Annotated in this window: 80 protein-coding genes and 3 pseudogenes (1 of these 83 cut by a window edge); 29 read left to right on the forward strand and 54 right to left on the reverse strand. The window is 64.2% G+C overall.

From position 1 onward, the window contains the following. Window positions 1-57, forward strand: the 3' end of a protein-coding gene (locus E1956_RS15010) for a hypothetical protein (protein WP_197732799.1). The gene continues 1116 nt to the left of window position 1, outside the view; the window shows 57 of its 1173 coding nt (coding positions 1117-1173); its start codon lies off the left edge, out of view; its stop codon occupies window positions 55-57. A 9-nt stretch (window positions 58-66) separates the two neighbouring features. Here E1956_RS15010 and E1956_RS15015 read toward each other — a convergent pair whose 3' ends face one another. From E1956_RS15015 to glmU, 6 genes are all read right to left on the reverse strand, one after another. Continuing rightward, window positions 67-1950, reverse strand: coding sequence for a polysaccharide biosynthesis protein (locus tag E1956_RS15015; RefSeq protein ID WP_134750070.1), 1884 nt, complete (start codon window positions 1948-1950; stop codon window positions 67-69). Window positions 1951-1962: 12 nt separating this feature from the next. Beyond that, window positions 1963-2964, reverse strand: coding sequence for an MraY family glycosyltransferase (locus tag E1956_RS15020; protein WP_197732843.1), 1002 nt, complete (start codon window positions 2962-2964; stop codon window positions 1963-1965). A gap of 38 nt (window positions 2965-3002) precedes the next feature. Continuing rightward, entirely contained in the window at window positions 3003-3959 is a 957-nt protein-coding gene (locus E1956_RS15025; RefSeq protein ID WP_134750074.1) for an NAD-dependent epimerase/dehydratase family protein, read from the reverse strand. Further along, a complete protein-coding gene (locus E1956_RS15030) occupies window positions 3956-4792 on the reverse strand; it encodes a glycosyltransferase family 2 protein (protein WP_134750676.1) in 837 nt (278 codons plus the stop codon). Before E1956_RS15030 ends, E1956_RS15025 begins: the two co-directional genes overlap by 4 nt. A gap of 138 nt (window positions 4793-4930) precedes the next feature. Continuing rightward, complete coding sequence (glmS, locus tag E1956_RS15035) at window positions 4931-6748, reverse strand: glutamine--fructose-6-phosphate transaminase (isomerizing) (RefSeq protein ID WP_134750076.1); 1818 nt, start codon at window positions 6746-6748, stop codon at window positions 4931-4933. A 95-nt stretch (window positions 6749-6843) separates the two neighbouring features. After that, window positions 6844-8226, reverse strand: a complete 1383-nt coding sequence (gene glmU, locus E1956_RS15040; protein WP_134750078.1) for a bifunctional UDP-N-acetylglucosamine diphosphorylase/glucosamine-1-phosphate N-acetyltransferase GlmU — start codon at window positions 8224-8226, stop codon at window positions 6844-6846. A gap of 596 nt (window positions 8227-8822) precedes the next feature. On the opposite strand from glmU, the gene E1956_RS15045 reads away from it, so the two are divergent. Both E1956_RS15045 and E1956_RS15050 read left to right on the forward strand, forming a co-directional pair. Next, window positions 8823-12368: a glycosyltransferase gene (locus E1956_RS15045; RefSeq protein WP_167760018.1), complete on the forward strand. Its 3546-nt coding sequence runs from the start codon at window positions 8823-8825 to the stop codon at window positions 12366-12368. A gap of 1 nt (window position 12369) precedes the next feature. Beyond that, the gene (locus tag E1956_RS15050) at window positions 12370-13389 is read left to right on the forward strand and encodes a glycosyltransferase (protein ID WP_134750082.1); all 1020 of its coding nucleotides are present in this window, start codon (window positions 12370-12372) and stop codon (window positions 13387-13389) included. 127 nt (window positions 13390-13516) lie between these two features. Here E1956_RS15050 and E1956_RS46845 read toward each other — a convergent pair. The 15 genes and pseudogenes from E1956_RS46845 to rfbB form a co-directional block, all read right to left on the reverse strand. Continuing rightward, a pseudogene (locus E1956_RS46845) lies at window positions 13517-13645 on the reverse strand (transposase domain-containing protein); the annotation flags it as partial. Between the two features lie 77 nt (window positions 13646-13722). Continuing rightward, window positions 13723-14193, reverse strand: a pseudogene (locus E1956_RS15055) (IS66 family transposase zinc-finger binding domain-containing protein); the annotation flags it as partial. Between the two features lie 770 nt (window positions 14194-14963). After that, window positions 14964-16460 (reverse strand): mannose-1-phosphate guanylyltransferase/mannose-6-phosphate isomerase, encoded by a 1497-nt coding sequence (locus E1956_RS15060; RefSeq protein ID WP_134750084.1) that lies wholly within the window; start codon window positions 16458-16460, stop codon window positions 14964-14966. Between the two features lie 51 nt (window positions 16461-16511). After that, on the reverse strand, window positions 16512-17465 hold the full coding sequence (locus E1956_RS15065) for a glycosyltransferase family 2 protein (protein WP_134750086.1): 954 nt from the start codon (window positions 17463-17465) through the stop codon (window positions 16512-16514). Between the two features lie 42 nt (window positions 17466-17507). Next, the gene (locus E1956_RS15070) at window positions 17508-17999 is read right to left on the reverse strand and encodes an acyltransferase (RefSeq protein WP_418789261.1); all 492 of its coding nucleotides are present in this window, start codon (window positions 17997-17999) and stop codon (window positions 17508-17510) included. A gap of 106 nt (window positions 18000-18105) precedes the next feature. Beyond that, on the reverse strand, window positions 18106-19359 hold the full coding sequence (locus E1956_RS15075) for a glycosyltransferase family 4 protein (RefSeq protein WP_134750090.1): 1254 nt from the start codon (window positions 19357-19359) through the stop codon (window positions 18106-18108). A 15-nt stretch (window positions 19360-19374) separates the two neighbouring features. Next, a complete protein-coding gene (locus E1956_RS15080; RefSeq protein WP_134750092.1) occupies window positions 19375-22698 on the reverse strand; it encodes a methyltransferase domain-containing protein in 3324 nt (1107 codons plus the stop codon). Between the two features lie 75 nt (window positions 22699-22773). Then, window positions 22774-24663: a glycosyltransferase family 2 protein gene (locus E1956_RS15085; protein WP_134750094.1), complete on the reverse strand. Its 1890-nt coding sequence runs from the start codon at window positions 24661-24663 to the stop codon at window positions 22774-22776. 4 nt (window positions 24664-24667) lie between these two features. Further along, window positions 24668-25414 (reverse strand): ABC transporter ATP-binding protein, encoded by a 747-nt coding sequence (locus tag E1956_RS15090; protein WP_134750096.1) that lies wholly within the window; start codon window positions 25412-25414, stop codon window positions 24668-24670. Window positions 25415-25423: 9 nt separating this feature from the next. Beyond that, window positions 25424-26206, reverse strand: a complete 783-nt coding sequence (locus tag E1956_RS15095; RefSeq protein ID WP_134750098.1) for an ABC transporter permease — start codon at window positions 26204-26206, stop codon at window positions 25424-25426. A 57-nt stretch (window positions 26207-26263) separates the two neighbouring features. Next, a complete protein-coding gene (locus E1956_RS15100) occupies window positions 26264-27172 on the reverse strand; it encodes a glycosyltransferase family 2 protein (protein WP_134750100.1) in 909 nt (302 codons plus the stop codon). Continuing rightward, window positions 27172-28080: a dTDP-4-dehydrorhamnose reductase gene (gene rfbD, locus E1956_RS15105; protein ID WP_134750102.1), complete on the reverse strand. Its 909-nt coding sequence runs from the start codon at window positions 28078-28080 to the stop codon at window positions 27172-27174. The genes E1956_RS15100 and rfbD overlap by 1 nt, the downstream gene beginning before the upstream one ends. Continuing rightward, window positions 28073-28624: a dTDP-4-dehydrorhamnose 3,5-epimerase gene (gene rfbC / locus E1956_RS15110; RefSeq protein WP_134750104.1), complete on the reverse strand. Its 552-nt coding sequence runs from the start codon at window positions 28622-28624 to the stop codon at window positions 28073-28075. Before rfbC ends, rfbD begins: the two co-directional genes overlap by 8 nt. After that, a complete protein-coding gene (gene rfbA / locus E1956_RS15115; protein ID WP_134750106.1) occupies window positions 28609-29502 on the reverse strand; it encodes a glucose-1-phosphate thymidylyltransferase RfbA in 894 nt (297 codons plus the stop codon). Before rfbA ends, rfbC begins: the two co-directional genes overlap by 16 nt. 11 nt (window positions 29503-29513) lie before the next feature. Continuing rightward, window positions 29514-30575 carry a dTDP-glucose 4,6-dehydratase gene (gene rfbB / locus E1956_RS15120; protein WP_134750108.1) on the reverse strand — a complete coding sequence of 354 codons (1062 nt, stop codon included), beginning with the start codon at window positions 30573-30575 and terminating at the stop codon, window positions 29514-29516. A gap of 393 nt (window positions 30576-30968) precedes the next feature. Here rfbB and E1956_RS15125 point away from each other — a divergent pair, with 393 nt between their 5' ends. Beyond that, a complete protein-coding gene (locus E1956_RS15125) occupies window positions 30969-31820 on the forward strand; it encodes a symmetrical bis(5'-nucleosyl)-tetraphosphatase (RefSeq protein WP_134750110.1) in 852 nt (283 codons plus the stop codon). 28 nt (window positions 31821-31848) lie between these two features. Here the strand turns inward: E1956_RS15125 and E1956_RS15130 are convergent, their stop codons facing one another. From E1956_RS15130 to E1956_RS15170, 9 genes are all read right to left on the reverse strand, one after another. Further along, window positions 31849-32664 carry a 2OG-Fe(II) oxygenase gene (locus E1956_RS15130; RefSeq protein WP_134750112.1) on the reverse strand — a complete coding sequence of 272 codons (816 nt, stop codon included), beginning with the start codon at window positions 32662-32664 and terminating at the stop codon, window positions 31849-31851. Window positions 32665-32765: 101 nt separating this feature from the next. Then, the gene (locus tag E1956_RS15135) at window positions 32766-33539 is read right to left on the reverse strand and encodes a lysophospholipid acyltransferase family protein (protein WP_134750114.1); all 774 of its coding nucleotides are present in this window, start codon (window positions 33537-33539) and stop codon (window positions 32766-32768) included. A 45-nt stretch (window positions 33540-33584) separates the two neighbouring features. After that, complete coding sequence (locus tag E1956_RS15140) at window positions 33585-34874, reverse strand: dihydroorotase (RefSeq protein WP_134750116.1); 1290 nt, start codon at window positions 34872-34874, stop codon at window positions 33585-33587. A 26-nt stretch (window positions 34875-34900) separates the two neighbouring features. Continuing rightward, entirely contained in the window at window positions 34901-35920 is a 1020-nt protein-coding gene (locus E1956_RS15145) for an aspartate carbamoyltransferase catalytic subunit (protein ID WP_134750117.1), read from the reverse strand. 140 nt (window positions 35921-36060) lie between these two features. Further along, complete coding sequence (gene pyrR, locus E1956_RS15150) at window positions 36061-36582, reverse strand: bifunctional pyr operon transcriptional regulator/uracil phosphoribosyltransferase PyrR (protein WP_134750119.1); 522 nt, start codon at window positions 36580-36582, stop codon at window positions 36061-36063. Continuing rightward, entirely contained in the window at window positions 36579-37025 is a 447-nt protein-coding gene (ruvX, locus tag E1956_RS15155; RefSeq protein ID WP_134750121.1) for a Holliday junction resolvase RuvX, read from the reverse strand. The genes pyrR and ruvX overlap by 4 nt, the downstream gene beginning before the upstream one ends. Beyond that, on the reverse strand, window positions 37022-37600 hold the full coding sequence (locus E1956_RS15160; protein ID WP_028218323.1) for a YqgE/AlgH family protein: 579 nt from the start codon (window positions 37598-37600) through the stop codon (window positions 37022-37024). The genes ruvX and E1956_RS15160 overlap by 4 nt, the downstream gene beginning before the upstream one ends. A gap of 170 nt (window positions 37601-37770) precedes the next feature. Further along, a complete protein-coding gene (locus E1956_RS15165; RefSeq protein ID WP_134750123.1) occupies window positions 37771-39318 on the reverse strand; it encodes a hypothetical protein in 1548 nt (515 codons plus the stop codon). A gap of 441 nt (window positions 39319-39759) precedes the next feature. Beyond that, window positions 39760-39930 (reverse strand): rubredoxin, encoded by a 171-nt coding sequence (locus tag E1956_RS15170; RefSeq protein ID WP_008342674.1) that lies wholly within the window; start codon window positions 39928-39930, stop codon window positions 39760-39762. A 328-nt stretch (window positions 39931-40258) separates the two neighbouring features. Here E1956_RS15170 and E1956_RS15175 point away from each other — a divergent pair, with 328 nt between their 5' ends. After that, the gene (locus E1956_RS15175; protein ID WP_134750125.1) at window positions 40259-41137 is read left to right on the forward strand and encodes a hydroxymethylpyrimidine/phosphomethylpyrimidine kinase; all 879 of its coding nucleotides are present in this window, start codon (window positions 40259-40261) and stop codon (window positions 41135-41137) included. 173 nt (window positions 41138-41310) lie between these two features. On the opposite strand, the gene groL is transcribed toward E1956_RS15175, so the two are convergent. Continuing rightward, entirely contained in the window at window positions 41311-42951 is a 1641-nt protein-coding gene (gene groL, locus E1956_RS15180) for a chaperonin GroEL (protein WP_134750127.1), read from the reverse strand. 44 nt (window positions 42952-42995) lie between these two features. Further along, a complete protein-coding gene (locus E1956_RS15185) occupies window positions 42996-43286 on the reverse strand; it encodes a co-chaperone GroES (protein WP_027816722.1) in 291 nt (96 codons plus the stop codon). 620 nt (window positions 43287-43906) lie between these two features. Here E1956_RS15185 and E1956_RS15190 point away from each other — a divergent pair. Both E1956_RS15190 and E1956_RS15195 read left to right on the forward strand, forming a co-directional pair. Next, a complete protein-coding gene (locus tag E1956_RS15190) occupies window positions 43907-45508 on the forward strand; it encodes a hypothetical protein (RefSeq protein WP_134750129.1) in 1602 nt (533 codons plus the stop codon). Between the two features lie 56 nt (window positions 45509-45564). Beyond that, window positions 45565-45771, forward strand: a pseudogene (locus E1956_RS15195) (IS256 family transposase); the annotation flags it as partial. Window positions 45772-46090: 319 nt separating this feature from the next. Here the strand turns inward: E1956_RS15195 and E1956_RS15200 are convergent. From E1956_RS15200 to E1956_RS15245, 10 genes are all read right to left on the reverse strand, one after another. After that, window positions 46091-47248 (reverse strand): acyltransferase family protein, encoded by a 1158-nt coding sequence (locus tag E1956_RS15200; protein ID WP_134750131.1) that lies wholly within the window; start codon window positions 47246-47248, stop codon window positions 46091-46093. Between the two features lie 298 nt (window positions 47249-47546). Continuing rightward, window positions 47547-49028: a hypothetical protein gene (locus tag E1956_RS15205; RefSeq protein ID WP_197732800.1), complete on the reverse strand. Its 1482-nt coding sequence runs from the start codon at window positions 49026-49028 to the stop codon at window positions 47547-47549. 90 nt (window positions 49029-49118) lie between these two features. Beyond that, entirely contained in the window at window positions 49119-50063 is a 945-nt protein-coding gene (locus tag E1956_RS15210) for a glycosyltransferase family 2 protein (protein WP_134750133.1), read from the reverse strand. A gap of 69 nt (window positions 50064-50132) precedes the next feature. Beyond that, window positions 50133-51356 carry a glycosyltransferase family 4 protein gene (locus tag E1956_RS15215; RefSeq protein WP_134750135.1) on the reverse strand — a complete coding sequence of 408 codons (1224 nt, stop codon included), beginning with the start codon at window positions 51354-51356 and terminating at the stop codon, window positions 50133-50135. After that, window positions 51344-52480: a glycosyltransferase family 4 protein gene (locus E1956_RS15220; protein WP_134750137.1), complete on the reverse strand. Its 1137-nt coding sequence runs from the start codon at window positions 52478-52480 to the stop codon at window positions 51344-51346. Before E1956_RS15220 ends, E1956_RS15215 begins: the two co-directional genes overlap by 13 nt. Window positions 52481-52514: 34 nt before the next feature. Further along, on the reverse strand, window positions 52515-53585 hold the full coding sequence (locus E1956_RS15225) for a glycosyltransferase family 2 protein (protein ID WP_134750139.1): 1071 nt from the start codon (window positions 53583-53585) through the stop codon (window positions 52515-52517). A gap of 4 nt (window positions 53586-53589) precedes the next feature. After that, the gene (locus tag E1956_RS15230; RefSeq protein ID WP_134750141.1) at window positions 53590-55827 is read right to left on the reverse strand and encodes a GNVR domain-containing protein; all 2238 of its coding nucleotides are present in this window, start codon (window positions 55825-55827) and stop codon (window positions 53590-53592) included. Between the two features lie 65 nt (window positions 55828-55892). After that, on the reverse strand, window positions 55893-57218 hold the full coding sequence (locus E1956_RS15235; RefSeq protein WP_134750143.1) for a polysaccharide biosynthesis/export family protein: 1326 nt from the start codon (window positions 57216-57218) through the stop codon (window positions 55893-55895). Window positions 57219-57478: 260 nt separating this feature from the next. Next, window positions 57479-58546 (reverse strand): sugar transferase, encoded by a 1068-nt coding sequence (locus tag E1956_RS15240; protein ID WP_134750145.1) that lies wholly within the window; start codon window positions 58544-58546, stop codon window positions 57479-57481. Between the two features lie 362 nt (window positions 58547-58908). After that, window positions 58909-60297, reverse strand: a complete 1389-nt coding sequence (locus tag E1956_RS15245; protein WP_134750147.1) for a hypothetical protein — start codon at window positions 60295-60297, stop codon at window positions 58909-58911. 344 nt (window positions 60298-60641) lie between these two features. On the opposite strand from E1956_RS15245, the gene E1956_RS15250 reads away from it, so the two are divergent. The 4 genes from E1956_RS15250 to E1956_RS15265 all read left to right on the forward strand — a co-directional run bounded on the left by E1956_RS15250 (window position 60642) and on the right by E1956_RS15265 (window position 64717). Then, window positions 60642-61964 carry an FAD-binding oxidoreductase gene (locus tag E1956_RS15250; protein ID WP_134750149.1) on the forward strand — a complete coding sequence of 441 codons (1323 nt, stop codon included), beginning with the start codon at window positions 60642-60644 and terminating at the stop codon, window positions 61962-61964. Further along, window positions 61961-62701: an SDR family oxidoreductase gene (locus E1956_RS15255; protein ID WP_134750151.1), complete on the forward strand. Its 741-nt coding sequence runs from the start codon at window positions 61961-61963 to the stop codon at window positions 62699-62701. Before E1956_RS15250 ends, E1956_RS15255 begins: the two co-directional genes overlap by 4 nt. Then, window positions 62698-63111 (forward strand): GtrA family protein, encoded by a 414-nt coding sequence (locus E1956_RS15260; protein WP_134750153.1) that lies wholly within the window; start codon window positions 62698-62700, stop codon window positions 63109-63111. The genes E1956_RS15255 and E1956_RS15260 overlap by 4 nt, the downstream gene beginning before the upstream one ends. Window positions 63112-63295: 184 nt before the next feature. Beyond that, complete coding sequence (locus E1956_RS15265) at window positions 63296-64717, forward strand: UbiA family prenyltransferase (protein ID WP_134750155.1); 1422 nt, start codon at window positions 63296-63298, stop codon at window positions 64715-64717. Between the two features lie 814 nt (window positions 64718-65531). Here the strand turns inward: E1956_RS15265 and E1956_RS15270 are convergent. Together E1956_RS15270 and E1956_RS15275 are read right to left on the reverse strand one after the other, a co-directional pair. Then, complete coding sequence (locus E1956_RS15270) at window positions 65532-66161, reverse strand: flavin reductase family protein (RefSeq protein WP_134750157.1); 630 nt, start codon at window positions 66159-66161, stop codon at window positions 65532-65534. Window positions 66162-66230: 69 nt separating this feature from the next. Next, complete coding sequence (locus E1956_RS15275; protein WP_134750159.1) at window positions 66231-67046, reverse strand: class I SAM-dependent methyltransferase; 816 nt, start codon at window positions 67044-67046, stop codon at window positions 66231-66233. Between the two features lie 398 nt (window positions 67047-67444). Here E1956_RS15275 and E1956_RS15280 point away from each other — a divergent pair, with 398 nt between their 5' ends. The 5 genes from E1956_RS15280 (at window position 67445) to E1956_RS15300 (ending at window position 73649) form a co-directional block, all read left to right on the forward strand. Continuing rightward, entirely contained in the window at window positions 67445-67696 is a 252-nt protein-coding gene (locus E1956_RS15280) for an acyl carrier protein (RefSeq protein ID WP_028220982.1), read from the forward strand. Continuing rightward, window positions 67693-68958, forward strand: a complete 1266-nt coding sequence (locus tag E1956_RS15285; RefSeq protein WP_134750161.1) for an acyl-CoA dehydrogenase family protein — start codon at window positions 67693-67695, stop codon at window positions 68956-68958. The genes E1956_RS15280 and E1956_RS15285 overlap by 4 nt, the downstream gene beginning before the upstream one ends. Before the next feature lies 1 nt (window position 68959). Next, a complete protein-coding gene (locus E1956_RS15290; protein WP_134750163.1) occupies window positions 68960-69985 on the forward strand; it encodes an amino acid--[acyl-carrier-protein] ligase in 1026 nt (341 codons plus the stop codon). Further along, window positions 69982-71019, forward strand: a complete 1038-nt coding sequence (locus E1956_RS15295; protein WP_134750165.1) for a DUF1839 family protein — start codon at window positions 69982-69984, stop codon at window positions 71017-71019. The genes E1956_RS15290 and E1956_RS15295 overlap by 4 nt, the downstream gene beginning before the upstream one ends. Before the next feature lie 77 nt (window positions 71020-71096). Further along, window positions 71097-73649: a glycosyl hydrolase 2 galactose-binding domain-containing protein gene (locus tag E1956_RS15300; RefSeq protein WP_418789262.1), complete on the forward strand. Its 2553-nt coding sequence runs from the start codon at window positions 71097-71099 to the stop codon at window positions 73647-73649. 92 nt (window positions 73650-73741) lie between these two features. Here the strand turns inward: E1956_RS15300 and E1956_RS15305 are convergent, their stop codons facing one another. After that, complete coding sequence (locus E1956_RS15305) at window positions 73742-75727, reverse strand: alpha/beta hydrolase (RefSeq protein ID WP_134750169.1); 1986 nt, start codon at window positions 75725-75727, stop codon at window positions 73742-73744. A 216-nt stretch (window positions 75728-75943) separates the two neighbouring features. Between E1956_RS15305 and E1956_RS15310 the strand changes: the two genes are divergently transcribed. Beyond that, window positions 75944-77812, forward strand: a complete 1869-nt coding sequence (locus E1956_RS15310) for a glycoside hydrolase 5 family protein (protein ID WP_232071187.1) — start codon at window positions 75944-75946, stop codon at window positions 77810-77812. A gap of 25 nt (window positions 77813-77837) precedes the next feature. Here the strand turns inward: E1956_RS15310 and E1956_RS15315 are convergent, their stop codons facing one another. After that, window positions 77838-78917 carry a glycosyltransferase family 2 protein gene (locus E1956_RS15315; RefSeq protein WP_134750171.1) on the reverse strand — a complete coding sequence of 360 codons (1080 nt, stop codon included), beginning with the start codon at window positions 78915-78917 and terminating at the stop codon, window positions 77838-77840. Window positions 78918-79341: 424 nt separating this feature from the next. Here E1956_RS15315 and E1956_RS15320 point away from each other — a divergent pair, with 424 nt between their 5' ends. Both E1956_RS15320 and E1956_RS15325 read left to right on the forward strand, forming a co-directional pair. After that, window positions 79342-80448 carry an MraY family glycosyltransferase gene (locus E1956_RS15320; protein ID WP_134750173.1) on the forward strand — a complete coding sequence of 369 codons (1107 nt, stop codon included), beginning with the start codon at window positions 79342-79344 and terminating at the stop codon, window positions 80446-80448. A 179-nt stretch (window positions 80449-80627) separates the two neighbouring features. Beyond that, the gene (locus E1956_RS15325) at window positions 80628-80762 is read left to right on the forward strand and encodes an entericidin A/B family lipoprotein (protein ID WP_134750175.1); all 135 of its coding nucleotides are present in this window, start codon (window positions 80628-80630) and stop codon (window positions 80760-80762) included. 101 nt (window positions 80763-80863) lie between these two features. Here the strand turns inward: E1956_RS15325 and E1956_RS15330 are convergent, their stop codons facing one another. Continuing rightward, window positions 80864-81529: a pyridoxamine 5'-phosphate oxidase family protein gene (locus E1956_RS15330; RefSeq protein ID WP_134750178.1), complete on the reverse strand. Its 666-nt coding sequence runs from the start codon at window positions 81527-81529 to the stop codon at window positions 80864-80866. Between the two features lie 227 nt (window positions 81530-81756). On the opposite strand from E1956_RS15330, the gene E1956_RS15335 reads away from it, so the two are divergent. Then, window positions 81757-82209: a host attachment protein gene (locus E1956_RS15335; protein ID WP_028220976.1), complete on the forward strand. Its 453-nt coding sequence runs from the start codon at window positions 81757-81759 to the stop codon at window positions 82207-82209. Window positions 82210-82452: 243 nt separating this feature from the next. On the opposite strand, the gene E1956_RS15340 is transcribed toward E1956_RS15335, so the two are convergent. Together E1956_RS15340 and E1956_RS15345 are read right to left on the reverse strand one after the other, a co-directional pair. Further along, window positions 82453-82629 (reverse strand): DUF1427 family protein, encoded by a 177-nt coding sequence (locus tag E1956_RS15340; protein WP_133198666.1) that lies wholly within the window; start codon window positions 82627-82629, stop codon window positions 82453-82455. 73 nt (window positions 82630-82702) lie between these two features. Beyond that, the gene (locus E1956_RS15345) at window positions 82703-83671 is read right to left on the reverse strand and encodes a quinone oxidoreductase family protein (protein WP_134750181.1); all 969 of its coding nucleotides are present in this window, start codon (window positions 83669-83671) and stop codon (window positions 82703-82705) included. A gap of 401 nt (window positions 83672-84072) precedes the next feature. Here E1956_RS15345 and E1956_RS15350 point away from each other — a divergent pair, with 401 nt between their 5' ends. Continuing rightward, entirely contained in the window at window positions 84073-85218 is a 1146-nt protein-coding gene (locus E1956_RS15350; RefSeq protein ID WP_134750183.1) for an acyltransferase family protein, read from the forward strand. A 76-nt stretch (window positions 85219-85294) separates the two neighbouring features. Here the strand turns inward: E1956_RS15350 and E1956_RS15355 are convergent, their stop codons facing one another. Further along, window positions 85295-86218: an MBL fold metallo-hydrolase gene (locus E1956_RS15355; RefSeq protein WP_134750185.1), complete on the reverse strand. Its 924-nt coding sequence runs from the start codon at window positions 86216-86218 to the stop codon at window positions 85295-85297. Window positions 86219-86432: 214 nt separating this feature from the next. On the opposite strand from E1956_RS15355, the gene E1956_RS15360 reads away from it, so the two are divergent. From E1956_RS15360 to E1956_RS15380, 5 genes are all read left to right on the forward strand, one after another. After that, entirely contained in the window at window positions 86433-86783 is a 351-nt protein-coding gene (locus E1956_RS15360) for an ArsR/SmtB family transcription factor (RefSeq protein WP_134750187.1), read from the forward strand. Next, complete coding sequence (locus E1956_RS15365; RefSeq protein ID WP_134750189.1) at window positions 86780-87268, forward strand: YeeE/YedE family protein; 489 nt, start codon at window positions 86780-86782, stop codon at window positions 87266-87268. The genes E1956_RS15360 and E1956_RS15365 overlap by 4 nt, the downstream gene beginning before the upstream one ends. A 1-nt stretch (window position 87269) precedes the next feature. Beyond that, window positions 87270-87752: a DUF6691 family protein gene (locus E1956_RS15370; RefSeq protein WP_232071189.1), complete on the forward strand. Its 483-nt coding sequence runs from the start codon at window positions 87270-87272 to the stop codon at window positions 87750-87752. Between the two features lie 18 nt (window positions 87753-87770). Further along, window positions 87771-89462: a bifunctional protein tyrosine phosphatase family protein/NAD(P)/FAD-dependent oxidoreductase gene (locus E1956_RS15375; RefSeq protein WP_134750191.1), complete on the forward strand. Its 1692-nt coding sequence runs from the start codon at window positions 87771-87773 to the stop codon at window positions 89460-89462. Between the two features lie 88 nt (window positions 89463-89550). Next, a complete protein-coding gene (locus tag E1956_RS15380; RefSeq protein ID WP_134750193.1) occupies window positions 89551-90396 on the forward strand; it encodes a sulfite exporter TauE/SafE family protein in 846 nt (281 codons plus the stop codon). 63 nt (window positions 90397-90459) lie between these two features. Here the strand turns inward: E1956_RS15380 and E1956_RS15385 are convergent, their stop codons facing one another. Both E1956_RS15385 and rarD read right to left on the reverse strand, forming a co-directional pair. Beyond that, window positions 90460-90840, reverse strand: a complete 381-nt coding sequence (locus E1956_RS15385; RefSeq protein WP_134750195.1) for a DUF5594 family protein — start codon at window positions 90838-90840, stop codon at window positions 90460-90462. 210 nt (window positions 90841-91050) lie between these two features. After that, the gene (gene rarD, locus E1956_RS15390) at window positions 91051-91944 is read right to left on the reverse strand and encodes an EamA family transporter RarD (RefSeq protein ID WP_134750197.1); all 894 of its coding nucleotides are present in this window, start codon (window positions 91942-91944) and stop codon (window positions 91051-91053) included. A 291-nt stretch (window positions 91945-92235) separates the two neighbouring features. On the opposite strand from rarD, the gene E1956_RS15395 reads away from it, so the two are divergent. Continuing rightward, window positions 92236-93024 (forward strand): sulfite exporter TauE/SafE family protein, encoded by a 789-nt coding sequence (locus tag E1956_RS15395; RefSeq protein WP_134750199.1) that lies wholly within the window; start codon window positions 92236-92238, stop codon window positions 93022-93024. A 134-nt stretch (window positions 93025-93158) separates the two neighbouring features. Here the strand turns inward: E1956_RS15395 and E1956_RS15400 are convergent, their stop codons facing one another. Then, on the reverse strand, window positions 93159-93419 hold the full coding sequence (locus E1956_RS15400; RefSeq protein ID WP_134750201.1) for a hypothetical protein: 261 nt from the start codon (window positions 93417-93419) through the stop codon (window positions 93159-93161). Window positions 93420-93649: 230 nt separating this feature from the next. Continuing rightward, window positions 93650-94003 carry a BON domain-containing protein gene (locus E1956_RS15405; protein WP_028220961.1) on the reverse strand — a complete coding sequence of 118 codons (354 nt, stop codon included), beginning with the start codon at window positions 94001-94003 and terminating at the stop codon, window positions 93650-93652. Window positions 94004-94692: 689 nt separating this feature from the next. On the opposite strand from E1956_RS15405, the gene E1956_RS15410 reads away from it, so the two are divergent. After that, window positions 94693-96237, forward strand: a complete 1545-nt coding sequence (locus tag E1956_RS15410) for a TAXI family TRAP transporter solute-binding subunit (RefSeq protein WP_134750203.1) — start codon at window positions 94693-94695, stop codon at window positions 96235-96237. Window positions 96238-96367: 130 nt separating this feature from the next. Beyond that, window positions 96368-97021: a 2-hydroxychromene-2-carboxylate isomerase gene (locus E1956_RS15415; RefSeq protein WP_134750205.1), complete on the forward strand. Its 654-nt coding sequence runs from the start codon at window positions 96368-96370 to the stop codon at window positions 97019-97021. Window positions 97022-97224 lie beyond the last annotated feature (203 nt).

Here is a 97224-nt window from a genome sequence, read left to right on the forward strand (position 1 = left end):
TCGCCGCTCAGGCGCGTAATCGGAGGTTTACGTCGCAGCCGCAGACGGGGTGCCTAAAACGGTACGCTAGCGCGCCCCACCGGCAACTTGCGCTGTAACGCTTTGGAGCTTCGGTGCGCTCGACGGTTGGTATTCTGGCACCCAGCGGCGTAAATCCCGGCGCACTTCATCGTCGCTCGGTACGCGGTGCTGCATCAGCCAAGGTAGCAATTCGTCAAGCAGATGCTCCGGCACCTCACGCGCGCGCGCGATCCGCAGCTTCGGATGCGGCGTACGCGTCGTGGTTTCATCATCGGCGAGCAGTTCCTCGTACAACTTCTCGCCGGGTCGCAAGCCCGTGAACGCGATACGGATATGCTCATCGCTGAAGCCATACAGACGGATCAGGTCTCGCGCGAGGTCGACGATCTTGACCGGCTTACCCATATCGAGAATGAAGATTTCGCCGCCGTGTCCCATGCTAGACGCCTGCAATACTAGCTGCGAAGCCTCGGGAATCGTCATGAAGAAGCGCGTGATCTCCGGATGCGTGACCGTGACCGGCCCGCCCTTCGCGATCTGCTGCTGGAATTTGGGAATAACGCTACCGGCGCTGCCCAGCACATTGCCGAAACGCACGGTCTCGAATTGGGTGCGCTCGCTTGTCTGCTGCAATGCCTGACAGGCCATCTCCGCGAGACGCTTGCTCGCACCCATCACGTTGGTCGGATTGACGGCCTTGTCGGTCGAAATGAGCACGAAATGCCGGACCTGGTGCTTGATCGCGGCACGCGCCACGCGATAGGTGCCTAGTACGTTGTTCCGGATCGCCTGCCACGCGTTAAGCTCTTCCATCAGCGGGACGTGCTTGTACGCGGCCGCGTGGAACACGATGTGAGGCGTATAGCGCGCCATCACCTGGTCGAGCAACAGTGCATCCTTCGCATCGCCGATGATGGGCACCACGGAAAGCTCGGAGAAACGCTCGCGAATTTCCTCCGTGAGCCGGTACATCGCGTATTCGGACAAATCGAGTGCAACGAGTTGCGCGGGCACGAAGCGCAGAATCTGGCGGCATAGCTCCGAACCGATCGAGCCGCCAGCCCCCGTCACCATGACCACTCGACCGCTCAACAGCGCCTCAACGTGAGGCGTATCGATATTGACCGCATCGCGGCCGAGCAGGTCTTCGAGGTCGATATTGCGGACCTGCGAAAGGAATCCTTGACCAGGCGCGAGTTCCGTCAACGCCGGCAGCATCAGCGCCTTTACGCCCGCACGCAGACATTGCGAAGCGACATGCCGCTGGACCTCAGCCGATGCGGAAGGAATGGCGATGATGGCAAACTCGCAGCGCAGCGTAGCGGCCCAGTGCTCGATGTCGCTAATGGGGCCCAACACCTTGTAGCCGTAGATCTCGCGCCCTTTCTTGGCTGGATCGTCGTCGAGCAGGCCCACAAGACGCCACTCGGCCGAACGAGACAACTCACGCGCGAGACTCGCACCGGCTCCCCCCGCGCCCACAACGATTACTGGCTTGCCTTGCGCGACCAGACCGCCGTACAGATAGAACTCTTTGGTCGCCCGATAAAGGGCACGCGCGCCGCCCATGACGAAGAACAGCAGCAGCGGGGAAACAATCAGCACGGAACGCGGAATGATCGGCGACGGCTGCAACATGACAGACGCCACCATCGCAATGAGCGCGGCTGAGACGATCGCCTTCGAAATGCGCATCAGGTCGGGCAGGCTCGCGAAGACCCACATGCCGCGATAGAGCCCGAAAATGCGAAACATGATGGCGTAGACCGGCAACACCCAGAGCAGGTTGTCGACGGCACCGTGCCAGAATTCGGTCGGCACGGACGCGTTGAAACGCAAAAGATAGGCCGTCAGCCATGCGGCGGCCACCGCGCCGATATCGAAGAGAAAAGCGCTGAACGAGAGCCAGGAGGCTTTATTGCGGAGCATCAGCGTTCGACCTCAGGGTTGTCTGGTGAGGGACTGGAAACGGTGCCAGCGTACGTCAATTGCCGCGCCCATCAGAACAAGAACGACAGCCCAACCTGCAACGATCCCCCACTGCAGGGCCGTGGATAGTGCCAAGGCCCAAAGAGCAAGTATTATGCCGGCAAACATGACCAGATACCATGTCAGTGCCGTTGCCGCATGACCGGTCCCAAGACGAACCATGCGTTGATAGTAATGCTCGCGGTGCGCTTGCCAAAATTTCTCGCCGCGCAGGAGCCGACGGATCAAGGTCACTGAGGCGTCGCCAATAAAGGGCGAGAACACGAGCGCCGGGAACCAGATCGGCCAGGCGCCGCTGCGCCAGCCCCAGTAGCCAAGCGCGCCGGCAAGAAAGCCCGCGGGGATTGACCCGGAATCGCCGAGAAATATCTTCGCGGGGTGAAAATTGAAGAACAAAAATCCCCCCGCCGCTCCGGCGATCGCGGCGCAAGCCCAACTCAACTCACGCGTCGGCGCTGGCCCGAGCAGCGCAGCAATCGCGTACGCGCCAAAGCCGAACAGCGCCATGCCGCCAGCCAGGCCGTCCGAGCCGTCCATGAAATTGTAGAGATTGACCAGCCATAACATCAAGAATGCCAGGCCAGCGAGGCACCACCAGGGAACCGGTGCCGGATAAACAACAATCAGAGCCAGAACGGCGACGAAATGCGCCGCAAAGCGCACGCGCGCAGGCAGGCCACGGCGATCGTCGATCTGCGAGACCGCGGCCAGAAAGGCGACGCCAACAGCAATCAACCACAGCGATTGAGCCAGAACCAAAATCGCGAGTACGACTACCGGCATGATGCCCCAACCGCCCACGCGCGGAGTCGGCCGGTCGTGAAGCGAACGCTCGTTCGGGATATCCGTGGCGAGTCGCCACGCAAGACCGGTCTTGAGCAGTATGCCTAACACCGCTGCGCACAAGGCGGCGCAAATCACTGCGGTCGTCGCGGCGCATAGGGATATCGACATCGGTGCCTGCAACATCGGTTTCAGTGCTCTCCGTTAGTTCAATGCGTGACTCGATACCAGCGCGCCGTCGCGGCTAGTCCTTCGTCCAGGGTATAAGGGCCCTTCCATCCGAGCGTCTCGCGAATACGCGAGTCGTCGACTCTCAGGCTCTGGGTCAGCCGGTCCATTTGCGCAGCACGCCCTGTCAGCGCACCTGCGGCGCGTAGAAGTGCTACCGGTACTGGCAGAAGCCGCGCAGGACGCCCCAGATGGCGCCCCAGCGCGCGCAGCAGTCCAGCCACCGACGGATCCTGATCGTCGCGAACGTAGAAGCAGGCGTTCGCAGCACGCGGGTCCATGGCGCAATGCATGAGCGCATCGGCGAGGTTTTCGACGTAGACGAGACTGCGCCGCGCATCGACCGCTCCGAGCGGTAGCGGCAGACGTCGCCACAGCGCATTCATCATCTGAAGGAAGTTCGCGCCGACCTCCGGGCCATACACGAGCGGGGGTCGCACGATCACGATCTCAAGTCCGCTCTGTTCGCCATATTGCCAGAGTGCCTCCTCCGCCTGCAGTTTCGAGAGGCCATACGCGTCATCAGGGGTGGGGGGCATGGATTCCGCGAGCGGCACGCCACGATCGAACTCGGCCGCCGCCTTCACGCTGCTCACAAACACCATGCGCCTCGCGCCCCGTTCGCGTGCGGCGCGGGCCACACGCAACGCACCTTCGACGTTGGTTGCGCGAAAAGCCGCGAGCGGATCGGTCGCAGTATCGTGCATCACGTGCACACGTGCCGCGAGGTGCACGACGCAATCCGGCACGAGTTCGCGTGGCCATGCCTCGGCGATGCCCGCAAAGTCCACTCCGCCATGGCTCCACTCGCGCGCTACGCCGCCGGAAGTGCCGGCACGCCGTACGAGCGCCCTCACATCGTGGCCGTTAGTCGCCAGTGTGCGGCACACCGAACGTCCGACGAAGCCATTCGCCCCTGTGACCAAAATGCTGCTCAAAGCCACTTCCACCCAAAACGGTTGAAAAATTTGAAGGCCGACGCCACAAACATGCGAATGTGTGCAAAGCCCTTGCGTGAGGCGCCGCCACCGTGGTGGAGCACGCGCACCGACGGCACGTAGGCGACGCGCGCCACGTCATGCGCACGCAGGCTCAAATCATAGTCTTCGAAGTAGAGGAAATAGCGAGGGTCGAATCCCTCGAGTACTTTTAGCACTTCCGATCTGAATAGCATGAAGCAGCCGCTAACGATCGGCGGATCCCAAACCGTGTCTCGACCATTGATCTGGGCGCGCATTTCGTAACGCGCGAGCCGCCGCGCGAAAAGGCGCCGCATCGATGCCGGCAGAAAGCCGCGCACAAATAAGTCGATGAGGGTCGGATATTGGCGACAGAGGAATTGCATCTCGCCTGCATCGTCGACAATGGCTGGCGTAAGCAAGCCCACATCGGGGTGCGACTCCATGAATTCGACGGCCTTCGCCAGCGCGTCCGGATTCATTTCGATATCGGGATTGAGAATCAGGTGATAGCGACCTAGGGGCTGCGCGATCGCCAGATTGTGTCCGCGCCCGTAACCGACGTTGCCGTGCCCGGCGATCAATGTATGACCGACTCCGGCACGCGTGAGCGCTTCGAGGCTTTCGCCCATTTCGGGCAGGCCACCGTTATCGATCAGGTAAAGGTGGAGCGCTCGCACTTTTCTCGCCGCGAGCAGATCACTGGCAACCGCGAGGCTGGCAAGCGTGCGGGCCAGCAACGTCCGATCGGGGCGGAATACGACAACGGAAGTGGATATGGCGAAGGGGCTACCTAGTGGCACAGCGTTCATTTTCGTCCGATGGCGCCCCAGCCTGGAACAGCCGGTAATGGTGGGTTGACTGAAGACATCAGACTCTATTTTGACACCCTTGATGATGTGCGGCCACACGACATCCCGCATAGCGAAGACGTACTCAAACGCAACCGCTTACTCCACCGTCACCGATTTCGCGAGGTTGCGTGGCTTGTCCACATCGGTGCCGCGCGTGCAGGCCGTGTGATACGCGAGCAACTGCAGCGGCACCACGTGCAGGATCGGCGAGAGCTGGCCGTAGTGCTCCGGCATGCGGATCACGTGGATGCCCTCTTCGCTCGCGATATGCGTATCGGCATCGGCGAACACGTAGAGACGGCCGCCGCGCGCGCGCACTTCCTGCATGTTCGACTTGAGCTTCTCCAGCAGCGCGTCGTTCGGCGCGACCGTCACCACCGGCATGGCCTCCGTCACGAGCGCGAGCGGCCCGTGCTTCAGTTCGCCCGCCGGATAGGCCTCGGCGTGGATGTACGAGATTTCCTTGAGCTTGAGCGCGCCTTCGAGCGCGACCGGGTAGTGCAGCCCGCGCCCGAGGAACAGCGCGTTTTCCTTGCGCGCGAATTCCTGCGACCACGCGATGATCTGCGGCTCCAGCGCCAGCACGCCATTGAGCGCCGCCGGCAGGTGGCGCAGCTCCTTCAGGTACGCCGCTCCCTGCTGCGCATCCACGTGGCCGCGCAGCTTGCCCAGCGTCACCGCCAGAATGAACAGGCCCACCAGCTGCGTCGTGAACGCTTTGGTCGACGCCACGCCAATCTCGCGCCCCGCGTGCGTGAGGAATTTCAGCTCCGTGAGGCGCACCATCGCGCTCGTCGCCACGTTGCAGACCGCGAGCGTGTGCTCCATGCCGAGCGACTGTGCGTGCTTGAGCGCCGCGAGCGTGTCGGCGGTCTCGCCCGACTGCGAGATCGTCACCACGAGCGAACGCGGATTGGGCACCGACTCGCGATAGCGGTACTCGCTCGCGATCTCGACTTCGGTGCGAATCTTGGCGATCGACTCGAGCCAGTACTTCGCGGTCAGGCCCGCGTAGTAGCTCGTGCCGCACGCGAGAATCAGGATGCTGTCGATGCCCTTGAACACCTCGCCCGCGTTCTCGCCGAACTGGACGGGATCGAAGGCGACATCGGCGGGAATCGTGTCGGAGATCGCGCGCGGCTGCTCGAAGATCTCCTTTTGCATGTAGTGGCGATACGGGCCGAGCTCGACCGCGCCGCTATAGGCCTGCACGTCGCGCGCCGGGCGCTCGGCGGGGTGGCCCGCGCGATCGACGATGCGCACGCCTTCGAGCGAGATCTCGCACACATCGCCCTCTTCCAGATAGCTGACGCGGTTCGCGCTGCCCGCAATCGCGAGCGCGTCCGAGGCGATGAAGTTGCCGCCCTCGCCATAGCCCACCACGAGCGGCGAGCCCGCACGCGCGCCCACCACGGTGTGCGGCTGGTCCTTGTGCACCACGCCGATCGCATAGGCGCCCGAGAGCTGCTGCACGGCTTCGCGCACGGCGGCGAAAAGGTCGCCCTTGTACAGGCTGTGGATCAGGTGCGCGATGACTTCGGTGTCGGTCTGCGAGACGAACTCGTAGCCCTTGCCGCGCAGCATCTCGCGCAGCGACTCGTAGTTCTCGATGATGCCGTTGTGCACGATCGCCAGCGCATTGCTCGAGAAGATCGGGTGCGCGTTGTTCACCGTGGGCGCGCCGTGCGTGGCCCAGCGCGTGTGCGCGATGCCCGTGACGCCTTCGAAACGCGTCTCGCGCGCCTGCTCGTCGAGCTCGGCCACGCGCGCGACGCTGCGCACGCGCTGCGGGCCCTCGGCCGTGACGATGGCCACGCCGCACGAGTCATAGCCGCGGTATTCGAGCCGCCGCAGGCCTTCGATGAGAACAGGAACGATATTACGTTGCGCAACTGCGCCGACGATGCCGCACATGGAGTTCGGTCCTTTGCAATGAGAGGCGGGGCGCCGCGCTGCGATGAATGCTCACGCGCGCGGCGCCCGGAATGTCCTGCCGTTCAGCTGTTCTTTCAGCGTTTGTGCTTCACCGGCCGAACGTAGCCGGTTTTCGCGATCTGGGTCTTTTCGTTGAGCACGAGCGTGTCTTCGGGCACGTCCTTCCACACTGTCGTGCCCGCCGCGATGGTCACGCCGCGGCCCACGCGCACGGGCGCGACGAGCTGCGTATCGGAGCCCACGAACACGTTGTCCTCAATCACCGTGCGGTGCTTGTTTGCGCCGTCGTAATTGCAGGTGATGGTGCCCGCACCGATGTTCACGCCCGCGCCCACGTCGGCGTCGCCTACGTAGCTCAGGTGGTTGGCCTTCGAGCCGTGGCCGATATTCGCGTTCTTCACCTCGACGAAGTTGCCCACGTGCACTTCGTCGGCGAGCTGCGCGCCCGGGCGCAGACGCGCGTAGGGACCGAGCACGGCCTGCGCGCCAACCGTCGCGCTCTCGATATGCGTGTAGGCATCCACGCGCGTGCCCGCGCCGATCACGGCATCGCGGATCACGCAGTTCGGGCCGATGCGCACGTTATCGGCCAGCGTGACCTGGCCTTCGAACACGCAGTTCACGTCGATGAACACGTCGCGCCCGCAGCTGATCGAGCCGCGCAGGTCGAAGCGCGCGGGGTCCGCGAGCGTCACGCCGGCGGCGAGCAGCGCATCGGCGGCGTTGCGCTGGTACACGCGCTCGAGCTCGGCGAGCTGCTGCTTGCTGTTCACGCCGAGCGTCTCCCACTCCGCGTCAGGCTGCGCGGTGACGACCGGATGACCCGCTTCGATCGCCGCTTCCACGACATCGGTGAGGTAGTACTCGCCCTGCGCGTTGTCGTTGCCGAGCGCCGCGAGCCAGCCCGCCAGCGGTGCGGTGGGCGTCACGACGATGCCGGTGTTGATTTCGTCGATGAGGCGTTCGTCGTCGCTCGCGTCCTTCTGCTCGACGATGCGCAGCACCTGGCCGGTCGCGCCGCGCACGATGCGGCCGTACCCGGTCGGATCGTCGAGCGTCACGGTGAGGATGCCGTAGCCTGCCTTGTGTCCGTTTTGCCCGGCGTTGGCCGCGGCGTCGGTGAGGCGCTTGAGCGTGGAGGCGCGCGTGAGCGGCACGTCGCCGTAGAGCACGAGCGTGGGCTGATTCACATCGAGCAACGGCAGCGCCTGCGCAAGCGCGTGGCCCGTGCCGAGCTGCTGCTCCTGCACGGCGAACTGCACATCGGGTGCGGCAACGGCGGCGCGCACGGCTTCGCCGCCATGGCCGATCACGACCACGAGGCGCGTGGGCCCAAGGCTGCGGGCAGTGTCGATAACGTGCGAGAGAAGCGGCTGGCCGGCGAGCGGATGGAGCACTTTCGGCAGAGCGGAATGCATGCGTTTGCCCATGCCTGCCGCGAGGATCACGATGTTCATTGCATCGAGTGTCAAAATAATGCTATGACAAACGTACTAGTTTATCATAGTTTGTGTTATATGCTGAATTCCGGCAGCGCTGCGGTCAAGTCCACCATGCCCGTTGCCAGCCGTTATACGATGGCGGACGTCATCTGTAAAAGGGGAACGGCGCTGTCGCGATAGACGCTAGCGGTGGTAGCTGATTCCGGCGTAGTCACTGTGACCAGACCTATATATGCAGCGTGCGAATCCCTCGACACGACATGGTGGATCATATCGCGTCGCGAGTAGCTCATTGCGCAATGGTCGGGCCGTATCAACCCACGCAATCTTTCAGCGTCGCGGGGGCCAGATCCACCGAGCCAAGACAGATAGATGACAACAAATTATGTTAGATTGGGCCGCATCTGATAAGTCGCTGATTTATGCATCGCGGCAGTTCTTTAAGGCCAGACGAGAGGGTTATAGCAGGAAGCTTACACCGTCACCAAAATGAATTTCTTTTGCGACGCTGAACACTGCATCGCGCAACCCGCGGCGGCGACAGTGACTCAATTGATCCGCGTCTCCCTTGAGACAATATAGCTGTCAAAGCAATGAAACGACAACCACTCATGGCACCCGAAAGTCAAACGAAATACACCGCTGCCTTCTATACCCAGCATCTATCCGGAAGCGCACGCTCTGCTCACGCCATTTTGAGCCGGCTATTTGACTATCTGCATCCGTCTTCAGTGCTCGACGTGGGATGCGGATACGGCACGTGGCTAAAGGCAGCACATGATCTCGGAATTCGCGAACTGCAAGGTTTCGACGGAAGTTATGTCGATAGAGAGGCCTTCCTCGTAGCCCCGTCACACTTCACTGCAACCGATCTGAGTCAGGAGTTCTCAACTTCGCACCGATACGATCTCGCGATTTCAGTAGAAGTCGCAGAACATTTGCCAATTACGCGCGCAAGTGGCTTCGTTCGGGATTTGTGCAAAACAAGTGACGTGGTCTTGTTTTCAGCTGCCCCCCCATATCAGGGCGGTGAAGACCACCTGAACGAACAATGGCCTGAGTACTGGGGCATTCTGTTTCGACAATTTGGGTACCGTTGTTTCGACTTGTTTAGGAGCGAGTCTTGGGACAGTTCGGACGTCGAGTCGTGGTACGCGCAAAATGCCTTCCTTTTTGTCAAGGCCGACAACCCACTGTGTGAGCAACTTTCAAAGTTTGCGTCGGATGATCGAGTTTTGTCCAAGGTTCATCCTGAGATCTACCTGATTAACGTTACGCGGTACAGGCCAGATGCAAGCGCGCAACTCGAAGCGGAATTGGATGCGTGGCACTCGATTACTTCGGCCTTTCGCTCAGGAGCATTGAGCTTGCCGGGGTCGTTCCAAAGCCCGGGACAAGTGCCTGGGCAAGCTAACCCGCTTACTCAAGGTCGCCAGCACTATCAAGACTCCGCTGCTGCTCGCGCTGACTTTGTTACGGCAAACACTGAACTCACCACCGTCCGCACCGAACTCAATACAGCGAGCACGGAGCTCAGCACTGCTCGCGCTGAACTCGTCAGTGCTCGCGCTGAACTCACAGCCCACGCTGCCGCAAAAGCACGGCAAAGCCTGGAAATTGAAGATTTGCATGGACAATTGGTGGAAGTCCGCGAGAGTGCCGATCACAAGCTTCGCGTTTTGCGTGATGAGCGCAATAACGCGCTAAACGCGCTCATCGAGACGTCAGTACTTGCGCTTGAAGTGAAAGAGCAAGAGAACAGGACTCTAGCTGATGCCCTGGAGGCTGAGCGAAACACTGTTGCCCAGCTTTCACACGTAGTTTCCGAGACATCGCAAGCACTTGACACGGTAAAACGTGAAAGCGCGCTCATCAAACAAGCTACTTCATTGCCGCACGTCGTTGCTCGTGCACTACCATCCCCTCTAAGGAAACTTGCTCGATTGGTTCGAGATGAGCTAGATGTCCGCTATCTTCGATCGACATCGCATTTTGATTCACTTTGGTATTTGTCGCAGAATCACGATGTTCAGGCAGCCGGGATCGATCCCCTCCGGCACTACGTTAAATACGGAGCTATCGAAGGTAGAAATCCGCGCGCTGATTTCGACACACGACAATTTTTAGTGAATCGCGCGAGAACTCGTCGACCGCGGCGTAATATTTTTGTCGAGTATTTGAAATGGCATAATGGACAAAGTCGACTTACCCCCATTAAGACAGGGGAAATTCGCTCGTCCGCGCTAGCATACACGCCACCCCTCGCCATCGAAAATTCCATTCCGACTCAAATCGCTACGGGTTGGTACGGCGCGAAACGTTTGGCTCAAGATCAACTCTTCAACGGCGGCGACTATGCCAAAGTCGATGCAAACCTGCATGACCAGCAAACGAAGTTAATCGTTGATCGATTTTTGTCTGATGTCAATACAGAAGACGTTCTGTCGCCGGTCAATGGATTCGCGCCATTAGACTCGATTCGTCAAGCGTTTCAAAACACTACAACTAGTGCCTCAGTGACGCTCAGTGCAAAGGTACCTACGTACACGATTATCACGCCGTTTTTTTCTCATCTAGATTTCTTCAAAAAAACCGCTGAGAGCGTTGCAGACCTGATAAAAAACACTCCACCGGTCAGCCACACACAGCGCATCGAATGGATTGTCATAAATGATGATCCAAGATTTGACGCAGCGGCTCTTCAGGAGGTGATTCCGGCCGACATTAGATCGGCTACGCTAGTCATCTCGGATGGATTCAATCGAGGGATCTCTGCACGTCAGAATCAAGGCATCGATGCAGCCAGCAACGAATGGCTGTTGTTCCTGGACTGCGATGATCTACTGGAGAAAAGCTGCATTTCCGTTCTAGATCATTATATTTCCAACTTTCCTCGCTGCCGATTTATATCGTCATCGATTATAGATATTGATGAAAGCGACGCTGAAATTCGCCGGAGAATCCGCGGGTATGGCGCAGAGGGACTCTATGAAAAAGGCATGAATGCTGGACATCTGGCGGCGATTCGTCGAGATTTATTTGATGATATCGGTCGATTTGATCAGCGTTTTTCGGGGTGCCAAGATTACGACTTGGCTCTAAGGGCAGCGATTCGGGAGCCAATTCTTTTGGTTCCAGAACATCTTTATTCTTATAGATGGCATACCAAGACCCAATCCGTCGCTCAATTCAAAAAGCAAGCTCAGATTGCAGAAGCAGTGAGGCGTGCATTCCTGCAGCACTTTATCGAACATAATTGGCCTGATGTCCGGCAACCTAGTGATCTTCCTTCAAATGCCCGCGGTATCTGCCTGATTCGCACGCAGGGCCGACGACTTGAGTTGCTCGAAGAAACTGTCAACTCCGTACTCCATCAAACAGTACAGGTCACACCATGTATCATCGTGCATGGAAAGGACGCTGCGCTCAAAATTGTTCAACAATGGGCAGCGGAGCGCTTTGGTGATCAAGTTGAAATCCTGCAGGCCGACCTTCCGGGTCGTCGAAGAGGATATCCTTTGAATGTGGGCCTCGATTTCGTGGAGGCCAATGTAGAACGATTTGATTTCTTCTGCATTCTCGACGACGACGATATTTATTATCCGATGTTCGCAGAGAGGCTATTGGCTACGTTGAGGTTGAACGGTGCAGACGTTGCGTACTGCACGACGAATTCACGAGTGCCCGGTCAGCAACCCAAATCGGCTCATCCGCCGTTGCCAACTGCGGCACTTGTCGCTGGCAATTTCATTCCAATCAACGCTTATATTGTGCGGACTGAACTGCTGATCAAAAGCGGCGCCCGAATGAGGGAGGACATCCATTATCTCGAGGACTGGGATTTTCTTCTTTCCCTAATGTACGCCAATGGTAATTTCACTCTTCTTAACGAAACGTTGAGCGAGTTTAGAATTATTGGCGACGGAAATACTGAACAACGGAATGATCCGAAGCATTTCAAGCACTGTGAAAAAATCGTTAACGCTCGCAGCAGATTAGTTGCGAAGCAAGTGGGTATGGCGGAATTTTATCGAGACCTCCTCGCTTTCGATTTTTCAGCGCGCCCCGCCTTTAGCGTGCACGAAAAGGCTCATGTTAAAGCTGCTCTCGATCTATTTCTGCTTGTGGCGCGCCCTCTAGATATGAACAACAAATAAAATGAAAGAAAGCAATTATGGAATTTCGGTTGTGCTACCTGTTTTTCATCGCCAACCGTCAGTTGACAATATAAATCTCCTAAAGCGATCCCTGGAGTCGATCAAAGACCAGCGGATCTCGGTCGATCACGAAATCTTGCTTGTGGATGACGGCAGTCCAGTTCCAATTTTTGAATTTAAAGACTTGCTGGGCGAAGCTGCTCACGATGTAACTTGGATTAGAATTCAGAATAATCGGGGTTTGGTGAACGCTCTGAATACAGGAATACTGGCTGCAAAACATAGCTTAATCGCCCGGCTTGACGCAGACGATGTTTGGCTTCCTTCGAAGATAGACAAACAATTATCTCAATTTGAGGCGGACGAAAATTTGACGATCTCAGCAACAGGAATGTCTTTAGTGACACCTGATGGCTCTCATATCGAAGATCATATTAGACCAAGCGAATGGAATGAAATTCTGAAATTTTTTGTGGATGTCGGCTGCCCCTTCCCCCACGGAAGTGTCGTAGCAAAAAAGGAAATCTACCGATTGTTAGGCGGCTACCCTCATAGCGGAAATTTTTCGCATTGTGAAGATTATGCTCTTTGGGGTACATGGTTGCGGTTCTTCAAGCCGACGATGGTCGAGGAGGCCTTGTACAATTACACGGTGTCAGAGACCTCGGTGTCGGCAATCCATGGCGAACAGCAACGAAATGCATCGCGACTGGTACTAAGCCGGTTTTCAAAAGGAAACCTCGCAAATCGATTACCCGATGCGCTAATTTCTCTTGCCAGATGTCTTGACATTTCAGTTATAAGCGCGGGCAAGTTGTCGTATTTGCTTTGGCAGTTCAACCCGGACGTTTCACTTCCAGGAGAAGCAATAGATTTACTTAGAGTAATTCTCTACGATCGAGAATTTTCAACCAACCCTTCTGGAAGGTCCAGCAGGAATTGGCGTGACCTGATTGGATGGCCTATGATCAGCCAAAGTCAGACGCGTGATGAGATCGGCGGTCGCTTTTATTCGCTCTAAAAAATTGCGGAAAGCACTCTCACCGTAAGCGCGCAATCCAGCACACCGACTTGATAGGCCTGCGCCGTAGACGGTCCTGTCTCACGACATGACTTCACTCGATGAAGTTTGCGCCAATGCTTCCGGATCAATCAGGGTTACGCGCGGCGGCGGTGAGCTTGGCGAGGTTGAAGGGCAGCAGGTCGGTGACATCGGCATCCGGCGGGCGCTGCGGCAATTCGGTCAGCACGTGCACGAGATATGTGTATGGCTCGACGTTGCAGGCCCGCCGTTAGGTGGACACGATACTCCCAAGAGCTTTAATGAACATCAAGATGGGATGCCCGGCCGCTTACGGCTGTAGTGCAGTTCCGCGGGCCGGATGATCCAGTTCGCCAGCGTGCCGCGCCCGATTTCGATGTCAGCGCGAGCCAGCGCGTGGGCCATGCGGTACAGCGGCGTGCCGGCGACGTACTTGCCCGCCGGGACGGTGGCGATCATCGCTGCACTCGCATTGCTGCCCGGTAACGGCTGCGCTGGCATCGATGCGGTGACGACCGGCGTGCGTTCGGCATTGCGTTCGCAGTGGCGGCACGCGTACTTGAAGCGCACATGCTGCAGCACCGACGCCTTTGCCTCGATATGCAACTGTTCGCTGACCTCTTCGCCCATGCGGTGAAGTGCGTGGGCGCAGCACGGACAGATCTTCTGCTCCTCGGGCAGGTCGTATTCGATGCGCTGGCGTGGCAGGTGCGCCGGCAGCGGCTTGCGTCCGCGTTGGTTCCGTACCGGCCCGGGTACCTCCGGCAGGCCGGTATCAGGCAGCGTGAACGTGTCTTCGGTACCGCCGAATTCGTCGATTGTCATCTCCAACAATGACGAAAACAATCCGTAGCGACTATCGTGATGGGCTCGCAACTCCTTAAGCAAACCTTCCTGAAAACCCGTTTGGATATCACCTCGACGTGTATCGTCGGTGTAGGTGCGGCAATCTAAGTCAAATCGGCAGGCCGCCTGACAGAAAGTACAGTAAGAATTGCAACGATGAGCGCCGAGCTCCAAAAGCGTTCGCAGACGTGCGGCTCTAATCAGCCCAAAAGCGAACGGAATATGACCGAACCAGTGCTCGAATTGCACCAGCCGCTCAGGTCTCCGGAACATCTCCACGCCGAATTTCCTGGCCGGACGGTTTGAGCAAACCCTCCATGTGTATGTCATCGAGCGAACTCGAACAACGATTCCTGTCAATAGCCCAAGCCGCTCGATTACCGTTTACGTCTAATTCCAGCTCCAGTTCCTTGATAACCCGGATACCTGGCGACGAGATGCCTAGTGAAGCCGGTTTTCCGCACAGGCGCGGCATGAGCCTCAACTCCGCCTAATCTTCCGGAAATTCACGTCCTAATTGCATGCGTGGTGGCTCACGCCGGTCGCATACTGATGTATGAAGTGCTGAGTTCGACTCTCGGACAATCTGGGAATGTATCCTATTTCGGCACGCAAGCCTTATACAGAACGGTCGGATACCATCCCGTGTCCATGTTCACTTGACAGCGGCGCGTTACGCCGGTCCGAGGTCATTTCCACGCTCAGAATCAAGATCGTCCGTAGTGATCCTCGAACCGGACAATGTCGTCCTCACCCAAATAACTTCCGGACTGTACTTCGATCACCTCGAGCGGAAGCTTCCCTGGATTCTCGAGGCGATGAGTCTGGCCGAGGGCAATATAAGTCGATTCATTCTCGGATAACAGGAAGCATTCGTCCCCGCGGGTGACGCGCGCCGTACCGCACACGACGATCCAGTGCTCCGAGCGATGGTGATGCATCTGGAGGGACAATCGCGCCCCCGGATTCACCACAATGCGCTTGACTCGAAAGCCCTTCCCCTCGTCGATCGAATCATAGTAACCCCAGGGCCGATAGACTTTGCGGTGAATATTCGCCTCGGTTCCCTGCTGGCTCTTGATGCGCGACACGATCGCCTTCACGTTCTGTACAGCCGACTGCTTGGCCACAAGAATCGCATCGGGAGTTTCGACCACAATCAGGCCATCAGTTCCCACGCATGCGATCAACCTCCCCTCCGAATGCGCCAGCGTGTTGGAGGCCCCCTCCAGCATGACGCGCCCTCGCGTCACGTTGCCTTCAGCATCCTTTGGCAAAACATCCCACACAGCATCCCATGCACCGACGTCGGACCAGCCAGCCTCGAGCGGCACGACGGCGCAGGTATAGCCCGAGACCGGATCAGCGATGCGCTCCATCACGGCGTAGTCAATAGACTGCGAGGGGCAAGCAATGAACGTCGCCGTATCCACGCGCAGAAAATCCGCGTCGCGTGTCTTTGCTACAAACGCATTGGCGCATGCGGCATGAATAAGTGGGGCGAACTGCTCAATCGCACGCAACCAGACGGACGCACGCAGCACAAACAATCCGCTGTTCCACAGATACTTCCCGGACTCGAGATATTCTTGTGCGAGTTCGTGGGACGGCTTCTCGACGAAACTGTCGAGCCGAACTCCGTTGCTCACGTCCAGCGGTTCGCCGACGCGCAGGTAACCGTAGCCAGTTTCAGCGCGCGTAGGCACGATGCCAAGCGTGACAACCTGACCGTCGCCGGCGTAGCGGACGGCATCCGCGACACAGGCCCGGAAAGCGGTCTCGTCGGTCACTGCGTGGTCCGCGGGCATCACGACCATAATGGCATCACCGCCATTCTCAACTAGCGACAACGCGGCAAGCGTCAGCGCAGGTGCGGTATTGCGTCCGACTGGCTCGAGGATGATCTGCGCGCGTGCTCCCGTCTGGCGGAGTTGCTCGGCCACCTGGAACCGATGGTCCTCGCCGCAAACGACCAAGGGCTGCGGAGCAACCGGATGGCTTGAGTCCAGACCGGCGAGACGCCGCGCCGTCGATTGCAGCAGGGAGTCATCGCTCAGAAGGTCGATGAGTTGCTTGGGATATTGCTCGCGCGACAAGGGCCAGAGGCGTGTTCCCGAACCGCCCGCGAGGATGACGGCCTGCACGGGCAGACGATCAGCCAGAGCTTCACGTGCGCTGGGGTCGGAGCAGATTGAATCACTCATGCTCGATACTCAAATAAAAGGGCGCGAGTGCGCACATCAAAGATAACACGCTCAGCCAGGAGAGACGATTCGGCGGAATGCCGTGCTGAGCGTATCGCTTGTGGCGTAACCATAAAATTCGCCCCGCGCTGCGAATGCCGGCCGAACAGTTTGGAAGAAGCAGAGCATATCGCTCAGCTGCTTGTTTTTCATGACTTCCGCGAAGGCTTGCACATCGCGTTCGTTGAACGCGGGAGACAAGAGACGCGGTCCGGACTGATGCAACGCCTCAGCGATCACCGCCGCGATTTCGACGCGTACGCGCGACAAGTCTTCCTTGATCGTATTGCGCTCATGCACCCGGTACATGATGTGCTCTTCGTCGAGATCCAGAATCACAGAACCAAACTCGAACGCAAACATCAGGAAGTCGAGGTCGTGGCAATATCGAAGGGGCTGAAATCCGCCGGACGCGTCCCAGAGGCGCCGCGAAAACACCATGTTAGAGGTGGTCGCAACATAGTTTTCGTTAATGAGCGACAACTGCGGCAAACCAAATTGGTCAAGAAACGTCCTTGATCGCGCGAGCCAGTCCACGGCAACGCCACCACGCTGTTTGCGGCCATCGTCGTCCATGATCCCTACACCACCGGCGATCAGATCCGCGGGACCGCGCTGGGAGATCAGCTCGCGGCACCGTTCTAGCTTCCTCCGCGCGAACAGATCGTCCGAGTTGAGGACGGCGACGTACTCCGAACGACTGATACCGATCGCCCGGTTAATCGTGTTGTGCGCGCCGGCATTTTCCTGCCTGAAGGTGCATGCGCGAGGCGTCTTGGCGAGCACGCGCTGCGCGATGTCGAAGCCGTTATCGGTTGACCCGTCGTCGATCAGTATGATCTCGTCCGCAGGTGAAGTCTGCTCGAGGACGCTTTCCAGGGCAGACGCAATATATCTACTATGGTTGTAAAGCGGCACCACGACCGATATTGTCGGCCCTTCGGCCTTCTTCAGAAACTTAAACATGGAGGTCTCAGATCGAGCAAGGTCGGCTCATGTAACTACACTTTATTGGATATCCGTGTCGAAAAACGGGAAATATCGCGATCGGTATCGCAGATCGCGTGTCCGGTCCTTGATATACCGCGCAGGGTTTCCGCCCACGATCGTATAAGGCGCCACGTCGCGCGTCACCACTGCCCCCGCTCCCACCACCGCGCCTTCGCCGACCGTAACGCCGGGGCAGATAATAGCGCGTGCACCTATCCAGGCGTGGTCGCCGATAATGACGGGCTTACACAAGCACACGAAATCGGGATTTTGCGGATCGTGTGTCAGTGTCTGGATCAGCGTGTAGTGCGAGATGTTAACGTTGTTACCGATCTTGAGAGGCACACGTCCGTCGAGGTACGTGTATCGGTTGATCACCGTGTTCGAGCCGATCTCGATATGATAGCCCGTCACGAAACAGCCCATGGCAATGCTCGAATCGGGACCAATCTGAACCATGCAGAAGCGCCGCAGGAACCAATGCCGGATGCCGTAAGGCATCCAGTTCATGAAGAGATGGTTGCCGAGATAGAAGCACAAGGCCGGCTTGAAGCGCCAGCGCAGATAGCGCCAAACGCGACGCAGACGTTCCACGGCTCTGGTTACCAGTGACGGCTTAGCGACGTTGCTCACGCACCACCTCCTCAATGACCTCTTCGTAACGCCGCACGATGCCCTTGAAATCATAGGACGAATAGATCTTCGCGCGACCGAGCGTGCCGCGCACGGCCCATTCCTCGCGGTGGTCCGCCATCGTCTCCATTGCTTCGACGAGACGTGAAGTAATATTGTAGGCACGAGGCGCATAGGCAAGCTGATCGAGCGTAGCCGAGTCCAGTTTGGTGGTATCTCCGTACTCGTTGGGAACCAGAATGCCGATATCGCCGTTCTCGATAACCTCCGCGGATGCACCGGTGTCCGTGAGAATCATCGGCTTTCTATAGAACATCGCTTCATTCATCGCGATGCTCCATCCCTCGATAAAGGACGGCAGCAGGAAGGCATCGGCAATGCGGTGCACATCGGCGACCTCAGCCACATAGCCGGGCATGAGCATGTGCTTCTCGAGGCCTTCCCTCATGATGAGCTGCTTCAATGCGTCTACGTGCGGGGGATAGACCGGATTTCCGACGCACAGAATCCTGATGTCCGAACGCTTCGCGAGAATGCGCTTCATGGCGTCGACCATCAGGTAGTGACCCTTGTGCAGGTTATACGATGCGACATTAGCGAAAACATAGTCCGTCTCTCCGATGCCGAGATCCGCACGGCACAAGCTACCCGGATTCTTCTCACGCGCTTCGTGCTCGCTGATGATGAGGCCGTTCGGCACGGTAATCACCTTCTCAGGCCGGACACCGAGCTTCGCGATAGCGTATCGCGTCGCATTCTTCGACACTGAAATGTAGCGGCCAACGTACCGATCGTTCTCGGCGAACGCATGCGCCTGCTCTGGCGAGAAGAATGCGTAGACGTTATGGATGAAGGTGATATTCTCGATGCGGTACTTCGCGAATAGCGGATAGCCGAGATAGGAGAAATGCGACATCGCCAGATCAGGCTTGAGCTGGTCCAGCAATTGCGCATATGCGCCCAACGTATTGCGCTGCGGCAATCCAATCACGCGCAGGCCCGCCTCGCGCGCCACGGCGCCGAGATGTCCGACTGCACCAGCCGTAACGATGGTCACGTCGAAGCGATCGCGATTGAAGGCAATGGCAGAATCGAGAACGACCTTCTCCAGACCGCCCTTGTCGAACGAGGTGAGTTCGATTAGCAGCCTGAGTTTGCCGGGGTCCAGTTCGGGTCGCTCGAAACTCACGGACGGCTTTGCCGCGAACAGTCGCTTCACTAGGTCGATTACAGTCATAGCTCAAAGGTCACGTTAATGGGGAAGATAGCGCATTCCTTCTTCATCGATCGTCTTACCGAGTCCGATCGACTCGAGCAGAGACTTGAAGCACTCCGCCACGGTCAGGACCGAGAATTCCGCGAGCGCGGCGTGATAGCCCGCATCGGCGATACGCTGCCACAACTCACGATCCTCGTGCAGACGAACAATTTCATCGGCAATATGCTGCGCCGAATCGCCCTCGAGTATGTGTTCGCCCGCAACAAGCCCCATGCCTTCGCTCGCGACCTTGCTGAGCACGCAGGGCACGCCGTGCAGCAGACTAGAAACGACCTTGCCCTTCACCCCTGCCCCGAAACGCAAGGGTGCGACAGACAGACGAATGCGATCCAAGATGCTGGAAAGATCCTCCACGAATCCAACGATGCGCACACCGCTTTGCGGTGCGTCAAGAGCCGCGATGTCGGGCGTCACGTTGCTGCCAACCACTTGCAACTCGAGGTCCGGCAGGCGCTGACGTACAAGTGGCCAAATTTCGCTTACGAGCCATTTCACGGCATCGATGTTCGGGCGATGCGCGAAACCACCGACGAACACGACACCTCGCCGCTCATCGAAGGTGGTCGCGGCGCGAGCCCCAACGCGCGGAATCGGAATGCGGTGGACATTGGTTGCGGGCATCAAGCGTTTCACGATGTCGAGTTCGACACGACTCACGACAGTCGTCGCATCGGCGACACCTATCGCATGCAACTCGGCGCGGCGGACCTCAAGCGCCTGACTGAGCGCGGAGGCCGAACGCTCGAGTATCGCTGCTCGCTCCTCGCGTAGAAAGTGCAGGTCCACGGTGCTGAACACGAGCTTCGCACGCCGCGCCGTGCGGCGCACCGTATCCACCAGGTGGCTCGCAACGCTGATCCGCTGCAACATTACAAGCTCCGCCGTCACCGCTTCACCCGTCACTAGTTCCTGGAGCGACCGGAGACCCTTTGCGATTAGCACGCGAACCCCCCAACGGCGCAGCAAGTCGGCATAGTCACGCGGCTCGGCTTCCTCGAAGGCGGCGATGAAACATACTTCATAGCCAAACGACTGGAAGATGCGCATATACCAAAACAGGTCGGCGGAGCCAGAATCCTGGTCGGGCTTGGGCACGAAGGCATCGACGATCACGATCTTGGGCCGCATCGCCAACGGCAAGACTTCCGTGGTACCTGCATAGTTGGAGAACACTGTTTCGAAGCGTTCACGCAACTGCCAACGCTGATATGCATCGTCCCAAGCGTCGCGGCTCGGCGCGAAGATCCGCGCGGCGTGATCGACCAAGGAGAAGCGCGCAAAAGGTTGGCAGTAGGTGTACGCGCCTTCATGTGCCAACAGCAGTGAAAGCGATGCGATGCCGGCCTCGAAGGGCGCGCCCGCGACGAGGTTCGGGGCGACACGTTGCCAAAGATTCGCGCGAACCATCAGGATCCCGGGCGATGCCGCCGATACTCTCGCAACCGAGGCGACATGCGAATCATCGGCTGCGCTGCCGCTCGAGATTGCGATCAGTCGGCCATCCGACGAGATGGCCGAACCCGCGGCGATGACCGCTCCCTTGCCATCCAGAAGAAGCCCCGTTACCGCGCCTGCCTTCGGGAAACGATCAAACGTTTCCAGCATGGCTTCGAGCCAGCCAGGATGCGCGGCTAGCCGGTCCGACACTAGGACCAAATACTCGCCCGCTACGGCACCAACGCTATCCCGAACATCGGTGAGGTAACGCGTCGTATCCGGCGCATGACGGACCGGCACGCCTCGTTGCGCCGCGGAGGCCGATTCCGCGTCCGCCACGACAATTACCTCCGTTGCGACATTGCCAAGTGTCGCGCTGAGGATGCGAAGACTCGTGTCGAGCGTGCCAGTATCGTCGGATGCAATGACCACGACCGTCACGCGCGGCTGCGCCGGCATCTGGAAAGGCACGAACGATACCTCGCGCCAGTTCGCGGCAAGCGCCGCAGACTCGCGCGCCGACCGTTGCTGGTCCTCAGCCGGCTTCGGCGCGCGGCCGAACAGCACCGCCGCCGCCCGTGCCTTTGCCAGCCGCCGCACGTGCTTGGTGACGCTGCGCACCGGTTCCGTCACCCGCCACGAGAACGAGCGACGCAGCGCGACGAGCTCCGCGTGCAGCGCGCGATTCTGCGTGCGCAGCGCCTGGACCGTAGCCGACTCGTGCTCTTCGTCGGACTGCCCTGCCACAACATCGGTGTCGATCGACGAAGAAACTGCTCTCTGAGCCCGAATCGCGGCCGACAGTGCAACAAGCGCCTTTTGCTGATGAGCAAATTCCTCGTCGCGACGCTGCCGTTCCGCAGCCGCGCGCTCGAGTTCCTGATTGCGCTGAATAACCACCTCGTTCAACCGCACTGTTTCGCGCGTCAGCTCCCCGATCTCGGTATCACGCTTCAGAACAGCTTCGTTCAATCGCACGGTCTCGGCGGTAAGGCAACCGATCTCGTCGCCCCGGCGCATCGTTTCGGCTGTTAGACGCGAAACCTCATCAGCTTGCCGTTGTGCAAGGTCATCGCGCGACCGATTGTGCCTGTCGAAGGAGAGACTCGCATCCAGCAGACTGTCTTTGACTCCCGGGAGTACGCCGTTGCTAGCGAGCGCCACGAAATAAACAGGCTCCTGCATTGTGCCGGTCGATTCGTATACGCCGTCTTCCCGCTCTGTCCACCAAGACAGCGCACGCGATTCATCACAGCCCTCGCAAGCGATCATCGATCCGGCGCTCGCCTTTTGAGCGCAGACAATGACGTTGCTGAATCCGCTCCGCAGGAACTGGACGAACTCCGCGCGATCGAGTTCGCGAACATGATATTCATTAGGTGTCGAACCAGGCGGTGAATACACCGGACGATTGGGTGTAGACACGATCAAGAGACCGCCCGGACGCAGCACACGCCGGATCTCACGCATGAAATCCTCATGTCCGGTGAAGTGCTCCAGCGTTTCGAACGACGTCACTACATCGACGGATGCATCCGCCAACGGAATGCGCGTAGCGTCTCCCTGTTCGAAGCACACGTTCTCGAGGACGTACACGTCGCGCGCGGCCGCGACAGTCTTCTCGTCGATGTCTACCCCGACGACGCTGCGCGCCGTGCGTGCGAGCAGCGTCGCGCCATAGCCCTCGCCCGATGCAATGTCGAGCACGTCCTTGCCTTCGCAATACTGGACGGCGAAGAGATACCGGTGATAGTGCTCGTACTGGATCGGACCCGGCACGTCCGGAAGGTAACGCTCACCTGAAAACTGCGTGTCTACGTGATGACGTTCGAAGCGCACTCGCTTGACCGGATTCGTCATAGAAATTGCCTCGCGCGGTCGTTACGCCGCCAATACTTATTGAATGGGTGCTTGCCCGATATGTCCGTTCGGACGCTAGTCGCACGGCGCTACACGCGGCGGAAACGCCAGTGAGAACACTGCTGCGCCGCCAAGCGCAAGATTCGGATTATAGAAACGGTCTTCCTTTACCTGCTGCCCCCAACGATTTCGCATCCACGCTGCCTCTTTGGCGAAACGCGCTGCATTCGACAGACTCGTGTCGCTGCCGCGCGTCGCGGACTCGTGGTGGTAGAGCTCCGCATACGGAACGTAGAGGTTTCGGTATCCAGCCGCCTCTAGCTTCAGGCAGAAGTCGACGTCGTTGAAGGCAACCGACAGATGCTCAGCATCCAGTCCACCCACTTCTTCGAATAACGCCTTGCGCACAATCAGACACGCTGCGGATACCGCGGACACCTGCTGAGCGAGCACTGCGCGACCGAAATAGCCACGTGCACCGCGCCGCAGTTTGTGATGATAATGGCCTGCCAGATCACCAATGCCCAGCAATACGCCACCATGTTGCAAGCGATCGTCGGGGTACCAAAGCGCCGCGCCCACGGCGCCTGACGTGGGTAAGGACGCATAGCCCACGAGTGTGTCGAGCCAATCTGGCGAGATCACTTCGATGTCGTTGTTGAGCAGACACAGCACCGAGCCTCGCACCACCGCAACCGCCTCATTGTTCAGTGCCGAGTAGTTGAACTGAGCATCGATGCGCAGCACTTGGATGCCAGGCGTCCGAGAGTAGCCGGCAAGCAGTTCGACGGCGCGCGGCTCGTTCGATCCGTTGTCTACGATGATGATTTCGTAGTTCGGGTAGCGCGTGCGCGCTTTCACGCTTTCGATGCAGCGCTGGAGCAGGTCGGCCCCGTCGCGGGTCGGAATAATGATCGACACCAGAGGCGCAGGCTCGGGAACCGCGAAAGTCACGCGCAACATGGTGGAGTCCTCCGATAGCGGCCGCACCTCTGCGTCGAATCCGCCTCGTGCTAGATGCTCCCGTACCGCGCGCAGAGATGCGTCGCGCGCGTATGGCTTGGCGGCAACACTCGACGAAGTACTTTGAGCGGTAATGCGCCAGTGATATAGAACATGAGGCACGTGAATCACGGCATCGTCGCCGGCGCGCTCGGCACAGCGCAACGCGAGATCGTGATCCTGGCTGCCTTCGAAGCCCGCCCGAAAACCACCGACCTCCCGAACAAGATCCGTTTCGAACACGCCGAGATGCGAGAACATGTTCTGCCCTAACATGAGCGTCGGATTCCAGTCTGGCTTGAAGTAAGGCTCGACGCGCGCGCCGTTCGGTGCAAGCTTGTCCTCGTCGCTGTAAAGCATACGCGCCGATGGAAAGCGATTGAGATAAATTGCGGCCATGCCTAACGCGTGCTCTCGCAGCACATCGTCATGGTCCAGAAGCGCGACGAAGGCGCCTGTCGCCATGCCGAGTGCGTCGTTGCTTGCGGCACAGATGTGCCCGTTGACGTCCCGCTGCGTAAATCTGACTCGAGCGTCCGCCTGCGCGTACTCGCGCAGGATCGCCACCACGTGAGGTTGCGTCGAAGCATCATCGACAATGCACAGTTCCCAGTGCGGATAGATTTGCGCGCGCACCGATTCAATCATCGCGCGCAGCAACGGCTCGGGCGTGTTGAACACCGGCACAATCACGGAGATCACCGGCTGCAGTCGCAATGCGTCAAGCGCGATTCCAAGCGCCTCGCGCTTTGCTTCGTCGAGTGTATCGAATTGCTCGACCCAGGTCCGATAAGCGCCAGCGTCGTCTCGCACCGCCCGCCTGACGAGCCCTGCGGCGCCCTCGCGTCGAAAGGTTGCCCACCCGGCGCGCAACGCAGGCAACACGCCACCACGCACGGTTATCGCGTGATGCAGCGCGCGCAGCGACTTTTGTGGCCAGCGGGCGAGAGAGGCTGTGCGCATGCCGTCACACCTGCGCTTCGTACGCGGCCACGACTTCCTCGGTTGGGCCGAATGCGCGGACGCGCCCGCGCTCCATCCACAGCACCTTGTTGCAGACGCGGCGAATCTCGTTGTTGGAGTGCATGGCCAGTACGACGATATCCGAACGGTGATGCAGATCTTGAAGACGCGCCTTGGCCTTGTTCATGAACGATGCGTCGCCCACACCCATGACCTCATCGAGTAGCAGGATTTCCGCGTCGACAGCCGTGGAAACTGCAAACGCGAGACGAACGCGCATGCCGCTCGAATAGGTGCGCAGGGGCAAATCGAGATAGTCACCAAGCTCGCAAAAATCGGCGATCGATTGTTGCTTCGCGCGAATTTCCCCGTCCGACATGCCGAGCAACAAGCCACGCAGGCGGATGTTCTGCATGCCGGTCGAGTTCTCGTCCATGCCGAGGCTGATGTCAAGCAACGGAACAATCTTGCCTTCGCTCAGCACTTCACCGTACGTGGGCGCATAGATGCCGGCCATAGTGCGAAGCAACGTGGACTTGCCAGCGCCGTTGTGGCCAATCAGACCAATACGGTCACCGGAATCGAAGCGCAGATCCACTTCATCGAGCGCGCGTACGACGATTACGCCGTCGTTGTCTTCGGCGATCGTGTTACGCCGCCCCATGCGCAAAACTTGCTTTTTCAGCGAACGGCCCTGCACGTCATAGATCGGCAGATCGAGCGTCGCGCCCTTGAGTTCGATAAACGCCATGATTTCTCCTCAAACCCAATACGAAATCCGCTTCAGAAAACGGCCTGTCAGCAGCAGCGCAAAAATCCAGCCGATGACAGCCATGCCAATCGTCACGCCCCACGTCAAGGCGCTCGGCACCTGGCCGATCAACGGTTCGCGCACCACGCCGAGCAGATACGCGAGCGGATTGTAGTCAACGATGAACGAAAAACGGTTCAGCGAATCCGGCCGGTAAAGAATGGGCGTGACGTAAAACGCGACCTGCATCAGCGACTGGATGATCTGCGGCAAATCGCGGAAACGCGCAGAAAGTAGCCCGACGACCATCACGACCCAGAGCGCATTCGCGAAGTAGAGCAGCAGTGCCGGTATGAAAAGCGGCAGCGTGGCCCAGCTTTTAACTCCATAGATGCAAAACAGCACGATCACGATGACGAAGTTGTGCAGTAGGATCACAAGATTGCGCCATGCGACCTGCAAGACGTAGATAAGCTTGGGCGTGGAGGCTTGACGGATGTACTGGCCGCTATTGATATAAGCAACGCTGCCGTCGACCACGGTCTGCGAGAACGCCGACCACATCACGAGGCTGATCGCGAGGAACGGCAGATATTCGCTCATCTTTTGGCCGAACAACGTGCCGTAAACGACGCCGATCGACGCGATCATCACGCCCATACTGATCGTCAGCCAGAATGGACCGACGCGCGAGCGCGCATAGCGCTGCCGCACTTCGAGCCATCCGAGCAGCGTCCAGAGGCGCCAGGACGCAATACTATTTTTTAGATCGAGCAATGCGAGGGATAACATGCTGTCGGTCTGATATCTCAGAAAAAAGTTAGAAGCGACATTGTCGCGCACGGGCTACTAGCCGCGCGACAACGCCCCCAATCGGCCTGTCAGACCATGCCAGATGCCAAGCAGCGCCATCCTCAGATGTTCGCTGCGTGGCGACATGAACAAGCCATAAATCACGAGCCGCCCCGGTAACTTCACGAGCTCGGTTGACTTCCAACTCCAGGGCATGTAGCTGCGTTTCATCAGTGCAATGGCGTTTCGAAACTGATAATAGTGGCGCAGCGCGCCATGTCCCGGATACGCGCGGCCAAACACCCGTACAGGGTCGCCGCCAAGCGAATGCGCGAGCTTTAGCGCCGGCGCACCCAGCACCGAAAAGCCCAGCTTGCGCGCCCGCACACACCATTCGAGATCGACGAAATCAATGAAGAGCGCATCGTCCATCGGACCAATCACCGGCCATGCGGCGAGATTGATGCACGATCCCGATGTGATCAGGAAATCGACCTCGAGCGGACGCGTCCCGACGGGAGCAATCCGCTGGAGTCGCCACATTCCGAATCGCACAAACGGTGCGATCCCGCCCAGCCGGGCGTCCTCGTAGGCCGGGCCGACGAGCGCCACCTTCACGCCACGCGCAAGCTCACCCTCCATGGCACGCGGCAGCGCGCGCAACAACTCGTCCGAAGGCTCGCTGTCCTGATCGAACAGGATCGCGCTCGTGCAACCGTGTGCGATCAACGCCTCGACGCCCTGGTTAATCGCCGTGGCAATACCGAGATTGGCACCGTTCGCCAGAAAGTGAATGCGTGGGTCGAGCCCGAGTGCAGCCGCATCGCACACCTTTTCGGTGTTATCGACCACCACGCAAGGGCCGAAACTCGCTAGCCGGTTCGCCCGCGCGATGCAGCCCGCGTCGGGACGGTAGAACACGACGACCGTACCGGTCGTGGCATCGCCAACCACGCTTGAATTCATCAATCTTCGAGGCAAAGACGCAGCGCCTCGTCCCACATCGGCAATCGCAGTCCGAAGGCTTGCGCGAGCTTGTCGCCCGCGAGCCGCGAATTTGCCGGCCGCTTCGCCGGCACTGGATAGTCCGAGGCCGGAATCGGCAGCACGTTTGGCGCCTTGTCGCCCATCGCGATGCCGAGGATGGCTTGCGTGAAGCCGTGCCACGACGTCGCGCCGGCGGCGGTCAGGTTGAAGACGCCCGAGCGTTCATGCCACCACTGCGCATTGCCGTCGCGCCGGGCCGCCAGGCCCTGCGCGGCGATGTGCGCAGTCGCCGTCGCGATCGTGCGCGACCACGTCGGTGCACCGACTTGGTCAGCGACTACGCGCAACTCGGGACGCTCCGCGCCAAGCTTGAGCATCGTCAGCAGGAAGTTCTTGCCGCGGCGACCATAGACCCAACTCGTGCGCAGCACGAGGTACGCACAGCCGCTCGCCGCAATCCCCTGCTCGCCTTCGAGCTTGGTACGGCCATAAACATTCTGCGGGTTCGTGGCGTCGTCTTCCGCATACGGCGCGTCTTTCGTGCCGTCGAACACGTAGTCGGTTGAATAGTGGATCAGCGTTGCACCGCACTTTGCAGCCTCTTCGGCGAGCACGCCTGGCGTTTCGGCATTGAGCCGCCGCGCCATGGCCTCATCCGACTCGGCCTTGTCCACGGCGGTATACGCCGCAGGATTCACGATGATCGACGGCTTCGTTGCGCGCACAACTTCGCGCACGCGATCGAGATCCGAGAGATCGAGCGCCGCGCGATCCAGACCGATCACACGCCCGAGTCCCTGCAAACTGCGCAGCAACTCAAACCCGACCTGACCGTTCACGCCCGTGACGAGAATCGCCGGCTGCTTGTCCATCGAGTCCTCACGCATAGACTTCTGCATCCGCCAGCCGTTTGCCCGCTGCATCCTTGGCCGCCAGCAACGGCTCGAAGTCGATCGGCCATTCGATACCGATTGCGGGATCGTTCCACACGATGCTGCGCTCGTGCTCGGGGAACCAGTAATCGGTCGTCTTGTACAGGAACTGCGCCGATTCCGAAATCACGACGAAGCCGTGTGCGAAACCCGGTGGCACCCACAGCTGCCGATGATTTTCTGCCGAGAGATGCACACCGACCCACTTGCCGAAATTCGGCGAGCTGCGGCGGATATCGACGGCAACATCGAACACCTCACCTTCCACCACGCGCACGAGCTTGCCCTGCGCATGCTGGACTTGATAGTGCAGCCCGCGCAGGACGCCCTTTGCCGAGCGCGAGTGATTGTCCTGCACGAACTCGACGCCGGCCTCGACCAGCTCCTCGAATTCGCGTCCGTTGAAGCTCTCATAGAAGAAGCCGCGCGCGTCGCCGAACACCTTCGGTTCGATGATCTTGACTTCGGGGAGCGCCGTAGCAGTTACCGTGATGGCCATGCAACTTGATCCGTGAGAATGTTCAACAAATATTTGCCGTACTCGTTTTTCGAGAGCGGCTTGGCGAGCTTTTGCACCTGCTCCGCATCGATCCAGTGCCGGCGATAGGCAATTTCCTCCGGGCACGCAACCACGAGCCCCTGGCGCTTTTGCAGCGTCGCGATGAACGTTGCCGCCTCGATCAGCGAATCATGCGTACCGGTATCGAGCCACGCGTAACCACGCCCCATGATCTCGACGTCCAGCGCACCCTCGCTCAGATAGCGCGAATTCACATCGGTGATCTCGAGCTCGCCGCGCGGCGACGGCTTGATATCTGCTGCGATATCGCACACGCGATTGTCGTAGAAATACAAGCCCGTGACGGCATAGTTCGAGCGCGGCTGCGCAGGCTTCTCCTCGATCGACAGCGCACGGAAGCCCTTGTCGAACTCGACCACGCCATAACGCTCCGGATCGTGCACGTGATACGCAAACACCGTCGCGCCCGACTCCTGCGCGGTCGCACGCTCGAGCTGTTTCGCCAGATCGTGACCGTAGAAGATGTTGTCGCCGAGAATGAGCGCCGACGGATCGTTGCCCACAAACTCCTTGCCGATGATGAACGCCTGCGCGAGCCCGTCCGGCGACGGCTGCACCGCGTACTGGATGTTCATGCCCCACTGGCTACCGTCACCGAGCATCGCCTCAAAGCGCGGCGTGTCCTGCGGCGTCGAAATCACGAGCACGTCGCGGATACCCGCGATCATCAGTGTCGAGAGCGGGTAATAGATCATTGGCTTGTCGTACACCGGCAGCAGCTGCTTCGAGACCGCATGGGTGATCGGATAGAGCCGCGTGCCGGAACCGCCGGCGAGAATGATGCCTTTGCGCGCCATGTCGGGAGCCCTTACGCGCGTTGCGCGTAGTTCGTTTCGACCCACTTGCGATAGTCGCCCGAGGCAACTTCGTCGGCCCATGCCTGGTTGTCCAGGTACCAGCGCACCGTCTTGGCAAGACCGGTTTCGAACGTCTCGGCCGGCTTCCAGCCCAGTTCGCGCTCGAGCTTGCGTGCGTCGATCGCATAGCGGCGATCATGGCCGGGACGATCAGTCACGTACGTGATCTGGTCGCGATACGAGCCTGCGGCCTTCGGTCGCAGTTCGTCGAGAAGGTCGCACAGCGTGTGCACGACCTCGAGATTCTTCTTCTCGTTCCAGCCGCCAACGTTATAGGTCTCGCCGGACTGGCCGCGCGCGAGCACTTCGCGGATCGCGCCGCAGTGGTCGCCCACGTAGAGCCAGTCGCGCACGTTCTGGCCGTCGCCGTACACGGGCAGCGGCTTGCCGGCAAGCGCATTGGCAATCATCAGCGGAATGAGCTTCTCGGGGAACTGGTACGGACCGTAGTTGTTCGAGCAGTTCGTGGTGAGCGTCGGCAGCCCGTACGTATGGTGATACGCGCGCACGAGGTGATCCGAGCCGGCCTTGGTGGCCGAATACGGGCTGTTCGGCGCGTACGGCGTGGTTTCGGAGAATTGCGGGTCGGTCGCCGAAAGCGAGCCGAACACTTCGTCCGTGGAAACGTGCAGGAAGCGGAATGCAGCCTTGTCGGCTTCGGGCAGCGCGTTCCAGTACTGGCGCGTGGCTTCGAGCAAAGTAAAGGTGCCGACCACATTGGTCTGAACAAAGTCTGCCGGGCCGTGAATCGAGCGATCGACGTGGCTTTCCGCCGCGAAATGCAAGACCGCGCGCGGCTTGTGCTCGACGAACAGCGCATCAAGTGCTGCACGGTCGCAGATGTCCACACGGGCGAACACGTGCTTCGGATTGCCTTGCAGCGATTGCAACGTTCCAAGATTGCCTGCGTAGGTCAGCTTGTCTACGTTCAGAACGGCTTCGTCGGATTGACGGAACCAGTCAAGCACAAAGTTGGCGCCGATAAAGCCGGCACCGCCCGTTACCAGGATCATGGAACTCCCTTTTTTGGCGCGAGATTGGAGGCAGGTCTGGCATGCACCCCCGTAGCCAGACGCTCGAAAGAATGCTGCAAGAGTGGACTTCAGGCGAGATAACGCCTGTTTTTATCCGCGCAGCATACTTTGACTCTGATTTTGTAACGGCAATTATACGGGCAGCCTGAGCGAAAGCCATACCCCTAACATCTTGAAACAGCTTGACAATTTCTGTCCTTTTCGCTCCAGCACCCAAATATGCGACTGCACGGCCGTAGCAATTTGCGCACGAACAAACAAGACAATTCAGTGCCTCTCATACCGCAATCGTCTTCCTGTGATACCGTCACCCTCTTGCCCTGGCACCCTGTCACACTCATCCACAACTGATTCGTACCTGCTTTCGTTTCGATGACCCAGCACGCGTCGTTCCCGCCGCCCCTCGCTTTCGGCGATCTTCAAGGCTGTCTGACCCCGTTTCGCGAGCTAATGGCCAAAGCCGGCCCCTCCTCCGATACGCCGCTGTGGTTCGCGGGCGACCTCATCAATCGTGGCCCCGATTCGCTCGAGACGCTGCGCGAGGTGATTGGACTCGGCGATCGCGCGGTGGCCGTGCTCGGCAATCACGACCTGCATCTGCTGTCCGTGTCCGCGGGCATTCGCAAGTCGAAGAAAGGCGACACCATCGATGACATTCTCAGTGCCCCCGACGCCAAGGATCTCTTGCACTGGGTGCGCCATCGTCCGATCGCGCACTACGACCATGGCATGCTGATGGTTCATGCCGGCGTGCTGCCGCAATGGGACGTGGATCTTACGCTGGAACTCGCCAACGATCTGGAAAAGGCGCTGCGGCGGGACAACTGGAAGGAAACGCTCGCTGGCCTCTACGGCAACGAGCCAAACCGCTGGTCGAAGAATCTGAAGGGGATCGAGCGGCTGCGGATCACCTGCAGCGCCCTCACGCGCATGCGCTTTTGCAACGCCGACGGCACGATGGACTTCTCCACGAGCGGCGGGCTCGATTCCGCGCCGCCGGACTTCATGCCGTGGTTCGACGTACCGGGGCGCAAGACCGATGACATTACGGTGGTCTTCGGCCATTGGGCGGCGTTAGGCCTGACGTTGCGCGAAAACCTGATTGGCCTCGACTCGGGCTGCGTGTGGGGTGCGCGCCTTTCGGCGGTCAGCCTGCAACCCGATCCGCGCGAGCGCGTGCTCACTCAGGTGCCCTGCTCGACCTGCCGCGCGGTCTCGGGCTGAGCGAGCGCCGCGGCGCGTCAGCGTCAGTTCAACGCTTCTTGTTGTACACGTGCGTCGTGGTCTTCACGCCCTTCGGGAAGAACCGTCGAATTGCCGATCGTGCCGCCGCATCGGCCTGCAGCAACACGTCGCGCACGTGTTCCTCGGGCCGGCCGCGGAACGAGGTGGGGTGAAAGTATTCGTCATCGCCCACCGGATGATCCGAGAAGTAATAGTTCGACACGCAGCAGCGCTGCTCGGCACTCGCATTCTTCGACACCGAGTGCCATGAGTGCTGGTTGGTCACCATCACGGCCAGGCGATTGAAGCGGCTCACGACAGTCACCGGCTCCGCCTTCGTACCGTTCGGCCACACTTCCAGGTTGCCGCCCTTCTCGAGCGACCAGTCCGGCGACACGTAATAAAGCAGATTCAGCACGCGATAGTGCTCGCGGTCCTTGTCGTGCGAATTGTCGAGATGCGGGTTGAGAAAGTGCCCCGGCCCCATCATCGAAATGCCGCCGGCGTAGAGATGCTCGTCGGGATACAGCGAGCGCAGGCCTGTGATCGCTTTCACGAGCTCGACCACGCGCGGCATCTGGAACGCGAAGATGATTTCTTCGAGCAGCGGGGCGTGCGCGTCCATCTGCGCCGACACATACTTGAGCTCGCGCAGGCTCTTGCGCAGCATCATTTGCGACGTATCGGGAAAGGCCGCGCGAATCTGCCGGGCGACGTCATCCGGCAGCACGTCGTCGATATGGAAATGGTTGATAGGCGCCGTCTGCGTCCATTGCTCACGTAGCCGTGTGCTTTCCGCCTCGAGACGCGCGGCGATATGCGCGCCCAGTTCCGTACGATCCATGATGGCTGTCCTGCGTCCGATGTTCTACATTCGATGATGATGTGGGCGCTGCGCAGCCCTACTGCCACGCGGCGTCGCGATGACCTCGACGGCCGCAACCCTCAAGCCCGCTGCGCGACCCCACCGCCATCCACCCGCGGCGCCCCACGCATCGCATCGAGCGCCGCGCCCACCGCCTCCTGCGCGCGCGCCGCGAGCTTGCGGCGATCGTCGCCGGCCTCGATCGCCTCGCCCACGTACACATGCGCCGTGATCGGCCCGGCCTTGAGCAGCGCGTCGAGCGACTCCTTGAGCGAGACGTCGTCGATATACGCGGGCGCCGCCGACTGCCGCCCCTTCGCGTCCTCATACAGGATGCAGATGGGCTGCACCGGCTTGCCCGCCGACACCGGCGCCTGGAACATGTTCGAGTGGAACGGCTTGATCGCGAAGCCGTCGGTGGTCGTGCCCTCGGGGAACACGCACATCAGTTCGCCGCGCTCGAGGCGCGCCGCCAGTTCATGCATGATGCGGCGCGCGTCGCTGCGCTTCTCGCGTTCGACGAACACCGTGTCCAGATTCTGCGCGAACCAGCCGATCAGCGGCCAATGACGGATCTCGGCCTTCGAGACGAACGGCGTCGGGCGCCACGCGTTGATCACGTAGATGTCGATCCACGAGATGTGATTGCAGACGACGAGCGCGCCTGCGTCCAGACGCGCCGCGTCGTTATGGACGACGAGCTTCATGCCGCACAGCTCGAGCATCCTGAGCGACCAGGCGCGGTTCATGGCATGGCGCGCCTCGGGCGTGGCACGCGGGAAGCGCACGCCAACGGTCCAGGCGCCGCGCAGCAGGTGCCCGAGCAGTCGGGCTTTGCGTAAAAAGAGGCTCATGGCAGTTCGGATGTCGAAGTCGGTCGCGAGTGCGCTCGTAGAGCCTCAACGAGGTTCCGCGTGGCGCTCGAAGCCGATGCGTCCCGCCACCAGCGTCGCGCGCACCACGGCGGGCAACTCGTAACCAAGGAACGGCGTGTTGTGCCCCTGGCTCTTGAGCGCGCGCGGCTCGACGCGCCAGTGCGCGTTCGCATCGAACACGCAGAGGTCGGCCTGCGCTCCCACTTCGATACGCCCCACTGCGTGCTGCATCACCGAGGCCGGCACCGAGGTGACACGCGAAAGCGCCTTCGCGAGCGGCACGCCGGCTTCCTGCGCCCACTTAACCGTCAGCGAGAGCAGCAGCTCGAGCCCGCTCGCACCCGGCGTCGCTTCGGCGAACGGCAGGAGCTTTTCGTCGTCGTCCACGGGCGTGTGCTGCGAGCAGATCGCGTCGATGGTGCCGTCAGCGAGACCCGCGCGAATCGCCTCGCGGTCGCGTTGCTGGCGCAGCGGCGGATCGAGCCGGAACTGGGCGTCGAAATAGCCGATGTCCATGTCGATCAGGTGCACGTGATTGGCCGTGACGTCGCACGTCACCGGCAGTCCCTCTGCCTTCGCCGCGCGCATGAGCGCGACGCCCGCCGCCGACGAAAGATGCTGCACGTGCACGCGCGCGCCGGTCACGCGCATCAACTCGAAGAGCGTGTGCAGCGCGATGGTCTCCGCGCTCACCGGCACGCCCGAGAGCCCCAGCCGCGACGCCAGCGCGCCGCTTGCCGCCACGCCGCCTTTCGCGAGATACGCGTCCTGCGGGCGCAGCCACGCGGCGTAGCCATAGGTGCTCGCATACTGAAGCGCACGCAGCAGGACCTGGGTGTCGGCGATCGGCCGGTCCGCCTGCGTAAAGCCGATGCAGCCGGCCTCCGTCAGCGACACCATCTCCGTGATCACTTCGCCCTTCAAACCGACCGTGAGCGCGCCGAGCGGATGCACATGCGCGCGCTCGAGCTTGCCCGCGCGGAACTTGAGCATCTCGATCAAGCCGGCCTCGTCGAGCACCGGATCGGTGTCGGGCGGGCAGACGAGGCTCGTGACGCCGCCCGCGAGCGCGGCGTTCATTTCCGAGTCGAGCGTGGCCTTGTGCTCGTAGCCCGGCTCGCGCAGCCGCGCGCTCAGGTCGACGAGTCCCGGCGCGACGACGAGGCCATTCGCGTCGAGCGTTCTGTCCGCCTGAAAGCCGGCCGGCGCGTCGCCGAGCGCGACGATCTTGCCGTCTGCGATGTACACGTCTTGCCGTGCTTCTGTGCCGCTCGCCGGATCGATCAGCGTGCCGCCTTGAATGTGAATCTTCATGCGCTGCCCTTTTTGTTCACGCCCGTTCAATCGTGGTTACCGGCGACGATGCCCATCACCGCCATGCGCACCGCAATGCCGAAGCTCACCTGGTCGAGGATCACCGACTGCGGGCCGTCCGCGACCTGCGAGTCGATCTCCACGCCGCGGTTCATCGGCCCCGGGTGCATCACGATCGCATCGGGCGCGGCGAGTGCGAGGCGCTCGGGCGTCAAGCCCCAGCTCTTGAAGTACTCCTGCGCCGACGGCAGCAGCGCGCCGCTCATGCGCTCGTTCTGCAGGCGCAGCATGATGACGACGTCGACGTCCTTCAGCCCCTCGTCGAGGTTGTGGAACACGCGCACGCCCATCTGCTCGAGTCCGCCCGGCAACAGCGTGCGCGGGCCGATCGCGCGCACTTCGGGCACGCCGAGCGTGGTGAGCGCGTGGATGTCCGAGCGCGCGACGCGCGAGTGCAGGATGTCGCCGACGATCGCCACGCGCAGGTTCGTGAAGTCGCGCTTGTAGTGGCGGATCGTGTACATGTCGAGCAGGCCTTGCGTCGGGTGCGCGTGGCGGCCGTCGCCGGCGTTGATCACGTGCACGTGCGGCGCGCAATGCTCGGCGATCAGGTACGGTGCGCCGCTCGAAGCGTGGCGCACGACGAACATGTCGGCGTGCATCGCCGAAAGATTGCCTATGGTGTCCAGCAGCGACTCGCCCTTGCTCGTCGAAGACGCGTTGATGTTCAGATTCAGCACGTCCGCCGAGAGGCGCTTGGCCGCGATCTCGAAGGTCGTGCGCGTGCGCGTGGAGTTCTCGAAGAACAGGTTGAACACCGACTTGCCGCGCAGGAGCGGCACCTTCTTCACGTCGCGGTCGGTCACGCTCACGAACTGCGTGGCGGTGTCGAGGATGTGCGTGAGAATCGCGCGCGGCAGGCCTTCGATGCTGAGCAAATGCTTGAGCTCGCCGTTCTTCGTGAGCTGAGGATTGCCCTTCAGGAAGCCGTACTGAAAGCGCTTGTCGTCCGGTACGGTCGGTGCCGGCGTGGGCTGTGTGTTCATCGCATTAATCCTGCGCGGGTGTCTGGCTCGATCTCGTTCGATCTAGCCGGGTCTGGCCGGGTTGGGTTGGAGTCGGGTTCGGTCGCCGCTTCGGGCGCCGTATGCGCCTCGATGGCGCTTCGTTCGTGCGCCGGACGCGCTCAGTGCGCGTCGCGAGGCTCGATGCGCAATGCGAAGTGGCCATCGTCGGCACGCTCGAGCACGAGCGTCGAGTCTGGGGCCAGTTGCACCTCGCCGCCCACGAAGCTTGCCGACACAGGCAGCTCGCGGCCGCCGCGCTCGACGAGCACCGCCAGTTCGACACAAGCGGGCCGGCCGTAGTCGTAGAGCTCGTTGAGCGCCGCGCGCAAGGTGCGCCCGGTGTGCAGCACGTCGTCGACCAGCAGAACGCGGCGGTTCTCCACCTCGAACGGCAGCGCGGTCGGGCTCGCCTGGCTGTGCAGGCCCTTCTTCGCGTAGTCGTCACGATGCAGGGCAACGTTCACCACGCCCCAGTTTGCCGCGCCGAGATCGCGCGCGAGGCGCTCGGCAAGCCAGGCGCCGCCACTGTGGATACCGGCGATCGCCACGCCGTCGGGCGCGCTGAACGCGCCGGCCGGGTAAGCCGCGCGGATCTGCTCGAGAACGGCGCGGTATAGCGCCTCGGCGTCGGGTGTGTTCATGACGGGAATTGGGGCGGGTTTTCGTCGAAGTACTGCTGGAGGATCACGCAGGCCGCTTCGGCATCCACATGCTCCGCGCGCTCGCCGCGCTCGCGAAGGCGCGATTCGGCGTCGACCGAGGAATAGCGCTCGTCCACCCACACCACGGGCAGATTGAAGCGGCCATTGAGCTGATTGCCGAAGCGCTTGGCCAGCTGCGTCATGACGTGGGGCGTGCCATCGGGATGGCTCGGCAGGCCGACCACGAGCAGGTCAGGCTGCCACTCGCGCAGCAACTCGCCCACGGCTTCGAAACGATAGCCCTGGCTGCGGTTCTGGATCACGGTGAGCGCGCGGGCACTGCGCGTGAGCGCGTTGCCGAGCGCCACGCCGATACGCTTTTCGCCATAGTCGAACGCCAGCAAGGTCGCCTCGGCGGCGCCTCGCCCCGCGGCCACGCTCATGCGTGACCCGCTTCGCCCGACAGCATCGACGACGAAATGCCGAGCAGTGCGAGCGCCGCTTCGAAGCGCTCTTCGGCGGGCACGTCGAACACGATCTTCGGATCGGCTTCGACGGTAAGCCAGCCGTTCTTCGAGATTTCGTCTTCGAGCTGGCCCGCACCCCAGCCCGCATGGCCGAGCGTGAGCAGGAACTGCTCGGGGCCGGTGCCGCTCGCGACGGCTTCGAGCACATCCTTCGACGTGGTCATTTCGAGGCCGCCGGGCACCGACATCGACGAGGTGTAGTTCGTGCCGGACTTGGGTGCGTGCAGGACGAAGCCGCGCTCGGTCTGCACCGGGCCGCCGAAATAGACGGGCACGTGCAGCAGCGGTTCGATTTCGAGCTTGAGGTCGATGCGCGAAAACAGCGCTTCGAGATCGATATCGGTAGGACGATTGATGACGAGGCCGAGCGCGCCGCGCTCGGAATGATCGCAAAGGTAGACCACCGTTCCTGAAAACGTGGGATCCGCCATATTGGGCATGGCGATCAGGAACTGGTTGGTCAGATTGATGCGATCGTTACTCTTGGACATGGTTTGAATTCTAGCAAAGACGATACGGAATGGCGGTGGCCTTCAACGCGTTCCGGGTGCCCCTCGGGCCGTGCTTCGTGGCACGGAGAATGGCTCACTCTACCATGCGCAGGCGACAGGGCTGAACGGCTGCCGGGGCTTGCAAAATATGGCGGGCCAGGCGATGCGCCTCAACGCGGCACGAGCGGCACTGCGCCCGCGACGGCTGTGCCACCTGCGCCTGCTGCAATCGCTGCGCCGAGCGCGCGCACCGCTGCGCTCGCGTCCGGTTGCGCGACCCCCGCCGCCACCTTGTGCAGTATCGCGCGCAGCGCCTCGTTCGCGTGCCCGATCGCCTCCGTGCCGGGCGGCGTCGCGGCCGCCCCACGCCCTGACACAGCCGACTCCGCTTGCGCGCCGGCGTCGGGCGCGACACCGGCTGCCGCCGCGTGCGCGGTACACCGCCAGGCAAGGCCGAGCGCGTCGGCGAGCAGGCCCACGTGGCCGAGCCCGAGCGCCCACGCCGCCGCGCCGGTGCGGTAGGCCGCGTCGGCCGCGACGAGCGCCGCCGCTGGATCGGCCGGCGCGCCGACAGGCCGCAGCGACAGCGCGCGGGCGGCGGTGCCGAGCTCGAGCATCGCGGCGTCGGCGGTCTGCAGGAAATCTTCGTAGGCGTTGCCGTTCACGACGAGCGCGCCCAGTTCGCGCGTGGGCGCGACGCGCGTCGCCAGCGCGTCGGCCTGCGCGGCACCGGCCTCCCAAAGCGCCTCGGACGCCTGCGTGCCCGCCACGTGCCAGTCCACGGTCAGGCCGTAGTCGAGCAGCAGATCGACGTCGGCGGTGTCTTCCGCCGCGGCGCCGAAGAGCGCGTAATCGCGCCACAAGAGCGCAAGCGCCATGCGCACGAACGACTGGGGCGCGACGCGCAACCCGCGCGCGTGCTCGCCGATCAGCAAATTGCAGCGCGCGTAGAAACGACGCACTTCCTCGTCGCCCCAGGTCGTCACGCCGCGCCGAAGCACCCGGCCGCAAGCCGATGCGAGACGCCAGAAGTCGTAGGGATCGGCGCTCGCGAGATCCGCAAAGCATGCATCCATCTCGCCGAACGCGGCCTGCGCGAGCGCTTGCGCCGCGCGGCTGCCATTGCCGTTGCGCGCCTTGAGCGCGGGCAGCAGCGCCGCCTCGTAGCGCGCGCGGGCCTGCGCGAGCCGATGTGCGGGCTGCGTGCTCAGCGTGGCGACCGCAATGGGCCGACCGTGCAGCGCGACGTCCTCGTAGGCGAGCGCGACGCCCGGCGCGTGCTCCGCCAGCGCCTCGACGAGGACACGCTGACGCGCATAAAGCGCCGGCGAACAGGCCAGCTCGCGCAGGTTGTGGCGCTCGAGCGCGTCGGCCAGATCGGCTAGCGCGGCGCGAAACGCCTCGCGAACGGCGCGATCATCTGGAGCGTCATGATCGTGCGCAGGCCGCGGCACCATGCCCGGCAGCGGTGGCGTGGGCACGGATGCCGCCAGCGCAAGCGGCGAGGCAAGCAGCAGCGTGTCGGCAAAACGCGCGGCCGCGAGCCAGCCCGCGTCGCGCAGCGTGCGCGCCGCCTGGCGCAACGGCCGGGCGACATCGCGCTGCTCGTCGAGCGCGGCAAGCGCCTGGGCCAGCGCGCCGTGCGCGAACGGCACATGCCCGCCACGCGGATTGGGCAGCGCTTCGAAACGGGCGACCGACATCATATGAAGACTCATAGGACAGCGCCAGAAGCAATTGCGAGCGGATGCGATAGCGGCGAGCCGGCCGGCTGACCGACTGCCCCGCACGGAAACCGGCGAAATCTGCCGAAAAGCGCCGGCGAACAATGCCGGCGAGAAGCGCAGCAATTTGCGCGCCGCGAGGGCCGCGCGGCACCCTGCGCCAGAGCTTCTGCACAACGTGCCGGTACAACCTGCCGGCACGACGTTCGAAAACGATACCAATTCGATCCGGCTGGCGACCCGCCAGCATAACCCTGCTAACAGCGTGCTACCCGGCGCCCCCATATGCACAAAAACAGCCAGGAAAAGCAGGTACGAAATCAGGCGGCGATCAAGGCAATCGAAAGACCGGTCGAAGCGCCAATCGGTCTGCCTGCAAGCAATGTCACCTGCAAACCGACGGTTAAACGCCGCTTCGGCAGCAAGCGAGACGCCTCAGATCTGGACCATCTCGAAGTCTTCCTTGCGAGCGCCGCACTCGGGGCAAGTCCAGTTGATGGGCACATCCTCCCAGCGCGTGCCGGGCGCGATGCCTTCGTCTGGCAAACCGGCTTCTTCGTCGTAAATCCAGCCGCAGATCAGGCACATCCAGCTTCTATATTCCATTCTTATGCCGCGTCGAAAAGTCCAAAAAACCGCCCGCGCGCGCATGCCGCGACCGGTCGGGAAAACTGCCAGGAAAACAAGAGCCATGATGGTACCGTGTTGCCGTTTCCATGCCTAGCAACTGTGACGGCACTCGAGTGCTGTGCCTGGCACCCTGTCAAGACGAGAAAATCCCTCGCGACCGGCAGGTCATCCGTCCCCCGCAAGCGCCGCGAGGCTGCATAATTGACTTGTCGGCGTCTGAATAGATAGCGGCGCCGGCATCCGCACCGCGTCTGCACTGCATTTGCACCACAGCGAGCCAACCCAACTCTCCCCGTCAACGTTCATGTCCGGCGACACCCCTCCCATCGTCCTTACCTTCGGCCTTTCCGATCCGACCGGCGGCGGCGGCCTGCAAGCCGACCTGCTCACGCTCGCCAGCATGGGCTGCCACGGCGTGAGCGTGCTCACCGGCTATACCGTGCGCGATTCTGCCGGCTGCGACGAAGTCACCGGTCTCGACCCCGAAACCGTCGCGAACCAGGCACGCATGCTGCTGGAAGACATGCCCATCGCGGCATTCAAGGTGGGCGCGGGCACGCGCGCCGAAGTGGTGAGCGCGATCGCCGAAGTGGTTGCCGACTACGACGAGGTTCCGCTGATCGTCGCGCCCGACTTCACGCTCGACGACGAGCACGTGCTGGCCGCCGATGAGTTGCGCGAAGTCGTGACCGATCTGCTCGTGCCGCAGACGACCGTGCTGGTCGCCGACGTCTCGGTGCTGCTCGCGCTCGCGCAGCCCGACGGCGACGCCGATACGCCCAGCATCGACACCGCCATCTCGCACCTGCTCTCCACCGGTTGCGAATACATCCTCTCGATGGAGACGGGCTCGCACCGCGTGGTGAACACGCTATATAGCGAAGAAGGTCAGTTGCGCCAGGACTTCTGGGACCGCGCGAACCAGCCGATGATGGGCCTCGCCGACACGCTGGGCTCAGCCATCGCCGCGCTGCTCGCGAACGGCCAGGAACCGCCCGAAGCAGTGCGCGAGGCGCAGGAGTATCTCTATCAGGCCGTGCAGAGCGCGTTCCGGCCCGGGATGGGAGCGTGGATGCCGGATCGGTTCTTTTGGGCGCGGAGCAACGATGCCGAGGGCGGCGAAGCGTCGCCGGGCGACGCCGACGATTCCGACGATCCGCCGTCGGGTGAGGCGCGGCACTGATGTAGCACTGCAGGGGCGGCGCATGAGATCACGAACATGCCGCGTGCCCCATCAGCTTCAGGCCGTATGGACGAAAAAAAACCCGCATCGCTGCGGGTTTTTTCCTTTCGGGCTGGGAACACACCTCACGGCGCGTCCCCTGCACTTCGATGTAATTTCGGCAAAAGCCGTTCTTACATGTCCATGCCCATGCCGCCCATGCCGCCGGGCATGCCGCCAGCCATCGGAGCATCTTCCTTCGGCAGTTCAGCAACCGCTGCGTCCGTCGTCAGCAGCAGGCCAGCAACCGAAGCTGCGTTTTGCAGCGCGGTGCGCGTGACCTTCGTCGGGTCGACCACGCCGGCTTCCACCAGGTCGCCGTACTCGCCGGTCGCTGCGTTGTAGCCGTAGTTGCCCGAGCCAGCTGCAACCGCTGCCACGACCACCGAAGCTTCTTCGCCGCCGTTCGTGACGATCTGGCGCAGCGGCTCTTCCATGGCGCGCAGGACGATCTTGATACCTGCGTCCTGGTCAGCGTTCGCACCCTTGACGCCGGCGATAGCCGTACGCGCACGGATCAGCGCAACGCCGCCGCCCGGGACGATGCCTTCTTCAACGGCAGCGCGGGTTGCGTGCAGCGCGTCTTCCACGCGTGCCTTCTTTTCCTTCATTTCAACTTCGGTCGCAGCGCCAACCTTGATCACTGCCACGCCGCCTGCCAGCTTGGCAACGCGCTCTTGCAGCTTTTCACGGTCGTAGTCCGAGGTCGCTTCTTCGATTTGCGTGCGGATTTGCTTCACGCGCGCTTCGATGTTCACGGCTTCGCCAGCGCCGTCGATGATCGTCGTGTTTTCCTTGCCCACTTCGATGCGCTTCGCTTGACCCAGTTCAGCCAGCGTTGCCTTTTCGAGCGTGAGGCCGGTTTCTTCCGCGATGACTTGACCGCCGGTCAGGATCGCGATGTCTTCCAGCATGGCCTTGCGACGGTCGCCGAAGCCCGGAGCCTTGACAGCAACGGTCTTCAGGATGCCGCGGATGTTGTTGACGACCAGCGTAGCCAGGGCTTCGCCTTCGACGTCTTCAGCGATGATCAGCAGCGGACGGCCAGCCTTCGCGACTTGTTCCAGGACCGGCAGCAGATCGCGGATGTTCGAGATCTTCTTGTCGAACAGCAGGACGAACGGGCTTTCCAGCACGGCGACTTGCTTGTCCGGGTTGTTGATGAAGTACGGCGACAGGTAGCCGCGGTCGAATTGCATACCTTCGACGACTTCCAGCTCGTCTTGCAGCGACTTGCCGTCTTCGACGGTGATGACGCCTTCCTTGCCAACCTTGTCCATCGCTTCAGCGATGCGGTCGCCGATCGACGTGTCGCTGTTCGCCGAGATCGAGCCGACTTGCGCGATTTCCTTGTTGGTCGTGCAGGGCTTGCTGACCTTGCGCAGCTCTTCGATAGCTGCTGCGACGGCCTTGTCGATGCCGCGCTTCAGGTCCATCGGGTTCATGCCCGATGCGACGTACTTCATGCCTTCGCGGACGATCGACTGTGCCAGGACCGTAGCGGTCGTGGTGCCGTCACCGGCGTTGTCGCTGGTCTTGGAAGCGACTTCCTTGACCATTTGCGCGCCCATGTTCTGGAGCTTGTCCTTGAGCTCGATTTCCTTTGCGACCGAGACACCGTCCTTGGTGACCGTCGGGCCGCCGAACGAGCGCTCGAGCACCACGTTGCGGCCCTTCGGACCCAGCGTGACCTTCACTGCGTTGGCGAGAATGTTCACGCCTTCAACCATCTTGGAACGGGCGGAATCGCCGAACACGACGTCTTTAGCTGCCATCTTCTAACTCCTTGAATTCTTGATGAATGTGCTGTGGGCTGAGCTTACTTCTGCACCACGGCCATGATGTCTTCTTCGCGCATCACGAGCAGTTCGTTGCCATCGACCTTGACGGTCTGGCCAGCGTACTTGCCGAACAGGACGCGATCGCCGACCTTGACGTCGAGTGCGATCAGGGAGCCCTTGTCGTCACGCTTGCCCGGGCCCGTGGCCAGGACTTCACCTTGATCCGGCTTTTCTGCCGCTGCGTCCGGGATCACGATGCCCGAAGCGGTCTTGGTTTCTTGATCCAGGCGCTTGACGATCACGCGATCATGCAAAGGACGAAGGTTCATGGATGGATCCTCTATCTTGATTGGGACTTGAAGACTCAAGAAAACCTGGCTGCCGGCAACCGACAGCCAGAGATGTTTTAGCACCAGAGTTGTTAGCACTCTCATGCGGTGAGTGCTAATTATATGGACGGGCAATGACAAATTCAAGAACGGGCCAGATGGCTTTTTTTGGGCCCGCCTGGACTACCTAAAGGTCGGATTTCTCCCCTCGATCCGCTGCTCGATCGCCGCCGAACACGCCTCTCAAAACCCTGTATTTTTATTTAAAAACAATAAGTTACGGCAAAACAGTAGCTACCGCGCCCAGTCTTGAGGCAACCCGGCTACGCGTCGAAGCGACCCGAATCTCCACTTGCGGGAGCCGAGAAAGTCCGGCCTGGGGAATTCCCGCAGGAGCGAAACAAAAATTAAGGGTCGAGTCATAAATGAAGCCTTAGCGAGACGACAGACCTCCCGCCAACACTTCCCTCTTCCTTGCGGCGGTGTGCTTCCACGATATCCGCGAGGTGAACTCGCCCCGGGCGATTTCACTAGCACGGAAAGTGCTCCAGCGTACGAAAATCCCGCTGCCCGTACGCTATAAACGAGTTGCTAAAAAGGGGGGCACGAGAACGATGCGAATGGCTCAGCTGGACTCACGACCACTGGACGACAAGTCCATCGAACGCTGGTACCTGACGAAATCTGCGTACCTGGTGACGATATTTGTCGTGCTGGCTTTGAGCGCGGCGTTCGCAGCGGGATTCGGCTTCCTGACGCACGACTCGTGGAATTATTTGCTACTTGCGCAATCGCTCAGGCGCGGAGAAGGGTGTTCCATCTCAGGCTCGTATTTCGCGATGTTTCCGTGCGGTTACCCGCTTGCACTCGCACTGACCGCACCCTCTGCCGACATGGCGAGCTTGATGATGAGCAGCAAGGTCACCAACGTCATCCTGCTGTTTTTCGCATTCCTGTTGCTCAGGCGCACGTTTCGCAACATATTGATTCCCACGTTCGTGATCCTCAACCCGTACACAATCGGGTTGTTTCTGTACACGTGGTCCGAGAACCTGTTCCTGCTCGCCTGCTGTGGCAGCTTGTTCGCGCTTTCGCAAAGGCAACTGCGCGACGCGCCGTATCCATACAGGTCAGTCGCGCTGCTGACGTTTTTCCTGCTTCTTGGCGTGTCGTCGCGTTACTTTTTCGCGCCTTTCGCGGGGGTTGTTTTTTTGTGCGTGTGGCTGGTGTATGGCTCACGTACCGCGATCAGGACGTTGCCCGCGTTTGTCGTCGCGGCGCTGTTTTTCGCGGCATATCTGAAGTTCAACATGCTGGTCACCGGGATGGCCACCGGCATGCCGCGCATCCCCGCGCCAGAGACGCCCGCTTTTCTGGTGTTCCGATTCGTTCGGCAAATGGCGAAGGAGCTCGTCCTTCTAGGCGCTTCGGCGCTGGCGCTGTTGTGGCTGACGCGGAAATACTGGTTGAAGCGATCAGAAGACAGAAGCGCGGGCGAGACCCAGGCGCCCGAATCACGGTTGCTGGTCCTTGTGGGTGCGGGCTTTCTGCTGCTTGCCTTCTCTCTGCGTTTGCGGACCCAGTACGACCTGTATGACCCCCGAACGCTCAGCTACGGGCTGTCGTTCGTTATCGCCGGGCTAGTCGGATTGCGGACCCGCATCCCGATGCCCAGGTTTCCGGCCGGACCCGCGCTGATCTACGGCTTGCTCGTCATGTCGGTGGCCTTGGCAGACGCAGTGACTTACACGGGCGCTGCGTTGCTGCCGGTCCTGAAGGACGTGCAGGCTTCCGGGTACGTGTCACCCGTTGCCGCGTTGGAGCGTTATCACAGCCCTGCAACGGACGCCGACCTGATCGTGACAGTGCGGCGCCCTCCCCGCATTGCCGACATCGTGGACGATGAAGCGCGCCTCTACTATCCCAAACAGGCTACGGTCATCGAGATTCGTACTGGCCCGTACTTGAAGCCCGATAGCGTGGCGGATTTCCGGAAGCTCGTCGCCACGCATCATGCCCATGCATGTGTGATCGATTTCACACAATTCGCGACGCGCGCGGACTTGGAGCGTCATCTCGAGGGGGGTGTTCCCGTCGCATTTTCGTACGGTTCGGGCCGATGGCTGCCTGCGATCGTGTATCGACCGAGTTTTGATCCAGGCATGAAGGACTATCTCCTGTCGATCTTTCAGCCCGGACGATATGTTCCGTGCCCTGCGTGACTGAATACGATTCAGCATGAACGAGCAATGTTGCTCGCGGGTCGCATCCGCGACAACTGCGTAGCATCCGCGCGCCGTTGAACATCGTCTCGAGGCAGAACGAAGACCGGCTGCGGGTCTGTCCTGCCGAGAACATTCAGATACTTCTGCCGATGCTCGAAGTCGCCGGCGACAAGCATCCGGGTCGCAAGGGCGGCGAGATCCGCTGGCACGGCTCGCAGCGAGGCCGGATAGTGATGGACGAGCGCAAATTGAATGTCGAGCACCAGTCGCAGGCTGCTAACCCAGTACGTGTGCGGAACGTGATCTTTGGCGAAGACGCTAGCCAGATCCGCTTACGCAACGCCGCGCTGAATTTCTCCTTCCTGCGTTGGCTCGCCATCAATCTGTTCCGCGACGATTCCTCGCGCGCACTCAGCGTGCCAAAGTAGCATAAGCCGCTGTCTGGAACCGCGACGCGTAATCTAACAATAGCCGAATCCGGGTTCACGGTCCGCGTGCGGCTTTCGGCGAAAACTGGCTGCTTCTGTTGCAGGTCCGCGCGTTGCCCGGCCAGGCCACCAGGCGCCGGGGCGCGCCGCATCAGCGAATCACGTCGTCAGCACCGGCAACGCCGCGCACCGGTGCAGCCGTCTCGCCACCCTTCGCGAGCGCGCGCATCGCGTTCTTCAGGCGATCCCCGAGCGGCACGACGGCAAACGCGAGTGCGACAAGCACGACAAGCACGACCAGCTTCCCCACAGTCGACAAAGGCTGCCCCTGGCGCGTCGCGCCGATTGCCACGAGCAGCGGGAAATGCAGCAGATACAGCGGAAACGTCGCGTCGCCGAGCTTTCGCGCGAACGCGACGAGCCGCGCGCCGGGACGCACACGTGGCCCTGCGAGCGCAAGCGCGGCAAAGAGCACAACGAGCCCGCACGCGAACAACAGGCAGCCGAAGATGAGCGGTGGATGCACGCGGCGTGGGCAGCCGATGGCCAGGAAGATCGCGTCGAGCCCCCGGTTCAGCGCGGGCTTCAGCTCGGGGTATGACACGACTACCGCCAGTGCAGCCGCCAGGGACACGACGAGCGTGACGATTGCGCCGCGACGCGACGGCGGTGTCACGAAATGGTCGTGGATAAGCACCCCCACTAGCCAGAACGGCAGCATCACGATCACATTGGGCCCGTACAGCAGCGCGACCGCGGCCGGAATCAGCAGGGTGCGCCCGGTGCGTCGGCAAAAGAGCAGCGTCCCCCAGATCACGTAGAAACCCGCCTCGAATCCGAGGCTCCAGAACGGCGAATTCGAGAACGGCGATACGTCGAGCGCCCACGCCTGGTTCACGAGCAATACGTTCGCCGCCACGCGCAGCACCGGGTGGTCCGCCTGCACACCCCAATTGGCGTTGTACCATCCGGGCGCGACTGTCGACGAATACGTGTCGAGCGCGAGCGTCACCACGAGTGCGAGCAGCGTCACTGAGAGGAGTCGCGTCGCGCGGTCGACAAAGAAGCGCCGCGCATCGAAATCGGCGACGGACGGTGAGAGCGAGCGGATCGTATAGCCGCTCAGCAAGAAGAAGCCGCCGACCGCGACGATCGCGACACTCGTCATGTCCGGCCACGTGTTCTGAAAATAGCGCTGCGTCAGGTGCCCGACCGCGACGATCGCCGCAAGCGCGAAGCGCAGCAGATCGAGCGATACCGAAACGGCGGGCGTGATCGGCATACGAGGGCGCGCAGTGGAAGCTGGCATTTCCGGACTCTCCCGATGACCTCGACCGGCTTCGCGTGATGCGTCCTGTGCCGGTCCGCAAGACTATTTGCGCGAAAAGCGCATGACGATCCAATGGACCATGCAAACGGAGCAGCCCGTGCGGCGGCGTCGCGAATGCGGTCGGTGCAAGAGACTGTAAAAGCGTGTGCGCGGGCAATCTGTTGGATGCCGAACGATTGTGCGCTCATACGGTGCAAGACCGTCCGTGAGCTGCAGCAGGGACGCGCAAGACGAGCCACTTGATGTAGCGCCCGACAACGCAACGCGTCGCCCGCAGTCAAATTCTTTGCGACCTCGTTGCCGCGTGCCCCGACCGCGGCAAGACGCGCCGGCGCATGGCCATCTGCTCCTGAGCCGGCGAATCCCCGGGCACGACAACTGCGGGTACGGCGGCCGGTACGCGCATATTGGGTGCGCGCGCGCGGCGCCTCGCCTGCAAGGGCAGGCCGCCTGCCGCTGCCGCCATCATGTAGAAGCCCACACCCAGATCGAACATCGCTGCGGCTATTGCAGCGGTGATCAGCGTCGCGAACATGCCTTGACGCGCCGCATAGCAGACGGCGCGGTCGGTGAACGAACAATCGCGCGCAATCGGAGTCAGCGTGGATTTCACGAGAAAAATCGAATAACACAGCGTCCCGACCACGCCGAGCGAGGCCAGCAAGACCATCACGAAGCTCGATACGCGGACACTGCCGAGCCCGACACCGAGACCATACGTGTCCATGAAATTGGTCAGTGCCTGCATGTTCAGGCCCGCGCGCTCAACGCCGGAGTCGCTGTCGGCCTTGCTCAGAATGGTGGCGTCGACAAAGTCGCTTAGGGCCTTAACCACGTTCGGCATGAAAAGCATGATGTAGAGCGCTCCCAGCACGCCGAGGCAAGCAAATATCACCCCCACCCGGATCTTGCGCGGGTTTGCGGCACGCGAAATCTGGCCGTGACGGCTCAGCAGCAGCACGACCGCGTAGCCGGCCATCCCGACGTACGCGCTGCCCGATGTGGAGATCAGCAGCAGCACGCCCGTGCACAGCGTCAGGGCACCCGTAAGCTTCGGCCTGAAGCCCAGCAGCCAGAGATTGATACAGAACGCGAAGAGCTGGAGCGTAAAGCCAGCAAACGAAGACGCCTCGCTGAACGTCCCGCTGATACGAACGAGGCCGCCCAGTTCCGCGCCGTCGAAATACACGAAGTCTCCGGTTTTCAGCCAGGACAGCGCGTCAATGCCGACCGCGTGCGATGCGACGTCCACGATGCCTGCCGTGACGTCCAGCGCCGTGAGCAGCAAGATGGCATTGGCGAGCGCGCGATAGCCGCCGCGACACCGCAGAAACACGCTCATCGAGCAATACACGACCAACTCTCCGACGCAGTACACCGTCTGCGTCAGATTGCCGGAAACCGGGTGCAAAGGCTGCAGCAATCCGATCTGGTTGGGATCCGCAGCATTGCGATCGATTGCGAAGATGAGTGTCGATCCGGCCAGCGCACGCGGAAACACGATCGCGCCAACGACGGCCCAGACGCAGGTGCACAGCAGCCAGAAGCCCGGCTTGCCGATAGCCAGCGCATTGGTCAGCGCCGCGCCGCCGCCGAGGTTAAACGCGCGCAACGCAAAGAACGCGAGGAACAGATAGCCGGGCACGATGCCCACACCGCCCGGCAGCGTGAGCGCGACCGCGCAGGCGAACAGCGAGCAGACGGCGAGTCCGTACACCGCCCAGCGATACGACGCGTTGAGCGCGAATAGCCCCGTCACGAAAACGATGCAGCCAAATACCGAGAGTCCCAATTCCGCCCCCACACTCGTTCAATGCACGCCCTCGGGTGCGCGTGATGTCGCCCGCTTTCAGAGTTCCATGATGCGCTGCGGATGGATCGTTCCCCGCACCATGTCGAAAAACGCGAGCAAATTTCCCTTCAGCCTGCCCCGATAGTCGAACAGCGCGTTGGCGCTGAAGCTGTGATAGAGGTTCGAGATCAAATTCCTGGAGATAAAGTTGCAGGCGCGCCCGCGCTTCATCGTGTGCTTGCGCGCGAGGTAGACCGGATTCGCGATCTGCGAATAGCCGAGCCGCACGCCCGAGGTCCGGCCGCTCTTCACGCCCATATGCACGCCGAGGCACGACGGCTCGTACACCGCCGTTCCATGCGCGAGCGCGCGTGCCGTGAAGTCGTAATCCTCCTGCCAGCCGTAGAGCGGCAGCGCTTCGTCGAAGCGGCACTGGCGAATCACGCGGTCGACGAACGCCATGTTGCAGCCATACGCACAGCCAATCTCGCGGCGCTGCGCACCCGTGGCCCAGTGCTCCTGCGGCGCGCGCTCGCCCGAGAGCCACGCGAGCGCATCGGCTTCCGTGAGGCCGCCGCCCTTGACGCCATCGGCAAGGAGCTGCCCCGTCATGCCGATCACGTGCGCGTTCTCCTCGAACAGCGTCTCGCATCCCCGCAACCATCCACGATGCGGCCTGAAATCGTCGTCGAAGAAGCTCACGAACCAGCGCGCCTCGCTTTGCGCATTCGCCTGGGCATTGCCCGCTTCGCCGTGCAGATCCGCGAGCAGCGCCTCGATACCGGCGTTGCGCTGGGTCGTCAGGCCCGAGCTCTTCGCGATCAGCAGCTTGACTGCCGCCGTGGCACAGAGTGGATGCCCGTCGATACGCGGCAGATCGGCCGCGCTCGCCCCGACGATATAGACCGCGTGCGGCGGCGCCTCCTGATCGTTCAGGAAGTCGAGCAGCGTGGCCGTTTCGGCCGGCCGCCCTTTAGTCGCCACGATGACGTACCTCTTCATGCATTTCCCCGATGTTCTCGATTGGTTAGTCGGTCTTGAGTCAGTCTCTGGTGGGCCGCTCGCCACGGCTCACGCCGAGCGCCAGCGCCGGGCGCGGGTGAGCGCAGGCTCATCATCGACGCCCTGGCTCGCTCGCACCGTGCGCTCGACCACGCCCATGAATTCGCGCCGGAACCGCTCTGCCGTGAAGCGCTGCGCGTTGCGCCGGCACACTTCCGGGCGAAACGGTGCGTGCGCCTCGAAGCGCTCGAGCGCGTCGACGATGGCGGCCACGCTCTGCTCCTCGAAGAAGAGTCCCGTGGCGAGCTCCGGATCGTGCGAGTCGATCACGGTCTCGCGCGCGCCGCCGCGGCCAAACGCAACCACCGGTGTGCCGCACGCCTGCGCCTCCACGACCGAAATGCCGAAGTCTTCCTCGGCGGCGAACACAAACGCCCGCGCACGCTGCATGTGGTCGACCAGCACGCTGTCCGGCTGGTAGCCCAGCAGCGTGACGTTGGGCGTGGCAAGCGCTTGCGCGCGCTCGAGGTCCGGCCCGTCGCCGATCACCACGAGACGCTTCCCGGGCATGGCCGCGAAAGCCTCGACGATGAGCGGAATGCGCTTGTACGGCACCATGCGCGACGCAATCAGATAGAAGTCCTCGTGCTGCGTGCCGAGCTCGAAGCGCTCGACGTCGACGGGCGGATAGACGACCGTGGCGTCGCTGCCGTACGCCTTGCGGATGCGCCGTCCGACGAACGCCGAGTTCGCCACGAACGCATCCACGCCATGCGCCGTGCGTTGATCCCAGATCCGCATGTAGTGCAGCACACTGCGCACGAGCCAGCTCTTGAAGCCGCGCTTGATGCCGGCTTCCTCGAGATATTGATGCTGCAGATCCCAGGCGTAGCGAATCGGCGAATGCACGTAGCTCACGTGCACCTGGTTGGGGCCCGTGAGCACGCCCTTGGCCACGGCATGGCTCGAGGTGAGCACGAGGTCGTAGCTCGACAGGTCGAACTGCTCGACGGCCAGCGGCATGAGCGGCAGATAGCTGCGAAACGACGACTTCGAGCGCGGCAGGTGCTGGATGAACGAGGTACTTGCGTGCTTGCCGCCCAGTGCGCCCCGATGCTGCTCGGGAAAGAAGTCGACGATGCTGAAGAGGTCGGCATCGGGCCACATCTGGATGATCTGCTCGAGCACCTTCTCCGAGCCCGCGTACGCGACCAGCCAGTCGTGCACGATCGCCACCCGGCCGAAGCGCCGCACGTCGTTCGCGACAAGATTGGTGTGGACTACATGAGCCATGGCGAAATCTCCTGGATCAACGTGACGGCGGTGGCGCGCCACGTGAGCGCAGCCGTGCGCTCGCGGCCCCGCGCGCGAAGCGTCTCGCGCAGCGCAGCGTCGGCGGTGACGCGCTCCAGCAGCGCCGCGAGCTGCGCGGGATCGTCGGGCGAGGTGTAGAGCACGGCGTCGCCGCAAGCCTCCACGACCGAAGGCAGGCGCGAGGCGATCACGGGACAGCCGAGCGCAAGCGCCTCGACGGGCGGCAGGCCGAAGCCCTCATAGCGCGACGGATAGACGAAGCACGCCGCGCGCCGATAGAGCGAGACAAGCGCTTCGTCGCTCACGTAGCCCAGATGCTTCACGAATTCGGGCAACACGCCGTTTGCGGCGCCGTACACACGCGCGTCGCCGCCGCCGACCACCACGATGTCGAAGCGCGCGTCGCGAATGAGCCGTGCCGCGTCGGCCACGAGCTGGAAGTTCTTGTGGCGGTTCAGGCTGCCGACGGCGAGCACGAACGGACGTTCCGCTGCGCCGGCGCTGGCTGCGGCGTCAGCCAGCCCGGACTGCTCGTCGCGTGCGTCCTGTGCCCCGCGCATGCGCAGCATGTGCTCGCCGCTCTCCAGCACCACGCCGATCTTGTCGAACGGAATGCGGTACGCCTCGCACAGCTCGCGCCGCGAGAATTCGGAGACGGTGATCACGCGTCGCGCGATGCGCCCGATGCTCGGCGCCATCAGCCGGTACCACGCGACGAACGAGCGGCTATAGCTGTCGGGCACGCGCGCGGGTGCCGCGTCGTGCAGCACCGTCACCTGGCTGCGGTACAGGAGCGGCCCCGAATTGCACAGGTTCAGCAGCAGGCCGCCGCCGGCCGCCTGCGGCAGCGCGAATTGCTCCCAGCGCAGGCCGCCGCCCTTGCCGCTCGCGCGCAGGCGCACGTGCCTGAACGGGTTCGGCATGTCGGCAAGCGCGGCCGGCACGACGATCTGCGCGCGCAGGCCCGCCACGAGCGGGTCGCCCGCCTCGATCAGCTCGTCGATGGCGCGCACGGTCTCGAAGGCGAAGCGGTCGACGCCGGTGGCGCGCCGGCCGAGAAAGCGGCCGTTGATCACCAGAGGGCGGGCTTGCGGAGTCTTCATCGGCATGGTCCGGACAGGTTTCCTTGATCGGCGTTCAGCCGCGCGCCGCGGCGGAGCCGTGCGCGGCAAAACGTGCAGCAGGATTCGATATGTATCGCAGTGCAAAGTTATTGGCCTGACGATTCGGAATCAGGCACAGCAGCGTGAGCCCGAGCACACCCAGCTTCTTGCCGAGGCTCCAGTACGGGTTGCGCACGAGCGAGGTGAAGTAGCGGTGCGACTCGAATATCAGCCAGTGCCAGCGCTCGGTGGTCGGCGCATCGTAGAGCCGCACGCACAGCCGGTTCTTCTCGAAGGAAAAGTCGATGAAATGCTCCGGCAGGTCCTCGCCCAGACGCGTGCGGATCATGTGGCGCAGCGTCTGCCAGCGCCACGGAAACGAGCGCTCCACCTCGCTCACGTCCTCGCAGTTGCCGAGCGAGAGCCCCGCATGGCCGACCGAGTGGCCGCGCTTGTCCTCGGCCTTGCGGTGCACGCGGTAGCCGCCCAGCGCGTTGTCGAGCGCGCAGATCGCGCCGGTGAGCGCGATGCCGTAGATCGCGAAGAAGTCGGCGGCCTTGCGGTGATGCAGCGACATCGGAATCGGAAAGACCGAGCGCAGCGCGCTCACGCGGTAGGCGTTGCCCGAGGCCGGCGGAGACGGATAGAGCCAGCCGCGCCGCAACAGCGCCGCACAGTCGCTCGGCGGCGTGGAATTGGGCACGCGCACGCCGGTGCGCATGCCGTCCTCGCCGATCACGTCGAGGCGGAACTGCACCTTGGCGTAGTCGCCCGACTCGAACGCGCGCAGCACTTCGCCGATGGCCTCCGGATACAGGATGTCGTCCGAGTCGAGAAACAGCACGTACTCGGTCTGCACCAGCGAGAGGCCGAGGTTGTAGACGGAGGACTGCCCCTGGTTCTCCTTGAAGACGGGTGTCACGCGATCACCGTAGCTCTCGATGATCGCGCGCGAGTCGTCCGTGGAGCCGTCGTCGATCACCAGCACGCGTACGCGTTCGCCCGAGCCCGCACTCGCCGGCACGTTCGCCAGCGCCGAGTCGATCGCTTCGCGCAGGAAGCGCGCGTAGTTGTAGTTGCCGATGACAACGGTGATGTCCTTCATGGAGTCAGCTCCCGGTGACGCCGCTTTGCGGCTCGCCGTAACTAGAATAGCCATAGGCGGCGTATTCGCTGCCGTACTTGCCGGGCCGCGAGGTCATGTCGTTGAAGATCACGCCGCGGATCGGCACGCCGATCTGCTCGAAGCGGCGCACCGACTCGCGCAGCTCCGAGACGCTCGTCACGCCGTAGCGCGCGATCAGGAACACGGTGCCCGCGAGGTTGGCCACGATGCCCGAGTCGGCCACCGGCAGGATCGGCGGCGCGTCGATCAGCACGACGTCATAGAGGCCGTCCGCCCACTGCGTGAACCGCTGGAAGCTGCGGCTCCTCAGCAGCTCGCTCGCGTTCGTCACATAGCCGCCGTTGGCGACGAAATCGACACCCGGCATGACCTGCTGATGCACCACCTGGTCGTAGGCGCCGTCCTGCTCCACGATGTCGGTGATGCCGGGGCTCGAGGGCACGCCCACGTGCCGGTTGAGCGAGCCGCGCCGCAAGTCGGCATCCACCAGCAGCACGCGCTTGCCCGACGAGCCGAGCAGCGCCGCGAGGTTCACCGAGACGAACGACTTGCCCACCACGGGCGTGGGGCCGGCCAGCAGCACGATGTGATTGGAGGCCTCCTCCAGCGCGAACTCGAGCGCGCTGCGGAAACTGCGCAGGCTCTCGACGGCCGCGTCGAAAGACGCCGTGCGCGCGAGCACCGTCGTCGTTCCCGGCGAGCTCGACGGCAGGCGCCGCGTCAGCACGTGCTGCACGCGGCTGCGCGGCACGGCGGCGTAGACCGTGAGGCCGGTGCCCACTTCGATGTCGTCGACGACCGCGATGCCGCTGTTGAGCTTGCGCTTGAGGAGCGCGAACGCCACGCTCGCGAACAGTCCGGTGAGCAGCGCCGCCACGACGATGAACGCGCGCTTGGGCCGGACCGGGCTTTCGGGCGCCGCGGCGGTGTCGATCAGGCGCACGTTGGAGACCTTGCCGGCCTTGAGCAGGCGCAGTTGCTCCTTGTTGTTCAGCAGGTTCGTGTAGATGTTGGTGTCCACCGTCACCTCGCGCTGAAGCCGCAGCACGCCCTGCTCGAGCGGCGGCAGCGCGCGCGTTTGCGTGGCGAGCAGCGCCAGCGACTTCTGCGCTTCGTCGAGCTGGCCGTCGATGGCGATCACGGCCGGGTTATCCGACGTGAAGCGGGCAAGCAATTGCGCGCGCTGCTGGCGCAAGTCGGCGATACGCGACTGCGCCAGCGAGGAGCTTTGCAAGAGGGCCGTGGCCTCGGCGCCCAGGTCCACCGCGCCGTGCTCGGAACGAAACGCGTTGAACTCGCTTTCCGCCTTTTCGAGCTGTGCCTTGAGCTCGGGCAGCTGCTTGTCGAGGAAGGCGATCTGCTTCTCGGCTTCCTCCTGCGTGCGCTGCACGTTCTGGCGCACGTATTCGCTGCCGATGGCATTGAGGATCGCTGCCGTCTTGACCGGGTCCGCGCCTTCGAGCGCGACGCCGATCACATCGGACTCCTTGCCTTTCTCGGAGATCATCAGGCCGGCCTGCAGCGCCTGAGTCGCGGCCAGCTCGGAGTTGCGCACGACCTCGAAGGTTACGCCAGGACGCGCATCGATCGAATTCACGAGCAGGTCGATCGCGCCGCCCGGCACGTTCGCGTGCAGCGGCTCGCCAACCTTGCCCGTGAGCTGCACGCCGTCATGGCTGAGCGTGTAGGCGCCGTTCGGCTTCGTGGTCAGGAGAAAGCGCGTGCCGTGCAGACGGTCGGGCACGTCGAAGTGCGCCACGTCGATCGCCTCCTTGCCCCACGCGTAGCCGCCCCAGCCGGCCCAGGCCGGGACGTGCATATGCTGCGCGATCCATTGGCCCACCACCGGGAAAAAGCGTGGCCTGACGTCGAGATAAAGCTGCGTTGCGTCCACGGCGCGCGAGACGATCATGCGCGAGCGCAGCACCTCGATCTCGGCCGAGGCCGCGGTCTTCATCGCGAACATCGACGAGACATCGGCCAGCGCGCTCTTCGCGGAATTCTGGTTTTCCTCGACCTGAACGAGGATGTCGGCCTGATAGACGGGCCGCGCCAGCAGCGCATACGCGCCGCCGACGAGGGTAACGAGCGCGGTGACGATCACGATCATCTTGCGGCTCTGGTAAAGCGTGTCGAGCACGCCGCCTATGTGTCCGCCCTCGGGCGGAGCGGGCAACCCTTGTTCGACGGGGCCCTGGAGCAGGTAATCACGCTGGTTCATCTGTTCTCTCCGGCGCCGCGCCCGCTGCCTCATGAGGCGCGGGCGGCGCGCTATGTTTGTCCGGTTCAGTAGCCCACTGCGCGGCCTGCCGCGGCCGCCTGGGTGGCCGGCAGGATCAGGCCGATGACGCGGCTCCACTTGACGAGCGGTGAGGCGTCGACGAAGACCACATCGTTGGGCTTGAGCTCGAATGCGTCGGCGGTGGCCATCGCGGCGGCCGACGAGGCATCGAGGTGGTAAACCTGCGGCTTGGCGGCGTCGCGCCCACGCACGACGTACACCTGGGAAGCGTCGCCCGAGACCTGGCTGACGCCACCCGCGTCGCCCAGCGCCTGATTCAGCGACATGCGTCCGTTGTTGAATTCCACGCCGCCCGGACGCTGCACCTCGCCGATCACGAAGACCTTGCTGTCAGCCGACGCAAACACACGCACGAGGTCGCCGTCACGCAGGATGATGCGGTCGGGGTTCACGCCCTTGCGGATCATGTCGGGCATATCCACGACCACGGTCGAGTCGCCGCGCGTGACCGCCACGCGCGAGCGGTCCGACTTGTCGGTGAAGCCGCCCGCGCGGTTGATCGCCTCGGGCAAGGTCATCGGCATGTCGTTGAGCGCCTGCACACCCGGGCTCTTCACTTCGCCGTCGAGGTAGACGCGCTTGCTGCGATAGGTCTGGATGCGCACCGTGACCTGCGGCTGCCGCACGTATTTCGCGAGCTTGTCCGCGAGCGCGTCGCGCACGCCCATCTCCGTGAGCCCCGCCACCTTGAGCGGACCAATGTAGGCATACTGAATAAAGCCGTTCGTGTCGACGGTATAGCCCTGCGTGACCGAGCTGCCCCCGGCCGAATCGGGACCGCCGCCCGCGGCCGGCATGTTGAGCTCGGGGTGATCCCACACCACGATGCTCAGGATGTCGCCCGGCCCGACTTCGTACGGCGTGGGCGTGGCGAACAGTGCCTTGACGTCGGTGGGCACGCCATCGGGACGCTCGGCGCGCTCCTTTTCAACGAGTTCGCGCGTGATTTCGATCAGTGAGCCCGCGGGCGCGCCGTCCGCGCCCGCCTTCGCGAGCGAGGTGGCAGCGACGTTCGTGCCGCTCGGTGCGGCAGAGCCGGCCGTGGCAAGCGTGCCGCCGCGCGAATCCGCGGGCATGCCGTTGTAGGTCATGCCCGGCGAAAACATGCAACCGGACAGCGCCGCGGCCGCAGCCGCCGACGCGAGCCCCTTCGCAATCTTGCCTCGCTGCGCGAGCGCGTGCGCACTCCCGTGCCAGCCTGAGAGCCACGTTCGTCCCGCTCGATTCAGGCGGCCCACCTGACGCAACGAGCGTATGCACGCGCTGCGCGCATACCTCAGCCATGTCCTGCAAAGCTTGTTGAGTAACATCGTCCTACCCCCAATCTTGCGTTTGGCCGTCCCATGGCGTCGTGCGCGCCACGGATCCCGGCTGCGAACTTCAGGGCCCGTTCCCGCTCATAGCAGGCCCTGTTACTCGCAGGTGTTCCCCTCCCTGCGTGCGTACTGCAACTGCTTGCTTCTTGCTGCCAACGCCAGGCAGTGCCTCCCTGATTGCCCTGCTGCCGCTTCTTTTGTGTTGTCCTTGCGGCGCGCTCACATGCCAGCAGCGCCCGCAGCCCTGCCTTGCCTCAATACGCCCCAGTCCCTCGAATCACCACGAAGAAGGTCTTGAACAGAATCTCGATGTCCCGATGCAGCGACCAGTTCTGCACGTAGTTCACGTCGAGCGACACGCGCGTTGCGTAGTCGGTCTCGCAGCGCCCGCTCACCTGCCAGAGCCCCGTGATGCCGGGCGTCGCCATCAGGTAGTACTTGCTGTTGGTGCCGTAGCGCTCCAGTTCCTGATCGATGATGGGACGGGGCCCGACGAGGCTCATCTCGCCGCGCACCACGTTCAGGAGTTGCGGCAGCTCGTCGAGGCTCGTGCGCCGCAGGAAACGGCCGATGCGCGTGACACGCACGTCGTGCTTGAGCTTGAACTCGCGCTCCCACTCGGCGCGCGCCTCGGGGTCGGTGGCGAGCAACTGCTCGAGCACCTCCTTCGAATTCACCACCATCGAGCGAAACTTCAGACAACGAAACTTGCGGCCATTGCGCCCGACCCGCGTGTGGCCGTACAGCGCGGGACCGCCATCGCTCTTCACGATCAGCGCCAGCAGAACCAGCACCGGCAGCAGCATGACGATCAGCGTGAGGCCGACCACGATGTCGAAGACGCGCTTGACCGCGTGCTTCATCACGTTCGTGCGCGAGCGCGTTTCGAGCGGCTCGCGCGTGGCATGGCCGCGCCGCAGCCAGGCACCCGCGTGACGCGCCACGCTGAATCCACCGACGAAAAGGGTGTGCGAGGCGAGCAGCGAGATGCCCGAGGTGAACGTCCAGTAGATGAACCACGGCATGGAAATCAGATGATCGCGATGCAGGCCATAGAGCAAGGCGAGCGCGCACAGTTGCACCGCGAGCCACGCGAACGCGGTGCGGCTCGCCACGCTCATGACCGAGCGGCTGCCGCGCGAAGGATAGGTGCCGCACGCGGGAAACACGGACAAGGCCAGCGCCGCCGCAAAGGCGACCAGTGTGGGATCGAAACGATGCGCCGGACCCACGTCGGGGACATTCAGATTCAGGTGCAGAGCGCCAAAAGCACCCAGCACGATAAGCGCGATATCGATCGCGCGATGAAATAGCGCAGACATATCCCTACCCCAAAACGTGGCGTGTACGGTGAACGTGTTCGCCCCCATGCAGTGCGTTGCTGTCGCGTCACCTGCAACGGTCATCTGGCGTCGGCGCCGAACGATCTGAGCTTTCCCCGTTCACCGCCACGCGAGATGACGCTCGCAGGTCGTCCTGTCCACGCAGCACGCTTTAGTTGCGGATCCCGGCACCGCTCAGGCGACATCCGGGTCCACATCGACACGTTACGGGGAGCGCAACATCGATTCCGTGCGCAACCCCACCAATGGTTCGTGATCGTCTCGACCGGCGTGGTCGCGCGAAGTGCGGGCGCGCGCAACGCTTGCGGTTGCGTGCGCAACCGCACCGAATGGGGCGTGATCTACTGATCTGAGGAATGCGCGCGCGACCATGAATTCACGCTGCGCGGTTGCGGCGTATCGATTCGCGTGTCGTTTCGCGAATCGGTGCGCACATTGGCGTGCGCGTTGATCCGCGCATTGATCCGATTAAAGAGGAAGCTCGTTTCGAAGCCGATCATGCGTATGGGCGAACGCCCTGCGAAGATCGGCATGACATCGGCGAATGCGTTGGGACGGCTGCCGAAGAATGCTCGCGACGCAATACCCTGCCCCTCATCTGCGCGCGCCACGTCCGCGGCGAGCAGCGCGCGATTGGCCATGAGCCCGAGCGCACAGAGCGCGAGCACGAACGCCGAGCAGGCGAGCCAGGGCACCAGCCGCTGTGCCACGCGCGACTTGCCCACCCCCAGCAGCGCGAGCATCATCGCGGGATAGAGCATGCGTTCGCCGGGATTGACCACATCGGCCATCACGGTCGGCATCGCGATGAAGAGCACGAACAGCACGAGCGAGGCGAGCGTTTCGTCAGACAGTTGCGCCCAAGCCTCGCGTCGCATCAGCGGGCGCCATAGTGCGGCGTAAAGCAGATAGAGCAGCCCGGCCGCCAGGGCAATATTGACCGCGAAGCCCGCATAACGACCCACTGTTTCGATCGCACTGGGGATGCCGTTCGTGAGGGTGAAGTTGTGGTACGGGCCGAGTTTCGCAAACGTATAGAGCTTGTAGCCAGACGCGTGCAGCAGTCCCGTCGGATACGACGGATCGGGCACCGTGGGCGCGGGCTTGCGCGCGACATACCAGACGAATAGCCCGACCGACGGGAGCGCGGGCAGATACGAAACGAACCGGCGGCGCCTGAGCGCGTCGATCGCCATCATCAAGAGAATCGATGCCCAAATGACGGCGTGCGTGAAGAACGCGCCGACAGTAAACAATAGTACCCATAGTGGCTTTGCGCGCGTGCACCCGTCCTGCAGCAACCACGCCGTGAACAGCAGAATGCCAAACTGATAGTTGACGTAGCCGTTCCAGAACGGCGTGTTGAAAAAGACGCACACCAGCAGGAGATAGAAATAGCTGACGTTCTGCTCCAGCGACATCTTTTGCGCAAGTTGCCAGGCGAGCGCGATTGCCGCAATTACATAAAGACTCGCGACGCAGCGCGCGGCCACGAGCGGCGGCACAACGAGATTGAGCAGACAAAGCACCGCTTGCACCGCGCTATTGGGCACCGGGAATGTCGCGAACACAAACTGGTCAGTCAAATTCCCGTGCAGCAGCTGCGCGGCCAGGAAGCCTTGATAGACCCACTCGTTGTAGTCCTGCAGCGGCACGTACGGCGGCACGTTAATCGCAAGCAGCAGGACGATCAGCGCGGGCAGCACCATCCAGAGTTCTGATCTGCGCACGGCGATTCCAGTATCCATATGGGCGGAGTCGGTTGCGGTTTCGGGGGACGCCGGAGAAAGAGCGCCCGAATGCGAAACCGCTCGTGCGCAATGCGGCTATCGTGATCCGGCATGCGGTTGCCCGTCGTACCAAAGCGCGCCACGTGGCGTCACATCGAACGGACGAATCCGGAACAGCGGAAGTCTAGAGAAGCCATCTGGCGCGGTCTGTGGGTTGGCGCACGAAGCGCGCCGTGCGCGCGCCGGCATGAACGCATGCGACCACGCTGGTCTGTGGTCTGCCCAACGGTCGGCACTGTCGTGCTCTGTCAGGATGCAGGGCATTCGACACGGTCTCGCCATCCATGAGCGCCTCAAAGCTGCAATCGTGGGGACGCTATCCCTATGCGCCCCAATCGAGTGAACCGCTGGCCTGGCGCGACACCATCCGCGCGCGGCTGGTGGACGCCTGCGCGCATCAGGGCACGACGCTCGCGTTCGGCAACGGCCGCAGCTATGGCGACAGTTGTCTCGCGGCCACCGATCACGTGCTGCCGATGCGCGGCCTCGCGCGCTTCATGAGCGCGGACTGGACGAGCGGCGTGGTACGCGCCGAGGCGGGCATGACGCTCGGCGAGCTGCTTGCCGTTTGCCTGCCGCGCGGCTGGATGCTGCCGGTCACGCCCGGCACGCAGTTCGCGACGCTCGGCGGCGCCGTGGCCAACGACGTGCACGGCAAGAACCACCACGTGCGCGGCACCTTCGGGCGCCACGTGCGCCGCTTTTCGCTGCTGCGCTCGGACCGCCCGGCGCTCGAATGCGCGCCCGACGAAGAAACCGCGCTCTTTCAGGCGACGATTGGCGGCCTCGGGCTCACGGGCGTGATCGAATGGGTCGAGATTCAGTTGATGCCGGTGCGCTCGAGTCATATCGCCGTCTCGCGCATGCGCTATGCGAACCTGAACGAATTCCTCGCGCTCTCGCGCGGCCACGAAGCGACGCACGAGTATGGCGTGGCCTGGGTGGACTGCCTCGCGCGCGGCGAATCGCTCGGGCGCGGCATCTACACCTGCGGCGACCACGCTCTCGACGGCGACCTCTCGCTGCCCACCAGGCGCACGCGCGCCGTGCCGTTCGTGTTGCCGCTCTCACCCGTGAACCGCACGACGGTGCAGGCATTCAACGCGCTCTACTACCAGCGCCAGCCGCCCGGCATCGAACTCGCGCGCATGGACCCGGCGAGCTTCTTCTATCCGCTGGACAACATCCGCCACTGGAACCGCCTCTACGGACGGCGCGGCTTCCAGCAGCATCAATGCGTGATCCCCGATGCGAGCGCGCCCGACGCGCTGCGGGCGATCCTGCACACGATTGCCACGAGCGGCAGCGGCTCGTTTCTCGCGGTGCTCAAGCGCTGCGGCTCACTCACCTCGCCAGGGCTGCTTTCGTTTCCGATGGCGGGGGTCTCGCTTGCGCTCGATTTCCCGCAGGACGAGCGGCGCAACACGGCCCTCTTCGCGCGCCTGGACGCCATCGTGGCCGAAGCGGGCGGGCGCCAGTATCCGGCGAAAGATGCGCATATGAGCGGCGAACATTTCCGCGCGGCCTACCCCGCGTGGCAGGAACTCGAGCGGCATCGCGATCCCGCATTGATGTCGCGCTTCTGGAAGAGAACCACGCAATCATGAAAAACATTCTGATCATTGGCGGCTCGTCCGCCATCGCCGGCGCGTGCGCGCGGCGCTGGGCAGCCAAGGGCGCACGCCTCGTCCTCGCCGGCCGCCACCCGCTGCGGCTCGAAGCCGTCGCCCAGGACCTGCGCGTACGCGGTGCGCCAGAAGTGCATACGCACGTGCTCGACATGAACGACCACGCGCAGCACCCGGCCCTGCTCGAGGCCTGCCGCGCGGCGCTCGGCACCATCGACGTCGTGCTGATCGCGCACGGCACGCTGTCCGACCAGGCCCTGTGCGAGCGCGACGTGGACGCCGCGCTGCACGAATTCTCGACCAACGCGCTCTCGACGATCGCGCTGCTCACGCTGCTCGCCGGCGTGTTCGAGGCGCAGCAAAGCGGCACCATCGCCGTGATCTCGTCGGTGGCGGGCGACCGCGGGCGCGCCTCGAACTATGTCTACGGCGCGGCAAAAGCCGCCGTCACGACGTTCTGCGAGGGCTTGCGCGCGCGGCTCTTCAAGGCGGGCGTGCGCGTGCTCACGATCAAGCCCGGCTTCGTCGACACGCCGATGACGGCGGGCCTCGCCCTGCCAGGCCCGCTCGTGGCCTCGCCCGAGCGCGTGGGCGCCGACATCGTGCGCGCCATCGCCCAGGGCAAGGACACGCTCTACACGCCGTGGTTCTGGAGCGCGATCATGCTCGTGATCCGCTCGCTGCCGCGCTTCGTGTTCAAGCGGGTATCGCTATGAACGCGGTCGCCACTGGCCGCGTTTCGCTCGTGACGTGGTATGCGCTGTTCGCGCTGATCTCGATGGCCGCGAATCTCGGTAGTCAGAAGTTGACGTGGCTTGTCTACGACGGACCGTTCTCGATCACGCTCGCGGTGTGCATCGGCACGGGCGTGGGGCTCGTCGTCAAGTACGCGCTCGACAAGGTGTGGATCTTCCGCTACGAGCACCGCAGCATCGCGCACGGCGTAGAGACGTTCTCGCGCTACGTCGCCATGGGGCTCGCCACCACGGCGATTTTCTGGGCGATGGAGTTCGGCGCCCAGGCCCTGTTCCATACCGAGCACGCACGCCTTGCCGGCGGTGCGCTCGGCCTCGTGCTCGGCTATCTCGCGAAGTACCAGCTCGACAAGCGCTTCGTGTTCGCCTGACGACGCGACATGGACGAAGGTGCGCACGCATTCATCGTAAGAGAAACGAGCACGCGGGCGGCGTGCGCTGGCGAACAGACCCGCGCGAGCACGCGCCCTACGATCAGCCCCTGATGATCAAGCATTGCGCGCTGTTCTTGCATCCGCACTTGCCGCGCACTGCAAAGCCGTTACGAGGCACGCCATGTCAAACCCGACTATTCCGCTATGCGTGGACCTGGACGGCACGCTCGCGCGGACCGACTTCCTGCTCGAGAGCTTCTTCGTGCTGCTCAAGCAGAGCCCGCTGTCGATATTCCTCTGCTTTTACTGGCTGCTGCGCGGCAAGGCCTATTTGAAGGATCAGATCGCGCTGCGCGTCACGCTCGACGTTGGCGTGCTGCCTTATAACCGGCAGCTCGTCGATTATCTGCGCGACGCGCGCTCGGAGGGCCGCCCACTTTATCTGTGCACGGCATCCAACCAGCGTTTCGCCAGCCAGGTGGCGGCGCACTTCGGCCTGTTCAGCGGCGTGCTCGCGAGCAACGCATGCATCAACCTGCGCGGCAAGCACAAGGCTGATGCGCTGGTCGAGCAGTTCGGCGATCACGGCTTCGACTACTGCGGCGACGCGCGGGCCGACGTGCCCGTATGGCGCCGCGCGCGCCAGGCGATCGTGGTCGGCGATCGCCAGGTGGCCGAGGCTGCGCGCAAGGTGAACGCCGAAATCGTCTTCTTCGAGGAAAAACGGCGCATGCTGCCGCTCGTGCTCAAGGAAATGCGCGTGCACCAGTGGGTCAAGAACGTGCTGATCTTCGTGCCGCTGCTGACCGCGCACCGCTTCAACGACCTGCAGGCGGTGATCTCGGCCTGCATTGCATTTGCCTCGTTCAGCGTGTGCGCTTCGTCGGTTTACCTGCTCAACGACATGCTCGACCTTGACGCCGACCGCCGCCATGCGCGCAAGTGCAGCCGGCCGTTCGCTTCGGGCAAGCTGCCGCTGTCGCTTGGCATCGTGCTGACGATTGCCCTGCTGGGCGCGGGGCTCGCGCTTGCGACTCTGCTGCCCTGGGAATTTGGTGCGGTGCTTGTGGCTTATATGGCTGCGACCGTTGCCTATTCGTTTGTGCTCAAGCGGCTTACGCTGATTGACGTCTTTACGCTTGCCTGTCTCTATACGGTGCGTGTGATCGCGGGGGGCGAGTGCGCCAATATCGCGCTTTCGTACTGGTTGATACTCTTTAGTGTGCCGATATTTCTTAGCCTTGCGATGCTCAAGCGCTATGTCGAGCTTGATGCGATGCTCCAGCAGGGCAAGACCGAAGCGGCAGGGCGCGGTTATATTACGCAGGATATGTCGATACTGCGCTCGTTTGGGACCGCGGCTGCTTATCTTGCGGTGCTCGTGCTTGCGCTTTATCTGAATTCGCCGGAGCTTGAGCTGCTGTATCGGCATCCGAAGATGCTTTGGGCCGTGTTCGCGCTCACGCTCTATTGGGTTAGCAGAATGTGGATGCTCGCGTTTCGTGGGCAGATGCATGACGATCCGATCGTCTTTACGTTTAAGGATCGCGCTAGTTGCGCGGTTATTGGGTTGTGTGGTGTGTTTATGGTGCTGGCGATTTGATCAGGCTTATTGCTCTGGATGCGGCGCTGGCTTTTTGCCGCAGGTTTTCCGGCGTTTAACTTGTTTTCGCGGCGGGCCGCAGGCGTTGCCCCTGTGCGGGGCGGCACCTACTTTTCTTTGCAGCCGCAAAGAAAAGTAGGCAAAAGAAAGCGGCCCACACCGCCAGTGTGACGCCGTCCCCCACTGCCCTGTCCTTCGGAGCGGCTCCGGGGCATCCGTCGCCTCGCACACTCCGCGTAAGTGACAAGGGGCTCATCCTTCCCGCCGCGCGCTACGCGCGGGCGGAAGGGTCCGCATGGGAAACCGGGCGGGATTTCTGGCGCGCGCGGGGTGCTGCCCGGTGAATGCACGAGGGTGCTGACCGGTAAATGCGCGGGAATACTGATCGGGTGAATGCACTGGAGTACTGACCAGTGAATGATCGGGCGTTCTTGCTGGCGAATGCGTGGGCGAGCGCCGATCGAATACGCTGGAGTTCTACGAATACGCGTGAATCCCACTGATTTTGGTTATGCCGCACGGCGCGCGGAGCGCCGCCGGATGGATGAGCCCTTAGTCACTCCGGGTGACGTCGCGTGGTGACAGACGCTCCGGAGCCGCTCCGATGGACAGGGCAGTGGTGAACTGCGTCACACTGGCGGTTTGAGCGGCTTTCTTTTGCCTACTTTTCTTTGCCGCGGCAAAGAAAAGTAGGTGCCGCCCCGCACAGGGGCAACGCCTGCGGCCCGCCGCGAAAACAAGTTAAGGCCAACGCACAAAAGCGCTAACGCGCTGTAGCGCTAAAACAGCGCCCTCCACACCGCGCATGCGGCACTCACCGCGCCTGCGCAACCCCCGCATAGCGCCCACCAAAAAACACGAGCGGTGCCCGCTCATCAAGCGAAAACGCCATCACCTCGCCCACAAACAGCGTGTGATCGCCACAAACATGCCGATCGCTCATCCGCAACCCAAAGCGTGCAACGGCACGCTCGAGCAGCACGACACCATCGAGCCCTTCCACCTCCGTGAAGCACGGCGCAAGCCAACTCTGCGGCTCCCCCGCGAAATGACGGCTATGCGGTTCCTGCTCGTCAGACAGGACACTCACCCCAAACCGCTCGGCACTCATGAGCCGCTCATGCATGCGCGCACGCTGCCCAACCGACACCACGATCAGCGGCGGCCGCAACGACCCCGACATGAACGCGTTAGCCGTCATCGCATGCAACGTGTCGCCGCTACCCGTCGAGATCACCACCACGCCGGTCGCGAAGCGCCCTAGCGCCGTGCGCAGGCGCCGCTCATCAAAACGCGGCGGCACGCTATCCACCCCAGCCGCGCAGGCTGGCGCCGCCGCCGGCGTCGCGGCAAGCGCTGCCGCGTCCGTGCTGCATTGCCCAACATGTGCCGCGGCGGCTACGCCCGCTGCCGCTTCACTGATGGCAAGCCCGTGTGCATTCATGGCCGGTCTCCCTGTTTGGTGCATCCCCCACGACTCAACAGCACGGCAATCCGCGCCGCCGATGCAGCTTCAAGCCACCTTGCGCGCAATGAAATGCAGCCATCGTGCGTCGCTGGTCTCCTGCGTGGGCGCGATCGGATCGCCTTCGCTGCTGCCGTATACCGCCTCCACCTCGAAGCCCAGCGCGTCGAGTTGCCGGCGCTGCCCGGCCAACGTGGTGTAGACGATCACCATGCCGAAGTCCTGCGCCGCCGCCGTGCGGATCGAATAGCCTTCGTAGTCGCGATGCAGGCGCACATTGCGCCGGTAGTTCCACAGCGCGAGCGGCAACCGGCGCGCGGCGCGCAGCACGCGCGGGCCATAGCGCAGCGGATTCGCCGAGAAGCGCGGCAGCAGTTGCCACGGGCGCTCGTCGAAGCCGGGGCCGCCCCGGTTGTGCGTCGAAAAGAACACGAGGCCGCCTGAGCGCGTCACGCGATGCATTTCGCGCAGGACCCGCACGCGCTCCTCGTATGCCACGCCATCGATGCCGTTCGAGCCGAACGCCGCCAATGCGTAGTGCTCGCCCGGCAGCGCCGACATCTCGCGCGCATCCATCTGAAGAAGATTCACGCCCGGAAAGCGCTTGTGCGAAAGCTCGAGCAGACTACTCGTGGAGTCGATGCCCGTATAGTCAGACGACATCTGCATCATGAGCGGCACCGTGCGGCCCGCGCCCATGCCGATATCGAGCAGCGGCTGGCCACGGCATTCGCGGGCGATGCGCGCAAATGCGGCTTGCTCGCCCGCGTCCGTCCACGCCGCTTCGCGCGTGAACTCGCGGCACGCGTCGCGCTCTGCCCACGCTCGCCGATTGAGCCGATCCAGCGGAAGCTGCATGTCCATGACGCCCCTCCAACGAGGATCGATTCCCTCAGCCGCCTCGCAGCCAGGCATCGCGCCCGGCCCGCGAGAACGGGCATGGCGCCCATTTAAGCAAAGCGCATTGTGTGCATCTGTACGCGCGCACACACACCTTCCGATGGGTTTGAGCGCAATCTGCCGCTCGATGGCAGCGCGCTTTGCAAGCCACCGCGCAATCCACCGCACGGCACGACGCACCACAACGTGCCGCGGCTTGCGCAAACGTTGTGCAAACCACGCTTGAGTGCGCTGCCGCACCGACGCCACCACCCGTCATTCCGTTAAATACCGGCAATTGCCGCGCATCCCGTCGCGCGGGCACGGACCGTCATACCCGCGCCAGTATCGAAGCGCCATTCACCCGAGGGGGCACCTCCGCCATGAAAACTGCACTGCGACGCATCCTTTCCGAATCGGCCCGTCTCGACGTGCCAGCCGACACGCTGGCCGACGACGCCGATCTCTACGCCGCGGGTCTTTCTTCACTCGCGACCGTCCATCTGATGCTCGCCATCGAAGACGAGTTCGGCATCGAGATTCCCGACCGCATGCTCACGCGGCGCCTGTTCTCGAGCATCGACTCGCTCGCGGCGGCGGTCACCGAGCTGCAGCAGGCAAAGGCGGCAGCATGAACGCCCCGCATATCGATGCCGCCGTCGAGCCCGACCAGCAGGCGCTCGCGCAAGCAAGCGATCAAGCGGACCCGCAGGCAACCGGCTCGTGGCGCGAAGCCGCGCAGCGCGCGGCGCGCGTTGCCGCGCAATACGCCGATCACGTGGACCGCGAAGCGCGCTTTCCCGTGGAAGCGTTCGACGCGCTCAAGGCCGAGCGCCTGCTCTCCGCGATGGTGCCCGCGCGCTTTGGCGGCGGGGGCCTCTCGCTCGCCGAGGTCGCGGCGATCTGCGAGACGCTCGCGCACGGCTGCGCCTCGACCGCGATGGTCTACGCGATGCACCAGATTCAGGTGGCCTGCATCATGGAGCACGGTGCGCACGAGCCGTGGCATCAGCAAGTGCTCGCGCAGCTCGTCGAGCAGCAATGGCTGCTTGCGTCCGCCACCTCCGAGGAAAACATCGGCGGCAGCATGCGCACGAGCGCCTGCGCGGTCGAAGTGATCGACGGGCGCTTCAGCATCGAGAAGATGGCGCCCACCATCTCGTACGGCGCGCACGCGGACGGCATTCTGGTTACCGCGCGACGCACCGCCGAATCGCCCGCCTCCGACCAGGTGCTGATCGTCACGCTGCTCGGCGACCTCGAGCTGGAAAAGCGCGGCACGTGGGACTCGATGGGCATGCGCGGCACCTGCAGCGAGGGCTTTCGCCTGCTCGCGGAGGGCCACGCCGAGCAGATCCTGCCCACGCCCTTCGCCGAGATCGCCGACCGCACCATGCTGCCCGTCTCGCACACGCTCTGGGCCGCGGTGTGGACCGGCGTCGCCGCCGACGCCGTCAATCGTGCGCAAGCGTTCTTCCGCGCACAGGCACGCGCCAAGCCCGGCTCGGTGCCGCCTGCGGGCATGCGCCTCGCCGAAGCGGTGGGGCTCCTGCAGATGATGCAGGCGCGCCTGTCGGTTGCGCTCGACGCCGCCCAGGCGGCGCACGACGCACGCGAAGCCCATAACGACGCGGACGCCCCGCTGTCGGCACAGCTGCACTACGCCTCGGACATGAACACGCTGAAGACGAGCATCTCCTCGACGGCGCTGCTCGTCGTGCAGGAAGTGCTGATGATCTGCGGCATGGCCGGCTACAAGAACGGCACCGAATACAGCGTGGGCCGCCATCTGCGCGACCTGCACTCGGCGCCGCTCATGATCAACAACGACCGCATCGCCCAGAACACCGCGAGCCTCCTGCTCGCCCAGCGTCCGGCGAGCCCGGGGAGAGCCTGACATGAACACGATGACCGAAACCGCGGCACTGCAGGCAGCCGATGGCGCGAAACCTGAGCCGACCTTCCGCGACGAACTGATCGCGAGCGGCATCCTCATCGACACCGGCGAGAACGGCCTCTATGGCCGCAGCCAGGTGTTCGAGGACGTGGTCGAGCGCCTGAACGTGGCGATCACGCATCTGGGCGCCGATCAGGATCCCGAAGTGTTGCGCTTTCCGCCCGCGATGCGCCGCACCGACTTCGAGGACAGCGAGTATCTGAAGAACTTCCCGCAGCTCGCCGGCACGATCCATTCGTTCTGCGGCAACGAAGCGGGCCAGATGCGCCTGCTGCGCTGCCTCGACGACGCCATGAAGCAAAGCGACGACGACCGCGACACCGAATGGATGGAGCAGCAAAAGCCCACGCGCCTCGTGCTCACGCCGGCGGCCTGCTATCCGATCTATCCGGTGATGGCCCGGCGCGGCCCGATGCCCGCGGGCGGCCGCACGATCGACGTGCTCTCGTATTGCTTCCGCCACGAGCCCTCGCTCGACCCCGCGCGCATGCAGATGTTCCGCCAGCGCGAGTACGTGCGCCTCGGCAACGCCGAGCAGGTCATGGCGTTCCGCCAGATGTGGGTCGACCGTGGCTCGCTGCTGGTCTCGCTGCTCGGGTTGCCGGTGGACGTGGATCTCGCCAACGATCCGTTCTTCGGGCGCGGCGGCAAGATCGTCGCGGACAGTCAGCGCGCCCAGGCGCTCAAGTTCGAGCTGCTGATTCCGGTTGCGCTTGCGGACAGCAAGACCGCCTGCCTCTCGTTCAACTATCACATGGACCACTTCGGCGCCATCTGGAAGATCGAGTGCGAAGACGGCTCGACCGCGCACACGGGTTGCGTCGGCTTCGGCATGGAGCGCATCACGCTCGCGCTCTTCAAGCATCACGGCCTCGACGTGAACGCCTGGCCCGCTGAAGTGCGCGCCGTGCTGTGGGACGACACGAAGGCCCGCGTCGAGCGTGGCCTCGCGGAGGCGGGCGTATGAACGCGCCGACCGTGTCCGCTGCCGCACTCGCCCCTGCTGCCGGCCCAGGCGGCTCCGCTGCGGCGCCGGCGCAGGCCGGCCTGCGCGAGCACGAATCGCACGCGCTGCACCAAGGCGAGCGCGTGTGGGTGGAGACCAACTGCTACGTCGATCTGTGGATCGAAATGCTGCATGGCATGGGTTTCGATCCGCGCGCGGCGCTCGCCTTCACGGTGACGCAGGACTTCGAGGGCGATCAGTTCACGTTCTTCAAGTTCCCGCTCGAAGACATCGAGCGCCTGTACGGCACCCAGGTCACGGAGCTCGCGATCTACGACTCGCTCGAAGACCGCGTGCTCGCGCAAACGCAGCGCGGCCACACGGTGCTCGTCGAAGTGGACGGCTTTTATCTGCCGAACACGCGTGCGACCTCGTACCGACGCGAGCATCCAAAGACCACCGTGGGCATCGACTTCATCGACCCGGCGGCGCGGCGCCTCGGCTACTTCCACAACACGGGCTATCACCGGCTCGACGGCGAGGACTACGACGGCGTGTTCCGCAAGCTGCCGCAGTTCGTGGGGCAGCCCGACTTGCTGTTCCCGTATGCGGAATTCGCCAAGCGCGTGCGCGCACCGCTCGAAGGCGCGGCGCTCGCAGAGGCCTCGGCCGAACTGCTGCGCGCGCATCTCGCGCGGCGCCCGCAGCGCAATCCGGTGAGCGAGTGGCGCACGGTGTTTCCGGCGCAACTCGACACGCTGCTCGCGCGCGGCGAAAGCTTCTTTCATCCGTACTCGTTCAACCTGATGCGTCAGCTCGGCGCGAACTTCGAGTTCCTCTCGAAGTATCTGCTGTGGCTGAACGCACAGGGCGTGGCGATTCCGGAGACGATTGCGGCAGCGGCGCAAAAGGTGGCTTCGGAAGCCATGGTGATGCAGTTCCGGCTCGTGCGCGCCATGGCGCGCAATCGCCGCGATACGTGCGACGACTGCTTCGACGTGCTCGAAGCGGGATACGACAATACGCTCGAGCCGCTCGCCGCGCTGATGGCGTGACGCCGCGCAGCGGTAACGAGGCGCTGCGGCCACCCGGGGGGGAACGCGTGCGTAATCTGCCGAACGATACTGAAGAGCTGGGCGCGAGCGTGCCGCAAGGCGCGCTCGCGCCTGTTTGCGCCGCTACCGGCGCAGATGAAAACCTCTGGCCGGTCGCGCTGAGCGCGGGGTGGCGATGCGTTTCGACGCCGCCCGGCGCATGCGCGACGCCGGCCGCACTCGATGCACCCGAAGCGGCCATCCGCGCCGAAGACTGGCTCGACGCCGAAGTGCCGGGCACGGTCGCCTCGGCGCTGCGCGCGGCGGGCAAGCTCGACTTCGAGCGCCCGGGTCCCTACGCCTCCTTCGATCACTGGTATCGCCTCACGCTCACGGGCCATGGCATGCGCCGTTTGCGCCTGTCCGGGCTTGCCTCGATCGCCGAAGTCTGGCTCGACGAACGCCTGCTGCTCACCTCAGACTCGATGTTCGTCGCGCACGATATCGAGTTCGAATTGGACGGCATGGCCACGCTCGCGCTCTGCTTCCGCACGCTCGACGCGGCGCTCGCCGCGCGACGCACGCGGGCACGCTGGCGCCCGCGCCTCGTCACGCCGGCCACGCTGCGCAACGTGCGCACGACGCTGCTCGGACACATGCCGGGCTGGTGTCCCTCGCTGCAGGCTGTGGGCCCCTGGCGGCCCATCGAACTGCTCTCCGATGCGCCCGACGCCATCCATAGCGTCGATCTTTCGACGTCGATGCAAGGCGACGATGGCATCGTGAACGTCACCGTGCGCTTCGTGCACGCTCACGATGAAACGGCCGCCGCGACGCTTTGTTGTGCACATGCACAGACGGCGCTCGAGTGGCGCGATGCGCACACACTGAGCGGCACGCTGCGCGTAGAGCAGGCCGAGCGCTGGTGGCCGCATACGCACGGCGCGCCCACGCGTCACGCCGTCACGCTGCAACTGGCGCAGCGCGCAACACTGCCCGATATCGCGCTGGGCGACGTGGGCTTTCGCACGATCGAAGTAGACCGCGATCTGAATAGCGCGGACGGCGCGGGCTTCGCCCTGCGCATCAACGGCGTGCCGGTGTTCTGCCGCGGCGCGTGCTGGACCAGCGCCGACCTCGCGACGCTCACCGGCACGCCCGGGCAACTCGAGCACACCTTCGCGCTCGTGCGCGACGCGGGCATGAACATGATCCGCGTGGGCGGCACGATGGTCTACGAATCGGACGCGTTCTACCGGCTCGCCGATGCCAACGGCATCCTCGTCTGGCAGGACTTCGCGTTCGCCAATTTCGATTACCCGACCGACGCGGCCTTCACCGCCGCCGTCGAGACCGAAGCCACGCAGTTTCTCGCGCGCACGCGCCGCTACGCCGCGCTTGCCGTGCTCTGCGGCGGCAGCGAGGCCGACCAGCAAGGCGCGATGTTCGGCCTGCCGCCCGAGATGCGCGAGCAGGCCCTGTTCACGCAGCAGTTGCCCGGCATCGTCGCGCGCGAGCGGCCCGACGTGCCCTATGTGAGCAATTCGCCTTCGGGCGGCACCTGGCCGTTCTCCACGCGCACGGGCGTCACGCATTACTACGGCGTGAGCGCGTATCAGCGCCCGCTCGACGACGTGCGCCGCTCGCAAGTGCGCTTTGCTTCGGAGTGCCTCGCATTCGCCAACGTGCCCGACGACGCCACGCTGCACGACGCGCTCGGCACGATCCACGAGCACGACCCGCGCTGGAAGGCGGCGGTGCCGCGCGACCCCGGCGCCGGCTGGGATTTCGACGACGTGCGCGATCACTACGTGCGCGCGCTGTTCGGCATCGAGCCCACGCAGGTACGCTATGAGGACCCGCAGCGCTTTCTGGACCTTTCGCGCGCCGTGGTGGCCGAGCTGATGATCGACGTGTTCGCCGAATGGCGTCGCGCCGGCTCATCGTGCGGCGGCGGGCTGGTCTGGCAGTTGCAGGACCTGCGCGCGGGCGCGGGCTGGGGGACGATCGACGCGTGCGGCCGGCCCAAGAGCGCGTGGCACGGGCTCGCGCAGGTGCTCCAGCCGGTGCAGGCGGTTATCACCGATGAAGGCCTGAACGGCCTCGACATCCATCTCGTCAACGATGGCGCGCTTGGGCTCGCCCTGCAGCTCGAACTCGTCTGCCTGCGCGACGGTGCGGTGACGGTCGCGCAGGCCTCGCGCGCGGTCGAGCTCGCGCCGCGCAGCGTGCAGCGCGTGAGCGCCGCCGACCTGCTCGGACGTTTCTTCGATTTCACGCACGCGTACCGTTTCGGCCCGCGCGCGCACGATGTGACGATCGCGACGCTGCGCGACCCGGCGAGCGGCGCGATCGTCTCCGAAGCGTTTCATTTGCCCGAGCGGCGCGCGCACGATCGGCACGATCTCGGCATCGCCGCCACGCCGCAGCGCACGGAACACGGCTGGCAGCTCGTGATCGAGTCGCGCCGCTTCGCGCGGTGCGTCCACATCGCCGACGCGCACTATCGCGCGCGGCGCGACTGGTTCCATCTGCCGCCGAACCGGCCCGTTGCGATCGATCTGGTGCCGCTAGACGACAACGCGCACGACGTCGCACCCGATGGCGAGGTTCGCGCGATCAATGCGGCGGCGCCGGTGTTCTATCGCTGAGCAAAGGCGTCGCCGTAGCGATCCGCGCGTGCTTCACGGCGCGCGGACGCAAGACACCGCCTGGGCTCAGGCGGCTCGAACACGCTGACACATCACGCAGCCGAGCCTGCGGGCGCCGGGCCCGATATCGGGCCGACAACGGCCCCAACATCGTCCGCCCGCTGCGCAGCCACCGTGCTCTCGCCGATCAGCTCGGCGCACACCCACCCCGCGAAATCGTCCATCACGGCGTTGCGCGCCTCGCGCGTGAAGAGCGCATGGTCGAGACCCGGCAGCGTCATCGCGTGCACGTTCGGCACGGCGCGCAAGGCGGCAAGCGACGCGCCCAGTTGCAGGCGCGCCTCTTCGAGCCCGGAGTCGAACTCGCCATACACAAGCCGCAATTGGACTCGCTTCGCGTCGATCTCGTGCAACAACGCGAGCGCCTCGTTGGCTACCACGGGCCGCCCGGTCTTGCGCTCGACCGCGTGCGCGAGCGCCAGCGTTGCACGGCGCATGCCACGCTTCGCCAGGACGGCGGCGATACGCAGCGGATGGGTGCCGGTCTCCCCGCGCAGCGCGCGCTTCCATTTGTCGGCGTCGAAGAGCGCGTGCAGGTAGGTCCGCGACGACACCATGCGCTGCTCGCCCGGCGAGCGCGCGGCGCCGTCCCACGTGAACTTTTGCAGATTGACGCCGTACGCGGCCACCACGTTTGGATGAAGCGCGCACACGTGCAGGCTCACGAACGCGCCGCCGCACACCCCGAAGGCGACCACGCGCGCATGGCCGCGCGCGACGAGCCAGTCGGCGCCAGAGGCCGCGTCGTCGCGCAGTGCCGTCGAATAGAGCATGTCGAGCGTCACCTCGGGCGCAGGCGGCTGCGCGTCGCCGAGGCCGCCGACGTCCATGCGCAGCGTCGCCACGCCCTGCTCCGCGAAGCGCCGCGCGAGCAGCACGGAAATGCGGCCATCGCCGATGTGATGCGCGGCGCCCGTGTTGATGAGCAGCACTGCAGGCGCGCCCGGCTGCGGGAGGTCGGGCTCGCAGTGGATGCCGAAGCAATGACCGAAACGCACGGGACGCTCGGTTGCGCGATGGCGCACGAGCCGCAGATACGGTTGCGGGTCGACCGATGCGAGCGCCGCGCCGGGTTCGATGGCGGGCCGCGCGGCCGCGCTGGCGCAGTCGGTGGCAGTGGCAGTGGCTGCGGCGGCCGCACGCTCGGCGTCCTCGACAAGCCAGGCGCTCACGCGCGAGAACGCCTCGACGGGCTCCTCGCTATAGAGCGCTTCCAGAAAGAAACGATCGGACTCCTCAAAACTGCCCTGCTCGACTTCCACACCGTGCTGCGTGTAATGCGCGGCGAGCGAGGCGGCGAGGTTCGTGCCGCTCGAATCGAGCAGCAGCACGCGCGACGCGGGCGAACGCGTGTCGCGCTTCAGATCGACGGCCGAGAGCGCGGTAATGTCGTCGCCGTGCATGCCGAAGCCGAAGGCCTCCACGTAGGCGGCGTCGTCGGGGATGGGCACGGCGCCCATGCCCGCCGACGTGCTCAGCCAGCCCTGCCGGTGCGCGCGCAGCTCGCGGATATAGCGACGGCCAGTGACCGGCGGCGCGAGCAGGACCAGAGCGTCCACGCCGGGCGTCTCGACGCCGGGAGAGGTCACTACGGGCCTGTCTACGCCGGAAGCCTCCACTCTGGATGTGGACACTCCGGGAGCATCCACTCCGGGAGCCTCCACGCCGCGCAGCCGCTCGGCCGCCAGCGCGGCGAGCGTGGCGCCCAGGCGCAAGCCCACGAGCGCCACGCGCGTCACGCCGGTCGTCGCACGCAGATGCCGCACGGCGGCGCCCAAGCTCGCGAGCCACGCCTCTACGCGGCCCGGGTCGTCTTCCATGCCTTCGGCGTCGCCGGTGCCCGGATAGTCGAACCGCAGCACCGGCATACCGGCCGCGGCGATCCGCTCGGCCAGCTTGCGCCAGCCACGGTGCGTGCACAGGGCGTCATAACCAAAGGGATTGCATAGCACCACCCCCATGCGGCCCTCGGCAGGATGCAGCCAGCCGAAAGCGCCGTCGAACACGACAGGGATCATGGAATGACTCCTCCTTCAAGGGTCTGGCCGGACGCTCGCGGCCCCACCGCGCGGTGTAAGGCAAATCTAATTTTTCGCGCCTCGCCGCTCCGTGCGCCGACGCACAAACGCACACGCATGTCTCATCCAGAATGGTCGGGACGCGCGTTTCTTGATCGAGTGGCGAGGGGGCAGAACCCCCTGCGCATACGCGCGCGCCTGCATGATGACCACACCATGAGCACCCTGCCCCGTTACAAGCCGAGCCTCAAGCGCATCGCCACGCGCAACTTCGCTGGCAGCATCCTGCCAATGTTCGGCGCGCTCGCGACGACACCTGTCGAACTCCAGCGCATCGGCGCGACACGTAGCGGCGGCCTCGCCATCGTCCGGATGGTGTGTGACGATGCAGCGCGTGCTGATGCGGTGCGTGCTGACGCGGCGCTTGCCGATGCAACGCTTGTCGATATGGCACTTGCCGATGTGGTCCGTGCCGATGTGGTGCGTGCTGATGTGGTGCTTGCCAATGCAGCGCGTGCTGATGCGGTGCGTGCTGATGTGGTGCCTGGCGATGCGGCGCGTACCGATGCAGGGCGTGCCGATCTGGCGCGTGCCCATGCAGCGCGTTTCGACGTCGTGCTTGCGGATGCAGCGCGTGCCGATGTCGTACCCACCAATGCGACGCGTGCCGATACTGCACTTGCCAAAAAGGCACGCGCCATGGCCGTGCTTGTCGTCGCAGTGCTTGCCAGGTTCAGTACCGCGCGTTCTTGCGCGCTTGCGCTACTCGCTGCATCGCTCGCACCGCCATTCGTGCCCCAGGCGCATGCCGCAGATACGTCACAGAGCACACCCGCCGCATGCTCGGCGCGCACGATGAGCGCCGAGGCGTTTCTCGACAGCATCGCCGTCAACACCCACATCAACTACACCGACGGGGCCTACGCCGACGTGCGCAACGTGGCGAAGGATCTTGCGTGGATTGGCGTGCGCCACGTGCGTGACGGCACGCCCGGCACCTCGGCGCCGCTCTCGAGCTACGTCTGGCTCGCGCAACAGGGCGTGAAGTTCAACTTCGTCGTATACGGCAACGTCGCCGATTCGCTACAGCAGCTCGATCGCTTTACCGCCGCCGCGCCGGGCAGCGTCGCCGCCGTGGAAGGCTTCAACGAGATCAACAACTTCCACGTGAGCTACAACGGGCTCACGAGCGACGCGGCCGGTCTCGCCGCGCAGCAGGCGATCCACGCGCACGTGCACGGCAGCGCCAGTCTCCCCGGCGTGCCGGTGTACGACCTCACCGGCTACGATCTCACGCCCGTCTCCACACGCGCGGGCGCCGCCGACTTTACCAACCAGCACATCTATCCGCAAAACGGCGAGCAGCCCGCCTACAACGCCAACGGCGACAAGTGGATGGCCTGGGCCATCGACGGTCTGCGCAAATACAACCTGCCGTTCGTGGTGACCGAGTTCGGCTACTTCACGCTCCCTCAGTCGGGGTGGTACGGCATCGGCGTGGACGAGGCGACCCAGGCCAAGGGCGTGCTCAACGGGTTGTTCGACGCCGCGAACCTCGGTGTCGTGCGCACCTACATCTACGAGCTGCTCGACGAAAAACCCGATCCGCAGCGCACGAACAGCGAGATGCACTTCGGTCTCTTCAGAAACGACCACTCGCCCAAGCCCTCGGCCAGCGCGATACGCAATCTCACGGCGATCCTGCGCGCGAACGCGGCTGCCAAAGGGCCCACCAATCCACACCCCGGTGTACAAACCGTCACGCCGCCAGATGCTTCGTCATCCTGCTCATTGCGCGCCATGCCGGTGTCGGCACGCAGCCTGCTGCTGACGAAGGGCGACGGCCGCTATCTGCTTGCGCTCTGGAATGAGACGCCGTTCTGGGACCGCGCAAAAGGCACGCCGCTAAGCGCGCCGCCGGCCAGCGTGCAGGTCGACTTGGGCGCCAGGGCGAGCCGCATCGCGCTCTACGATCCGACCATGTCCGCCGATCCGCTCGCGACGCATGCCGATTTGCGGCAGCTCTCCGTGGCGGTGCCCGACCACGTCGTCCTGCTCGAGGTCACGCCAGCGGGCAAGCCGTGAAGGCGCGCGCGTCGCTCGCCTCGCGTCACTTCCCTTTCAGGCGCGAGCGCAGCGCGAAGAAAGGCCGGTACACACCAGGGCACGCCGCGTAGAGAAACATGCGGATTTTGAAGCCCATTTTCACACCTGGCGTGCGCAGCAGCAGTGCGAGCTTCGCGCCGAAACCGCCCGCCGCGAACACGTCGCGCGCGTAGTGCTCGCGGGCGAGCTTCGGCACCAGCAGCGCGCGCATCGGCGCACCTACGCCCGCGAGCTGCGCATCGCGCTGAAACTGCTCCGACTCGACAAGCCCGAAGGCCGTTGTGAGCTTCACGCGCGCGACGAACTGCTCGACGGTGCGAAAGCGCTTCTTGCCCGAGAGCCCGCCGCGCCGGTAACGCACGAGCGGCTCGCGCAGGCTGTGCGCGCCGCCCGACATGACCGCGCGAAACGTCATGATCTGGTCTTCGGCCATCGCGCCCGGCAACATCGGCCCGAAGCGCTCGAACAGGCGCCGCGACCACGCGTGCGAGGCGCCTACGACCCACGGGCGCTCGCGCGCCCAGTCGTCGAAATTCTTGTACTGGCCGAGATCGGTCGGGGCAATCCGGCCGGCTTCCTGGTCCGCCGCATGGCCCGCCTCCGCCTCCGGGGACGCGGACGCCAAAACGGGCTCGAACTCCACGAGATCGGAAGCGATGAGGTCCACGCGCTGCCCGAGCGCGTTCCAGCAGTCGACGAGCCGCGTGCAACGCTCGGGCACCGAGACGTCGTCGCCGGCGGCCACCACGAACAAGGCGCCCTGGCTCATGGCGGCCAGCTTCGAGAGATGCGCGCTGATGCCCGCGTTCTGTTCGTTGCGATTGAGCACGATGCGATGCGGGCCGCGATAGTCGCGCACGGCCGCTTCGATGGCCGCCCAGGTGCCGTCAGTCGAGCAATCGTCGGAGATCAGGATTTCGAGCGGCGAGTAGCGCTGCGCCAGTGCGCCCGCGACGGCGTCGGCGATCACGCCCGCCTGGTTGTAGGCGATGAGCAGCATCGACACGAGCGGGCGCGACGCGTCGTTCGCGGGAGGCTCGGTGCGTTCGGCGTGTCGGTGAACCTGAGCGTTGTCCTGAGTCATCGGCAATGACGGGCCCGCGCGCGCGGGCGAATGAGTTGGCACAGGGGGCGGCCCTCGCATGGCTCCCTGACCCGGCACGGGCGCGCCATACTATCATGCGCGCGTGCCGCCGCCGAAGCGCCGGAAACCCGCGGGGGCGCGACCTGCGGCGCTTGTCGCTTCGCCTGGCACCCAACTCGTTAGCCCGCTTTTCCCCGCGCTGACATACCCGCTTGCCGCCCCGCTCGTCAGCTCACTAGCAAATGGGGCATGGGCGAAATCCGTCGGATGAGGATGCGGGCATCATGGCACAAGGGCACGTGCGGGGCGCCCAGGATGCGCGGCCTGGCGCCGGCTGCACCTGCGGCACTGGCCGTGCGCCGAAAGCGCCACGCCGCCTTTGTATAATCCCGGATTCCGTCTTCTCGCCCTGCGTTCACCTTTCATGCTTAGCTTCGCACTCGGCTTTCTTGTCTCGCTGCTGGTCACGCTGCTGATCGTGCGTTATGCCCATCTGCACGAAAGGTTCTCCGTCGACTCCGACCTCGCGGGCGTGCAGAAATTCCATGTGCGCCCCGTGCCGCGCATCGGCGGCACCGGCATCCTCATCGGGCTCGTGGTCGCGGCGGCGCAACTGCACTTCGCCTATCCGGCCGTGTCGGGCGGCATCCTCGGCATCGTCGCGTGCGGCCTGCCCGCGTTCGCCTCGGGGCTCGTCGAGGACCTGACCAAGAAAGTCTCGCCGCTTGCGCGTCTCGTCTGCACCATGGCCGCCGCCGCGCTCGCGTATTTCGCGCTCGGCATCGCGGTCACGCGCATCAGCGTGCCGCCGCTCGACTTCCTGCTCTCGTACGCGGCCATCTCGTGCGTGATCACCGTGCTGGCCGTGGCGGCGCTCGCCAACGCGATCAACATCATCGACGGCTTCAACGGCCTCGCCTCGATGGTCGCGTTCATGATGTTCGCCTCGCTCGCCTACGTGGCGTTCCAGGTGCACGACGCGGTCGTGCTCTCGGCCTCGTTCATCATGATGGGCGCGGTGCTGGGCTTCTTCATCTGGAACTTCCCGGCGGGCCTGATCTTTCTCGGCGACGGCGGCGCCTACTTCATCGGCTTCATGCTGGGGGAGCTCGCGATCCTGCTCGTGATGCGCAACCGCGACGTCTCGGCCTGGTTTCCCGTGCTGCTCTTCATGTACCCGATCTTCGAGACCTGCTTCTCGATCTACCGGAAGAAGTTCGTGCGCGGCATGTCGCCGGGCATTCCCGACGGCGTGCACCTGCACATGCTCGTCTACAAGCGCCTCATGCGCTGGGCCGTCGGCGCGCGCACCGCGCGCGAGCTCACACGCCGCAACTCGCTCACCTCGCCCTACCTGTGGCTGCTGTGCCTCGTCGCTGTAATCCCTGCCACGCTGTTCTGGCGCCACACGCTGCACCTGTTCTGCTTTGTGGTGGTGTTCGCGCTCACCTATGTCTGGCTCTACGTGAGCATCGTGCGGTTCCGCTCGCCCAAATGGCTCGTGGTGCGCAAGCACCATCGCCGCACCTGAGTAAACGGACATCTGGCGGGAAAGTGCGCGCAACGGCTCGCTAAAAGTGGCGTGGCGCAGCGCGGGCCGGCGCATGTGTCCCCGGTTCGCGCGTACAATTCCTGCAAGTGGCGCGAGTGTTTCGGCCGAGCCGATCCAGCGCGTGCCCGATACCCATTAAAAACACAAGGAGAGCCGCCATGAGCCGTTATCTTGCGATTGCCCTTGCCCTCTTCGCCGTCACGCTTGCTGCGTGCAATACCATCGCCGGCGCCGGCGAAGACATCTCGAAGGGTGGCAACGCCATCACGAACGAAGCCGAGAAGGTCAAGTAAGGTCGCCGGGATCGCTGGGGCCGGCCACGCTTCGCCTGAGTGCTGCGTCACCGGCCCTGTTCATTTGGCTCGCTAGTTTCGTTTGGCTCGTTCTGGCCTGTCTAATCCCGCGCGAGCGCCCGCAGGCGCGCCACCTCCGCCTCCAGCTCCCGCACACGCGCCTCCTGCCGCACCGCCGCTTCCTCCATTTCACGGATCTGCTCATCGCGCGCCTCGAGCGCTGCCTTCACGTCATCGGCCTCGAAGCGTTGCGGAATATGCTGCGGGCAGTTGCTGTCCCACGCCGTCACCGTGAATTCGATCGCGCGCCCGGCGCGCGCCTTGTAGCCCGCCGGCAGCAGCCGCTCGACCCACGCCGCGTCCTCCACGACGCGCGCCTCGCCCCAAAGCTTGATGCGCCTGCGCCGCGCATAATCGATCAGGAACAGATACGCCTTCGGGTTGTCTGTCAGGTTGCCGAGCGTGATGTATTGCTGATTGCCGATGAAGTCCGCAAACGCGATGATGCGCGCGTCCAGCACGTGCAAAAAGCCCGCTGGGCCGCCACGATGCTGGATGTACGGCTGGCCGTCCACGTTCGCGGTGGCGAGAAACACGCTGCGCTGCGCCTCGATGAACGCGCTCACGTCCGGCGTGAGGTCGGTGCCAAAGCCGCGCTGCGCTTCCATGCGCGCATAGATTTCGCGCGAGCCAAGCCGTGTCTGCATGGCCTTTACAGTTGGCGTGAACGCGACGTCGCTCGTATAACGGATAGCAGATGGTTCCATTTGCGACTCCCTCACTGCGTGCCCTGGAGTCTGCAAGATAGATCCTTGCATCAGGAAAGAGAATCCTGCACGTACGGGAATCATCCTCCCGAAATCCGGAAGGACACCGCGCATGCCGCGCCGCCGCAAATCGCGAACGCGCTACCCTTGATGTTCGCGCCGCGCCGCGCGAGTCCACTCACCGCTTCGGCCCGGCGTTGCGCCGAAGCACTGGCAGGGAGGCAAGCATGTCGAACATGATCTGGGTCGTCGTCGCCAACCGTGTGACCGCACGCATCTTCGCGACGGAAAGTCCGCTAGGCGCCATCGAGGAAATCGAGACGCTGCTGCACCCGGAAAGCCGCGTGCCCGAACAGAGCCTCGTGAGCGACCGCTCGGGGCGCACCGAGCGCTCCGCCGCTGGCCGCCAGCAGAGCGATCCCGACACCCAGCACCACGAACGCGAGACCAGCCTGTTCGCGTCGCAGGTTGCGACAACGCTCGCCAAGGCCCGCAACGACGGTCGCTACGGCACGCTCGTGCTGGCCGCGCCGCCCGCGTTCCTCGGCGCGCTGCGCAAGGCGCTCGACGCGCAGACGCGCAGCCTCGTCACGCTCGAGCTCGACAAGGACCTCGCGCTGCTCGACCCGCGCACGCTGCGCACGCATTTTCCCGAGCGGCTGGTGCGGGCCCAGGCCTGAGACGCCTTTACGGGCTGCACATGTGTGGCGCACGTTGACTTAGTGGGCTGCGCGCTGGATACGCGTTGACTTGGCGGGGTGCGCGCGCGTGGTACGCGTCGACTTGGCGGGCTGCGCGCACGTGGTACGCGTCGACTTGGCGGGGTGCGCGCGCGGCGCGCATTGAGTTCGGCGGCGCGCCGGCGGCATCGGCCCTTGGCCCAGGGTCCAGGCTCCACCGCCGCCGGCATGCCTGGCCCGCGATCAGCCCGCGAGATGGGCGATGCAGGTGCGCGCGAAGCCAAGCACGTGCTCGCCCGCCAGCATGCCGAGCAAACCGATGAGCGCGATCGTGGGCGGCGCGGGCGACTTCACGTCGAGCAGGCTGTAGATGAGGCCTACGAGCGCGCCCACGGCGAACGAAACCAGATAAGCCTTCATCGTCGGGCTCCCGTGTTGGGCTGTTTTACCGTCATGGGTCGTCGCTGGGCCTGGCCATCGCTGGCGAGGCGCGTCAGGCGATTTCAATCACGACGCGCCCCGGCGTGCCCGCGGCGACGGCCGCATAGGCATCGCGCGCGCGCTCGAGCGGATAGCGTTCGGCCACCACCGGCGCCGTGAAGCGCCCGGCGTCGAAGGCCTCGACGAGCGCGCGCATGATCGGCGCGGCCTCGACGACGCCCAGCTTGGCGCTATCGGCGCCGAAAAGCTGCGTCTCGTTGTGATAGAAGTCGATCAGATCGAACTCCACACGGCGCTTGCCTGTAGCGCTGATCTCGACCACCCGGCCACGCCGTTTTGCGAGCGCGAGCGCCAGCTCGAACGCTACGCCGCCTACGGCGTCGTAGACCACGTCCGCGCCCGCGCCGCCGGTCAGCTCGCGCACGCGCCGGGCCGTGTCGCCGTCCATCGGCACGAAGGCGTCGATCAGACGCGCTGCCGGCGAGTCGGCATGCGGCGCCTCGCGCCCGACGCCGATCACGCGCGCACCGCGCGCCTTCGCGATCTGCGTGACCGCGCCGCCCACGCCGCCCGACACGCCAATCACGGCGATCGTCTCGCCCGCGACGAGCTGCGCGTAGTCGACGGTGCCCAGCCAGCCCACCACGAAATTCACGCCGATCGAAGCGGCCTGCTCATGGGTGAGCGACGCGGGCTTGCGCACGAGCGCGGCCGCCGGAATCTCGATGAACTCGGCGTGCGTGCCGTCGCGCGTGAAGCCGATATCGCCGCCCGTGCCCCAGACTTCGGCGCCAATCCACTCGCTCGGGCCGGCCGTCACCACGCCGCTGAAATCGCGCCCCGGCACGCGCGGCGGCACGGTGTGATCGAAGTGGCCGGAGACGTTCTTCACGTCGCTCGGGTTGACCGAGGCGCTTTTCACCTGCACGAGCGCGCTGCCGGCTGCGGGCGCGGGCGTGGGCAGATCGATGAGCTCGAGCACCTCGGGCGTGCCGAAGGACTTGAACTGGATGGCTTTCATGGCGTGACTCCGCTTGGATCATGGTGGCCGGCTTCGCCCAGGGAGGGCGAAGCCGCGAGAATATGAAGCGAAGTCTAAATTGCCGGCATGCAGTCGAGTGGACAGATGCTTTCGAATTTCGGACAAAGCGCGATGGACCGGCAGCGCGCATGTGTCGCCTGAAAAGGCGGCGGTGCTCCCTCCTCGCGGCTGGCGATCGTCAGACGTCTGCATCGTTCGTCGAGCAACCTGGCTCAACGGCGATTCGCATGTGGCCTGCACGGTGGGCGCGAAACGCGCGTCAGCGTGGCCGAGAGCACAGTCGGGCGCGAGCGCGGCACGCACAATGTGCCGAGCGCGCCCTTTCGCGTCGCGCCTTACCCATACTCGCCCGCGCGACTGCCCTTTCAGGAGTCACCCCCATGTCCCTGCTGTCGAATGCACTCTCACGCGAGCGCAACAATTTCGACCTGGTCCGCCTGCTCGCCGCCTCCGCGGTGGTCTTTGCGCATTCGTTCGTTCTCCAGCCGTTCGATGGACACAGGGACCCCGCCACGGTGCTGCTCGGCTTCGACTATTCCGGCAGTCTCGGCGTCTTTGCGTTCTTCCTCCTGAGCGGCCTGCTCGTTACCGCGAGCTACGACCGGCAGCGCTCCGCCACGCGCTTTCTCATCTTGCGCGCGGCGCGGATCTGGCCTGCGATCGCCGTGGCGTCGCTGGTCGCAATCTTCATCATCGGGCCGCTCCTCACGACCTGGTCCTTGAAAGACTATTTCGCATCGGGCCTCACATGGGGCAACCTCGACACCTTCTCCGTCATCGTAATCGGCAAGCACATCGTGCTGCCCGGCGTCTTCGAGCACAACCACAGGCCCAACATGATCTATGAGCCGCTCTGGACGCTGCCGATCGAAGTGCGCTACTACGCCGTCGTACTGGGGACCGGTGTGCTGGGCCTGCTGAAGAGCCGGCGCGGCATGCTCGTGGCCGTGTTGCTCGGGACAGCGCCGTTCCTCATCCATCCGTACCTCGAGCCGCATTTCCATCTCACGCTGCGCAATCTCGCCAACAAGCCCGGCGGACCCAACGGGTACGCGTACTTTCCGGAACTGGTCTTCATGACCGGCATGCTGCTCTACGCGTGGCGCGACCGTGTCCATATCAGCGGCTGGGCTGCGGCGGCGCTGATCTTCGGGTATGCAGCCCTGCGCGGCACGCCGCTCGCGCAACCCGTCTTCTATGCGGCATTCGCGTACGGCGTGCTGTGGATTGGAACCACACCACTCCTGCATCGCTTCGCGCCTCGCAACGACTACTCATTCGGAATCTATGTTTACGGATTCGCGATTCAGCAGGTTGTCGCGTACTTCGGCCCGAATCTCGATCACCTGAGCGCGCTGTTCATTGCCGTGCCTGGCATCTTCGCCTGTGCCTACGTGTCGTGGCATTGCGTCGAGCAGCCCGCTCTCGAGTGGACGCGTCGTCGTCTCGCCAAGGCGCGCAAACCCGCACAGGAAACCGACCGCATGACCGAGGCCGCGGCGCGCCAAGCGCCGACGCAAATATGAGGCTCGAGCCGAAAAAGTCGACGCGACGGGCGAGCCGTGGCCAGCCTGGCGTGATCGGCGCGTGATCGGGGCGTGATCAAAGCGCGTTCAGCGGAATCTTGAGATAGCGCACGCCGTTGTCCTCGGGCTCGGGCATGCGCCCTGCGCGAATGTTCACCTGGATCGACGGCAGGATCAGATTGGGCATGGCGAGCGTGCTATCGCGTGTGGTGCGCATCTGCACGAAGGCGTCCTCGGTCACCCCATCGTTCAAGTGGATGTTGCCGCAGCGCTGGGCGTTCACGGTGGTTTCGAAGCTCGGGCCGCGCGACTCGGGCGGATAGTCGTGGCACATGAAGAGGCGCGTCTCTCCAGGCATTTCCAGCAGCTTGCGAACCGAGCGGTAGAGCGTATGCGCATCGCCGCCCGGAAAGTCGCAGCGCGCCGATCCCACGTCGGGCATGAAGAGCGTGTCGCCCACGAACACCGCGTCGCCGATTTGATACGCAAGGTCGGCCGGCGTGTGGCCCGGCACGTGCATCGCGCGCGCCGCGAGCGGGCCGACTTCGAAGCGCTCCTCATCCTTGAAAAGATGGTCGAACTCGCTGCCGTCGGCGGCAAGCGTCGCACCCACGTTGAAGACCGCGCGGAACACGCCTTGCACGTGGCGGATGTGCTCGCCGATCGCAATCTTGCCTCCCAGTTGCTGCTTCAGGTACGGCGCCGCCGAGAGATGGTCGGCGTGCGCATGCGTCTCCAGCAGCCACTGCACCGAGAGCGCGTACTCGCGCACGAACGCGATCACGCGGTCGGCCGATTCCGTGGTTGTGCGCCCCGACTTCGGGTCGTAGTCGAGCACCGGATCGACGATGGCGCACACCGAGCCGCGCCCCGAGTGGACGACGTAAGTGACGGTGGCCGTGACCGGATCGAAAAACGGCTCGACGATGGTGGTGGCGGTGGCGGCGGTGCCTGGCGCAGCGGGCGCAGTGCTCGCGGGAACGGCGACGGACTCGGACATCGGGGACTCCATACGGCCTTGACGTGATCGTTGGCTGCTGAATGCGTGGGAAATACGCGTTGACGCGTTGAATACGAGGCTCGACCGGCCTATGATTTATTGAAACACATATTATGAATCGATATAATGTTTGTCAACCAACTGTCAGGCGACGAACGTCAATGTTTCCGTACCCCGCGTTCATCGCCCCATTCAGCGCTCGGCGCCACGACACATGAATTCACCGCTCACCCCTGAAGCGCGCGAGGCGCTGCGCGAGTCCGCAGAGAAGTGCTGCGCCCTGCTCAAGGCGCTCGCGCACGAAGACCGCCTGCTCCTCTTGTGCCAGCTGACCGAAGGCGAGCGCAACGTGGGCGAGCTCGAAGCGCTCGTCGGCGTGCATCAGCCGAGTCTCTCGCAACATCTCGGCGTGCTGCGCGAAGAAGGCCTCGTCGAGACGCGTCGCGAAGGCAAGTACATCTACTATCGGCTCGCGAGTCACGAGGTCATTCAGGTCATGCAGACGCTATCGAGCCTCTACTGCGGCCGGCTAAAGGTAAAGGCCCGCCCGGCGAGTTCATCGTGAGCCTCGACCTCGCCCACTTCACGCCGCTCGCCTCGTTTGCGGGCGGCCTCATGATCGGCGCCTCCGCTGCGCTCTTCGTGCTCGGCAACGGGCGCGTCGCGGGCATTAGCGGCATCGTCGGCGGCCTGCTGCAGAGCGTGCGCGGGGCGTACGGGGAGCGTGCCTGGCGCCTCGCGTTCGTCGCGGGGCTCGCCGCCGCGCCGTGGCTCTGGCGGCTCGTGGCCGCGGGCGACAATGCAGTGGGCTCCGGGTTTGCCACCCTGGGCGCCGGCGCCCTGTCGCCCACCATCGATGCCTCGCCCGTCACGCTCGTCATCGCCGGACTCCTCGTTGGCGTGGGCACGCGCTACGCGTCGGGCTGCACGAGCGGCCACGGCGTCTGTGGCATCGCGCGCGGCTCGCTGCGCTCGTTCGCCGCCACCGGCCTCTTCATGGCCGCCGGCTTCGTCACCGTGTTCGCGGTGCGCCACCTCGCGGGAGGCTGACATGGGCACGCCCGGCGGCAACGGCTCGCACAACGCCTTGCGCAACGTCAGCGCGTTCGCCTGCGGCCTGCTATTCGGCCTCGGCTTGATCGTCTCGGGTATGGCGAACCCGGCCAAGGTGCTAGCCTTCCTCGATTTGGCCGGACGCTGGGACCCCTCGCTTGCCTTCGTGATGGCGGGCGCCGTCGCCATCGCGGCCATCGGCTTTCGTCGCGCCCGCACGCGCTCTGCAAGCGTGCTCGGCGCACCCATGCAGTTGCCCACGGCACGCCGCGTCGATGCGCGTCTGATCGCGGGCGCCCTCGTCTTCGGCGCGGGCTGGGGCCTCGCGGGCTTCTGCCCCGGTCCCGCGCTCGTCAGCGCCGCGAGCGGCCAGCCGCGTGCCTGGCTCTTCGTGGCCGCCATGCTCGCGGGCATGGCGCTCTTCGCCGTGCTCGAGCGCCTTGCCGCGGTCCACGCGCAGCGCCGCCATTCTTCAAGCTAGTCAGGAGTATTCGAGTCCATGCAAATCGTGCAACACGACGCGCGCTTCGCGAGCGCCGACCAGATCACGCCCGCCGACCTCGCCGAAATTGCCGCGGCCGGCTATCGCTCGGTCATCTGCAACCGGCCCGACGGCGAAGGCGGCCCGTCGCAGCCGGCATCGGCGCAGATCCGCGAAGCCGCGAAGCAGCTCGGCCTGCAATTCGCCTATCTGCCCGTCACGCCGGGCAAGATCGGCCCCGACGAAATCGCGCGCTTCGCGCAGCTGCTCGTCGACCTGCCCGCGCCCGTGCTCGCGTATTGCCGCACCGGCAATCGCGCAACCAACCTGTGGCAGTTTGCGCAGGCGAGCGCGCAAGCGCACCCCGTCGCGGCGCCGGTCGAGACGGGCACCGCAGCGGCAGCGGCGTGCGATTGGGACAACGGCAAGGACAACAGCGGCGCAAACCGTGCGGACAAACAGGCCGCGCCGGGCGGCGCGGGCAAGCGCTGGGACGTGGTCGTGATCGGCGGCGGCCTCGCGGGCATCAGCGTGAGCGCGAGCCTGCTGCGCCGCCAGCCGGGCTTGAGCATCGCGATCATCGAACCGAATGAGCACCATGACTACCAGCCCGCGTGGACGCTCGTGGGCGGCGGCGCCTACGACGTGAAGAAGACACGCCGCCCGATGGCGAGCGTGATCCCGCGCGGCGCGACGTGGATCCGCGCGGCGGCAGAGCGCGTGGAGCCGCACGCGGATCTCGTGCGGCTCACGAACGGCGAAACCGTGGCGTACCGTCAGCTCATCGTGGCGCCCGGGCTGCGGCTCGCATGGGAGCGCATCGAGGGGCTCGAGGCGACGCTCGGCAAAAACGGTGTCACCTCGAACTATCGCTACGATCTCGCGCCCTACACCTGGGCGCTCGTGCAGCAGATGCAGGGCGGCACGGCGCTCTTCACGCAGCCGGCCATGCCGATCAAGTGCGCGGGCGCTCCGCAGAAGGCCATGTATCTCGCCTGCGACCACTGGCTCAACGCGGGCGTGCTCTCCAAAGTGAACGTGGAATTCGATCTCGCCGGCGCGGTGCTGTTCGGCGTGCCGACCTTCGTGCCGCCGCTCATGGAGTACGTGAAGCGCTACGACGCGAAGCTCGCGTTCTCGTCGAATCTCGTCGCCGTCGACGGTCCCGCGCGCCGCGCCACCTTCGAGGCGAAGGACGCCGAGGGTAACGTCACGCGCATCGAAAAGCGCTTCGACATGATCCACGTGGTGCCGCCGCAGGTCCCACCCGATTTCATCCGCGACAGCGAGCTCGCCGATGCGGCCGGCTGGTGCGAAGTCGATCACGCCACGCTCCAGCATCCGCGCTGGCCCAATGTGTTCTCGCTCGGCGACGTGTGCTCGGCGCCCAACGCGAAGACGGGCGCGGCCGCGCGCAAGCAGTCCGTGATCGTCGCGGAGAACCTGCTCGCCGCGCGGGCGGGTGAGGCGCTGCGCTATCGCTACGACGGTTATGGGTCGTGCCCGCTCACGGTCGAAAAAGGCAAGGTCGTGCTGGCCGAGTTCGGCTACGGCGGCAAGCTGCTGCCCACCTTCCCGCTCGATCCCACGCGGCCGCGCCGCCTGATGTGGTTCCTCAAGGCCAGCGTGCTGCCACGCTTTTACTGGAGCGGCATGCTCAAGGGCCGCGAGTGGTTCACGGGGGCGGCGCCCGCCGAAGCGCAGCGCTAAGCGCTGCCTGCAACGCTGGCTGCATTGCCTCGGCCCGGAGCAGGCGCCAATGCGCTAACTCCGGCCGACATACAGGAGATCACGTTTCATGGACGCCGCCACGCTAGTGAGCGCCGCACTCGGCTCGGTCGTCGGGCTCATCCTCGCGCTGACGGGCGCGGGCGGCGCCATCGTCGCCGTGCCGCTGCTCGTGTTCGGCCTCGGCCTGGGCGTCGCGCAGGCCGCGCCCATTGGCCTGTTCGCCGTCGCGCTCGCGGCCGGCATCGGCGCCTTGCTCGCGCTGCGCGAAGGCAAGGTGCGCTACAAGGCCGCCGCGCTGATGGCCGCAACCGGCGCCGTCATCTCGCCCGCCGGGCTCTGGGTTGCGCACCGCGTGCCCGACGCGCCGCTCACGCTGGTGTTCGCGCTCGTGCTGGCACGCGTGGCGTGGCGCATGTTCCAGCAGAAGCGTGGCGCGGAGCACGATCTGCACGGCGGCGCCGAACCCTGCCCCTCCGATCTGCCCTGCCGGCTGAACCTCGAGCGCGGCAAGCTCGACTGGACCGCGCCCTGCGCGCGGGCGCTCGCCCTCTCGGGCGCAGCGGCGGGCTTTCTCTCGGGCCTGCTCGGCGTGGGCGGCGGCTTCGTGATCGTGCCCGCGCTCAAGCGCGCGTCGGACATTCCGATGCAGGGCATCGTGGCCACCTCGCTCGCGGTCATCGCGCTCGTCTCGACGGCGGGCGTGGCCGCGTCGGCGGCCAGCGGCCACATGCTCTGGCTCAATGCGCTGCCGTTCGCGGCGGGCGCGCTCGCCGGCATGCTGGGCGGCCGCGGCGTCTCACGCCATGTGAGCGGCGCGCGGCTGCAACAGTCGTTTGCGGTGTTCGCGGGATGCGTGGCCGCGAGCATGGCTGTGAAGGCCGTTCATGCGATAGCGCTTGCGGGCGGCATCTGACACGCACAGCGCCGGGCCGCGGCGCACCCGGACGGCGCTCACGCAGCTGGCTTGCGGCGCGGCTCAGCCCTCGAAATCGAGCCCGCCTATCAGCACTTCCGGCTCGCCTTGCGTGCGGGTGGTGAAATCCACCGGGCGCGCCGTCTCCCATGAGGCCATCTTGCGCACCAGCGCCTCCAGATAGTGCTCGAAGCGCGCCTCGCCGCCGGGCTCCATGAGGCGCTCGATCTCGTCGACGTCCCAAGTGAGCGACACGTTCAAGGCAAACGCGTAGGGATGGCGCACTTCGCTCGGCACGCCCCACAAACGCACGCGAGTGGGATGCCCGCGTCCCTCGTGGGGCACGACTTCCACGCTGACCTCCGGACCGAACTGGCTCGTGAGCCGCGCGGCGATGCGCGGCGCGAATTCTTCTTCAAAGCGGTAAACGACAGCGCTGCTCATGCGCGGGTGTCTCCTGCTGTTTGTGCCGATCGTTTGTGCCGATCGTCCTGGTCGTGGCGGCTGGCCCGATGGATGACCGCGAAACGCCCGCCATGCGGCAACGCAAGCGGGTCATGTATCGAAACATGCTAGCGCGAGGCAGCCGCGCGAGCCAACCCCTGTCAGATGGTCCCTGCCACGCGTCCCCTTTGTGTTGCGCGCCGCCGGCGCTCAGGCCGCCTCGCGCGCACGCCGCGCCGCGAGCATCGTGGCGCGCAGCCCCTCGAACGAGTAGAGCACGAGTGCGATCCAGATCGCGCCATAGCCGACTGCGCGCACCGAGCCAAAGGGCTCGCCGTAGACAAGCACGCCCGTGAGCAACTGGAGCGTGGGCGTGACGTACTGGATGAGGCCGAGCATCGAAAGCGGGATGCGCCGCGCCGCAGCCGCGAAGAGGAGCAACGGCACGGCCGTGATCGGCCCGGCGGCGGCCAGCAGCAGTTGCAGCCCGAGCGGCGCATGCGCGAAATGGTCCGCGCCGGCCAGGCCGATGATCGTCAGATAGACGATGGCCACAGGAAACAGCAGCACCGTCTCGAGCGCGAGACCTTCCAGCGCGCCCAGCTTTGCGGTCTTGCGCAACAGGCCGTAGCCGCCGAAGGTCAGCGCGAGCGCGAGGCTGATCCATGGCGGTGCGCCGTTCTGCCAGGTGAGCCAGGCCACGCCGAGCGCCGCGACCACCACCGCGCACCATTGCAGCGGGCGCAGCCGCTCGCGCAGGAAGGCATAGCCGAACAGCACGTTGATGAGCGGATTGATGAAATAGCCGAGGCTCGCCTCGACGATATGCCCCGCGTTCACGGCCCAGATGTAGATGCCCCAGTTGGCCGAGAGCAGCACGGCGCTCGCGGCAAAGCGCGCGATGAGGCGCCTGTCGCGCAGCGCGGGGCGCAGCCAGGCCCAGTGGTGCCGCGCGAGCAGTACGGCGAGGATGAACACGAGCGACCACGCCATACGGTGCGCGAGCATCTCGAGGGCGGGGATCTGGTGCAGCGTCTTGAAGTAGACCGGAAAGAGCCCCCAGATCGTGAAGGCGGAAAAGGCGTAGGCGATGCCGGGATTCATGAGTCGTTGTATTGAAGCGGGGTAGGCAACCGTGCGCGGCGCACGTTGTCCCGCGATTTTTGGGGGAGATTTGAACCGACCCTGCGCCGATCCGCCGGTTTTGCGACAATAGCGGATTTTCGCCGCCAGCCTTTGCCGCTGTCCAGCCTGACGCTACGCTTACGATTTTCCGGTGGGCGGCACGGTGATCGCCGAGACCCGATCTGCGCCGCCCAACTTGAGCGGCCCCACCTCGGCGGCCCCCCCTTTCAACAAAAAGCAGCGCAAGAACCCCGATTAGCGACGTCCGCGATGGTCCTACCTCATATCGATCCGCTTTATTCGCTCTCCGGCCTGCTGGTCGGATTCCTGGTCGGCCTGACTGGCGTGGGCGGCGGCTCGCTGATGACACCGATCCTCGTGCTGCTGTTCCACGTGCATCCCGCCACGGCGGTGGGCACCGACCTGCTCTACGCGGCGGCGACCAAGTCGGCGGGCACGCTCGTGCACGGACTCAAGGGCTCGGTGGACTGGCGCGTGACCCTGCGCCTCGCGGCGGGCAGCGTGCCTGCCGCCACGCTCACGCTCATCCTGCTGCACCGCTACGGGATGGACACGCCGCGCGCCGGGCATCTGATCCAGTCGGTGCTGGGGGTGGCGCTGCTCATCACGGCCGTCGCGCTGATCTTCCGGCCGCAGCTCGCCGCGTTCGCGGCGCGCCATCGCCACGGGCCCAGCGAGGCGCGCACGCTGTTCTTCACGATCTTCACGGGCGCCGTGCTCGGCGTATTGGTCTCGCTCACCTCGGTGGGCGCGGGCGCCATCGGCGTGACCGTGCTGCTGCTGCTCTATCCGGCGTTGCCGACGGTGCGCATCGTCGGCTCCGACGTGGCGCACGCCGTGCCGCTCACGCTCCTCGCGGGCGCGGGGCATTGGCTGCTCGGCTCGATCGACTGGTCGATGCTGCTCTCGCTGCTCTGCGGTTCGCTGCCCGGCATCGCGATCGGCAGCATGCTCTCCTCGCGCGCGCCCGAGAAGCTGCTGCGCGGCCTGCTCGCGGCAACGCTCACGCTCGTGGGCGTGCGCCTCGTGCTCGCCTGAGGGTCCACGCAAGGCCACGCGGCGCGTGCGAACGCGCCTCTCCCCGCCCTGCGTGACGCCGTTCCGCGCGCGCACAAGGTCGCCCGCCCGACGCGCATGCCGCGCGGCGAGTCTTTCAGCAGGAGCGCCGCCGTTCAGGCGTGCGGCGCGCTGCTGAAGAAGCGGCCATTCAGATCGGTCTCGAACTGGCGCAGCCACTGCCCGCGCGCGTCGATGCGGTACGCCTGGGCCCAGGCGCCGCGCCGCACGATCACGAATTCGCCATGCTCTGGGTCATCGGGATCGCTTTCTCCATGCACGTCGAAGTGAATCGGAGCGAAGCCGTGCCGCGCGCACGCCAGCTCAAACGCCGCCCGGTCGACGAGCGGCAAGTCAGTGTAGGTATGGATAGTCATGGCGTTTCCCCGCAGTGAAGCCATGCGTGAACTCGCAGAGCCCGCGCAATTAGAAGGTATACCTCCAATCGCAGGAATGCTGTGTGTCAGTCCGCACATGCGCCGCCCGCCAGCCATCCGCGCCGCCCTCGCGCCGAAAAAAAACCCCGGCAACGTGCCGGGGCCTGTTCGCGCGGTGGGTGCCCGCGGCTCGCGCCCGTCTGGCGCCGAACCGCGGGCAATACGACGTTTTACTGCTGCTTGACCGTCAGCTTGTTCGTCACCGACTTCACGCCAGCCACGCCCTGTGCGACCTGGCCGGCCTGGTCGATCTGGCCCTGATCGGGCACAGTGCCGGTCAACGTGACTGCGCCGCTGCGCGAGCGCACCGTGATGTCCTTGACGTCGAGGCCCTGCGCCTTCGAGAGCGCCTTGCGCACCGTATAGCCGAGCTTGCGGTCGACCTTCTTGGCCGAGGCCGGGGGCGCTGCCATCGTCGTGGCGGCCGCGCCGCTGGCCGCCGAGTTGTCCTGGGCATACACGCTGCAGGCGACCGTCACGCAGGCCACGGCAGTCAGCGTCTTCAGAAAAGCGACCGATTTCATGTTTTCTCCTTGTTGCTTTCGCGTTGTTGCTTCACTCGTTGCGAGGATGGACCGCCACCCGGCTGCCGGACGGACGGGCTCGCCGTCCGCCAGACCCGGTCTGACGGCTTCGTTACGACACCCACGGGCAGCGTGCGAGCGCACACCGCGCGCCCACGGACACTGTCATGGCTTGGACACGCTGCGGCGAGAGGCAAGGATTGATTGGGCACGCGAACGCACACAAGCGCGTCGCGACGGCAGGGGCGGCGCACAGCGCCTGCATCGATTGCCGGATTATGCCTGGTAGCTTGTTATCGGCTGGACGGCCTTGCGGCGCGTACCGCATGGCGCAAGCGCCATGGCGATCCACAATTTAGCCTGGGTGCGGCGCGAGTGCAAAGGGTTTAGCGGCGCGCCCTGGGCGGCGCACCCTTGGCGGCACGCCCTGGGCGTAGCACCCTCGGCAGAGCACCCAGGGCAGGGGCGCCCTCGGCGCAGCACCTTCGGAGGAGCGGCATCGGCAGTGCAGGTCGTGCGATGGCAGCGCGCATGCCGTTGCAACGGCCAATCTAATGTAACATCGGCGGGCATATCGGCGTGGGCGCGCCGGCGTGGACCCACCCGCGCCGGCAAGATCCCCGGCGCGAACCTGGACGCACCGCGCCGCGCAACGTTTTCCGCAAACTCCCGAGGCCCGCCATTCCCCAATGAAGTTCCGTACCGGCCGCAAACCTCCTCCCCGTCTCGTCGCGCGCTTCGTGGCGATTTCGTGGCGCGACCTGGCCGTCACGTTCGGCCCCATCCTGCTGATAAGCGCCGGCGCGATCTGGCTGGCCGTGCGCCTGATCCAGCCCGCGCCGCCCAGCACGCTCACGATGAGCGCGGGCCCCAAGGGCAGCACGTTCTGGAATGCCGCGCAGAAGTACAAGACGATCCTGGCGCAAAACAACATCACCGTGAACGTGCTCGAATCGGAAGGGTCGGCGCAGAACCTCCAGCGTCTTTCCGATCCGGCCTCGCATGTGGACGTCGCGTTCGTCCAGGACGGCCTCTCGACCAAGCCGCCCGCGGGCCTCGTCTCGCTCGGCAGCGTCGCGTACGTGCCCCTCGTGGTGTTCTATCACGGGCCGCCTGTGAGGCTGCTCTCGGAGTTCGAGGGCGAGCGCATCGCCATCGGCGCCGAGGGCAGCGGCACGCGCGAGCTCGCGCTGACGCTGCTCAAGGCCAACGGCATCGAGCCGGGCGGCAAGACCAGGCTGCTGCCGCTCTCCGGCGACGACGCCGCACGCGCGCTCGTCGAGGGCAAGATCGACGTCGCCTTCCTCGCGGGCGACTCCGCGCAGCCGCCGGTCATGGGGCGCCTGATGCGCATGCCGGGCGTGCGCTTCTTCGACTTCGCCCAGGCCGACGCCTACGCGCGGCGCTTCCCGTACCTCACGGCGATCACGATCCCGATGGGCGCGTTCGATTTCGGCCGCAACCTGCCCGCGGCGCCACTGCACTTCATCGCGCCCACGGCGGAGCTGGTCGCGCGCGACTCGCTCCATCCGGCGCTCTCCGATCTCCTGATCGACGCGGCGAAGCAGGTGCACGGCCGCTCGACGCTCATGCAGCGCGCGGGCGAATTCCCGGCGCCACGCGCGCAGGACTTCCCGATCAGCGACGACGCCGCCCGTTACTACAAATCGGGCAAGAGCTTCCTGTACCGCGTGCTGCCGTTCTGGCTCGCGAGCCTCGCCGACCGCCTCATCGTCGTGCTCGTGCCGATCATCGTGGTGCTGATTCCGGGCCTGCGGCTCGTACCGAGCCTCTATGCATGGCGGGTAAAATCACGGATCTACCGCTGGTACGGCTCGCTCATCGCGCTCGAGCGCGCCGCGAACGCCGACAATTCGCCCGCCGAGCGGCGCACGCTGACGCGCCAGCTCGACAAGATCGAAGAGTCGGTGAACGGCATGAAGATGCCGCTCGCCTACGCAGGCCAGTTCTACGTGTTGCGCGAGCATATTGGCTTCGTGCGCGAGCGGCTCCTGGCCGTGCGCGAACGGCTTTCGGCCATGAGCGACGATGCCGATAGCGACGCCGATAACAGCGCCGCAGACGACGAAGGCAGCGAGCAGGACGAAAGCGGCGCCGGCGGCAAAGAGCACGCGGACAGCCGCGAAGGCAGCGGCGCGGCCGGCAAGGACAGCGCAAGCGCCGATGCGTCACGCGACACGCCTGCCGGAGACACGCGCACGCAAAGCACGTAAGCGGCGTAATTGACGTCGGGCACGTAAGAAACGTGGCCGAAAAAAAGCAGCACGCAGCAGCGAATACGATCAATACTCAAATAACGGGCCGCCGATGCGGCCCACAAGAAGCCCATCTCGGAGGAACAGCATGATCAGCGGCATCGACGCCAACCGGCCGGCCTGGTTCTACGACTTCGTGTCGCCGTTCTCGTACCTGCTGCTGGAGCAATACGACAAATGGCCGGGCTTCGATTTCGCGCCCACGCCCGTGATGTTGAGCGACCTGTACCGCCACTGGGGCACGCCGTATGGCTCGGCGATCCCGACCAAGCGCATGTTCACGTACCGGCACGCACTCTTTCGCGCCGAGCAGCTCGGCATTCCGTTCAAGATGCCGCCCGCGCATCCGTTCGACTCGGTCAAGCCGATGCTGCTCGCCATCGCGGCCGGCGGCGAGTTTGCCTGCGTGCGCGAGATCTTCCGCTTCATCTGGCGCGAGGGACGCGATCCGTCGAGCGACGAGGGTTTCGAGCAGCTGTGCGAGCGCGTGGGCATCGCGCACGGCGAAGCGATGATCGAGCAAGAGGCGGTGCGCGCGCAACTGCGCCGCAACACCAACGACGCCATCTCGATGGGCGTGTTCGGCGTGCCCACGTTCTGGATGAACAAGCAGCTCTTCTGGGGCGAGGACACGCTGCCCATGGTGCTCTACTGCGCGCGCACGCCGAACTGGCTCGACTCGCGCGAAGTAAAGCGCATCAGCGCGCTGCCTTCGGGGCTCACGAAGCAGGAAACGGCCTAGCAGCGGCATAGAAGCGGCCGGGAAACGCTGCGCGCAGCGGGTCGGGCCGCGCAGGTCCCGCCGCACGGCGCGCGCCGGCCGGCCTTGCTGATGCCGGTCATACCCGGCGCCCTATGGCGGCCGCGCGCGCAGCAGAATAAGGTTACGAATCCCGCCGTGCGCGAGCAACGCGCGGCACCGCTCCCCACGCTTGACGCATTGCC

The organism is Paraburkholderia pallida, assembly GCF_004524855.1.
GTDB classification, from domain to species: Bacteria; Pseudomonadota; Gammaproteobacteria; order Burkholderiales; family Burkholderiaceae; genus Paraburkholderia; species Paraburkholderia oxyphila.

Coding starts and splice junctions, on each gene's coding strand:
- E1956_RS15015 (WP_134750070.1), bottom strand. CDS start 1,950: ATGCTCCGCAATAAAGCCTCCTGGCTCTCGTTCAGCGCTTTTCTCTTC.
- E1956_RS15020 (WP_197732843.1), bottom strand. CDS start 2,964: ATGTCGATATCCCTATGCGCCGCGACGACCGCAGTGATTTGCGCCGCC.
- E1956_RS15030 (WP_134750676.1), bottom strand. CDS start 4,792: ATGAACGCTGTGCCACTAGGTAGCCCCTTCGCCATATCCACTTCCGTT.
- glmS (WP_134750076.1), bottom strand. CDS start 6,748: ATGTGCGGCATCGTCGGCGCAGTTGCGCAACGTAATATCGTTCCTGTT.
- glmU (WP_134750078.1), bottom strand. CDS start 8,226: ATGAACATCGTGATCCTCGCGGCAGGCATGGGCAAACGCATGCATTCC.
- E1956_RS15045 (WP_167760018.1), top strand. CDS start 8,823: ATGGCACCCGAAAGTCAAACGAAATACACCGCTGCCTTCTATACCCAG.
- E1956_RS15050 (WP_134750082.1), top strand. CDS start 12,370: ATGAAAGAAAGCAATTATGGAATTTCGGTTGTGCTACCTGTTTTTCAT.
- E1956_RS15060 (WP_134750084.1), bottom strand. CDS start 16,460: ATGAGTGATTCAATCTGCTCCGACCCCAGCGCACGTGAAGCTCTGGCT.
- E1956_RS15065 (WP_134750086.1), bottom strand. CDS start 17,465: ATGTTTAAGTTTCTGAAGAAGGCCGAAGGGCCGACAATATCGGTCGTG.
- E1956_RS15070 (WP_418789261.1), bottom strand. CDS start 17,999: ATGAACTGGATGCCTTACGGCATCCGGCATTGGTTCCTGCGGCGCTTC.
- E1956_RS15075 (WP_134750090.1), bottom strand. CDS start 19,359: ATGACTGTAATCGACCTAGTGAAGCGACTGTTCGCGGCAAAGCCGTCC.
- E1956_RS15080 (WP_134750092.1), bottom strand. CDS start 22,698: ATGACGAATCCGGTCAAGCGAGTGCGCTTCGAACGTCATCACGTAGAC.
- E1956_RS15085 (WP_134750094.1), bottom strand. CDS start 24,663: ATGCGCACAGCCTCTCTCGCCCGCTGGCCACAAAAGTCGCTGCGCGCG.
- E1956_RS15090 (WP_134750096.1), bottom strand. CDS start 25,414: ATGGCGTTTATCGAACTCAAGGGCGCGACGCTCGATCTGCCGATCTAT.
- E1956_RS15095 (WP_134750098.1), bottom strand. CDS start 26,206: ATGTTATCCCTCGCATTGCTCGATCTAAAAAATAGTATTGCGTCCTGG.
- E1956_RS15100 (WP_134750100.1), bottom strand. CDS start 27,172: ATGAATTCAAGCGTGGTTGGCGATGCCACGACCGGTACGGTCGTCGTG.
- rfbD (WP_134750102.1), bottom strand. CDS start 28,080: ATGCGTGAGGACTCGATGGACAAGCAGCCGGCGATTCTCGTCACGGGC.
- rfbC (WP_134750104.1), bottom strand. CDS start 28,624: ATGGCCATCACGGTAACTGCTACGGCGCTCCCCGAAGTCAAGATCATC.
- rfbA (WP_134750106.1), bottom strand. CDS start 29,502: ATGGCGCGCAAAGGCATCATTCTCGCCGGCGGTTCCGGCACGCGGCTC.
- rfbB (WP_134750108.1), bottom strand. CDS start 30,575: ATGATCCTGGTAACGGGCGGTGCCGGCTTTATCGGCGCCAACTTTGTG.
- E1956_RS15125 (WP_134750110.1), top strand. CDS start 30,969: ATGACCCAGCACGCGTCGTTCCCGCCGCCCCTCGCTTTCGGCGATCTT.
- E1956_RS15130 (WP_134750112.1), bottom strand. CDS start 32,664: ATGGATCGTACGGAACTGGGCGCGCATATCGCCGCGCGTCTCGAGGCG.
- E1956_RS15135 (WP_134750114.1), bottom strand. CDS start 33,539: ATGAGCCTCTTTTTACGCAAAGCCCGACTGCTCGGGCACCTGCTGCGC.
- E1956_RS15140 (WP_134750116.1), bottom strand. CDS start 34,874: ATGAAGATTCACATTCAAGGCGGCACGCTGATCGATCCGGCGAGCGGC.
- E1956_RS15145 (WP_134750117.1), bottom strand. CDS start 35,920: ATGAACACACAGCCCACGCCGGCACCGACCGTACCGGACGACAAGCGC.
- pyrR (WP_134750119.1), bottom strand. CDS start 36,582: ATGAACACACCCGACGCCGAGGCGCTATACCGCGCCGTTCTCGAGCAG.
- ruvX (WP_134750121.1), bottom strand. CDS start 37,025: ATGAGCGTGGCCGCGGGGCGAGGCGCCGCCGAGGCGACCTTGCTGGCG.
- E1956_RS15160 (WP_028218323.1), bottom strand. CDS start 37,600: ATGTCCAAGAGTAACGATCGCATCAATCTGACCAACCAGTTCCTGATC.
- E1956_RS15165 (WP_134750123.1), bottom strand. CDS start 39,318: ATGAGTCTTCATATGATGTCGGTCGCCCGTTTCGAAGCGCTGCCCAAT.
- E1956_RS15170 (WP_008342674.1), bottom strand. CDS start 39,930: ATGGAATATAGAAGCTGGATGTGCCTGATCTGCGGCTGGATTTACGAC.
- E1956_RS15175 (WP_134750125.1), top strand. CDS start 40,259: ATGTCCGGCGACACCCCTCCCATCGTCCTTACCTTCGGCCTTTCCGAT.
- groL (WP_134750127.1), bottom strand. CDS start 42,951: ATGGCAGCTAAAGACGTCGTGTTCGGCGATTCCGCCCGTTCCAAGATG.
- E1956_RS15185 (WP_027816722.1), bottom strand. CDS start 43,286: ATGAACCTTCGTCCTTTGCATGATCGCGTGATCGTCAAGCGCCTGGAT.
- E1956_RS15190 (WP_134750129.1), top strand. CDS start 43,907: ATGGCTCAGCTGGACTCACGACCACTGGACGACAAGTCCATCGAACGC.
- E1956_RS15200 (WP_134750131.1), bottom strand. CDS start 47,248: ATGCCAGCTTCCACTGCGCGCCCTCGTATGCCGATCACGCCCGCCGTT.
- E1956_RS15210 (WP_134750133.1), bottom strand. CDS start 50,063: ATGAAGAGGTACGTCATCGTGGCGACTAAAGGGCGGCCGGCCGAAACG.
- E1956_RS15215 (WP_134750135.1), bottom strand. CDS start 51,356: ATGGCTCATGTAGTCCACACCAATCTTGTCGCGAACGACGTGCGGCGC.
- E1956_RS15220 (WP_134750137.1), bottom strand. CDS start 52,480: ATGAAGACTCCGCAAGCCCGCCCTCTGGTGATCAACGGCCGCTTTCTC.
- E1956_RS15225 (WP_134750139.1), bottom strand. CDS start 53,585: ATGAAGGACATCACCGTTGTCATCGGCAACTACAACTACGCGCGCTTC.
- E1956_RS15230 (WP_134750141.1), bottom strand. CDS start 55,827: ATGAACCAGCGTGATTACCTGCTCCAGGGCCCCGTCGAACAAGGGTTG.
- E1956_RS15235 (WP_134750143.1), bottom strand. CDS start 57,218: ATGTTACTCAACAAGCTTTGCAGGACATGGCTGAGGTATGCGCGCAGC.
- E1956_RS15240 (WP_134750145.1), bottom strand. CDS start 58,546: ATGTCTGCGCTATTTCATCGCGCGATCGATATCGCGCTTATCGTGCTG.
- E1956_RS15250 (WP_134750149.1), top strand. CDS start 60,642: ATGAGCGCCTCAAAGCTGCAATCGTGGGGACGCTATCCCTATGCGCCC.
- E1956_RS15255 (WP_134750151.1), top strand. CDS start 61,961: ATGAAAAACATTCTGATCATTGGCGGCTCGTCCGCCATCGCCGGCGCG.
- E1956_RS15260 (WP_134750153.1), top strand. CDS start 62,698: ATGAACGCGGTCGCCACTGGCCGCGTTTCGCTCGTGACGTGGTATGCG.
- E1956_RS15265 (WP_134750155.1), top strand. CDS start 63,296: ATGTCAAACCCGACTATTCCGCTATGCGTGGACCTGGACGGCACGCTC.
- E1956_RS15270 (WP_134750157.1), bottom strand. CDS start 66,161: ATGAATGCACACGGGCTTGCCATCAGTGAAGCGGCAGCGGGCGTAGCC.
- E1956_RS15275 (WP_134750159.1), bottom strand. CDS start 67,046: ATGGACATGCAGCTTCCGCTGGATCGGCTCAATCGGCGAGCGTGGGCA.
- E1956_RS15280 (WP_028220982.1), top strand. CDS start 67,445: ATGAAAACTGCACTGCGACGCATCCTTTCCGAATCGGCCCGTCTCGAC.
- E1956_RS15285 (WP_134750161.1), top strand. CDS start 67,693: ATGAACGCCCCGCATATCGATGCCGCCGTCGAGCCCGACCAGCAGGCG.
- E1956_RS15290 (WP_134750163.1), top strand. CDS start 68,960: ATGAACACGATGACCGAAACCGCGGCACTGCAGGCAGCCGATGGCGCG.
- E1956_RS15295 (WP_134750165.1), top strand. CDS start 69,982: ATGAACGCGCCGACCGTGTCCGCTGCCGCACTCGCCCCTGCTGCCGGC.
- E1956_RS15305 (WP_134750169.1), bottom strand. CDS start 75,727: ATGATCCCTGTCGTGTTCGACGGCGCTTTCGGCTGGCTGCATCCTGCC.
- E1956_RS15310 (WP_232071187.1), top strand. CDS start 75,944: ATGAGCACCCTGCCCCGTTACAAGCCGAGCCTCAAGCGCATCGCCACG.
- E1956_RS15315 (WP_134750171.1), bottom strand. CDS start 78,917: ATGACTCAGGACAACGCTCAGGTTCACCGACACGCCGAACGCACCGAG.
- E1956_RS15320 (WP_134750173.1), top strand. CDS start 79,342: ATGCTTAGCTTCGCACTCGGCTTTCTTGTCTCGCTGCTGGTCACGCTG.
- E1956_RS15325 (WP_134750175.1), top strand. CDS start 80,628: ATGAGCCGTTATCTTGCGATTGCCCTTGCCCTCTTCGCCGTCACGCTT.
- E1956_RS15330 (WP_134750178.1), bottom strand. CDS start 81,529: ATGGAACCATCTGCTATCCGTTATACGAGCGACGTCGCGTTCACGCCA.
- E1956_RS15335 (WP_028220976.1), top strand. CDS start 81,757: ATGTCGAACATGATCTGGGTCGTCGTCGCCAACCGTGTGACCGCACGC.
- E1956_RS15340 (WP_133198666.1), bottom strand. CDS start 82,629: ATGAAGGCTTATCTGGTTTCGTTCGCCGTGGGCGCGCTCGTAGGCCTC.
- E1956_RS15345 (WP_134750181.1), bottom strand. CDS start 83,671: ATGAAAGCCATCCAGTTCAAGTCCTTCGGCACGCCCGAGGTGCTCGAG.
- E1956_RS15350 (WP_134750183.1), top strand. CDS start 84,073: ATGTCCCTGCTGTCGAATGCACTCTCACGCGAGCGCAACAATTTCGAC.
- E1956_RS15355 (WP_134750185.1), bottom strand. CDS start 86,218: ATGTCCGAGTCCGTCGCCGTTCCCGCGAGCACTGCGCCCGCTGCGCCA.
- E1956_RS15360 (WP_134750187.1), top strand. CDS start 86,433: ATGAATTCACCGCTCACCCCTGAAGCGCGCGAGGCGCTGCGCGAGTCC.
- E1956_RS15370 (WP_232071189.1), top strand. CDS start 87,270: ATGGGCACGCCCGGCGGCAACGGCTCGCACAACGCCTTGCGCAACGTC.
- E1956_RS15375 (WP_134750191.1), top strand. CDS start 87,771: ATGCAAATCGTGCAACACGACGCGCGCTTCGCGAGCGCCGACCAGATC.
- E1956_RS15380 (WP_134750193.1), top strand. CDS start 89,551: ATGGACGCCGCCACGCTAGTGAGCGCCGCACTCGGCTCGGTCGTCGGG.
- E1956_RS15385 (WP_134750195.1), bottom strand. CDS start 90,840: ATGAGCAGCGCTGTCGTTTACCGCTTTGAAGAAGAATTCGCGCCGCGC.
- rarD (WP_134750197.1), bottom strand. CDS start 91,944: ATGAATCCCGGCATCGCCTACGCCTTTTCCGCCTTCACGATCTGGGGG.
- E1956_RS15395 (WP_134750199.1), top strand. CDS start 92,236: ATGGTCCTACCTCATATCGATCCGCTTTATTCGCTCTCCGGCCTGCTG.
- E1956_RS15400 (WP_134750201.1), bottom strand. CDS start 93,419: ATGACTATCCATACCTACACTGACTTGCCGCTCGTCGACCGGGCGGCG.
- E1956_RS15405 (WP_028220961.1), bottom strand. CDS start 94,003: ATGAAATCGGTCGCTTTTCTGAAGACGCTGACTGCCGTGGCCTGCGTG.
- E1956_RS15410 (WP_134750203.1), top strand. CDS start 94,693: ATGAAGTTCCGTACCGGCCGCAAACCTCCTCCCCGTCTCGTCGCGCGC.
- E1956_RS15415 (WP_134750205.1), top strand. CDS start 96,368: ATGATCAGCGGCATCGACGCCAACCGGCCGGCCTGGTTCTACGACTTC.